Here is a 110,942-nt window from a genome sequence, read left to right as displayed (position 1 = left end):
GTGCTAGGTGCTAGGTGCTAACAAAATATTTTAATAATTAAGCTGGCAGTGCCAGCTTTTTTTTGCGTTTATACGGATACTTTTCATAAATGTTCTAATGTACTTTCATTTAAAAAACGACTTAGTTTTCTCAGATTTAAGCCCTCATTTATTTCTCATTCTTTCCTCTTTGTGCAATAAAATTTTAGTGAATTATTCACAAAGAAATTAAGGTTCGCTGCGCTTAAAGAGCTAGCCTACGCAAATAGAACCAATTTGATAAATTATTGGCTCTATTCGTTTCACTGCAGTGCCCTTCCTTTTAATACATAATCATTTTGACAGCGGTTACTAGCAACAATGCGGCGAAGATTTTTTTGACTAACGTGACTGGTAAGTGATGGGTGGCTTTGGCGCCTAACGGGGCGGTAAACCAGGATGTGCAAATAATACCGAATAACGCTGGTAAATACACAAATCCAGCAAATCCATCTTCTAGTGCAAAATGGCCGCTGCCTGAGCTGATGTAACCAATTGAACCAAATAATGCGATAACAATGCCGCATGCGGATGCACACCCTATGGCTTTTTTCATATCGACTGAGAAAAACGTTAACAATGGTACCAAAAGCGCGCCTCCGCCAATACCGATCATCGCAGACAAGCCGCCGGTGATCGTGGTCATAATGGTTAACACACCTTTATTGGGCATGTCACGCTCAACCGATGGCTCACGCTTATTACTTACAAACATCTTTATCGCAATAAGTACCACCGTGACAGCAAACACTAAGCGAACAACCTGCTCAGGTAATAGTGCTGCTATAAAGCCACTGATAAGCGCCCCAAGTGCAACGCCCGTCATTACCCAAGGAGCAAGAGTCCATGGAACATTGCCATTTTTATGATGTGCGATTGCGGAAGACGTTGATGTAAATAATATTGATGCTAATGACGTTGCAATTGCGGCAATAACGACTTGCTCAGCTGGTAGAATTTCAAAATGCAGTAAAATAATACTCAACACAGGAACAATAACCAGCCCGCCCCCAATACCTAGCAGCCCTGCTAAAAAACCTACGCCACTGCCAAGTAAGGCGCAGTATAAAATCAACATTATCAATTCACTCATTGCGTTTATCTCTTATTATAATTTTGGGGCACTCATGCCAGATGAATGCGTTTCTATTTCCAACAGAGCAGCTATCACTCACCACATTGGCCGCGAGTATATCAATATAACTGATGCCCATTGATATATTTGGCTAAATTAAGCCCTGAATAATCCTCATGTTTTAGATGAAATAAATACAAGATACCCACCCAGAAGTCTAAATGTCTGTATAGCCAAGTTGGCACTCTGTCTTTTCAAGTGCCACTTCAGATAATTTATAGCTAATGCCGTGCAATATTATTAGTTGATGAATACAGCTCATGTTTTAGGTGAAATTAAACCGTTTTTATTCATGTACCGATCCACGTATAAATAGCTCAACTCTTAGAGGCAACACAGTTTTACAGCGGTTTTAATTAAGCCATCAGGCACAAACACAAAAACTGTGAACATCACTTACTGAGAGATCAGTAACGTTAATTCGCTCAAGAGCACAGCATAAACGCAGGTTTTAAATCAGATAATTGGATACAGATCACCATGACTAAAGATTTCACATTTACTATTAAGAGTATTTGTCTCGATGAAAATTATCATCCAGCAGCTAATACACGTATCACTACCAATTTTGCAAACTTGGCCAGAGGCAGTTATCGCCAAGCAAACTTACGCAACGCCTTAAAAATGATCGATAACCGTTTTAATGCCTTGGCGCAGTGGGATAACCCAAAAGCGGATCGTTATTCTGTAGAGCTTGAAATCATTTCTGTTGATATGGATATTGCTGGCAGTGGTAATAGCTTTCCATCGATTGAAATATTGAAAACAAATATTGTTGATCATCACACTAACAAACGCATTGAAGGCATTGTAGGAAATAATTTTTCCTCCTATGTGCGCGACTATGATTTTAGCGTATTACTGCAAGAACATAATAAAGATCAGCCTAAATTTAGTATCCCTGATAACTTTGGCGAGCTGCATGGCAAACTATTTAAATATTTTATTAGTTCTGACAGCTACAAAAAGCACTTTAAAAAGCCGCCAGTAATATGCCTAAGTGTTTCGGATAACAAGACCTATCATCGTACTGAAAATCAGCACCCTGCATTAGGTGTTGAATATCAGCCAAATGAACCGTCTTTGACTGAGCAATATTTCAAAAAAATGGGCTTGCAGGTGCGTTATTTTATGCCGCCAAATAGTGTAGCGCCCTTAGCCTTTTATTTTGTTGGTGATTTGCTAAATGATTACACTCATCTTGAGCTTATTAGCACTATTAGCACTATGGAGACATTTCAAAAAATCTACCGACCAGAGATCTATAATGCCAATGCGACTGCGGGGAAATCATATCAACCAAATTTGAAGAACCTAGATCATTCACTCACGCAAATTGTTTATGACCGTGAAGAGCGCAGTAAATTGGCGAATGAACAGGGGAAATTTGCTGAGCTGCACTTCATCAAGCCATATCAAACAGTGCTTGAGCAATGGTCTGCTAATTACGTGTAATAGCGAGTTCAATCGTTAGATTCAATCGCAACTTAAAAAGTTAACCCAAATAAATGGCATTATTTATTATGAAAACATCTCTTAGCAAAACAATATTACCGACTTCAACTGCAGGCAGCTTACCTAAACCTTCATGGCTTGCAGAGCCGGAGACTCTTTGGTCACCTTGGAAACTTCAAGGTGATGAATTAATTGACGGCAAACACGATGCGTTACGGATCTCTCTGCAAGAGCAACAATGCGCAGGTATTGATATTGTCAGTGATGGCGAACAAACACGCCAACACTTTGTTACCACATTTATTGAGCACCTTAACGGTGTAGATTTTGAAAACCGTAAAACGGTGAGAATTCGTGACCGCTATGATGCCAGTGTACCTACTGTGGTAGGTCCTGTTAGTCGTATCAAACCGGTTTTTGTTGATGATGCTAAGTTTTTACGCAGCCAAACCAAACAACCGATCAAATGGGCGCTACCAGGTCCTATGACCATGATAGATACACTTTATGATGACCATTATAAAAGCCGCGAACAGCTCGCTTGGGAATTTGCCAAAATTCTTAATCAAGAAGCCAAAGAACTAGAAGCTGCGGGGGTTGATATCATTCAATTTGATGAGCCTGCATTTAACGTGTTTTTTGATGAGGTAAATGATTGGGGAATTGCGTGTTTAGAAAAAGCCATTGAAGGCCTTAAATGCGAAACGGCCGTACATATTTGTTATGGTTATGGTATCAAAGCCAATACAGATTGGAAAAAAACGTTAGGCTCAGAATGGCGACAATACGAAGAAGCATTTCCAAAACTGCAGCAATCTAATATTGATATTATCTCATTAGAATGTCACAACTCTCATGTACCAATGGAACTACTTGAACTTATTCGCGGTAAAAAAGTAATGGTAGGCGCCATTGACGTTGCCACCAATACCATAGAAACACCAGAGGAAGTGGCAAATACGCTACGTAAAGCACTGCAGTTTGTCGATGCTGACAAGCTCTACCCGTGTACTAACTGTGGTATGGCTCCGCTACCTCGCGCAGTTGCAAGAGGTAAGCTCAATGCGTTAACCGCAGGCGCAGAGATTATTAGAAATGAGCTGGCTCAAAGTAATTAAAATCTAATTTATTTCATGAGGTGGAGTAACCACCTCGTCCTAATTTATTTTCAACAATTACACTTACTACAAATACAATAAGCCTATATACACATAAAGTATTTAATACCCGCGCTTTTGCCAAAACTCAATTTCTGACATGGACTCTTGTTCAAACACTGAAAATGTTTTATCGGCAATCAGTTTACCGTTTAGCTCTATGGTCATACGCCAATCGCCTATCTTATTGCTTATAGGTTGCCACAAGGTATCACCTAGGTAAAAGTGCCAGTCATTGTCTTTAACGTATTCAAAGCCGTCAAATGGTGGCATTACCTCACCATCAGCATCCGGTATATCAGGATGGTATATACAATAATGAAGTTTTTCGCCTTTGGCTTTTTTAATATTAATGATAAAACCAAACTCCACATCGAGTTGCGCGGGTACTTTTGTGGTAAATGCTTGAATTTGCGGTAAGGCTTTTGATGATGAGTCCCACTTTGTATAAATACCAAAGCTTTGCATAGTGATTGCGGGCTTAGTTTTTGCCATTATTTATCCTTTTATTGATGCATTAGTTTAACGTATTTATACGGCAAAATTAAGCGCCAAAACGTTTAGGATCTTTAGGATAGAAAAAATCAGGCTGGCGATCACACAAGGCAAACTCACGGGTATTTTTGTAAGGTAGTTTCATAAACCCGGCAACCCCCACATCAGTAATGCTCACCGCATATTGCATCAACTTATTAAGCAAGCGCTTAAACTGTGCTTCTTTAGTGCCATCTAACAAACGATAATAATGATGTATTTTCATTCTATCTGGTAAAGCTTCAAAAATAATGCAGCCGGTATGATGTATTTGGTTTAACTCAAATACGCATTTGATCACTTTTTTAGGTAGCTGCAGTTGCTCGTCCGGATCTTTACCGTCTTCAAAATAAGAATGTGGTCGGGTGACTTCTGAGCTTTTTAAATTCATTACCTCATAGTCAAGCTCTGGAAGTTGTTCAAACTTAAATGCCCCTGTGCCATCACGCTCCAGTTGAATGGTCTTTCTTGCATCAAATAAACAACACTTAAATAAGCCTTTTTGATGAATGCCTTGTGCCAACATCACGGTATTATTAACCGCTTGGGTAAAAGCATGGCCTAAACTTTCATCATGCATGATCAGTGATGATTCAACGAACAGTGATTCTTCTTTCCAATGAAAGCTTAAGCCCCCTACTACTGGGTATTTTGCTAATCGGCTGATAGAGGCTAAAAATGCTTTTTCAGTATCACCGGTATCAAACAGGAATTCTTTATAATACCGGTCCAATTGAGCGTCATTTACATCAAGCAGTTGTTGATTGTGGTCGGCTTGGCGTAAAAATTGTTTACGTGAGCTATAAACCACAGTATCAGGTCGTTCGTCATCGTTACCAAACCAAAATGGAATATTGGCTCGCACATCTTCAGCTAAATTGAGCTCTGGTAAATATGCTTTAGCCATAGCAGGCATATTACGCATAAAGTAATCACCCGCCCCGTCTCTTGTAATTTTATTTTTAGAGAGCATACCGTCAATCACTTTTGCAAGCTCCATAGGGAGCCCTAATGAACTGGCTGGGATCACTTGCGCGCCAAATCGGCATGACTGTGCAGAAGCCAGTGCGTATAAGGTGGACGCCACGCCTTGCTCATCAAAACGCGGCGATGATTTAGCACCTGACATTTGCTCATCACCAATAAAATACACATCCCCCATCCGCGCATTGGTGGTACTTAAATCGCCAGACATTAAATCCATAAAGTTACTAGTGATTGGCTCACCATTACTGTCTATTTGGGCATACACAGAGCTGCCCCAGTCCACCAGCGATAAGCCTTGGGTATGTTCATCCCACACTAGATTAGAAGGCTTGATATCGCCATGCACAATCGGTTGTGGCGTTATGCCATTTTGCTGAGTGCGAAGGTCTATTAATACATTACGTAGTTTTAGCGCTAAACTGGTGATTGCTGCGGCGCTAAAGCGGCCTTTTTTAAGTGATACTTTTTCTAAGTCTTCGCCTAACGCGCGGGCCATCATTAAAATGCCCTGCTTTTTTATCCGTTCAAAAGCATAAAACTTAGGCACTAATGGGTTATCAACTTGCGAGAGCATATACGCTTCGTCCTCAAGTCGATCACGTACACTTTGCGCCAAGGTGATACGTGAAAATTTAAACACCCAAGGAAGTTTACGCTCATCTAAACCCGCAAATACAAATCCAAAAGCACCCGAGCCAATCATTTCAACCTGGCTGTAGCCTAAATTAGTGAGTTGCTTAATACAGATATTCAACCATTGGCGGTGTTTTTTGGCGTCATGGTGCGAAAGCAAATAGACCGACTGCTCTTCATTGATATAAAAATTGCGGATTGCTTTGGTTTTCACTGCGAGGTCTCAACGTATTCTAAAAAATGTAAGGGATAAGGGTGAAGCTAGCTTATTGATTATTAATTTTTTAGTTCTAAATTTCTAGTCATTTAGCCTCAGCTTAGCGTGTCCTGACATTTTGTGCAAAAAAAGTGTAAAAAGGCAATCTGTGTTAAAAAATAATGCCCCCAACTCACTAAACCACAGGTGATACTCTTTATTCATGGTAATTGCTTAGTTAGATAATACAGACTTTATGATTGGTAAAATAAAAGAAAAAAAGCCGCGTGATCAGCGAACTGATCACAACAGCTTTTAACAACCAGAATCGTTATAAATTAGAGTGCTTGTTCAAGCTCTGGTAGCACATCAAATAAATCTGCTACTAAACCATAATCCGCCACTTGGAAGATTGGCGCATCGGGATCTTTATTGATAGCCACAATTACTTTTGAGTCTTTCATACCCGCTAAGTGCTGAATTGCGCCACTAATACCTACGGCAATATATAAGTTAGGCGCAACGATCTTACCGGTTTGACCCACTTGCATATCGTTTGGCACAAAGCCGGCGTCAACCGCAGCACGAGACGCACCAATTGCCGCGCCTAGTTTATCGGCAATACCATTAAGTAATGAAAAGTTCTCGCCATTTTGCATACCGCGTCCACCTGATATAACCACTTGCGCAGCAGTTAACTCTGGGCGCTCAGATTCGGTTTGCTCAACACTTACAAATGCGCTTAATTCACTGCTAAACACAGAATCAACAACACGACTCTCAGCGGGAGCTTGCTCACCTTGCAGATCAAAGCTACTTGCACGAACGGTGATCACTTTTTTGCTATCCAGTGATTTTACAGTTGCGATGGCATTACCTGCATAGATTGGGCGTTTAAATGTATCAGCGTCAACCACATCAATGATTTCTGAAATTTGTGCAACATCAAGTAATGCGGCAACACGTGGCATAAAATTTTTGCCCGTTGTAGTGGCACTAGCAACAAGATGCGAATAATCTGGCGCAAGCGATAACACTAAATCTGCAATGTTTTCAGCTAACTGATGCGCATACTCGCTATGATCAGCCACCAGCACGGTGTTTACACCTGCAATACTGGCCACTATTTCACTCATTGGTGCTACGTTTTCACCAGCAATTAGTACATCAACAGCAAAACCAAGCTTTAATGCTGCGTTTATGGTTTTAGAAGTTTCAGGCTTTAAACTGCCATTGTCATGATCTGCTATAACTAATGTTTTCATTTAAATCACCTTCGCTTGTGTTTTTAATAAATCAACTAACTGCGCTACATCATCAACAATGATACCGCCACTGCGTTTTGCCGGTTCATGTACCGCAACAAGTTCGATACGCGGGGTTAAGTCTACACCTAAGCTATCAGCTGAAATTACCTCAAGTGGTTTACGTTTGGCTTTCATAATATTTGGCAATGATGCATAACGAGGTTCATTCAAACGTAAGTCTGTTGTGACTACGGCCGGTAACTTTAATGAAACTGTTTGTAAACCGCCATCAACTTCACGCGTCACATTAACAGTGCCATTTGCTATGTCGACCTTTGATGCAAACGTACCTTGCCCGCGCCCAGTAAGAGCCGCCAGCATTTGACCTGTTTGATTGTTATCTGAATCAATCGACTGTTTACCTAAAATTACCAGTTCAGGGGCTTCTTGCTCGACGATTTTAGCAAGCAGCTTTGCAACGTGCAGTGATTCTAATTTTTCGTCAGTCTCAATATGAATCGCTTTATCGGCGCCCAGTGCCAGTGCTGTACGTAATTGTTCTTGAGATGCTTTAGCACCAATGGTTACAGCAATCACTTCAGTGGCAGTGCCCGCCTCTTTTAAGCGGATAGCTTCTTCAATGGCAATTTCGCAAAATGGGTTAAGTGCCATTTTCACATTAGTTAGATCAACGTCGCTATTATCTGCTTTAACGCGTGCTTTTACGTTGTAGTCGATAACTCTTTTTATTGGAACGAGAACTTTCATAGGAACTCCATAATTATTTAAACCTACAAGCTAACGTGTACGTCAACCTATTTATTTTATGAAATCAGACTACTTCCTGTTGACGTAAACGTCAACCTAAAATAACCTTAAACTATTCATCGCCTGTAACGTTTCATTTGCAAGTATGAAATTGCCCTTGTAAAGGCACAGGTCCGTCACATAAAAGAGGTTAATATGGTCGAACGCGAAACCATGGAATTTGATGTCGTTATTGTCGGCGCAGGCCCTGCAGGCTTAGCTACCGCCATACGATTAGCGCAACAAGCACAAGAAAAACAACAAGAGTGCATGATCTGCGTGGTTGAAAAAGGCTCTGAAGTGGGCGCCCATATTTTATCGGGCGCAGTATTTGAAACCACCGCTTTGGACGAGTTACTGCCCAATTGGCAAGAACTTGGCGCGCCAGTGACCACTAAAGTAACCAGTGATGAAATATATTGGTTTAATAATGACAGCAAAGCCACCGCTATCCCTCACTTTGCCGCACCTAAAACATTTCATAATACTGATAACTATATTGTCTCTATGGGTAATGTATGCCGCTGGCTTGCAGAGCAAGCAGAAAACCTAGGGGTTGAGATTTTCCCAGGTTTTAGCGCACACTCACTGATTATTGAAGATGACACAGTAAAAGGCATTATTACCGGCGATATGGGCCTTGATAGCAATGGCAATGAAAAAGATGGCTTTATGCCTGGCATGGAACTTCGTGCTAAATACACTGTATTTGCTGAAGGTTGTCGTGGTCACTTAGGTAAACAGCTGATCAATCAATTTGCACTTGATCAAGATGCCTCACCGCAACATTATGGTTTAGGCTTTAAAGAAATTTGGCAAATCGATCCTGCTAAACACAAGCAAGGCACGGTAGTTCATGGCACCGGTTGGCCCTTAAGTGCAGATACTAACGGTGGTGCGTTTATGTACCACAGTGATAATAATCAAGTTGTAGTCGGCTTAATTGTTGATTTAAATTACTCAAACCCGCATTTAAGCCCGTTTGATGAATTTCAGCGCATGAAACACCACCCAATATTTAAAGATGTATTAGCCGGTGGCGAACGTATTGCTTATGGCGCTCGTGCGATTGCAAAAGGTGGCTTGCACTCATTACCAAAAATGCACTTCCCGGGTGGTTTGTTGGTCGGCTGTGACGCGGGCACCTTGAATTTTGCCAAAATCAAAGGCAACCACACAGCGATGAAGTCAGGTATGATTGCCGCTGAGGTGATCTTTAGCGCGCTTACAAACGAGCAACAGCATACTGACTTAGTTGACTACAGCGAAGCATTTAAACAAAGTTGGGCTTATAAAGAGCTATACCAATCACGTAACTTTGGCCCTGTGATGCATAAGCTAGGAAAATTTCTTGGTGGTGCGTATAACACCCTTGATCAAAATATTTTTGCAGGGGCATTACCTTTTACTTTTAAAGATAATATCCCAGATCACGCAACGCTAGTTGATAAAAATCAGGCCAGTGTCATTGATTACCCGAAGCCTGATGGTCAACTCAGCTTTGATAAATTATCTTCGGTGTTTTTATCAAATACCAATCATGAAGAATCTCAGCCGTGTCATTTAAAACTAAAAAATAGCGCTATTCCTATCGATGTTAACTTAGTTAAATTTGACGAGCCTGCTCAGCGCTATTGCCCGGCGGGTGTGTATGAGATACAGCAAATTGCCGGCAAAGACGAGTTTGTGATCAATGCACAAAACTGCGTGCACTGTAAAACCTGCGATATTAAAGATCCGAGCCAAAACATCACCTGGGTAACACCTGAGGGAGCCGGTGGTCCCAACTACCCAAATATGTAATCTAAATACAATTAAAGTGCTTGATACAGCGTTAAAATAATATTTTACATATAAATTATAAACCTATCCTAAATTGCAGGGGCTTCGGCCCCTTTTTTGCGCTATGCTAATAAGAATTATATATGAGTGAGATATTTTTATGCCGTCGTCTAATGTTGTATTCCGTTTTTTAGCAGAGCCCACCGATGTGAATTTTGGCGGGAAGGTTCATGGCGGTGTCGTCATGAAGTGGATTGACCAAGCAGGTTATGCCTGCGCTGCTGGTTGGAGTGGTCATTACTGTGTCACTGTATCTGTCGCTGGGGTTAAATTTCGTCGCCCTATTCTAGTTGGTCAAATTGTTGAAGTTGAAGCTAAAATTGCCCACACTGGCAAAACCAGTATGCAAATCTTTATACAAGTTCGCTGTGGCGATCCGAAAACGCGTAATTTAGTTGAGACTAACCACTGTGTAATTAGCTTTGTTGCCATGGACGAAACAGGTTACCCCGTAGCAGTGCCAGAATACATCGCAGTGAGTAATGAAGACAAAAAATTAGAAAACTACGCAATTAAGATGAAAGAGATTGCCATAGAAACTGAAACTTTATTGCATAAATCAGAACCCTGATCACCTAAACTATCTATCTGTAAAAGCTACACTCTAGTCAGAAATCTTTTCTCCAGCCAAACTGAACGAGCGTTTAAATAGCGCTCATTGGTGTACTTTGTATGCTATAAAAGACTATAACTGGCTGTTTTAAAGCCAAATTAATCATGGCACGCACCATGCAATATTAAAAGTAATCGGTAATTTAAAGGTTATATTTTTTATTTTGTAAAGGAGCTATTAAATGATTAAATCAATTTCACTTTCTGCTATCTCATTAGCATTGTTAGGTTTTAATACTGCAGCTAGCGCAGAGACAACAAACATGGATTACCCTCGCGTATATACCGGTATTGGTTACGGCCAATACTCATTCCAATTTGAAGATTCTGAAAACGACATCGATTTTGACGACGACTCACAGATGCTCAAAGGCTATGTTGGTTCACAATTTAATAAGTATTTGAGTTTAGAACTGGCCTATCAAAACTTTGATGAAGTAAGTGATATAGATAGTTACGCTGAGGTAGATGGTATCTCCCTTGCTGCACGATTAGCAGCACCAATAACAGAAAGCTTTTCTGTCTACGCTAAAGGTGGTTGGTTAGAATGGGACGCCGAGGTCACCAGTGATATTCCAGCCCTTGGTGAAATATCAGCCGATCAAAGTGGTGGCGATATATTCTACGGTGCAGGTATTGAATATGCATTTACCAGTAATATGCAAATACGCTTTGAGTACGAGCGTTACGAATTAGAAGACGATATTGATCCAGATATGGACGTGGCATCAGTATCTGTACAATATATGTTTTAAGGAATGCTTAACCTGTTCTGAGGTTATTTAGCAGTAAAAGGCAGCTTCGAGCTGCCTTTTTTGTTGTTAGCGGTTAGAATATCGTATCTTTAACAGTAATTGAGTTTCATGAGCGATTTTCAACTAACGGCTATTGGCCATATTCAATCTCCTTATAAACAAAAGTTCGCCATTCCTCGCCAACCGCGTTTAGTTCCACAAGCAAAAGCTAAGTTGGTATTTGTTGCTGATTTTAACCGTGAAGAATTTGTTCGTGGTTTAGATGAATTTAGCCATATTTGGTTATTGTTTCGCTTTCATGAAACTGCTGATAAAGGCTACTCAGCCATGGTTAGACCACCGCGTTTAGGCGGTAATGAGCGCAAAGGCGTATTTGCCACACGCGCGACCTTTAGACCCAATGCCATAGGCATGAGTGCCGTCAAGCTTGAAGGCATAGAGTATAAAAATGGCCAGCTGTGTTTATTATTGGCAGGCATAGATTTACTTGATGGCACCCCGATTTTAGACATCAAACCATATTTACCTTATTCAGATGCCATGGTTGATGCCACTGCAGGCTTTGCTGACACGCGCCCAGAAACGCAAATGACCGTTGAGTTTAGCCCGCAAGTGCAGGCGTTTATTGAACAGCAAACCAACTTCCCAGAGTTGCATGACTTTATTAGTAATGTACTTAAGCAAGATCCTCGCCCTGCCTATAAAAAGCAAAAAGAGGGTGAACAAAGTTATGGAATGACCTTGTATGATTTTAATATCCGTTGGCAAGTAAACGACGAGCATAACTATGTCACTAGCATAGAAAAAAGTTAGAAAAACACACTTAGCGCTTTAGTGTAAAAGCAACCGCTGCTAAACTGAGTGCCCAATTGAAATAATAATTTTATAACTATCGGAATAAACATGCGTACCAGTCAATATATACTCGCAACACTTAAAGAAACGCCATCAGATGCTGAAATTGTATCGCATCAATTAATGTTAAGAGCGGGCATGATCCGTCGCGTCGCGTCGGGCCTATATACTTGGTTACCCTCTGGATTACGCGTGTTACGAAAAGTCGAAAACATTGTGCGTGAAGAAATGGACAAATCAGGTGCAATCGAAATGTTGATGCCTGTTATTCAACCTGCGGATCTATGGGAAGAGTCTGGCCGTTGGGAGCAGTTTGGCCCAGAACTTATGCGTTTTACTGACCGTCACAATCGTACTTTCGCGTTAGGACCAACCCATGAAGAAGTGATCACCGACTTTGTTCGTAAAGAAGTAAGTTCGTATAAACAATTACCGCTTACTTTGTATCAAGTACAAACAAAAGTGCGCGACGAACGTCGTCCTCGTTTTGGGGTTATGCGCGCGCGTGAATTTACTATGAAAGATGCCTATTCATTTCATTTAAGTGAAGAATGTTTAGATGCAACTTATCAAGTAATGCACAAAGCATACTGTAATATATTCGATCGCTTAGGCCTTGATTACCGTCCTGTTATTGCTGATACCGGCTCTATCGGTGGTAGTGTATCTCATGAATTTCATGTGTTAGCTGAATCAGGTGAAGATGCTATCGCCTTTAGTGATAAAAGTGACTATGCAGCAAACATCGAAAAAGCAGAAGCATTAGCGCCAAGTGAAGCGCGCCCTGCTGCCGCAAAAGAATTAAAAGTATTCCCAACACCTGATGCGAAAACTATCGACGAGCTAAAGAAACACTATGGTGTAAAACCTCATCGCAGTGTTAAAACACTGATTGTTTACGGCGCGCCAAATGAAGATGGTCAACGTGGTTTAGTTGCATTAGTAATACGTGGCGATCATGAGCTTAACGAACTTAAAGCTGAAAAACATCCATTAGTAGATTCTCCACTGGAAATGGCAAACGAGGCTGACATAATTGCAGCCATTGGTGCTAAACCGGGTTCATTAGGCCCTGTTGGCTTAACAATGCCAATTTTAGTAGACCGTACAGCCAACGTAATGGCTGATTTTGTAGCTGGTGCTAACAAAGATGACGAGCATTACAGCGGTATTAACTGGGATCGCGATGTAACTGAGTATGAAGTTGCTGATCTACGTAATATTGTCGAAGGTGATCCTAGTCCATGTGGTAATGGTACTTTACATATTAAACGCGGTATCGAAGTTGGCCATATCTTCCAGCTTGGTACTAAGTACTCAGAAGCGATGAAAGCGGGAGTATTAAACGAAAGCGGTAAGAACCAAATAATGACTATGGGTTGTTATGGTATTGGTGTATCGCGTATTGTCGCAGCGGCTATTGAGCAAAATAATGATCAATACGGCATTATTTGGCCACAGCCAATCGCCCCGTTCGATTTAGCCATTGTGCCAATGAATATGCATAAATCGCATCGTATACCGGATATCGCTAATAACCTTTACGACGGTTTAAAAGCCGCAGGCTTAGACGTGTTATTTGATGACCGTAAAGAGCGCCCAGGTGTGATGTTTAACGACATGGAATTACTCGGTGTACCTTTCACGTTGGTAATTGGTGAGCGTAATCTTGATGAAAACAAGGTTGAGTTGAAAAATCGCCGTACTGGTGAAAAATTAATGATAGATATTGATACCGCTGTTGAAGCAATCAAAGCGGCCATGAACGCTTAATCATCAGCACCCTCTGTAACAAAAAACCGCGTAATGCGGTTTTTTTGTTTTTGCACGATTATTAATTGTCATAGATGTTTCGTCAAACAGTCTTATAAACGTCATTCAAGTTGCTTAACTTTGTTGTTATTACACCGTGAGTAACCTCCTATGCACGACATCGAAAAAAGTGATAAAAAGTACTACCCAGCTGTTTGGATCTCCGATGTACATTTAGGCTATAAAGATTGTCGAGCAGATTATCTACTCGACTTTTTAAATAGTATTGAGTGCGATACCCTTTATCTAGTGGGTGACATCGTCGATTTATGGTCTATGAAGCGAAATTTTTATTGGCACCCTAGTCACTATCAAGTATTAGCTTGTATTCAAGCCAAAGCAGTTCAAGGTACTCGAGTGATTTATATTCCCGGCAATCACGATGAAACATTCCGACACTACGTCAATAACAGCCTATTTGGTATTGAAGTCCACCAGCAGTTTATTCACACAACCAAAGCCAACAAACGATTTCTTCTGGTTCACGGTGATGATTTTGACTCAGCAACTAGGTATAACAAACTGATCAGTATTGCCGGTGATACAGGTTATGACTTTTTACTGTTTTTAAATCGCTGGACTAATCGTATTCGACGCCTATATGGTGGTAACTATTGGTCACTTGCTGCTTGGATAAAAGCCCGCGTTCATAAAGCGCGTGAAGCAATAGAGGCATTTGAAAATGCTGCTATTCATGAGGCTAAAAAGCAAGGCGTAGACGGTATTATTTGCGGTCATATTCATCACCCACAACTCAAAGTCGTTGATGGGATTGTTTACTGTAATGATGGCGATTGGATAGAAAGTTGTACCGCAGTAGTAGAGCAAGAAAATGGTCGTATCGAATTGCTACACTGGTCTGACACTCAAACAGTGATTAATTCTGCTGATATTACCAAACTTAATCAAAATCTTGGTGGACCAAAGGCTAAACCTGAAAAATCAGTAGCTTAAAATTTAGACTGTGTGGTTTATTTTAACCACATAGCTAATTTATCTTTCAAAACTTTTGGCTTTATGGGTTTGGTAATATAATCATTCATACCAGCTGTAATACAACGCTCTCTGTCACCTGCCATAGCGCTGGCTGTCATAGCGATAATAGGCACTTTTGCATAGTCAGCACCAGCTTTGCTGCTGCGAATTGCAGAGGTTGTGTCATAGCCATTGAGGCTTGGCATTTGGCAATCCATTAAAAGCAGATCAAATAAAGGTGTGTGCTCTGTATTTAATATTTCTAGCGCATCTAGGCCATCGCTGGCACATACAATAGTGACACCGGTATTTTTTAATATTGCTTTGGCAACTTCAAGGTTGATCATATTATCATCAACCAATAATACCTTAAAGTTTGATAAATCGTATTCAACATATTCTGTTTGCTCACTACCTTGGCTAGCAACCAAAAAACTATTATTAACACCAAACAAACTTGCTAACTTATAGCTAAATTGATCTTGAGTAAGCGGCTTATTTAGCACATGGCAATTTTCAGGTACCTGCTCTTTGGCTTTTTTACTAAGCAGTAAATCACGCAAGATTAATACATATTTTTTATTCTGCTTATTACATAAATTAATCAGTGTTTGTAAGTATGGGTGATCATTATCAACAACCAGTAAATCAACTTTTAACTCTTGATATTGTGCTTGGTAGTCAAATCGTTGAATATTATTGGCCGCTACTTGGCAATTTTTAATCAATAAATTAGTGACATTGTTATATACACTGTCGCTATCTATCAGCACGCCAACCTGAATATCTTTTGCCAACTCAACGGCAGTATTAAGTCTTTTCTCAGCTGCAATATGTAATTGCACTTGCGCTGTAAAACAGCTTCCCTTGCCCTTTTCACTGGTTACACTAATATCACCGCCCATCAATTGTGCCAGCTTACGACAAATTGATAAACCAAGCCCTGTGCCTCCAAAGTGGCGAGTGGTACTGGTGTCCTCTTGAGTAAAGGCCTCAAACAGCTTATCGATATTTTTTTCAGCAATGCCGATGCCTGAGTCTTCAATAACAAAGCTCATTAATAACTTTTCTTCAGTAAGATACTGACACCCAACAGTCAAACTGACTTCACCTTGATGAGTAAATTTGAATGCATTATTAAGTAAGTTTATTAATATTTGTTTTAATCGGTGGCTATCTCCGACTAACATACGGTCAATAACTTTATCAGTATACAAAAACACTTCTAAGCCTTTACGCTGTGCTTGCAGTGCCATTGAGGTGATCATATCACTGCATACAGTAATCACATCAAAACTGTGATTATCAATATCAAGTTTACCAGCTTCGATTTTTGAAAAATCCAAGATGTCATTAATCAATGTCATTAATGAGTTAGCGCTGCTATTGGCCAGATCTAAATATTGCTGTTGCTGCTGCGTTAGCGTGTCCTCTTTGAGCATTTCCAGCATCCCTAATACACCATTCATAGGCGTACGTATTTCATGGGAAATATTAGCAATAAAATCACTTTTAGTTTTACTGGCTGCCAAAGCTTGTTCAATCGCACTTTCAAGTTCAGTTGTGCGTTGTTGCACTTTTTGCTCTAACGTACTATTGAGTTTTTCAAGCTCAACTTGGGTCTGTTTAAGTGAATTAATGTTTCGTAAAATCGCTGCTACTTGGTAGCGCTGGGTAAAGATATCAAACACGCTAGTAAGTGTAATTGAGTAAAAGTGTTGTTGATCTTGCGGGTCAATAAATACGCCTTCAAATGATGGTTTTGATCCCTGTGCTATTGTTTCATCAATACATGACTTATCACCTTCTGCTAGCGACAATAATTGCGTAAACTGGGTGTGATCAATAATGATATCAAAGCACTGTAATGCTGTTTTATTAGCATTACTGATAAGGCCATCCTCTTGTACTGTTAAAATTGCATCGAGAGAATTTTCAATAATCTTGTTATTACGCTCCTTCAAGGTGTGAAGCTCTAATTTGCGGTTTATATACCTTTGGTATAACCACACTAATAACCACAAAGCAGTGAAAAGTGAAATAATTACCAACACAAAATGATCACGGCGCTTAGCAACGTCTGTTAACAAAATATCGGTATTAATTGATACCGCAAGTTCAAGGGGCAACATGCTAATGTTATTTTCTAAACTAATACGTTGTTTTAAATAATAATGACTTGGTAAATCATGAAAAGGTAAAGTCGCTTGGCTGCTCATATCTTGGCTTTGACTAAATACACTTGACCAAGTAATGTCTTGACCAAACTCAAAACCAAATCGTAGTTTAGGATCTGGGTGAAATAAAAACTGCTGCTGATCATTTAACAGATAAACATCAACCCCAGCAGATGAACTAAAAGTAACACTATTAAATAACTCGTCAGCAAAATAATTTGTTACTAATACAGCAAATACTGCTCCTTGTTTATTAAATACCGGCTTCGCAACTCGGTAGGTGCTCACGTAGGGTATCTGAATTTGACCATGCTCTCGATTATAGTTAATCGGTGATATATAGACAGATTCACTATCTAACCTGCTGGCATTAAGCATGTAATCCCGTTGCCCTTTTTGTTGTAATAAGTCTCCCTCGAGGCGCACGACAACATCATTGATCCTATCAACACGGACAATTTCTTGACCATTATCAGCAAGGGTAATATGTCTGGCTTGTAATAGCTGCTGGTCAGTGCGCATAAAGCCACTAAATATTTCAGCTAAGCGCGTTTGCCATATTGCGATGGGCGTATTTAATAGTGGATCAATAAGGTTATTTGCAGCGGCTCGACTAATACCACTGATAGGCGGCGTGACATTTAAAAAGTTGATTGACGAGACACTGTCTTTTAAATGCCCTTTTAATATTTGTGCTTTTGTATCAAGCTCTTGCTGTAGTGTGGTTTGGGCAATCTGGTAAACATCTTTGCGTGCTTTTTGCTCATAAATATATAAAGCAGGAGTTGCGAAGATGAAAAAAAACAGCAAAGCTAATAAAGAAAGTTTATTACTGCGAAATAAATTAGAAAATGTCAGAGGGTAGCGCATCAAAATTGCCAGTTTGCTTTCAAAACAAACTATATTATAGAGCAATTAAAAAAGTTATCTTTGAGCTTTTTATCGATTTTTAGTTTTAACCATGAAACTATAAATAAGTAATAAAAAATGACGAGCTAGCCCGTCATTTTTTATTATTTAACTGAGAGTATTGTAACAACTACGCCCAGCCTACTTCTTTACAACTTGTTACCTAAATAAGACTTCTTCTTTATTAAACCATTTAACACAAAATGCTAATAGTGCACCGGCAACAATCACGGTCGCTAAAAAGATTAGTCCAAGTAACGTGTAATCAATCGTACCTTTGATAATTTCTTTAATCGCTAAAGCCACATTAGTAACCGGAATAAATGCGGTTTTAGCTGTTAGCTCAACATTCGGTAATAAAGCAACAATGATAGGAAATATCACCCCCATGCTCAGTGGTGTCATATAATTTTGTGCTTCTTTAAAACTACGCGCATAAATCGATATTGCTAACGCAAGAGAAGAAAAAATCGCCGCTACGGGTAATAAAATAATAAAAATGAGTGCCAGATCTAATACTCGTAATGAACTAAATGCTGTTTTTATAACATCCAAATCAATGAAAGAAATCGCGATACTGATCCATACGCCCATACTCAACACGGTTATCGTTGTGGTGGCGATTGACGCTGCAAGTAAAGTAATAAATTTACCTAATACAAGTTGCGTACGGGTGATTGGTGTCAGTAGTAACGTTTCTAATGTGCCGCGTTCTTTCTCACCTGCACCTAAATCAATTGCTGGGTATGTTGCTCCCATCAAAACTAATGGGATCAGTAAGTAAGGAATAAAGCCGCCTATTTTCTCACCTAAATTTTCTCGTTTATCAGCGGTATCAACTTTTACAACTTTGATTGGATCAATAATCGCACTTTGTTGCTCAACTGAAACACCATAACTCAATAGTTTTTCAGCTCTTAGCTTATTACCAAATTCTTTAGCAAGCTCTTTTACTCTGTCGAATAAAAAGTTAATCGCTTTGGCATCGTTATAAACCACTTGCCACTGGCTCTGTTTTGCGTCATCAAGGTTTTGTTTGGCATCTGCGGGTAAGAAAATACCCATATCAATGGTGCCAGCTTTAACGGCCTCAGTAAGCTCTGCAACTGTATTAAAGGTGTGTTCACCTTTGTATAATTGAAAACTTTTATGGTAAAAAACTTTATCTGTGAATGATTGCGCATATTCGCCATTGATAATGGCATAGGTATGAACTTTTTGTTCGGCTTCAAGTGTTGCTTGAGAACTAATAAATGCCATCACCGCAAATAATAATGGAAAGATAGCAACTGGCAATGCGACAATAAAAATGAGTGTTTTTTTATCACGTAATAGCTCTTTTAATTCCTTTTTAAATACTTCAAACATTATTTTTCTCCGTCAAAATATTCATAAACGCTTGATTTAGTTCGTCGCTTTTACCCACTTTTTTAAATTCGTCAAGACTGCCGTCAAAACAACTGATACCTTCGTTGATCACCGCAACGCGGTCACACAGTAGCGCTACTTCATCTAAATGATGGGTTGAAAATATAACAGGAGTCCCTTGCGCTTTAAGCCGTTTGATAAACTCGATCACCGTTTGAGTGGTCATTATGTCTAATCCAGTGGTCGGCTCATCAAGTACTACGACTGCCGGGTGGTGCACAACTGCGCGGGCTATATTGGCTTTTTGTTTCATACCCGTTGATAAATTATCAGCACGTTTATCAATAAAGCTATGCATGTCGAGTAAATCAAATAACTCTTCACACCGTGACCTAATCGCGTCTTTACTCATACCGTGCAGTTTTGCAAAATATTCTATATTTTCTTTTACCGTTAAACGGCCATATAAACCGGTACTGCCAGATAGAAAACCAATAGACTTACGACCAAATAGTGGTTTTTTTATGATGTCTTCACCAGCAATAATTATTTGCCCTTCATCGGGTTTTAACGCTGTCGAGATCATTCTTAGCGTGGTGGTTTTTCCTGCACCATTAGGGCCGAGTAAGCCCAGCACTTCGCCTTTATTACAATGAAAGCTGACATCTCGCACCGAATGAAAATAATCCTTATCTTCACGGGGATCTATTTTATCGACTTTGTTTTTTTTATGGTCTTTAGTTAGCTTAAATTTCTTTTTAAGCCCCGTAACTTCTATCATGTTCGTGTCCTTCGTTTTGGTCTAAAGTAATCTGTATTACTATAAAACTCGGGGTTATTATTATCATACCAGCCTGGTACGCCTAGCAGTGGTAATGGTGAGAGCTGGCTATTGTCCCTTAAACAGTTATCGACGCTAATCATCTCATAAAGGGTTTGATCAATATACTGATACTGCTGGGCTAAATCTTTACAAAATATGTCACTCGGTACTTTTACAAATAATGCTTTACCTGTCAGACCAATATACGGCTTTGTTAGCATTTCATAATTAGCGTGGCCGAACATAAATGGCGCAATGGTTTTCCCCCACAACGCTCTTTGCTCAATAAATGCCTGCTGCCATTGATGATTTTTAAGTAACGCAGGCCAAACATCATCACTTACAGCAAGTACAACCCCACATTCATCAAACAAGGTTAAGGCATTGCGGTGTTTTGAGCGTACTTTAGTGCCGTGAAGTGTGATCTCTTCAACATGGCGTTGATTGATTAATGCTTTAGTTTTAGGAAATAAACACCAGATAAGTCCACCAAATAAGTCATGCCAATTTTGTTGTCGCGTTGGTACTTTACCGGTATCAAAAATGATTTGCTCATAATAGCGCTCTTCCTCACTAAAGCAGGCGTCATCAACAAAGCGAATTGTTTGCTGATTTGCATTTTTAGCATCTAAAAATGATGAAAACCACGCACATTGCGGCCAGTCGGATAAACCATTTAAAGAAAACAGTGTATTTAAATGGCTAAATGCACCATTTTCTAAACTGGGGCTATGCCATTGTTCGTAAGGGGTAAAACGCTTCATGAGTATCTTTAGCTTTACAATTATTATGGTTGGAGTTTACCGCAAAAACTGGTTCTCTTTAATAGAAGTTCTTATACTGAGCTCACTTAAAACAAAAAAAGAGCGACTATGAAACGTTATTTTTCTCTGACACTCCTTGCAACTGCGGTACTTGCAGGATGTGCAACAACAAGTCTCACCTCTGATGATGTTAGCAAAGGGTATAATTCAATCAATGCTCAACAACTCGCAGAGCATGTCAAAGTGCTTGCCTCCGATGAATTTGGAGGCCGCGCTCCATCTTCAAAAGGTGAAGAACTTACACTAGCTTACCTTACTGAAGAATTTAAAAAACTAGGTTATCAACCAGGTAATGGCGACAGCTTCTTACAAGAAGTTCCGTTGGTGTCTCTTGAAGCAGATCCAAACATGGTGTTAACTATCGGCGGCAAAGATTACCAGTATAAAAAAGACATGGTAATGGGCAGCAGTCGCATTAGCGAACGCCAAAGTATTAAAGACTCTGAACTGGTATTTGTTGGTTATGGTGTTAATGCCCCAGAATATAATTGGAATGATTACGCAGGTTTAGATGTTAAGGGTAAAACTGTGGTGATCTTAGTCAACGACCCTGGTTTTGCCACTAAAGATCCTGCTTTGTTTACCGGTGATGCCATGACTTACTATGGCCGTTGGACTTACAAATACGAAGAAGCCAGCCGTCAAGGTGCTGCTGGGGCTATCATCGTTCATGAAACTGCACCGGCCTCTTACCCTTGGTCTGTAGTTGAAAACTCATGGAGCGGCGAGCAGTTTGGTTTTCAAAAAGAAAACAATAATATGGACAGAGTCGCTGTTGAAGGTTGGGTAACCACAGAGGTTGCTAACGAGCTTTTCACTAAAGCAGGTTTAGATTTTGCCAGTGCGAAAGCCAATGCAGCAAAAGGCGCTTATCATGTTGATATGGGCGATTTAACAGCGTCTGTTGCGGTTAAAAACACCATCAAAAAATCAATTTCATATAACTTCATTGCGACTTTACCCGGTAGTGAAAAACCAGATGAGCATATTATATACTCAGCACACTGGGATCACTTAGGTACTGATAAAAACCGTAAAGGCGACCAAATCTACAATGGAGCACATGATAACGCGACAGGCACTGCAGGCTTAATTGAAGTAGCTGAAGCGTTTGCAAGCTTACCAAAGCACCCTAGCCGCTCAATGACTTTTTTGGCAGTGACAGCTGAAGAGCAAGGTTTATTAGGATCTAAGTATTATGCTGCACACCCAGTGATAGCAGCAAATAAGACAGTCGCTAATATTAATATGGATAGCTTGAACTTGTTAGGCAAAGTAAAAGATATCAGCGTGGTTGGTATTGGTAAATCAGAAATGGACTCGCTATTAGCACAGGCAGCTAATGCACAAGGACGCACTGTCTCGGGCGATCCTAAACCATCTTCAGGCGGGTACTATCGCTCTGATCATTTTGCTTTCGCCAACATGGGTATTCCAGCGATGTATGCGGGTGGTGGCAGTGAAGCACTTGACGAAGATACGGCTAATTATCGTAAACGCATGAGCTTAGTGCTACGTGGTTGTTACCATCAACCATGTGACAGGTACCGTGACGAATGGGATCTATCGGGAGCTGTACAAGACTTACAACTGTTTTATCAAGTAGGTTTTGACATTTCTGAGCAACCACAATGGCCAAAATGGAATGCGAACTCAGAATTCCAAAGAAAATAACGCAAATGATATTGATTTTCATTTAATTTAAATCTAAAGTGCAACTTAGATAGTTTTTAGGTTGCACTTATGTTTTCACTTTCACTGCCCAAAATTAGTTTTCCAACGTCCACACATTTTATTATCAGTAATAAACGCCTATTGTTACCGCTATTTTTGTTGTGTTGTTTAGCTTATGCTCCTTTGCGAGCAATGACATTGACGGCAATGAGTGATGCGTTTTTTCAAGTTAGTATATTTGTTGCCGCCACTTTATTTATCTATTACTACGCCATCGATCGGTTGCCTCACTTAGAGCTTGGCTATTTAAGTCAAAAATCACCCTTGTTAGAAATTAGTTTTGCTTCATTACTCGGTGCTTTACCTGGCTGCGGAGGCGCCATCATAGTAGTGACACAATTTACCAAAGGACAAGCGAGCTTTGGCTCTATCGTTGCTGTATTAACAGCGACCATGGGGGATGCTGCATTTTTACTATTAGCAACGAAGCCGCTTGAAGGCTTACTTATTATGATTATTGGCCTGAGCGTTGGTATTATCAGCGGCTCCTTAGTCAATGCATTTCATAAGCAAGATTATCTTCGCCCAGCAAAAAATGATTATGCTGATGAGTGCTTAAATCAGCCTAGTAAGGCAATTATAGTCAGTAAATCAATTTGGCAAATTATTATGATGCCCAGTCTTATTGTGGCAATAATGATTGCTTTCAATACTGACTTTTCAGCCTTTGACGCTCTACTTGCTGAATCAATAACCTTATTTGGCGCTATTATGGCGCTATTGGCTGTTACCACTTGGGCGCTGTCGTCTAAAGGTCAAAGCTATCAACAAGTAACTTCAGAAGAAGAAACTATAACGCCCCCTTCAAAGCTATATAAAGTTTTGCAAGACACCCATTTTGTCACGGCATGGGTAGTTGCCTCGTTTATGCTATTTGAGTTATTAGTAACATTTGCCGGTGTAGATTTAAAAGCCTGGTTTACTCACTATGCATACTTAGCGCCTTTAATTGCCGTTTTGATTGGTTTTTTACCTGGCTGTGGACCACAAATAGTGGTAACTACATTGTATATTCAAGGCATCATTCCCTTTAGTGCCTTAGCTGCGAATGCAATATCAAATGACGGCGATGCCCTTTTCCCTGCAATCGCAATGGCACCACGTGCCGCATTTGTGGCAACAATATATTCGGCAATTCCCGCTTTACTCGTTGGTTATGGCTTATATTTATTTGAGGTGTAAGTCACTGATATAAAAAAGCTCAGCGACTGCTGAGCTTTTCATTATACCAATCGTGTTAAGTTACTGACCATTTATAGCGACAGATAAATACAGTGATAACAAGGCATAAATTTTGACATGTAGTTGTTCTACTTGAAAAATTATAACGCAGTTAGCGCTTTATTTAGCTCGCTAGAATGGTTAAATATTTAAGTCAATTGGTATTATTCATTATTTAATTAAACAGTAGCGGATTCTAGAGCAACTTCTTTTGGATTTGGGCCATGATCGTTCTCCCCTTCTTGCGAATTTTGTGCATAGAAAACAATTAAAACAATCCAGCCGATTACTGGTACTAACCAAAGTAACTGCCACCAACCTGAACGATTCGTATCATGAAGACGACGAGCACCAGCACTTAGACCTGGGATCAATAGCGCGAGGCTATAGATAGTGCCAATAAACATTGTACCTAATAAGCTATCAACTGCATTACATACAATTGAGAAAATCGTATTAAATAATACGAACATCCAGTAAGCTTTACGACGGCTACGACCTGAAAAATCCGCGTAGCTGCGCAACGCATTCATATAATGTTCCATTGTATTTCCTTAGTGTTATTTTTTATATTCCCTAATAGGGCCTTTATTACTTTTCAGTAACCCTTGTATATTAATTAAAAACAACTATTTGTAAAAGAAAAACCAGCATTAAGCTGGTTTTAAAATAGGTAATATTTTAAAAGTAATTAAAAAGTATTAACTCATTGCCATCATCATTTTGGCTGGGTTTTCTAAATACGATTTCCACAAGTTATTGAATCGCGCTATCGTAGCGCCATCAATCACTCGGTGATCGCCTGACCAACTAACTTGCATAATTGCAGCAGACACCACTTGCCCTTTGGCATCAAAACGCGGTAGATGTTGTAATTTACCCAATGCCACAATCGCCACTTCTGGCTTGTTGATAATTGGCGTCGCAACTGTTCCGCCAATCGCGCCAATATTAGAAATGCTAATTGTGCCGCCTTTGAGATCGTCAGGGCTAACACGTCCTTCACGGGCAGCATCCGTCAATCGCGTTACTTCATTGGCTACATCAACAATACTCTTTGTTTGACATTGTTTGATATTTGGCACTAACAAACCAATTTTAGAGTCAACTGCCATACCGATATTGTGATCATCAAAGTAGCTAAGCTCAGTGCATTCATCATTTATTTTCGAGTTTAATACCGGAAATTCTTTCATAGCCAGCGATAAGGCCTTGATGAAAAATGGCATCATTGTCAATTTAACGCCTTGTTGCTTATATTGCTCTTTTAAATCACTGCGCAAAGCAATCAAAGTTGTTAAATCAATCTCATCACAAAATGTAAAATGTGGGATAGTCGTTACCGAAGCAACCATTTGTTTAGCCATTGCTGCTTTGATGCCTTTAATTGGCTCAATGCGCATGCCGCCAGTGTCGCTAGCTGTGGTTTTCGTAACGTCAGGCTTCGTTTGCAGTGGTGATGTATCAATACTATTTGGCACTTCCCCTTTCACAAACTGTTCAATGTCCTCTTTGTAAATACGGCCATTCTTACCACTGCCTGGGACTGTGGTTAGATCAACATCAAGTTCACGTGCTTTGCGTCTTACTGCCGGTGATGCGACCGCCTTTTTATTAATTACAGGGGCTGTCACTGACTTTTCAACTACTGCTGGTTTTTGCTCTACCGCTTTGGTTTGTGCTTTCACTAATGCATCATTGATATCGACAACGTTTGCTTGAGTGCCTGCAATCGACATTTGAAAAAGTGGACTGTGTACTTGTGCAACATCCCCTTTAGCATAATAAAGTTTTACCACTGTGCCGGTATATTTAGCTGGAATTTGTACGAGTGCTTTATCTGTCATTACATCACAAACGGCTTGGTCTTCTTCTATCAAATCGCCTTCGCTGACTAACCACTCAACAATTTCACACTCAACAATTCCTTCACCAATATCGGGAAGGATAAAATCCTCAACGACTTCAGAGTGAGTATTTGTTTGCGTGTGTTCTATCGCGCTGGTTGTTTCTGGTTGAGTATGATCGGCTGTAGTCTCACCAGCTACATCCATTGCAAACAGCGGGGCATGCACTAAAGCAATATCCCCTTTAGCATAATAGAGCTTACTGATCACACCATCATGAACCGCAGGAATTTGCACCAGTGCTTTGTCTGTCATTACATCACAAATCGGTTGATCTTCAGCTACGGTGTCGCCTTCGGCTACTAACCATTCAACAACTTCACATTCAACGATACCTTCACCGATATCCGGTAAAATAAAATCTTTTGCCATGATGACTCCTAAAATTCGACCGATTGCTTGATTGCTGCGAGCACTTTCAACGCATCAGGTACATATTCTTTTTCAAGCGCTAATGGATACGGAGTATCTAAGCCGCAAACACGTAAGATAGGTGATTCTAAATGCAAAAAACATTCTTGTTGGATTGTCGCCGCAATTTCTGCACCAAAACCATTAGTGATTGGTGCTTCATGGCTAACAATAAGTCGCCCTGTTTTTGTCACTGAGTTAACAATCGTTTCCATATCCCATGGTAAAATACTGCGTAGATCAATCACTTCACAACTAATACCTTGCTCACTTGCACGTTTTGCAGCATCTTCGATGATTTCCATCTGTGCGCCCCAAGCAAGTAGTGTTACATCCGTACCTTCACTAACTATTTCAGCTTTACCAAGTTCAATGCTGTAATCTTGTTCAGGAACTTCACCCGTTGATGCACGATATAAACGTTTAGGCTCAAAGAAAATAACTGGATTATCATCTTTAATTGCAGCACGTAATAAGCCCTTTGCTTGGTAAGGGTTTCGAGGGACAACAATCTTAAGTCCCGGGGTATGTGCAAAATAAGCTTCAGGTGATTGCGAATGATATAAACCACCGGCAATACCACCACCGTAAGGAGTACGGATAGTCAGGTTGCCAACATTAAACTCGTTACCGCTACGATAACGAAATTTAGCAGACTCATTTACTATTTGGTCAAAGGCTGGAAATATATAATCGGCAAATTGAATTTCAGCAAGTGCTGGTGCGCCAAACGCTGCTAAGCCATTAGCAAAACCCATGATCCCTTGTTCGGTTAATGGTGTATTAAATACACGGTGCTGACCATATTTCTCTTGTAGTCCAGACGTTGCGCGAAATACGCCGCCAAAATAGCCAACATCTTCACCAAAAATACACGCTTGCGGATGTTCAGCCATGGTTATATCAAGGGCTGAATTAATCGCATGTAACATATTCATTTTAGCCATTACTTAATTCTCCCTGCAGTCACTGGGTAAGCATCGGGGTGTTGCTTGATATGCGTTTTCAATTGCTCGTATTGACGTTGCAAAGAAGGGATCGGTGTATCATATACATCTGACACCAACTCTTCTAAGGCCGGTTTTGCAATCACTTCAGCGCGTTTTAATGCGGCTAGGATATCTTCACGAATTTGCTCTTTGGCTTTATTGTCTTCTTCTTCATTAAGCCAGTTTTGCTTAATTAACCATTTGCGAAAACGTTCGATTGGACAAGACTGATAATTCGCTTCTTCGTCTTTTGAACGATAGCCACTAGGATCATCTGATGTAGAATGCGCGCCAAGGCGATATGCAATCGATTCAATTAAAATCGGCTCACCTGTTTTAGTGGCAAGTTCACGGGCTTTTTTAGTTGCGGCATAAACAGCTAATGCGTCGCCGCCATCAACACGAATCGTTTTAATACCGTAACCTACGCCACGAGAAGCGATGCCGTCGCCCTTAAATTGCTCATCCGCAGGAGTTGAAATCGCATAACCGTTATTGCGAGCAAAAAATATAACCGGTGACTTATGCACTGCGGCCATATTTAAACCAGCATGAAAGTCTCCTTCTGAAGCAGCACCTTCGCCAAAGTAACAGATAGTTATGTTATCTATCGTTGAGCTTAGCTCACCTGATTTTGCATCTATGTGTTTAATTTTTTGGCCGTACGCGTAACCTGTTGCTTGCGGTATTTGAGTGCCTAGCGGCGATGAGATAGTCATGTAATTAAGTGCACTTGAACCGTAGTGAATTGGCATTTGGCGACCTTTACCTAAATCCAACTCATTTGAAAACATTTGATTCATAAACTGATCAAGTGTGAAGCCACGGTAATGAAGTGCAGCCTGCTCACGGTATTGCGCCATGATCATATCGTCTTGATCAAGTGCCGCAGCAGACGCTGTCACTGCAGCCTCTTCGCCTAAACATTGCATGTAAAAGCTTACCCGGCCTTGGCGTTGAGCAGCTTGCATACGCTCATCAAGTGCACGAATAAAACGCATTGTTTCATACAAGCGCAGCGCAGTACTTTCATCAATATCGGGGGCTGTTGCACCGTCGTGGATATCGCCATCCTCGTTTAAAATACTCAAGGTCGGAATATTTAAGGCATGACCGTCAATAAATGAGAGATCATGACTAATATTCAGCGATACGTTATTTGGATTGCTCATAACCTACCTTCTTTTGTTGTCGTAAACAGTACAAGTCAGTTGTTATTATTGGCTGTGCTCTGCAGGATAAACTTTGCAGAAACTGTACTGTATTTAAATTAAAGCTGCTAACACTTTACGTTAACGTAAAGTGTTATTCAACTAATCATAGACGAAACAAAGTTAATTGGCGACAGTGGCATTGGAAAGTTAACTATACAAGAGCATAAAGTATATACAATCATATAGTTAACGATTTGAGCTGACCTGCAAAGCAACAAATTAAATAATATTATCAGTCAGTTGTAATGGTATTACCGTTAATAATGCACGTTGTCCAAGGGCAACATCGGCATTAGGAAATATAATTGCTTCGCCTTCAACATCTGCGTAATAACAGGTCTGACCATCCGTTGCGAGTAAATCACCTTTGCTAAACCCGGTAAAATTCTCGGCATCATCCGAAAAAGGAAACGAAAAATCGTGTTCAGTGCGATTGATTGATCGGTGCACAGCAAATAACTCAAAGTCACTTGCATCAAATTCTTTATATATCACTTCTTTTTGGCTAATTAATGCGATTAGGGTCGCTTTGGTTTTCGCAAAACGACTCATATCATTTTCACCAAACGGTTTTACTTGACCAAGTTCAACGGTAAATGAATCTGCACCATGAACAAAAGAAGAATAGTAACTAAAAGTGGTGGCTGGTGATTTCATCATTAGCACCGTATTTACTCCACAGCTTAATAAAAACTGTAGTTGCGACTTTTTCCACGGTTTACCATGTAAAAAGGGATATACAGCAAATTTATCATTTTTTGAACCACGAATAGCAGTATGCAAATCGTAATGACAGCGCTCTCGCTGCTGACCGCCGCGTTGATAAAAGTCACTAACATATTGTTCAAGCTTGGCCGCTCGTGTGCGCTCATTATTCATCTTTACACCTTCGACAGTGTGATGACCATTAAATAAACGGTTTAGATTTTCTTCTACAAAACGCTTATCAATATTAATTGATTGCGGGTTACCAAAAATAAACAGTACACGCTGTGCTAGTTGTAAATCGCCTAAGATAATACGCTTAATTAATTCATCGCAAATTTCAATAGGTGCTGTTTCATTACCATGGATCGCACTTGAAAGTACCACATCGATTGTAGTTGCGCATTTTGGTTGAAACTCTATAACGCCAGTGTCATGAATAGTTACAGTGGTACCATTACTTAAAGTAAAAGCACTCGGTGCTAAGTGCCATTCATTATTACGGCTGAGAGTTAAAAAATCGCCTTGCTGTTGTAATTCGTTTAAATACTCTGAGTTGGCTGTCATAATCCAAATGCCTTCATATTATTATGCAAATGAGAAACAAAAACGGCTGAATAAATCAGCCGTTATAAAATTGTCTAAGCGTTATTAACTAATCACTGAATCAACCAACTTCTTGGCTTCTTTTTCTAATAGCGCTAAATGTTCTTCACCTTTGAATGATTCAAGGTAAATTTTATAAATGTCTTCAGTCCCTGATGGACGCGCTGCAAACCAGCCGTTTTCAGTAACTACTTTTAAACCACCAATAGCGGCATTATTACCAGGCGCATGAGTTAGCTTTTGTAAAATAGGCTCGCCCGCAAGTGTATCTGCCGTAACATCTTTCGCACTTAGCCCTTTAAGTCGCTCTTTTTGAGCAGAACTTGCAGGTGCATCTATACGTTTGTATATAGGCGCACCAAATTCGAGCTCAAGCTCTTTATAAAGTGCTGATGGAGTTTTTCCTGTTACAGCTAAAATTTCCGCGGCTAATAAACCCATGATGAAACCGTCTTTGTCGGTATTCCATACTGTACCGTCAAAACGAAGGAATGATGCCCCGGCACTTTCTTCACCGCCAAACGCGAGTGTTCCAGTACTTAGCCCTTCGACAAACCATTTAAAACCAACAGGTACTTCTTGCACTTGACGATTATTACGGGCAACTACTCGGTCAATCATCGCACTTGAAACAAGTGTCTTGCCAATTTCAACGTCTTTGGACCAATCACGATGATTTAATAAGTAATCAATGGCAACCGCTAAAAAGTGATTAGGATTCATTAAGCCGTCAGGAGTTACAATACCATGGCGATCATAGTCTGGATCATTGCCAATGCTTATATCAAAATCATCTTTAAGGGCGATTAAGTTTGCCATCGCATAAGGTGATGAGCAATCCATACGAATTTTGCCATCTTTATCAAGTGGCATAAATGCAAAGCGCGGATCGACACTTTCATTGACGATTGTTAAATCTAAAGCAAATTTTTCGGCGATAATAGGCCAAAAGTTGATCCCTGAACCACCGAGCGGATCAATACCCACTTTAATATTTGCCTTTGCAATCGCTTTTACATCAACAACATTAATCAAATCTTCAATATAAGGAGTCATTAAATCTTGGTATTTAATAAAACCTGAACGGGCAGCTTTTGCAAATGGGAATAGCTCAACCTCAACTAAATCTTCTAGTAGTAGTTGATTTGCTCTGTCTTCTATCCACTTAGTAACGTCAGTATCTGCCGGCCCGCCATTAGGTGGGTTATATTTAAAACCGCCGTCTTCTGGAGGATTATGTGAAGGTGTAACAACAATACCGTCAGCTAATTCATGAGGATGTAATTTGTTATGACACACGACCGCGTGGCTAATCACCGGTGTAGGTGTAAAATCGTCGTTTTCTTGCGTGATCACTTGTACTTCGTTAGCAACAAGCACTTCAATCGCTGAATTGTAAGCCGCCTCACTTAACGCGTGCGTATCCTTACCTAAGAATAGCGGTCCAAAAATATTATTTTGTTTTCGGTAATCACAAATTGCTTGAGTAATGGCGAGAATGTGAGATTCATTGAATTTCACATCATATGAACAACCTCGGTGCCCTGAAGTACCAAAAGCAACACAATGTTCAGGGTTTTGCTCTAGATCGGGTTCATTTAAATAATAAGCAGACACTAATTTTGGTACATTTACTAAATCTGATTGTGTTGCAGGTTTCCCTGCACCGGAATGAATCGCCATTACATTTCCTTTATAAGTAGTCTCGAATTTTTTCAGCTTGTTCAGCACTATAGCCTAAGCCAAGTGCCACTTCGTGTAGCATCATTTTCTTACGGGTAGTATTTGAGTTGGTCATTACCCAGTATTCACTGTCGGTAATGTTTTTTGGATTCATACTGCTGCCACTGTTTACTAACGCTTCTTTGCTGGTTGCGAAGTAAACGCGATCACGCCCTTGCACATCCAATACCGCTGAAAAATCAGTTTTATGAGTTCTATGTAAAGCAGATAAAATAAACAAAAAGCGCCCTACTACGCCTTTTTGCATCGCCAACTCTTCTTTATTGAGTATATTAAAAACACTGGCATGCGCTTGTGTCAATGGTGTGACAGCGGCTGACTTTTTATTCTCGGTCGATGAGGTGTGTTCAGTTGTTTGAGTCGTCTTTGCAACCTCATGCGTGACGGGCTGTTCTGGTTTTTCTTGCGCGGCTAAATCATTTTCGCCGTGAATATTTAATAAACGACGTAAAATAGTTGAGGCGCTTTCGCCTATACTTTGAGTGTTACTTGCAATGTATTGATATAACTCGTCGTCTATGTCAATTTTTTTCATGTTATTCCTGTCGTTACGGGTCACATTTTTTTCATCCATGCTGATTATACCCAAACCTGATTTAATTCTCTATGTTTTGCAATTTGTTATTTCACTAGGCAAACTAGGCACACTTTTATGAGATTGTTTTTGGAAACTGTGATGCTGTTAAATTACAAACAAACTGGCCAAGGGCCGCATGTAATTTTGATCCATGGATTGTTTGGTTCACTGGAAAATTTAAATGTTATAGCCAATGCATTGGCAGAAAATTTTACAGTAACGAATCTTGATTTACGTAACCATGGCCGTTCACCACACAGTGATATTATGGATTACCCGGCAATGGCTGACGACGTACTCGCCTTAATGGACCATTTAAGTATTGATAAAGCCCATTTAGTCGGTCATTCTATGGGCGGGAAAGTTGCTATGCAAATAGCACATATTAATCCAAGCTCAGTAAATAAGCTCGTAGTATTAGATATCGCTCCTGTTGCATATCAAAGTCGTCATGATGATATCATTGCGGCATTAAAGCTGGTAAAAAGCCATGCTATTAATGACCGCAAAGAAGCGGATAAATTAATGACGCAGCTAATACCTGAATTAGGTGTTCGCCAGTTTTTGCTAAAAAGCTATGCGAAAAACGAACTTGGTGAACTGCAGTGGCGCTTTAATTTGACTACCCTAAGTGAAAAATATCGCAATATTTTAGCAAATATTAAAGCAAATGATTCTTGTTTATGCGATACTTTATTTATCAAAGGGAACGATTCTGATTATATATTGCCTGAATATCGTGAAGCTATTATGGCTCAATTTAGCAACGCAAAAGCAAAAATTATTCATGGCGCAGGTCATTGGTTGCATGCCCAAAAACCAATGGCGGTTAATAAGTCTATCAATGATTTTTTAATGGCTTAATAAAGCAAAATTTAATCACGTATTTTTGACTTAGCGCACTAAATTATTACAATTTTATATGCTATAGTACGCGCCGTTTAATTTAAAGGTTATACGTTGATGGTCAGTCAGTTAATTAACGAATTTGATACCCTTGGGTTGTACTTTGGCTTAGCCGGTGTGTTCTTTTTTATCGGTATGGCTATCCAAGACGTACTAAAAAAAGGTAATGTGCCTAAATTTGGCCGTTATGTAGTATGGCTTGTGCTATTTTTAGGGTGTTCTGGTTTTATCGCTAAAGGACTTATTCAAGTTTTTTGGCAAGGTGCGGGTGTGGGTTAACCATGGCTAAGTCTGAAACAGATAGAACAACGCTCGATTTATTTGAATACGAAAAACGCCCCGGCAGACCAAAAACGAATCCCCTACCAAGGGAGGTTCAGTTAAAGGTAAATAAACGTAATCAAATAAAAAGAGATAAAGCACGTGGTTTAAAGCGTGTCGAATTTAAAGTTTCATCGCAGTTATATCAAGCGTTAAGCGATATGGCCGATGCACAAAATATTAGCCGCAGTGCGCTGATTGAAACTATTTTACAAGAAAGATTGGCTATTGATAGATAAAAGGTTTTAAATCCATGGCAAGTGTAGGTATTTTTTTCGGAAGTGACACAGGTAACACAGAACACGTAGCTAAAATGATCCAAAAAGAATTGGGTAAAAAGTTAGTGGCTGTGCATGATATTGCTAAAAGTTCAAAAGAACAGATCGCAGAATTTGATTTAATCTTATTTGGCATTCCTACTTGGTATTATGGTGAAGCACAATGTGATTGGGATGACTTTTTCCCTGAATTAGAAGAAGTTGATTTTGAAGGCAAGCTTGTGGCTATTTTTGGCTGTGGCGATCAAGAAGACTACGCTGAATACTTCCTTGATGCGATGGGTATGATCAATGACATCGTTACTGAGCGTGGCGCTATTGTTGTGGGTCATTGGCCAACAAAAGGGTATGATTTTGAAGCCTCGAAAGGCATGGCTGATGACAACCATTTTGTTGGTTTAGGCATTGATGAAGACCGTCAACCAGAGCTTACTGAACAACGTGTAAAAGCATGGTCAGCACAAGTTTATGAAGAAATGTGTTTAAGTGAACTTGCTGATTAAATGCACTTTATTGCTAGTAATCGTATAAAATAGTGACGTTCGTTTTCCTATTACACATTTTATAAGTATTTCTAGCAATTGATCTTTGCACTTAATGACTAGGCACGTTATTCTTATCGTTGCTAATGTGTCGTGTACATCTTTGTAAGGTGTCTAGTATAACCAAATATAATTGAGACAGATTTAATGACTGATCATAACTTGGAATTAAAAAAAGCCGGCTTAAAAGTAACTTTGCCGCGTATTAAAATTTTAGAGATTTTACAATCTCCAGATAACCAACACATCAGCGCTGAAGATGTTTACAAAATTCTTTTGGACCTAGGTGAAGAAATTGGCCTTGCTACTGTGTACCGCGTACTTAACCAATTTGATGATGCGGGTATTGTTAGCCGTCACCATTTTGAAGGCGGTAAGTCTGTATTTGAACTCTCTGGTAGCACACACCATGATCACCTAGTATGTTTAAAATGTGGTAAAGTTGTTGAATTTGAAGATGAAATGATTGAACGTCGTCAACTTGAAATTTCAGAAGAAAATGGTATTAAATTAACCAACCACTCTCTTTATCTGTATGGCGAGTGTACTGACACTGCAGCATGTAAAGCATTTGCAGATAGCCAATAATTTATTAGCTGAATAAAAAAACCTGCAAATTGCAGGTTTTTTTATGTCTGTTACTTTTATCCCCTCGCCTTTGAGCGAAGGGAAAAAAAACTACTGCTGTGTTTTAGTCCAAGAATCACGTAAACCAACTGTTTGGTTAAATACAATGTTCTCTGACTTAGTATCACGGCTGAAGTACCCTGTACGTTCAAATTGAAAACCTTGTGCAGGCTCTGCATTAGCAAGTGATGGCTCAAGTTTTGCGTTTGCTAAAACCACTAATGAATCAGGATTTAAAGTTGTTGCAAAGTCTTCAGCTGCTGCAGGATTTGGTACGCTGAATAACCGATCATATAAACGAACTTCTGCGGTGATTGACTCACTGGCTGACACCCAGTGGATAACGCCCTTCACTTTACGTCCATCAGTTGGATTTTTGCCCAGCGTTTGTGGATCATAGCTACAGAAAATCGTGGTTATTTCGCCATTTTCGTCTTTTTCAACACGCTCTGCTTTAATAACATAAGCACCACGTAAACGAACTTCTTTATCAAGTACTAAGCGCTTGAATTTGTTATTTGCTTCTTCTTTGAAGTCTTCACGTTCAATATAAATTTCACGGGTGAACGGAACATCACGACGACCCATACTTTCATCATTTGGATGATTTGCAATTGATAAGGTTTCAACGGTATCAACAGCATAGTTTTCAATGATGATTTTAACCGGATCGAGAACGGCCATGGCACGTGGAGCATGTTCGTTTAAATCTTCACGGATACAGGCTTCAAGCATGCCCATTTCAACCATGTTTTCTTGTTTGGTTACGCCAATACGTAAGCAAAATTCACGAATTGATGCTGGTGTATAACCACGACGGCGAAGACCTGCAATAGTAGGCATACGCGGATCATCCCACCCTTCAACATACTCATTGACCACTAAGTCATTTAGCTTACGCTTTGACATTATAGTGTATTCAAGGTTTAACCTTGAAAACTCAATTTGTTGTGGATGACATTCAATACTGATGTTATCTAACACCCAATCATATAAACGGCGGTTATCTTGAAATTCAAGTGTACACAATGAATGGGTAATACCCTCTAGCGCATCTGAAATACAGTGCGTAAAGTCATACATTGGGTAAATGCACCATTTATCACCGGTCTGATGATGGTGTGCAAATCGAACACGATAAATAATAGGATCACGCAGCACCATAAATGAGCTGGCCATATCGATTTTTGCACGTAGTACACACTCGCCTTCTTTAAATTCACCAGCACGCATTTTTTCAAATAGTGCTAGGTTTTCTGAAGGACTAGTATCACGGGTTGGACTATTTTTACCAGGCTCTTTTAACGTGCCGCGATATTCACGCGCTTGATCAGCTGTTAAAAAGCACACATAGGCTAAGCCTTTATTAATAAGCTCTACAGCATAGTCATACAAAGTATCAAAATAATTTGACGAATACTTTATTTCACCATCCCAGTTAAAACCTAACCACTGAACATCTTCTTTGATTGAATTAACGTAGTTAATATCTTCTTTTTCAGGGTTAGTATCATCAAAACGTAAATTACATTGACCACTGTAGTCTTGCGCTATACCAAAATTTAAACAAATTGATTTAGCATGACCAATATGTAAAAAACCATTTGGCTCTGGTGGAAAACGAGTATGTGTAGACGCATGTTTACCTGATGCTAAATCTTCATCAATACGGGTTCTTATAAAGTTACTTGGGCGATTCTCAATTTCCGCCATAGGAATACAATCCTCACAATAGTGCATGGTGACAAAACTACTGCATTATACCCAAACCACCCCAAGATGCGAGTTTCAGTTGGAATTAAAAGCGATTTAGGCAAGGCATTGATTGCAAATAATAGTGGTTCTATTGGTAAAATCAATAACGCAGTATAAATCGCTTTTAAACCAACCCGTTGGGCGTTTCGCAGGCACTTACTCTCATCGTTGTTACTTCTTAAAAGGGACTGCCATTGTTGCAAAGTAACGCCTTGATATTAAGCACCTGTGAAACGCTGAATTCTGCATATTGAGGTGGTTTGGGTATATTATAAAAACAAACTTTAACATACAGTAATAGATGCGGGTTTATTACATATTGTGTGCTTAGCGGAAAATACTAGCTAAAGAACCACGCCTGGGTTGTTATTTAATCTCTTAATGACGATAAATTGTTCTAGCGCAATAAAACAGTCATTCAACCAAGCTACAGTGACGTCATTAAAGTAATTCTTTTAAGGAGAAAATAATGGCTTCACTTTCACAGCATCGCGTTTATATCCCAACTACTGCACGCGCAAACCAATATATCTTAGCGGAGTTCGTACCCAGTGCCGATTTATACGCACGTTTTAGTAATATACAGCAATGTTATGAACGTTTAGCACGACAGCTATTCTCTTCATGTGATGAATACGAGCTACACAATGTACATTTGATAGCAAACGATAAGCTCCCCGTTGTTAGGTTTCATGAAGAGTCGTATTGTTTACAAACAGAAAAACAAATTTTATTCTTTTATAACCCGCGTTACCATGAAGCGCATAAATGCATTTACGACAGCAGCAAACCCAGTAAAAAAATTCGCTTACTCTTCCTTGCTACTGGTGAAGACTTGCGTGCGAATGCTGCCATATTCCATACTCGGGTTAAAAAAGTACTCGAATACCTACAAAGCACATTATTGATCGATGAAGCAGCAATAAAAGTGCGTGATCATCAACATTTAACCTATGACTTGTTCGCCAAAGCGAAAGGATGTAAAGAAAGCTACGGTTATAAACTCAGAGGACTCTACCCTCGCTACCAAAGCCGCCATTGTACACTCCCTGCAGAACATAATGAGATGACCTATACGACATTTGCGATCCCAATAACACGTACTATTAAAACTCAGTTTCATCATTTACTTAATAAGCCAACATTCACAGAGTTTTACCAGCACTTTTATGACGCATTTATTAAGCAATGCGCCGCCAAAAATTTACATTTAGCGGCGATGATAGCAAATGGTACGATGCCAATAATTAGAAACAGTAAGACTGATAACAACGATGGCAATCATGAATTGCAAAAGCTAAGTTTTTCAACCGACGATCAAAAAACGCAATATAGTCATTATTGGCATGATGAAAAACTAGTAGATTCACTGCATTTTGTTATTGTTGCCAGTGAAAAAGACGAACAAGGAATTGGCCACGGTCGGTTTATGAATCAAGTTGAAAGTGTGATCCGTACACTCATCGAACCATTATCTATTAATATAGAGCGCCAAGATATCACTGTGCGATTTTTTCAACATATCAATCATTATCTATAATAGCGAGCTTGTCGATAATGAACCCCTTAAGCTAAGTTCAGGTTAACTACAGACCTTATCCCTGCCAGTATTTTTAGCATGGTAAAGGTTTGTGTCAGCAACTTTTAATAACGTATTAAGGGCGAGTCCTGGCTGCATTTGTGCTACACCAGCACTGCTTGTTAAAGTGATTTTTTTATCGGTCAAGCTTAACGATTTTAAACAAATGCATAAGTTACCGATAAAATCATGCCCTTGTGCAAGTGTTAAGTTTGGCATTGCCACAATAAACTCTTCACCACCAAAGCGAGCAAATTGATACTCAGTATCAGCTAACTGCTCTGTAAGTAACGCGCTAAAAGCAATTAGGGCTTGATCACCGATATCATGACCATATTGATCATTTACTTGTTTAAAATGATCAATATCTAAAATTGAAACTGAAAAGTTTTGTTGCTTCACGATAAGTTGCGCTGCAATAAAATCGAGAATATAGCGACGGTTATGAGCTCCAGTGAGTGGATCTGTATTTGCTCTGCGTTGGCTTCGTAAATATGCTTTGCGTTGATTTAATGCGAAAATTGTAATGCTTAATATCGCTAATATACCAATAACAGAATAGGCTGCTTGTAACTGTCCTTCTTTAGCTAACTTATCTAAAGTAATTTGTTGGTATTTTAATTTCTCTTCAGCCAACTGCAATTTGATATCTTGTTGAGTAGATTCAAATCGTGAGCGTGCTTCTTGCTCGAGTTTCTGCTGCGTTGTTTCTTTTGCTTGCTCTGTAAGCTTAATCAATAACTTCAGTGCATTAGTAGCCTCTGCAAAACGACCTAATTGTTCTAGGCTTTGCGCCTTTAAGCTGAGTGTATTCCGGCTGTAACGGTTATTAAGCGGCCTATCGTAATCAGTTAACAATAACTCTGATGCTTGAATATATTCAAGTGCTTGCTCTGGTTGCTGTAATGCTAAGAAAGTTTTAGCAAATCCATTATTTAACGCAATTATATGCGCTGGATTTACAATCACTTTATTGACATAACTTTTAGCCAAGTATAGTAGTTGCAACGCTTGCGAATATTTTTTTTACTTCAGAGCGACATTTGCTTTACCAGCTGGCGCTAAAAAAAGATAGCGCGGTGCTTTTACCATTGCTGATAACATTATCATTTCTTCATAACAAGCCGCCGCTGAATCAAGTTTTTCGGCGCGCTCATATGTCATGCATAAGATATAGATAACAGGCAAACCATTGACAACATTGCCGTTTTTACTGGCGAGATCGCGTGCTAAAACTGCATATTGCTCACCTTTCTCAAATAGTGACATGGTCGAATAATATGCAGCTAAACTATCATAAACATAAAGCATGGTAGTTGATGACATATTCGCAGTTTTGGCTTCAATGTAGGCATTTTCGATAATTTCTATTGCTTTAGGGTATTCCTCTTGCCAGAGCAACAGAGCCCCTTCAATTGACTCAGCTTGTACCAACATCTCTAAATCGTTTGCTTGAATAAAGGCATTTTGTGCTAAGCGGATTTGTTTAATACTTTCAGGTAACAGCCCTTCTTCTAAAGAAAAAACACTCCGATACATTAACCAATAACCTTGGATCCAATCATCGTCTTTAGGCAGTTGTTGTTGGGCAAGTTCAAAGTAACTTTGTGAACGTGCGATATCACCTTTAAATAAATACAGCCGCGCTAACAAAGTATTATTATAAGCGTGTTCAGTGGTAGAAATACGCTGAGCTGCTTGTGTAATAACTAATTCTTCGATCAACTGATTTGGTTCAGCTAATGCGCGTTGTTCGGTTACTAAAAATGCGGTACGAAATGAAGTAGATGAAAATAAATTGAAAGAGCAACAAAAGCATACAAGGTAGACTGTAAAATAAATTATTCGCATTACTGCTAGATCTTCCAATGATAAAAAGCAATCGCACATTATAACGGCAGTTTTGATTATTACCAGTAGAGTTTATTGAAACAAGCTATTGATTTTTATTATTAAATAAACAGCTAGAGATTCGGAAATTTATCATTATCTAGACATAATACTTTATAAATAATGGCAAAAAAAAGGCTCACTAAGTGAGCCTTTTTTCAAAACATAGCAGGTTATTACCAGCCAGTTTTTTCTTTAAGTGCTTTACCGATATCAGCAAGTGAACGTACAGTTTTTACGCCCGCAGCTTCTAATGCAGCAAATTTCTCATCAGCAGTACCTTTACCGCCAGCGATGATTGCGCCAGCATGACCCATACGCTTACCTTCTGGTGCAGTAACACCAGCAATGTAAGAAACAACAGGCTTAGTAACGTTAGCTTTGATGTACTCTGCAGCTTCTTCTTCTGCAGTACCACCGATTTCACCGATCATTACGATCGCTTCAGTTTGTGGATCTTTTTCGAACATTTCTAAAACGTCGATAAAGTTAGTACCAGGAATTGGGTCGCCACCAATACCAACACAGGTAGACTGACCGAAACCTGCATCTGTAGTTTGTTTAACAGCTTCGTACGTTAAAGTACCAGAGCGAGAAACAATACCTACTTTACCAGGTTTGTGGATGTGACCAGGCATGATACCAATCTTAGTCTCACCAGGAGTGATAACACCTGGACAGTTAGGACCGATCATACGAGTACCTGTTTGATCTAGTTTAACTTTAACGTCAACCATATCAAGTGTAGGGATACCTTCAGTGATACAAACGATTAGCTCGATGCCCGCATCGATTGCTTCTAAGATAGCATCTTTACAAAAAGGTGCTGGTACATAGATAACTGATGCAGTTGCACCTGTTGCTTCTACAGCATCACGTACAGTGTTAAATACTGGAAGACCAAGGTGCGTTTGACCGCCTTTACCTGGGCTTACACCACCAACCATTTGTGTACCGTACTCAAGCGCTTGCTCTGAGTGGAAAGTACCTTGGCCACCGGTGAAACCTTGACAGATAACTTTTGTATCTTTATTGATTAATACAGACATTATTTGCCCTCCGCAGCAGCAACAACTTTTTCAGCCGCGTCTGTTAGTGATTCAGCAGCAATGATATCTAGACCAGAATTCTTAAGAACTTCACGACCTAGCTCAGCGTTAGTACCTTCTAAACGTACAACTACAGGTACGTTTACGCCAACTTCTTTAACTGCGCCAATGATGCCTTCAGCGATCATGTCACAACGAACGATACCACCAAAGATGTTAACTAAAACAGCTTTAACGTTGTCATCTGAAAGAATGATTTTGAATGCTTCAGATACACGTTCTTTAGTCGCGCCGCCGCCAACATCTAGGAAGTTTGCAGGCTTACCACCGTGTAGGTTTACGATGTCCATAGTACCCATTGCTAGGCCTGCACCGTTAACCATACAACCAACGTTACCGTCTAATGCAACGTAGTTAAGTTCAAAACTTGCTGCATGTGCTTCACGTGCATCTTCTTGTGATGGATCGTGGAAATCACGCATTTTAGGTTGACGGTAAAGTGCATTACCATCGATACCGATTTTGCCGTCAAGACAGTGAAGGTTACCTTCATCAGTGATAACAAGCGGGTTGATTTCAAGTAGTGCGAAATCGAAATCAGTAAACATTTTACCAAGACCCATGAAGATCTGTACGAACTGTTTCATTTGTACTGGGTTAAGACCCAATTTAAAACCTAGTTCACGTGCTTGGTAAGCTTGAGGACCTACTAATGGGTCGATCTCTGCTTTGTGGATAAGCTCTGGTGTTTCTTCAGCAACAGTTTCAATTTCAACACCGCCTTCAGTAGACGCCATGAAAACAACTTTGCGAGATGCACGGTCAACAACTGCACCTAAGTACAATTCGTTGGCGATATCAGTACAGCTTTCTACTAAAATTTTAGCAACTGGCTGACCATTCTCGTCTGTTTGGTAAGTAACTAGGTTTTTACCTAACCAGTTAGCTGCAAACGCTTTAACTTCGTCGATAGTTTTAACTAGCTTTACACCGCCAGCTTTACCACGTCCACCTGCGTGAACCTGAGTTTTAACAACCCACATATCACCGCCGATTTTCTCAGCAGCTGCTGCAGCTTCTTCAGGTGTATCGCAAGCGAAACCTTGAGAAACTGGTAAACCATATTCGGCAAAAAGTTGTTTTGCCTGATACTCATGCAAATTCATGATGCTTTATCCAATTTTTTATACTAAAAGAGCTGACTATTTTTATAAATAGACAGCTATCCCAAATTGCGCACCTAGTATAGATCCCAAGGCTTAACATGAAAACCCCAGTACGACCAAAGGCGCAAAAAAAAAGCTGTGAATATGACTCACAGCTTATATTTTATACTACTGAATTAAACATCCAGTAATAAACGAGTTGGATCTTCAAGTAACTCTTTAATTGTTACTAAGAAGCCAACAGATTCTTTACCATCTATTTGGCGATGATCATAAGATAATGCCAAATACATCATAGGAAGAATTTCAACTTTACCATTCACAGCCATTGGACGATCTTGGATTTTATGCATACCCAAAATTGAAGACTGCGGTAAGTTGATAATAGGTGTTGATAGTAACGAACCGAACACACCACCGTTAGTGATAGTGAAGTTACCACCAGTCATGTCGTCAAGTGTTAACTTACCATCACGACCTTTAAGTGCTAATTCACGAATACCTTTTTCGATTTCAGCAACAGATAGCTTATCGCAATCTTTTAGTACTGGAGTCACTAAGCCACGTGGCGTAGAAACTGCAATGCTGATATCAAAATAGTTGTGGTATACGATATCATCGCCATCAATTGATGCATTTACGTCAGGGAAACGTTTTAGTGCTTCAGTAACTGCTTTTACGTAAAAAGACATGAAACCTAAACGGATACCGTGACGTTTCTCGAACACTTCTTGATACTGCTTACGAAGATCCATGATTGGTTTCATGTTAACTTCGTTAAATGTCGTTAACATTGCAGTAGAGTTTTTCGCTTCAAGAAGACGATTAGCAATGGTTTTACGTAAACGTGTCATAGGAACGCGTTTTTGTGTACGGTCACCCATTGGTGCCGCTGGCGCTGCTTCAACTTTCGCCGCAGGAGCTGGTGACTTCAAGAATTGATCAACATCTTCTTTTGTCACACGACCATTTTTACCAGAGCCTTTAATTTTAGAAGCATCTAGGCCTTTTTCTGCGATTAAACGACGCACTGACGGTGTTAACACGTCTGAACTATCGCTAGAATCAGCAGCTGGAGCTTGTTCTTTTGCTGCAGGGGCTGCAGCTGGTGCGCCACCGGCTTTAACTTTACCGATAACTTGGTCACCCAGTACTGTATCGCCTTCTGCGTGAATAATTTCACCCATTACGCCATCTTCTTGAGCAACAACTTCAAGAACAACTTTATCAGTTTCGATATCAACTAGGTTTTGATCGCGTGTTACTGCGTCACCTGGTTGCACATGCCAAGTAGCTACTGTCGCGTCTGCGACTGATTCTGGAAGTACAGGTACTTTAATGTCCACTTCTTTACCTTCTGATGCTGGTGCTGATTGCGCCGCTGGCGCGTTTTCTTGTTTGTCTGAAGCTGGTGCAGCTTCGCTCTTTGCGTCTTCAGTTGGCGTAGCTGCATCAGCCTCACCAATGATACCGATCACTTGGTCGCCAAGTACGGTTGCACCTTCTTCTTGTGAAATTTCAGTGATCACACCGTCATGTGGTGCAACAACTTCTAAAACAACTTTGTCTGTTTCGATATCTACTAAGTTCTGATCACGGCTTACTTTGTCGCCAACACTTACATGCCATGTAGCAACGGAAGCATCAGCAACCGACTCAGGAAGAACAGGAACTTTAATTTCTGTGCTCATTGCTTATCCTTTATTTTCAATAGTAAGCGCGTCTGCGACAAGCGCTTGTTGTTCTTTAGTATGCACTGACATATAACCACACGCTGGAGAAGCAGAGGCTTTACGACCTGCATATTTAAGCTTCGCACCTTGTGGGATTGCATCTACAAAGTGGTGTTGTGAACAATACCAAGCACCTTGGTTTTGCGGCTCTTCTTGACACCAAACAAAGTCTTTCACATGTTGATAACGCGCCATAATGGCTTCCATTTCATCATGTGGGAATGGGTATAACTGTTCAACACGCACAATAGCAACATTCTCTTGCTCAAGCTTACGACGCTCTTGTAATAGCTCGTAGTAAACCTTACCACTACAAAATACTACGCGTTCTACTTTCTTAGCATCAATATCATCGATTTCATCGATCATATTATGGAATACACCTTCTGCAAGCTCTTCAAGCGACGACGTTGCAAGTGGATGACGTAACAATGATTTAGGTGTCATAACAATCAGTGGGCGACGCAGTGGTCTTACTGATTGACGACGTAACATTGCATATACTTGTGCCGGTGTTGAAGGCACACATACTTGCATGTTGTGATCAGCACATAGCTGTAAGAAACGCTCTAAACGTGCTGAACTGTGTTCAGGACCTTGCCCTTCATAACCATGTGGCAATAAAATGGTCAGTCCACATAAGCGGCCCCATTTTTGCTCACCTGAACTTAAGAATTGGTCAAATACAACTTGTGCGCCGTTAGCAAAATCACCAAACTGTGCTTCCCACAGTACTAGTGATGTTGGCTCTGCTGTCGCATAACCATATTCAAACGCCACAACCGCTTCTTCTGAAAGCACTGAGTCAAATACTTGGAAAGTACCTTGATCTTCACTTAAGTGCTGTAAAGGCGTGTAAGTGGCCCCATCAGTTTGACTATGTACAACTGCATGGCGGTGGAAGAAAGTACCACGACCTGAATCTTGGCCTGTTAAACGAATATCAGTACCTTCAGTTGCGATCGTTGCATAAGCAAGTGTTTCTGCCATACCCCAATCAAGTGGTTTCTCACCGTTAGCCATTAATTTGCGATCATCGTAAATCTTTTTAACGCGAGACTGAGCTTTATATTGCTCAGGGTAACTTGCTATTTTGTTACCTAGTTCTTTTAATTTTTCAACTGGAACGCTGGCATCGTAATCAACACTCCATTCATGGCCAACATACTTAGCCCAATCAGATGAGTGTGATGTTTCTGGTTGAATTTCTTCAACAACACAATTGCCTTCGTCTAAACCATTACGGTAGTCATCAGCCAGTGCTTTAATTTCATCTTCAGTAAACGAGCCTTCAGCCATTAACTGATCTGCGTAGATCAAACGTGGCACTGGGTGTTTTTTGATTTTTTGGTACATGATCGGTTGAGTCGCATTCGGCTCATCCGCTTCATTATGGCCGTGACGACGATAACAAACTAAATCAATAACCACATCACGTTTAAATTGATTTCTGAAATCAAGTGCGATTTGCGTAACAAATGCAACCGCTTCAGGGTCATCTGAATTAACGTGGAAAATAGGCGATTGCACCATTTTTGCGATGTCTGTACAGTAATCTGTTGAACGTACATCGTATTGTTTGCTTGTAGTAAAACCAACTTGGTTGTTCACTACAATGCGAATACTACCACCACAACTAAACGCATTTGTTTGCGATAAGTTAAAGGTTTCTTGAACAACACCTTGGCCTGCCACTGCCGAGTCACCATGAATGGTGATAGGTAGTGCTTTAATACCTGAACTGTCACCCAAACGGTCTAAACGTGCACGAACCGAGCCCATAACTACTGGGTTTACGATTTCAAGATGCGATGGGTTAAAGGCAAGAGCCATATGAACTTTGCCACCTTTAGTAGCAAAATCCGAAGAGTAACCCATGTGGTATTTAACATCACCTGAGCTTAATGTTTCTTTATGCTTGCCAGCAAACTCATCAAATAGTTCTGATGGGTTTTTACCAAGCACATTGACAAGAACATTTAAGCGACCACGGTGAGCCATACCAATAACCGCTTCTTGTTGGCCACTTTCGCCAGCACGGTGAATAAGCTCTTTAAGCATTGGTACTAATGCATCACCACCTTCAAGTGAGAAACGTTTAGCACCGGGGAACTTAGCCCCTAAATATTTTTCAAGACCATCCGCTGCGGTTAATCCTTTAAGGATACGCAACTTTTCATCTTTACTGAATGTTGGACGTGATTGCACTGACTCTAAACGTTGCTGTAACCAACGCTTTTCTTCAGTTGATGTGATGTGCATATACTCAGCGCCAACAGAACCACAGTATGTGGTCATTAGAGCTTGATATAACTCACCTAAAGGCATGGTATCGCGGCCTACGGCAAACGATCCCACGTTAAATTCACGGTCAAAATCAGCTTTAGATAATTCATGATATTCAAGCTCTAAGTCTCGAACACGTTCACGTTGCCAAATGCCCAATGGATCTAGGTTGGCATTTTGATGACCACGGAAACGGAAAGCATTTATAAGCTGGAGAACTTTGACTTGTTTAGGGTCACTGCTTCCACCTTCTGCTACCACTACTTCTCTATGCTTGTTTTTCGCAAGCGCCGCAAACTGTGCACGAACTTCTGAATGCTTAACTTCAACATCCACACCATCAACTTTTGGTAATTGTTCGAACACTTCTCGCCATTCTTCTGGCACAGAAGTCGCATTGTCTAAATACGCTTCATAAAGCTCTTCTATATAAGCAACGTTGCCGCCGTTTAAATGTGAAGATTCTAGCCATGCCTTCATCACACCTTCGTGCATTTATAAGCCCTTTTCTTTAGCGCAGAAATTAATTGTAATAACAAGATGGCCAATTCACATTAGCCATCTTACATTTATCAAGATTATTAAACCGAACGGCTTATTAACATTGATTTGATTTGTCCGATTGCCTTAGTTGGATTAAGACCCTTAGGACAAACGCTAACACAGTTCATGATACTGTGACAACGGAACACGCTGAATGCATCGTCTAAATCAGCTAAACGCTCTTCAGTTGCCGTATCGCGGCTATCAGCCAAGAAACGGTAAGCATGAAGAAGACCAGCTGGACCTATGAACTTGTCTGGATTCCACCAAAACGAAGGACACGATGTTGAACAACATGCACATAGAATACACTCATACAAGCCATCTAACTTATCACGTTCTTCGATTGATTGAAGACGTTCACCCGCCGCTGGCGTGTCATTAATTAAGTATGGTTTAACTTTTTCGTATTGAGTGTAGAACTGACTCATGTCAATAACAAGGTCACGTACCACAGGTAAACCTGGTAATGGACGTATTACAATTTTACCTTTGCCATTTTTTTGTAGCGTAGATAAAGGAGTAATACATGCTAAACCATTTTTACCATTCATGTTAACACCGTCAGAACCACATACACCTTCACGGCATGAGCGACGGAATGATAACGTTGGATCTTGCTCTTTTAATAATAAAAGTGCATCCAAAACCATCATGTCGTGGCCTTCTTCCGTTTGCAAAGTATATTCTTGCATACGTGGGGCGTTATCAACATCTGGATTATAACGATAAACAGAAAATTGTACTTGTGCCATCGTCTCGCTCCTAGTAGGTACGTGCTTTAGGTGGAAATGCTTCGCGCAGTTTAGGCGCATAGTTAACATCACGTTTGCTCATTTCATCCGTTACCGGATTGAAAACAGAGTGACATAGCCAGTTTTCGTCATCACGATCTGGGAAGTCAAAGCGAGAGTGTGCACCACGGCTTTCTGTACGGAAGTTTGCAGCGACTGCAGTTGAGTACGCTGTTTCCATCATGTTATCTAGCTCTAGACATTCGATACGTGCAGTGTTGAAGTCTAATGATTTATCATCAAGACGCGCATGCTGCAGACGTTCACGAATTTCTTTAAGTTCTTTAAGACCTGCTGCCATTGACTCACCTTCACGGAATACCGAGAAGTTAAGTTGCATACATTGCTGTAGATCTTTCTTGATTTGGACTGGATCTTCGCCTTGACCAATTGTTGAGTTTTCCCAACGATTAAAGCGAGCAAGTGACGCTTCTAAATCTGACTCAGAGGCATCTTTAGATACTTCAACATCATTTAGGTATGTACCTAAGAAGTTACCAGCTGCACGACCAAATACCACTAAATCAAGCAATGAGTTACCACCTAAGCGGTTTGCACCGTGTACAGATACACAGGCAATCTCACCAACTGCAAATAAGCCTTCAACTACTTTCTCATTGCCTTGGGCATCGATTTGTAGTACTTGCCCATTTACATTGGTTGGTACGCCACCCATCATATAATGGCAAGTAGGAATTACTGGAATTGGCTCTTTAGCAGGGTCAACGTGAGCAAATGTTTTAGCAAGATCACATACACCAGGAAGACGTAGATTAAGCGTTTCTTCACCTAAGTGATCAAGCTTAAGCTTAATGTGTGGACCCCAAGGACCATCACAACCACGACCTTCACGGATTTCTGTCATCATTGAACGAGCAACAACATCGCGTGACGCTAAATCTTTTGCATTCGGTGCATAACGTTCCATGAAACGCTCGCCATCTTTATTTAAAAGATAACCACCTTCACCACGACAACCTTCTGTTACTAGCGTACCCGCACCAGCAATACCGGTTGGGTGAAATTGCCACATTTCCATGTCTTGCATAGAAATGCCGGCACGAGTTGCCATACCAACACCGTCACCAGTATTGATGTGTGCATTAGTCGTTGATGCGAAGATACGACCTGCGCCACCCGTTGCTAGTACAACAGCTTTAGATTTAAAGTAAACAACTTCGCCGGTTTCGATATCGATTGCAGTACAACCAACAACATTACCATCATCGTTTTTAACTAAATCTAATGCATACCATTCAGAAAATACATTGGTTTTGTTTTTAACGTTTTGCTGGTAAAGAAGGTGTAATAACGCATGACCAGTACGGTCAGCTGCAGCCGCAGTCCGTGCAGCTTGCTCACCACCAAAATTCTTCGATTGACCACCGAAAGGACGTTGGTAAACACGGCCATTTTCAAAACGAGAAAATGGTAGACCCATGTTTTCTAATTCAGTAATTGCTTCTGGGCCTGTTTTACACATATATTCGATAGCGTCTTGGTCACCGATGAAATCGGAACCTTTAACAGTATCGTACATGTGCCATTCCCAGTTATCTTCATGTGAGTTACCCAAAGCAACCGTAATACCACCTTGTGCAGACACAGTGTGAGAACGGGTTGGGAATACTTTAGAGATAAGCGCACAGGTTTTACCTGATTCAGTGATTGCAAGTGCTGCGCGCATACCCGCACCACCTGCGCCAATCACAACGGCATCAAATTCACGAACAGAATATTTCACTTAAACACCCCATAAAACGATTAGACCAATAGCTACGTATGCAACGGCCATAAGGTTTAATACAAACCCTAAAACAGCGCGTAATGTTGCATTTTTCACGTAATCAGTCAGTACTTGCCAAAGGCCAATACGGGTATGAACCATAATGCAAACGAGGGTAATTAACGTAAACCCTTTCATTGCGAGGTTTGAAAACAGGCCTTGCCATGCTTCAAAAGTAACTTCTGGTGTACATAAGAAGTAGCCGATAATAAAAATCGCATACGCGGTAATTACTAGTGCCGTGGTACGTAATGAGACATAATCTTGTACACCATCACGCTTTAGAGTTGCTTGATTTAAAACCATATCCACACCCCTGCTAGAACAGAAGCCACAACGCCAAGTGCCATAGCAATTTTAGCGCTGAGGTTACCTGATTCAAGTTCTTCCCAATGTCCCATATCCATAATGATATGACGAATACCGCCGATAAGGTGGTATGCCAATACGGAAATGGTGCCCCAAGCTATAAATTTGGCAATGAATCCGCTAAACAGACCCTTGACGAATTCAAAACCTTCAGCAGAAGAAAGAGACTCAGACCAAGCCCAAATGACAAACGTTAAAGCAAAAAATAACGCAACACCGGTGACGCGGTGAAAAATTGATGCTTTAGCCGTTGCCGGCATTGATATAGTTGTTAGATCTAGATTTACAGGTCTTTGCTTTTTCACAGTTACTTGCCCATCTTGCCCACTAGGAGCTCATCTACTTGTTTTTCTTAACCCACCAGAAAACGATTTTTCTGATGGAACTATCTAAGTAAAGCTTTTTGTTACGACTAAAATTCACATTTTTGCAAAGATTAGCTGTAAAAATAACGTTTACCTACAGACAATACGGTATAAAACCTTCGATAGTATATATAGCCAAAGGTCTTTTTACAATTCTTGTTTAGTTAGAGCTATTTGCGAATTAGCCAATGGTATAATATTTAATCCCGTCAGAATATTTATTATACATTTGTGCATAATGTTTATAAAAATTGACTTTAACCCCCTCTTTCACGTTAAAATGAAAAGGATGTGCTTAAACAGATTCAGAACATAACAATCAGAGTTGTTATCTTAATAGGAGATAAATAGATGGCGGATAAGAAAGCCACAGTCCATATTGATGGTCTAGATCCAATCGAACTTCCAATTTACCAAGGTACTGCTGGTCAGGATGTAATCGATGTACGTACGTTAGGTGCTCACGGTCATTTCACATATGATCCAGGTTTCATGTCGACTGGTTCTTGCGAATCTTCAATTACATATATCGACGGTGGCAAAGGGATATTACTTCACCGTGGTTACCCAATTGAACAACTAGCCGAAGACTCAGATTATGTTGAGTTGTGTTATTTACTGTTAAACGGTGAATTACCAACTAAAGAGCAATATACTGATTTTGCATCACAAATCACACATAGCACGATGCTTGATGAGAAAATTGCAAACTTCTTCCAAGGCTTCCGTTTTGATGCCCATCCAATGGCTATGCTATGTGGTGTAGTTGGTGCATTATCATCTTTTTATCATGAAGATCTTGATATTACTGATGCAACACAACGTAAAACAAGTGCTGTAAAATTAATTGCTAAGCTTCCAACTATCGCAGCGATGGCTTATAAATACAACGTAGGTCAACCATTCGTTTACCCACGCAATGATTTAAGCTATGCAGAAAACTTCTTACATATGATGTTCTCTGTACCAGCTGAAGAATATAAAGTTAATCCAGTGACTGCTAAAGCAATGGATAAAATCTTTATGCTTCACGCTGATCACGAGCAAAATGCATCAACGTCTACAGTACGCTTAGCTGGTTCTTCTGGTGCTAACCCATATGCATGTATTGCCGCAGGTATCGCATCACTTTGGGGCCCTGCACATGGCGGTGCTAACGAAGCATGTTTAAACATGTTAGAAGAAATTGGCTCTGTTGATCGCATCGACGAATACGTTGCTAAAGCAAAAGATAAGTCGGACCCATTCCGTCTTATGGGCTTTGGACACCGTGTTTACAAAAACTTCGATCCGCGTGCAACTGTAATGCGTCAAACCTGTCACGAAGTACTTGCTGAGCTTAATATTCAAGATCCGTTGCTAGATATTGCAATGAAACTTGAGCAAATTGCATTAGAAGACCCATACTTTGTTGAGAAGAAACTTTACCCTAACGTAGACTTCTACTCAGGTATTATCTTAAAAGCAATTGGTATCCCAACAAGCATGTTCACTGTGATTTTCGCAATGGCACGTACTGTTGGTTGGATCACACACTGGGACGAGATGTTATCTCAACCTGGTCATAAGATCAGCCGTCCACGTCAGCTATATACTGGTCACACACACCGTGATTACGTAGCAACAGACAAGCGTTAATTTTATAGTTGATGCTAAAAAGGGCCGCATTTGCGGCCTTTTTTGTATCTAGTCCTTGAGAAATATCACAAAGCCATTACAATTCCGGTTCAGTTTTTAATTCGGCTTTGGTGTGCTTGATGTTGAAAAGTTATGTTTAATATAGAAAAAATTCGCGCAGACTTTCCTGCCCTAAAACAACTCATCAACGGGCAACCGCTGGTCTATCTTGATTCGGCTGCAACCACCCAAAAACCACTGTCAGTTATCAGCGCGACTGAGCATTTTTACGCACGTAATAATGCTAACGTTCATCGTGGCCGCCATACCTTAAGCGAACAAGCAACCCACGCCTATGAACAAGCAAGACAGACCGTTGCCAATTATTTTAATATCGACGCAAATGAGTTAGTTTGGACCAAAGGAGCTACTGAGGCAATAAACTTAGTTGCGAATGGTTTAACTGAGCAGCTTGATAATGATTCAACCATCATCATTTCAGCCTTAGAGCATCACGCTAATATTGTGCCATGGCAACAGTTAGCAAAGCGCACGGGAGCAAAGCTGCTGGCACTTCCGTTACAAAAAAATGGCAGCTTTGATGTTCAAGCATGTGTTGAATTCATCAGTCAGCATAAGCCATCTGTACTTGCTATCACTCACGCGTCTAATGCACTTGGTAATATCACAGATCTTGACCCAATATTACATGCCGCAAAACGCCATGACGCAATTACCTTAGTGGATGGTGCGCAAGCTGCGCTGCATTTACAGCCAAATTTACCTCAACTTGGTTGTGATTTTTATGTTTTTTCGGCTCATAAAATGCTCGGGCCGACCGGATTAGGAGGATTATATGGTCGTTATGATCGATTAAATAGTTTAGCTGTGTATCAAACTGGTGGCGAAATGATTGAAACTGTTACATTAGCAAAAACAATATTTCGTCAGGCACCAGCAAAGTTTGAAGCAGGTACACCAAACATTGCTGCAGTGATCGCTTTTGCAGCTGCAATCGATTATCTAACCAGTTTAAATAAGACTAATGTATATACTCATGAACAAGTAATTTTTAATTATGCGGCAGAAAAACTGCAAGCCATCGCAGGAATTACCGTTTATAGCAACATTGAGAACAATATTGGTACCCTTTGTTTCAATTATAAAGACGAACACCCTTTCGATATAGCAACACTTTTAGATGGTTATGGTATAGCAGTTCGCAGCGGTCATCATTGTGCGCAGCCATTAATGCAACATTTAGGTATTAATGGCAGTGTTCGAGCCAGCTTTGCATTTTATAATAACCATAGCGATGTTGATTTATTTATCGCTGCTTTGCAAAATTGCTTAGAGTTATTAGACTAATTATGGATAAGACATGATTAAAACGTTTAAAGAAATTGCTTCATCGCTTGAGAGCTCGCCATCATGGCAACAAAAATACCGTGAAATAATGCTACTAGGTAAACAATTACCAGCTATGCCGGCTGTTTTAAAAACCAGCGATGCCCTTGTACCTGGCTGTGAGAGTAAAGTTTGGCTGTATTTGGATTTTGATCTTGAAGAAAATTGCTTGGTTATTATTGGTGACTCAGATACCCGTATAGTAAAAGGGTTATTAGCGATTATTCTGTCGCTTTATAATGGTTTAACCCCTGAACAAGCTATTAACACTGACGCATTTGCACAGTTTAATCATTTAGGGCTTATCCAGCACCTTAGTCCTTCCAGAGGCAACGGTATTAAAGCCATGGTTGAGCGTATTCAAACCATGGCAGAACAGAAAAACTAATTTTTCACGGTACGTGCGCAGCGATCTAAATATTTACGTATTGATTTTGCTGCGACAAAAAAACCAAAACTTCCGGTTACCATAGTCGCTGAACCAAAACCGTTGTTACAATCCATATTCATGGAGCCATCAGCCCCCTGTTTAGCATGACAAACGCTGCCATCAGTACTTGGATATACCAATTGCTCAGTTGAATAAACACAATCGATGTTGAATTTTCGCTTTGGATTGCTACTAAAGTTGTACTGCTTGCGCAAAATATATCGGACTTTTGCCAGTAATGGATCATGGGTGGTCTTTGCTACATCACCAAAAGTGATTTGACTCGGATCAGTTTGACCGCCAGCACCACCGGTGGTGATCACCGGTATTTTGTTACGTTTACAATGCGCTATTAATGCCGCTTTTTCTTTTACTGCATCAATGCAATCTATGACATAGTCAAAACCACTTATATGCTCACGAATATTATCTAAAGTAATAAAATCATCGACAACACTGACCTCACACAGTGGATTGATCAATTCACAGCGGGCCTTCATTGCGACAACCTTTGCTTCACCCACCGTGCCTGTTAATGCATGTATTTGCCGATTCACGTTGGTTGCACAAATATCATCAAGATCAATTAAGGTTATTTTACCAACTCCAGTACGTGCTAGAGCCTCTGCCGCCCACGAGCCCACGCCACCAATACCAATAACACAAAAGTGGGCTTGTTGTAGCCATTCAAATTCAGTGTTGCCATATAATCTTTTGATACCACCAAAACGGATATCGGTTACTTTTTCACTCATTTACCAATCCAGTTGCCATGGTGTCTGCCAAGGCTGAAAATTTTCATGTTCAATTAATGTTGTAAACTCATCATCGTAATGCGGTAACAAACTAAATTGCTGTAGTTTACCTTGCCACACAAAACTTAGTGCAAAAGCATGTAAATAGGTGCGCTCAGCAGCAGTACCACCGTATATTACATCACCTAAAATCGGCGCAGAAAGGCTTTTTAGCGCGACCCGTAATTGGTGCGTTTTACCCGAGTAAGGCTTTAAGATAAATGCCCTTCTATTGGCTTTAAAATTAATAGAATAAAAGCGAGTTATAGCTGGGTTTTCTTTACTTGTTAGTAGCTTATAGGTACTACGGCGTGATTTAGCCATATCCCCTTTGATCCAACCTTGCTTTTTCTTCGGTTTGCAATCACTTATCGCCAAATAAAACTTATTAACTTGATGAGCAGTAAATAAAACTGTCAGCTTTGCAGCCGCTTCACTACTGCGTGCTAAAATTATTAGCCCCGATGTCACTTTATCAAGGCGGTGCACAGCATATAACTTTTCTGCGAGTTGTTGCTCAGCGAGTACTACAAAACCTGGGCCTTCTTCACTATGGAAATTAAGCCCGGCAGGTTTTTCTATAATATAAAAATCAAGGTGCTTTGCTATAACCTTGAGTAATGTGAACGTGTTCACCACTTAATGACTTTGCAGTATAGCAATTACACGCGCTAAATCATCAGGCGTATCAACCCCTGCTTGCGGTGTTATTTTTGCCTGTTCTATTTTTATTTTATAGCCATGATATAAAACACGTAATTGCTCAAGAGATTCAAGTTGCTCTAATGGGGATGGCGTCAGTGAGATGTATTGTTTAATAAAACCAGCGCGGTATGCATAAATACCCACATGACGTTGAAAATCTTGTGTGTCTAATCCGTTATTCTCACCAGTGTACATATGACTACGATCATAGGGAATGCTGGCACGAGAAAAGTACAGTGCATTTTTATTTACATCGCTGACGACTTTAACTGCATTGGGATTAAAGATCTCATCGACATTCTCAATGGCGGCACTCAAGGTCGCCATTGGCGCACTTGAATTAGCAAGTAAAGCTGCAACTTGCGAGACATTTTCAGCGGCTAATAAAGGCTCATCACCTTGCACATTCACTACAATAATATCGTTATTAAGTGATAATAAATCAACAACTTCAGCTAGCCGTTCAGTGCCTGACTGATGATCATCTCGAGTCATTAAGACATTATTAGTAAAGCCTTTGACAACATCAAAAACCTGTTGATGATCGGTGGCTATTACGACCTTACTAGCCCCTGACGCCATCGCCTTTTCATAAACATGTTGAATCATAGGTTTGCCACAAATATCAGCAAGGGGTTTACCTGGTAGACGACTCGATGCAAAGCGCGCTGGAATAACGACTACGAATTCCACTTTTCAATCTCTTCTAAGCTCAATTCACGCGCTTCATTTTCTAGTAATACAGGAATATCATCTCGAATAGGGTAAGCAAGTTTTGCAGCTGTGCTGATCAATTCACTGTTTTCTTTGTCTAAACGTAATTTGCCTTTACACACTGGGCAAGCAATTATTTCAAGTAATTTTGTATCAAAGGCCATCTAGGATCCCTTTTTCTCTCAGTAATAAGTTAAGTTTAGATACCACCGCAGGGGATGGCTCTGCGTCAACAGGTAAAAAATACCACGTTGGTTTTGCAAATGAGTGACATTTTACCGCATCTTTCTCCGTCATAAACACTATTTCATCATTAAATTTTATGAAATCTTGTGCTGTATAACCATAATGATCTCGAAAATGATGACAACTTAGCAATGTAATGCCTTGTTGACGTAAGCTATTTTCAAAACGTTGTGGATTACCAATGGCGCTCACTGCGTGACCTCTCAAAAGCGGGACTTTAGTGGCTATATTAGTGGCAACATTTACTAAATCAGCACTTCTTAGCTGATAATTAAACATGGCATTCCCCCCATTTTCAATAACCAAATCAACTGATTTTAAACGTTTTTGTGTTTCTCTCAGTGGCCCCGCAGGCATTAACAAGCAATTGCCAAAACGTCGTTGACTATCAACAATACAGCACTCTATTGTTCTGGCCATTTTATAATGTTGCATACCATCATCGGAAATAATCACATCAAGCTGATGTTGCGCAATTAATTGCTTTATATTAGCTTGTCGATCTGGGCCTACAACTACAGGGCAGTCAAGCCTGCGTTGAATAAGTACCGGCTCATCACCTGCCTGAGTCGTATCAGTATGCTCAGTCACAGTGAGTGGATAGCGATCACTGTTGCCGCCATAGCCTCGACTAATAATGCCAACCCTTAAGCCACGCTGCTGTAGGTAATTCGCAAGCCAGATCACAAAGGGAGTTTTCCCGTTACCACCGACGCTAATATTACCTACCACGATAACTGGCACAGGGCTTTGGTATGCCTTCAATAAACCTAGCGCATACGCTAATTTACGCAGATTACTTATAAACCAAAATAATCCACTCAGTGGTAAAAGTAATACGGTAAGAAAGCTTATACCTCGATACCAGCTTTGTTCTAATTTACTCACCCGTGCTCACCAAATTGCATCTTGCAAAGCGCTGCATACGTGCCATCATTAGCCAGTAAGCTGATGTGATCACCACTTTCTATCACTTGACCATTATCAATAACATAGATGTGGTCGCTTTGTTCTATTGTTGATAATCGGTGAGCAATCACAATAGAGGTTTTATTTTTCATTAATGCTTCTAAAGCTTGCTGGATCAGTTTTTCAGACTCTGTATCTAATGCAGAAGTTGCTTCATCTAAAATCAAAATTGGTGCATCTTTTAAGATTGCTCTTGCAATCGCTATACGCTGGCGTTGCCCGCCAGATAACATAACGCCATTTTCACCGACCATGGTATTTAGACCGTCGGGTAAATCTTTCACAAACTCCCACACATGTGCTTGTTTTGCCACATTCAAGACCTCGTCATCACTAAGTGGACGTGCAATACCATAACTGATGTTATTGGCAATGGTGTCATTAAACAACACTACTTGCTGTGATACTAGAGCAAATTGGCGACGTAAATCTGTTAACTTATAATCCGCCAGTGGCACGCCATCGAGTAAAATCTCGCTTGGCGGTTGTAAGTCATAATAACGTGGTAATAAGTTTGAAATAGTTGATTTACCAGAACCTGAACGCCCAACTAACGCAATACTCTCGCCCGCTTTTATAGTGAGCGATAAGTTTTTTAATACAGCTTCTGCTTTCGTTGGGTAATTAAAGGTGACATTTTTAACTTCAATCATACCTTTTACTTTATCTACACTAATTGTACCAACGTCTTTTTCGGCCTCTTGGTCAAGCACTAAAAAAATGCTTTGCGCTGCGGATATGCCACGCTGTAAATCGCTATTTACATTAGCTAATTGCTTTAAAGGGCGTAATAACATCATCATCGATGAAATAAGCACCACAAAATCCCCAGAGCTCACTGTATCAATCATTGATGGCATAGAAACCACCCAGAGAATAACTGCCATTGCACTTGCAGCCAAAATTTGAATCACAGACACACTAAGTGCTTTAGTGGCATCCATTTTGATACGCTGCTGACGATTATGATTATTAATTTTTGCAAATTGGGTTATTTCTTGCTGTTGACCGCCAAAGCCATGAATCACTTTATGGCCACTGAGCATTTGCTCTGAGCTACGGGTAACTTGCCCCATTGCCGATTGAATATTTTTAGAGATAAGACGAAAACGTTTTGATACAACGGAAACAATAACTGCCACCAGGGGGATTATGATCAAAAAGATTAATGACAGCTTCCAACTTGTATAAAACATAACAGCCAGTAAAAACACCACAAATGCGCCTTCTCTGACTACTATAAGCATTGCTTTGGTGATCGCTTGCTGCACTTGCTCGGTATCGAACGTTATTTTTGAAATTAAATCCCCAGTTGAATTTTGATCATGAAAGGCAACGGGTAAATGTAAAATATGCTCAAATAATTGCTGACGTAACGAGCGGACAACTTGTGAACCCACATAACTTAAACAATAAGACGAGATATAGTTAAAAATACCCCGGCCAAACACTAACGCGATGACAACAAATGGTGCGTATTTTAATACTTCAGCGTTGCGTTGATTTAAGCCCTGATCTATAAATGGCTTCATTAGTTGGATAAATAAAGCATCCATAGCTGAGTAGCCAATCATGCCAATCACAGCAAAAATGGCAACGCTTTTATAATCCCCCACATACGTCAATAAACGCTTATAAATTTGTGATGTAGTTTGGTCCATAGTACTCTCTTATTCATAATCTGTGGCTATTGTAGCCTCCAGTTGCACAAAACTAAACTCAATCTTTTAGAAACCAATAACTTTCATCTTCACGAGCTAGGTTTACTGTGTAGTGATGTTGATAAAACTCAATTTTAACCTGCCCTTTTTCAGCTGTTGTATATTGTAAAGCGTGCTGCTTAGCATAACGTGCTAAAACTTCTGTACGTGGAAATTGCCACTGCCCTTTATATGCCGTTGAATGAATAACAACCTCAGGAGCAACCGCATGAATAAATGCATCACTTGATGAGGTATTACTACCATGGTGAGGACTCAATAATACCGTACTTTTAAGCACACCTTGCTGCTGGATTAGTTGTGCTTCTCTTTTTGTTGAAATATCACCAGGAAGCAAAACACTGAACCTGCCATCACTGATATGCACTACACAAGAGTTATCATTGTCAGTTATTAAATGCTGTGCCGGCTCGCTCACGGTAATGATTAAGTCATAAAAACTATATTCGCCCGCTCTGCAAACTTGCTCTGGGCCAGTTGGTTGTAGCAATTTAAAAGTATGCTGGTAACCATGCTCTAACCAATGGGTAAGCCCTCCGGCATGGTCTTTATCCATGTGGCTAATAAGCGAAACTTCAACATCAATACCGTTTCTTTTTAAATAGGGTATTAAGGTGCTATTGACCCGCGTAAATGTATTAAAATAAATTGGGCCAAGATCATAAATAAAACCTTTGTCTTGATTACTGACTAACACCATGGTGCCATGACCCACATCGAATACATTAAGCTGCCAGCGCGGTTTGGTCAGTAAATAGTGATCGAGTACAACCAGTAGTAATGGTATGCATGCCAACAAACGCCAGGGCAAAAAACACACAATTATTGCTGCAATATAGCTACTAACAAGCAATTGCTGGCTAAAATTTGTGGTATCAAACCAACGAAAATTCTGTGGGATCAACAATAAGAGCTGATAAATATGCTGTAATAATGAATCAAACACACTAATCAACCCGCTAATATCAATAAATACACTGATTGCGGAAAATAATACTAAGCAAGGCATGATAATAAAACCAAGTAATGGGATAGCCACTAAATTAACAACTAAGCCAATTACGCTGACCCCATTGAAATAATAAAGCGATAGCGGTAATAAACCAATAAACAAAGCAAACTGTAGGGTAATGAGTGTTTTTATGATGGCTAAAAAGCCGGAGCTGGTTATGGTTATGACACTAAAAACCCAAAAGATAATTGCTACCGCAGTGAATGAAAAATAAAGTCCTGGATTAAGTAAACTAAATGGGTCGATGAGCAATACACATACTAATGCAAACAAGATAAATCGCCAGCGCAGTGCCTGTTTAGCAAAGTAATAAATAACTAAATAACATCCTAACATGATCAAAGCGCGAGTTGCCGATACGATAAAACCACTTAAGTACACATAACTAAAAGCAAGCACAAATCCACCTAAACTATAAATAAGCGACAAATTGATCTGCTGTACTGTTGGTTTAACCACAAAAATAAAAAAACTTATTAAGTAGCGGGTTATAAAAAAACCGATACTAAACATCAAGCCAATATGTAATCCAGAAATGGCTAATAAATGGCTAATACCAAATTGTTGTAATTCTTGCTTTTGTGAAAAACTCATAGCACTGCGGTCGCCAGTCATTAGCGGATAATACAGCCAATTTAGCGAGTTATGTTGGTAGGTGTGTTTGATAAAATCACGGTATTTTTCAATTAGGTCAGCTTCATAGTTATTAGAGATTTCGATAATACTACCAACTTGCTTGCCTTTAAAAAATAGTCGCTCACTAAATGCGTAACGCTCTTTATCAAACACATCATAATTTTTTTGGCTGCGATATTTTTCTAATTCAAGCCACGTTTTAACATGATCACCCACCTTAAGTAACTGGTCGTTATTAAAAGTCAGCAATGCAAAAGGAGGCTTAATATTTGATAGAGGTTGATTATCTATCTTATTGAGCCGAACTTTTAAATAATAGTGATCACGCTGAGAAATAACCTCAACAATCGTAATATTACTTAGATATGGTTTATTTTCATCCAAAGCCAAGCTGGAAATTGCGTAGAAGCTGGTAAAATGTACCCATACACACAAAATTCCACAAATAAAACCTAACAATACACTGTAAAACGGCTTAAAATAGAGACTCGCAATTAACAGAGATAACGCGAAAACTGTAAATACAAGGGTCTGATAATAAAAAACGGTTATAATACAACCAACGACAAACCCAACGCTTAACCAAACAGATGTAAATGGTTGCTTTAAATGGCTAAAAAAACGATCCAACGGTTTTTACCCGATCACAATAAAGTTAAACATCATAAATATTTAAAAATTTTTGGTCGTTTACTCCACGATGCCAATCTATGGCATTTAAATCGTCGTTCAGCTCGTGGGGCATTTTCCGTCGGTTTATTCTTTGCTTTCATTCCGGTTCCTTTTCAGATGGTGCTTGCTGCTGCATTGGCAATTCCGTTACGAGTAAATCTTCCTATTTCTGTCGCAGTAGTTTGGATCACTAATCCGCTAACCATGCCACCTATCTTTTATTGTTCGTATTTAATTGGCACATTAGTGTTAGGACAGCCGGAACAACATTTTGCATTTCAACCAAGTTGGCAATGGTTTATGGAAAGCTTAACAACTATTGGCCCTGCTTTTTTAGTTGGCTCTTTGATCAGTGCTTGTATCGCATCAGTAATAGGCTACTTCGGTGTTGATTTACTATGGCGTCGTTCAGTGCGTAAAGCATGGTTAAATCGTCATAAAAAATAACTGTTTCTAATTTAAAGTATAGACAAAAAAAACCCTGCTTAGCAAAGCAGGGTTTTTTTTCAATACTAAGTGACCGTTAATGCTGGATCACCCAGTAATAATTTCAAAAACTAACGAAATATACGACGTAGACCAACTAGAGGAAGTAATAATAACGTATACCAAGGGAAACTAGACGATTGACGCTCATATGTGTCAGTTTCAGGATCAGAGCAGCTATCAATAGTCCCATTAATAGGAGATAACTTCACTGGCACAGCAATACTTTCGTATTCTATCTCACCATTAATATCACGAACAATACCACCTAATGAATCAGTTTTTTCTACTGTTTTAGTAGCAACACCAAAAATTTCATTTTTATTGTTAATCACTTTCGCTTCTGCAACGACATAACCATAACGAGTTTCACCGTCTGCTTCATAGCAAGGCAGTAAATCATTTATGTTTGTAATCGCATCTTCACCAATCTTGTACAGGAAACCTTCTCGGCGACGCGCACCAACATTAAATACGTCAGTTTCACCTTCACCAACAATATAACCATTATCATTAATATCATTGGCAACTGAAGTAGAACTATTAAAGAAATCTTTTGGGAATACAGTACTGCTGCTGGCAATATCATGATAGAAAAACTTAAGACGATCAGCGCCTTCAATTCTTTTTATACCATAGCCAACAATAATGTTATTTTCATTAATGGCTACTGACTTACCACCAGTCCAATCATCTTCTTGATTGAGGATTTCAACAACGTTACCGTCTTTGTAATAAACAGGTAATGCTCTGATTGTTGACGATCTATCATTATCACGAATGTCAGAGTAACCAGCAACAATGCCATTACTATTAACAGCGAGTGCATTACTTATAAATGCAAACCCGTCATCCTCTTCTGGCGTAAGGCCTAAACCAAGCGGTTCAGTTTTAGTAATATTTAAGTTTGTATCAAGTGTCCACTTAATAGCACGGCTATCAAACAGTCGTGATGATGTACTTCTATGCAAATTTTCAATACAAACACTGACAGGTTCATCTTCACCATCACAGTTATCATCAATATTTTCTTGTCTATCAACTGGGATCCCCGTTGATACTTGCCCGACTACAATATATCCTGTGTTGGTTTTAACTATACCGTTGGCTGAACTTAAGCCGCCATGTTCAGCATATTCTGGCACTAATGGCACATTTAAACCGGATGGTGATATAACAACGCCACGGGAGATAAAATCACGCACAAATTGTGTTTCTTCTTCAGTTTCACCATCAGGAAGAAAACTGGTTTTTTCATAAGGCGCACTGCCCCAACCTACGGTAATACCGTCTTCTGCTACTGCATTATAGTTATTGCTAACTGATCGTGTTAGGCCATCATAATCAACTGATGCAACATCAAAAAGAACTTGTTCTTGCGCTATACCGTCCAAAATATTGTAACCGATGATATTAGCCAATTTTTGATATTCTGGGTTGTTAGCTTGTGCTGATAAAAATGAAAGCATAAAACTATGTGCGTCTGGGTTAGTCGCCGCTGCATTATTGTTTTCAATATCATCTAAGGTAAAGGTAATTTCTTTATCAATTAACTCAAAGTAGTTTTCTTGGTTGCTATATGCATTTTTAATTAAGTTATCTGTAAAATCGATGTAACTCACATCTATGGGTAAGTTATATAAGCCGTTAGACTGCCCGATAATATAGCCGCTTTCGCTGACATCTTTTACGTAATTATGCTTGGCTTCGTCTAAAGAACTCAGCTCTGTCAACTGATATGTTGCACTGATTGCTGATGTACTCATCGTAGCTAGAATACTAGCCGCGAGTAATTTATATTTCATTTTAGTCCTTACTACTGATTCTTTAAATCTTCAAGTTCTTCCCAGCGCTCCAGAGCGGCTTCAAGGTCAGACTCAAGTTGTGCTAAATGGTTCAATTCTTTGGTTGTCGCACTGGCATCTTGTTTAAAGAAATCAGCGTCATTAACCACAACTTGCTGCGCTTCTAATGCTTGTTCAAGTTGTTCCAGCTTACTGGGTAATTGTTCTAATTCAAGTTTTAATTTGTAAGAGAGTTTATTACTTTTGTTATCTGCTTTAGCCACAGGAGCTGGTGCAACGACTGCTTCTTTTTTAGCAGGTGTAGTTAGCTGTTTTTTTTGTTCCTGTGATAAATAATTAGCATAGGCTTCATAATCACTGTAACCACCGACAATATCTGTAATTACCCCATTACCTTCAAATGCCCAAACACTGGTACAGGTATTATCAATAAACTCACGGTCATGGCTTACAATTAACACGGTTCCCTGATACTGATTAATAATATCCTCTAACAGCTCGAGGGTTTCTATATCTAAATCATTGGTCGGCTCATCAAGCACAAGAATATTTGATGGTTTTAAAAATAGTTTAGCTAATAATAAGCGATTTTTTTCACCGCCAGAGAGTGCTTTAACCGGTGTACGTGCACGCGCAGGCGGGAATAAAAAGTCTTGTAAATAACCGAGTACATGACGTGAGCGTCCGCCCATCATTACTTCTTGCTTACCTTCGGCAACGTTATCTTGTACGGTGGCTTCTTCATCAAGCTTTTGGCGGTATTGATCAAAGTAAGCAAACTCTAAGTTCACCCCTTGCTTAACAATCCCTGCATCAGCTTCAATATCACCAAATAGCAGTTTTAATAAAGTCGTCTTACCAATACCATTAGGGCCAACTAAGCCAATACGATCGCCACGCATAACTAAAGTAGAGAAGTCATTGGCAATTACTTTGTCTTTATTAAATGCATGATTTAGATGTTTAGCTTCAAATACTAATTTTCCTGAACGGTCTGCCGTTTCAATATTGAAGTCAGTTTTACCCACTTGATCAACACGCTGTTTGCGTTCATTACGTAGCTGTTTAAGCTCGCGGACACGGCCTTCATTACGCGTTCGACGTGCTTTTACACCTTGGCGGATCCACGTTTCTTCTTCTGCTAAGCGTTTGTCAAATAATGCGTTTTGCGTTTCTTCTACTTTTAAATCATGGGCTTTTTGCTCTAAATAAGTAGCATAATCGCCAGGGTATGAAATCAGCTTACCGCGATCTAAGTCTAAGATCCGCGTCGCCACTGCACGAATAAACGCACGGTCGTGAGAAATAAAGACAATACCGCCTTTAAACTCTTTTAAGAATTGTTCAAGCCACATTACACTTTCCATATCTAAATGGTTAGTAGGCTCATCAAGTAATAATAAATCCGGCTCACTGACAAGTGCCCGTGCAAGGGCAACTTTGCGTAACCAGCCACCAGAAAGTGATTCAAGTTTGGCTTCTGGTGCTAATTCTAACTGTGTTAATACAAGTTGAATTCTACTATCAAAACGCCAACCATCTGCAGCTTCGAGTTGATTTGATAAACGTTCAAGTTTATTAAGTAGTTTATCTGTGCAGTCAGTTTGTAACTCAGTGCTGACGTGATGAAAATCAATTAATAAATTTGCAATCTCAGGCATACCTTGAGCAACATAATCAAACACCGAGCCACTAGCTCCTTTTGGTGGATCTTGCTCTAGACGAGATATTTTAATACTACCTAACTGATTTATTTCACCATCATCTAAAATAACTTGGCCATCAAGGACTTTTAGTAACGTTGATTTACCCGCACCATTACGACCAACCACACACACACGCTCACCAGTTTCGATGACGGCATCAGCGTTGTCTAACAGTGGATGCGTACCATACGCGAGTTGAGCTTTAGAAATTCTAATTAAATCCATACTATCTGTTTACTCTTATTCTGTTTGCGTAAAAAACTGACGCACATCTTGCGCAGTGAAAGGCCAAAATAATTGCGGGCCTTGATCGCTTTTTAAAACGGGTATACTGGTCTGATATTCTGTAATTAATTCTTCATCACTCATAATATCAACAAGCTGTAAGAGATCATCACCCAACAACGGCGTGATCAAGCCCTGCGCTTGCTCACATAAATGACAGCCATCGGTATGATACAAAATCCACTTAGCCATGGGTTATCAACCAGCTATTATGTATTTTTTTATTGCGTTTAAAGTCAGGAGAAATCGTCTGCTCTGAAATATTAACAGCTTTTAAGCCTAAGCCAATCAAGCCCACTTCATCCATTGTGAAGCCACGCATATTATTCGAGAAAATCAACGTGCCAGATGGACTGAGAATTTTTTTAACCCATGTCAGTAATTTAATATGATCATTTTGTACATCAAAAGCATCTTTCATGCGTTTTGAATTTGAAAACGTTGGCGGATCTAAAAAGATCAAATCGTATTGGCTTGTGGCATGCTCAAGCCACTTCAAACAATCAGCCTGTTCAAAACGATAACGGGTATTACTGATATTGTTCAGGTCAAAGTTATCTTGGCCCCATTTTAAATAGGTTTTCGATAGATCAACCGTGGTTATCGCTTTAGCGCCACCCAGAGCTGCATGTACAGAGGCTGTCCCTGTGTAGGCAAATAAATTCAAGAAGCGTTTATCTTTGGCATTTTCTTGGATATAACGACGAGCAAGACGGTGGTCTAAAAACAAGCCAGTATCTAAGTAATCAAATAAATTGACTTTAAACTTCGCGCCAAACTCCTCAACTACTTGAGTACGATTTTGCTTAGCCATTGGTGTGTATTGCTCTTCACCTTTTTGCTTTTTACGTACTTTTACAGCAATATTTCCAGGTGCGATATTGAGCTGCTGTGAGGTTAACGAAATCACGTCTTGTAAACGTTTATGCGCTGTTACATCGTCAATTTCTTTCGGCGCAGCGTACTCAAATATTACCGCTGAATCACCATAAATATCAACGGCTACATTGTATTCAGGAATGTCAGCATCGTAGACACGATAGGCCTGCACATCATTTTGTTTGAGCCAATTTTTCAAGCCTTGCTTATTCTTTTTAACCCGATTAGCAAACGACATTGAACCTTCAAAGTTCAATGCAGGCTTATCTTCAGTTGTTTGGCTGACTTGTTTGTCATCAAGTTGATATAAATTAAGTACCACATCAAGTGGACCATTTTTAAATTTATAACGCTTGAGTTTCACCAGCTTTAATAATTTAAATAAACTCTCATCCATGCCTAGTAGGGCAAGTTTCCAGTTATTAAAATGTTTTTTAAAGCCTGTACCTAAAGCACTGTGTAAACTTACCAACTCAGCCATCGAACCAATACGTTCACCATATGGTAAATTTGAAATAACCACACCTGGTAATTTTGCCACTGAGGTAAGCTTAGTTGCATCGCTTTGTTTAAACTTGATCACATCACCTAGATCAGCTCTACGAGCATTATCTACTGCTTTGCTTAGTACATTAGCGTCATTGTCATGACCAATAAGCCATAATTTAGGATCTGTAATTTGTGCTGTAAGCTGCTCTTTTAACTCTTTGTATTTAGCAATACGGAAACTTGGTAAGCGCTCAAATGCAAATCCCTCACGGAATAAACCCGGCGCTTCATTACGCGCCATGCCAGCAGCTTCAATCAAAATAGTGCCAGCACCACAGCAGGGATCAAATAGCGGCTGTTGAACATTCTCAAGCCAACCACTGCGTTTGATCAGTGCTGCCGCTAAATGCTCTTTAATAGGTGCCTTACCTTGACCTTCTCGGTAACCACGTTCAGATAAACGCGGCCCTGAATAATCGATATACATGGCCACACCTTGACGCGATAAACGCGCAACAACGCGTACATTGGCATCTTGTTTATCAACATTTGGCCGCTGTTCAAATAAATCATTAAAATAATCAACAATCGCATCTTTGATCACTAAACCTGAGAACTGGGTATTTTTGAGTGAGTCGTTGGTACCATTAAAGTCGACTGCAAAAGTTTGCGTTGGACCAAACCATTCTTGCCAAGGTTGTGAGCGAGCAAAATTGTAAAGGCTTTCTTTATTATTTACGCCCTCCTTCTCTTCGATCAACATCAGCACTCGTGTCGCGAAGCGGCTCATTAAACAGACCTTTTGTGCTAATGTAGTGTCGGCGTCAAAACGCACAGAACCGACTGTTTGTTTGGTCACCGTAGCGCCAATGTCAGTAAGTTCATCAACCAATAAATTTTCGATTCCGATAGAAGTAAGTGCGATAAAATGCAAAGTAATAACCCTTAATAGCTAATTGCGCGGGATTATAACATAGGTTGGGAGACAAACACGCGATAAACAAAGGAACAATAAAAAATATGCTAGGCTGTTTTACTGTTTTGTGCGTGGTTATAAATTGGATGGACACGATTGTTAAGTATACGAATAGCTTCAAATTGATTAAGGCTTAAGTTTTCATCAAGCTTAAAATGCTCAGATAGACAAATGCATAAAGAGGCTTCTTTACAGTGGTCAACAATCAAAAACTCACCACTTTGTTCGCTAGTTTGCAATTTTATAACTGCTTCTATACTGGGCTCATTGCCTTTGTAGGGTTCGAAAAACCAACTTTTTGCCAGCATTGGCTTTAAATAAAATTTAGCTGCTGTCGCATTTAGCGCAATTTGACATAGCTGCGCGCCATTCCATAGATTAAATCCAGCAAGATATTGGTAAACCTGCTGATAAAAGGCGGCATCTTCTAAACTAAAGTTAGGTTGGGTTAAAATAGCATCGGTGAGTTGACGTAGTTTATAAGGCGTGCACAGCTGCATATCTTGATCTAAATCGATCAATAAACGATTTCTTACTGGACAAGCAATCCATTTCCACTGCTTTGATGCTTGTAACATGCGTTCCCTACGCCCTTACTAATTAATCTTATGAATATTGTAGTATAGCGGCTTTTGACCAATTAATATATATTTCTTTAGAACATTTATTGAACGATCAAAAGCTTAAATAACGGATCCTTATAAGCCTTGCAGGATCGTTTTTACCAATTGAGGTCCTTTATATATAAATCCAGTGTATACCTGTACAAGATCTGCACCTGCTGATAATTTTTCTTTCGCACTGGCAGCATCATCAATTCCGCCCACTCCAATGATCGGCAACTTACCTGCGGTTAAACGTTTTAATTCTTGCACTACATGAGTGGATCGCTCACGTACTGGCTGACCTGACAGGCCTCCGGCTTCATCAGCATATTGTTGTCCATGCACCGCAGCGCGCTCTAAGGTAGTATTCGTCGCTATTACACCATCGATGTTGTTATTTAATAATGATTCACTAACTTGAGCTATTTGCACAGCATCAAGGTCTGGAGCAATTTTTACTAGCATTGGCACTTGTTTATTATGTTTGGCGATCAAATCAAGCTGCTCATTTTTAAGGCTTTGCAATAGATCATCCAGTGCAGCACCATATTGCAGATCACGAAGTCCAGGCGTATTTGGTGATGAGATATTGACAGTAATATATGAGGCATGTTCAAACACTTTACGCATACAGTGGATGTAATCGTCTTTACCTTGTTCATTTGGGGTATCTTTATTCTTACCAATATTGATACCTAGAATGCCGTCGTATTTAGCAGCCTTAACGTTATTAATTAGGTTATCAACACCTTTATTATTAAAGCCCATACGATTGATAATTGCATTTGACTCTGGCAGACGGAAAATACGCGGCTTGTCATTACCGACTTGTGGACGAGGTGTCACAGTACCTACCTCAATAAAGCCAAAACCCATCTTTGCAAACGCATCAATACATTCTGCATTTTTATCAAGGCCAGCTGCTAATCCTACTGGGTTTTTAAACTGTAAACCTAAAAATTCGACTGGACGATCTGCCACTGATTGCGACCATGCAGCACTGAATGGGGTATTGTTAAAACGGCGTAAGTTATGAAGTGCAAATTCATGGGCCCATTCCGCATCACGGGTGAACATAAAACGGCGAGCAAGATCGTAAAACATAAATAATCCTCTTAATAAAAAAATACCCCAGACTAGGCTGGGGTATTGTATAACAATTTTAACGATTAACTCATTATTTTCATGTGAGAAAATAACCAGTCAGTGTCAATTGCTTATTTTGCAGATGTATCACAGTTATGACTAAGTAGCATAAGTTCACGTAATGCAACTGAGAACTTAGCAAAATCATGGCTTTGTGAAGTCTTAAATTCAGCTAACATTTGCTTCCAGCGTTGTAGTAACAAATCTTGGCTGTCCATCCACTGATCAATTTGACCGTCAACATCTTTGTTATCACCAGCAAAGTTATTTAAAACAACTTCAGATAGTGTACGTTGTTGCCAATCAAGTTCTTCACGGTATGAAGCGCGGGCCAATGCTTGCCAATGATTCGCCACCGGCTGATGAGTAATTTGGTCAAGGAACCAATGCAGTCCCATCCGTGCACCTAGTTTGAAGTAGGTATTAGATACCATATCAATACTACGCCCTGAATTTGCAGCAACTTCTGCTAAGTCCATTACTGAGAACAAGCTAGAGAGCGATACAATGCGTGTTGCAAGCTCAGCTGGCACTGCACTTTCAATAAGCTTGTCTGCGGCCGCAGATAAACGTTCACTTTCTTTTTCAACCATGTAGTTAGTTAAGTTTGCACTTAAATCAGCGAAGGTCGGTGCAAAGAAGGCAATTGTTTGCTCAATATTTTGCGCTTTATTGCGATGACGTAAGAACCAACGTGTTGCTCGGCGTACTGTACGACGTAACTGATACAACATTTCAGTTTGCACTGCGGCTGGGATCTTGTTATCAAGATCAACAATTGCAGACCAAGTATCACGCATTTGGAATACTTCACTGGCAACAGAGTAACATAACGCTATTTCAGCTTCGTTTGCGCCAGTTTCTTCATGCATACGTACCATGAAGTTCAGACCCATATCGTTAACGATATTATTAGCTAATTTAGTAGCAATAATCTCTTTACGCAGTGGGTGATTATCCATCGCAGTATTGAACTTTTCACGTAGTGGTAAAGGGAAAGACTTCACTAATAGCTGACGATAATATGGATTTTCTGTGATGTCGTCAGTCACGAGTGACTCTTTAAGTACCATTTTAGCGTACGACACAAGCACAGATAACTCTGGGCGAGTTAAATCTTTACCCGCTGCAGCGCGTTCTGCCAACTCTTCATCGCTTGGAATAAATTCAATTGCACGATTTAACTTGCCATCTTTTTCAAGGGCATGAATAAAGCGTACTTTTTCTTTAAGCGTTGATGAGCCTTTTGATTGCGTAATTGACAGTGTATGCGTTTGGCGATAACAATCTTTCAGTACCAGTTGTGCAACTTCATCGGTCATTGAATACAGTAGTTCATCACGTTGTTTACGCGTTAAATCACCGGCTGTAACTAAACCATTAAGTAAAATTTTGATATTTACTTCGTTATCAGAACACGCAACACCACCTACGTTATCGATGAAGTCAGTATTAACGCGACCGCCTTTAGCAGCAAATTCAATTCGTCCTAATTGGGTTGCACCTAAGTTGCCACCCTCACCGAGTACTTTTGCACCAAGCTCACTACCATTGATACGTAGGGCGTCATTTGCACGGTCGCCTACATCTGCATCGCTTTCTTTACTGCTCTTGATGTAAGTACCAATACCGCCATTCCATAATAGATCGAATTCCATCATTAAGAATGCTTTGATCAACTCGTTTGGTGTCATGCTGGCTTTTTTAGTGCCCAACATTTTTTTCATTTCTGGCGTTAAAGTGATTGATTTAGCCGCACGTGAGAACACCCCGCCGCCCGCTGAAATCAAGTCTTTGTTGTAGTCTTCCCACGATGAACGAGGTAAGTTAAATAGGCGCTCGCGCTCTGGGTAAGACGTTGCTGAATCTGGGTTTGGATCAACAAAGATATGCATGTGGTTAAATGCCACTTGTAAACGGATATGCTTGGATAACAACATACCATTACCAAATACATCCCCAGCCATATCACCAATTGCAACTACCGTAAAATCAGTTGTTTGTGTATCAATGTCCATTTCGCGGAAATGACGTTTAACCGATTCCCATGCGCCTTTGGCCGTAATACCCATTTTCTTATGGTCATAACCTACTGAACCACCTGATGCGAATGCATCACCTAGCCAGAAGTTATATTCATTGGCAATGCCATTGGCAATATCAGAGAAAGTAGCTGTACCTTTATCAGCTGCTACAACCAAATATGCATCATCTTCATCATGACGAGTTACATCAACCGGCGGAACAATTTCACCTTGGATAATGTTATCTGTGATATCTAATAAACCACGAATGAAGATTTTGTAACACTCTTGGCCTTCTTTGAAGAATGCGTCACGATCCGTTGGCAGTTGTTTACAAACAAAGCCGCCTTTTGAGCCTACAGGTACAATAACTGTATTCTTTACTTGTTGTGCTTTAACTAGACCTAGTACTTCCGTACGGAAATCTTCACGACGATCTGACCAACGCAGGCCACCACGCGCAACTTTACCACCACGTAAATGCACACCTTCTACACGTGGAGAATAAACAAATATTTCAAATGCCGGTAATGGCAATGGCATATCTGGAATTAAGCTTGGATTTACTTTGAACGACACATAAGACTTAAACTGACCTATGTCATCTTTTTGGAAGTAGTTAGTACGCAGCGTAGCAATGATCATATCGACGTATAAACGAATAATACGGTCATCATCTAAGTTAGCAACGTTTTCAAGTTCTACATAAATTTGCGCAATTAGCTTATCAAGCGTTTTAACACTAGCAGGGCTTTTAACAGAGAACTTTTTAGCAAATAAATTAACAATTTGCGAACCAATGTGCGGGTAATTAGCTAATGTGCTCTCGATGTAGGTTTGCGAGAAAGTAACCCCAACTTGGCGCATGTATTTTGCATAAGCGCGTAAAATTGAGGCTTCGCGACCAGTTAAGCCACCCATTAACACTAAACGGTTAAAGCCGTCATTTTCTAAACGGTTACTCCACACACTAGTAAGTGCGGCACGAAAACGTGCTGATACTTTATCGAAATCTGCAATGCCTTTGCTATCAAGTAGCATTGAGAAATCCATGATCCAGTTGATACGGCCATCGCTGGTTTTAACCGAATAAGGCGTTTCACCAATGACGCGCAAGCCAAAGTTTTCAAGCATTGGCATAACGTCTGATAAATGGATTGGCTCATCTTTGTGGAATAAGCTCAAACGTACAATGTTGCTGTTCGCTTCTTCTTGCGGACGGTAAAACAACATTTCAAGCTTGTTATCGTCATTCAATAGTTCAAGCTTTTCAATATCAACAACAGCGGCACTTGGCAGTACTTCATCTTTGTAAGAACGAGCAAACGCATTACAATATTTGCGGTTTAATTCGTTACCACGTGCTTCACCAGCAGACTCTAACAGTGCTGATTGTAATTTATCTTCCCAAGTACGAGCGGCTTCTACTAAATTATTTTCGATGTCTTTCACGTTATATTCTATATTGTTGTCAGTCACACGCACGGTATAATGAGTACGCGCCAGTGTAGACTCAGAGAAGAAGGTAGTAAATTCGACTTTATCGTCTGAATTAAATGCATTGCCTAAAATATCTTGTGTTTCACGACGCAGTGCTGTGTTATAACGCTCACGCGGAACATAGACCATGCAAGAGAAAAAACGACCATAGGCATCTTTACGCACAAATAAGCGACACATATCGCGCTCTTGTACTTGTAAAACACCCATTGCAACTTCAAGTAACTCGCTTTCACGGGCCTGAACAAGTTCATCACGCGGATAGGTTTCAAGAATATTTAATACCGCTTTATAAGCATGAGTGCCTTTGGCAAAATCACACATTTCCATGATGCGATTTATTTTACTTTTTAAAACTGGCACATCAGCGGCGCTGTTGTTATAAAAACTTGATGAAAACAACCCGATGAAACGGTCTTCGCCAATCACATTCCCCTCATCATCAAAACGTTTAATCCCTACATAATCTATGTATGCTGGGCGATGTACGCGTGATAACGAATTGGTTTTTGTAAGGATCAACAGGTTATTGCTACGGGCTTCTTGACGGGCAACTTCTGGTAATTCAGATAACAGGCGAGAATGCTCTTCGGTTGAATTCTTCATCAAACCTAAGCTGCCCTCGATTTTACCTTTGAGCTGGTAATCGCCTTGTACTGGCGACAAATCGTATTGGCGATAGCCCATTAATGTAAAATTATCTTTTACTAACCAATCTAAGAATTCAACAGTCTCTGCAACTTCACTTGCATTGTTGTTATGGTTACGTTTTGGTAATTCTTTACTGACCGCAATTAACTTTTTGCGGATCGGTTGCCAATCTTCTACCGCAGTAGACACATCGTTCAACACTGACTCAAGCTCTTTTTTGAACGAGTCAATCACTGAAGAATCTGTTTGGCGATCAATTTCGATAAAAAACACTGTTTTTGTAGAGCTAGACTCTTGTTCGGCTTTTAAATTTGATAAAGCCGAAATTTTAGCGTTTTTATCGCGTTGAATCTTAAGTGGGCTGTGTAATAGCAAGTGAGATGCGATATTTTCGCGGGTCATCGCCATACGAACAGAATCAACTAAAAATGGCATATCTTTAGCGATAATTTCGACGATTGTGTGTGATGACTGCCAGCCATCTTTTGCTACTTCAGGATTGAAAACGCGGATCACCGCATCATCAGAGGTATTTTTTTCTAGCGAGTTCCATAGGCTAAGTGCAGCGCCATATAAGTCACTATCATTGCGATGTGCCAAATCTTCTTTAGACATATTGCTGTACAAGGATTTGGCGAATTTCTCAACGAGTAACACATTATCAGCGTGAACTTTTTTCTGGATCAGCTTACAGACATTATCTAAGATAACCGAGGCTTGCCCTTCATTTCGTGTCATTACATGTTCCTTAAATCTATACCACCTACTTAGATGGAAAATTTGTACAGCAATTTATTGTGTGGAGTCAGGCAAATTCTAACCCTTTTAAAATTAATAAACAGCCCTTTCGATGAAAACATTTTAAGCATTTCAGCTATTTGGTCATCTATTCACAAATTATAGATATAAATGGCCTTTACAGGCCATTTAGGAGCAAAATTATTCACATTATTTTTTCTGGTCAGTCCAGATCAAACTACCAATTGCTGGTAAAAGTAATACTGCGCCAAGCATATTGACTAAAAACATGAAGGTTAACAATATTCCCATGTCCACTTGGAACTTAAGATCAGAGAAAATCCAGGTGCTCACACCAATAGCTAACGTGATACCGGTAAATAACACCGCACTACCACGCTCAACGAGTGCATTACGATACGCCACTGGTAAGGCAACACCTTGCTTTAATTGCCCCATCATCGATGACAAAATATAAATCCCATAATCCACCCCAATACCTACACCTAGTGCAATCACTGGCAACGTTGAAACCGTCAGACCGATTTCAAGTTGTACCATTAAAGCTTGCGCAAGAGTCGATACAATATACAAGGGTAACACTACCGCTATGGTCGCTTTTACACTCTTAAAGCTAATCAAGCATAAAATAATAACTGCACCATAAACGTATAACATCATAGGTAATTGTGCAGCAGAAACTGATTCATTCGTCGCAGCCATGACGCCGACAGGCCCTGAGGCCAGCTTAAACTGCAGCATATCGGTTTGTTCTTCAATGGCAAATTGTTTAACACTGGCAATGATATGTTCAATGGTCTGCGCTTTATGATCATCTAAAAAGATAATCACAGGCATAACTGAACAATCACCATTGAGTAAACCGGTACTGGTTTCGACTCGTGAGGTAGATTGCACCAAACTTGCCGTATTACGAGGCAAACTTTGCCATTTTAAATTACCTTCGTTATACCCGGCATTAACCGACTGCGCTACTGAGCTTAGGGATACTGCTGATTGAACACCTGCTAAGTTTTCAACTTTATATTGAAAACGACTAATGCGCTCCATTACGTCGTGCTCAGTACATGCTGCAGGGTAAGCTTCGACAATCACTTTTAGAATATCGGATGAAATCGTATATTTGTCCGATATTAAAAAGGTATCTTGGTTATAACGGGCATCTTGATGCAATGACGGTGCACCTGCATGTAAATCGCCGATATGCATTTTCCCTGCTTGCCAATAACCTACAGCAAACAATACTAAGGTGCAGCCAATAATGATTTTCGCGCATTTAGGATCCGTGGCTTTGACTAACAGATCACGAATTGAATCAAGTAAGTTTGGTTTTTCGCTGTTGCCTGATTGAATATGAACTGTGTTTTCAAAGCGCATATACGATGCCCATACTGGCAATAAAATCAAATTAGTAAAAATAATAACAGCCACACCTAAACTTGCTGTGATAGCCAGTTCACGAATTATACCTATATCTATGGTTAGTAACGTCAAAAAGCCGACCGTGTCTGACAGCAATGCAATACCACCGGGTATTAACAGCGATCTAAAACTAGCCTGACAGCAAAGACGCGTATTACTGCTTCCTTCGGCGACTTTTTTACCTATTGCATTGATCATCTGTACGCCATGACTTACGCCGATTGCGAACACTAAGAATGGTACTAGAATCGACATTGGATCTAGACCAAAGCCTAAGCTCGACAATATCCCTAACTGCCAAACCACGGCAATAATTGAACAGGCTATAGGTAAAATAGTGAGCTTGATGCTGCCGCAAAATAACCACACCATGATGAAAGTAAACGCGATAGCAATAGCAAAAAATAACACAACCCCTTTCGCACCTTCGGCAATATCACCGGCCATTTTGGCAAAACCAATAATGTGGATACTTACTTTATCAGTGCTCAATGGCTCTCGAATTTCGCTTTCTAGCTTTTGTGCAAACGCTAACGTATCTAATTTTTCTTGCGTTTGCGGATCAGTTTCCATCAACTGCGCGGTTACCATCGCACACGAATAATCAGAGGCAATCATCCTGCCTACGACTTTCGCTTTTTCGATATTCTCTTTAACAACCGCTAAGCCTCGTTGATCAGCAGTAAAATTGGCGGGAATAATTGGCCCACCCGCAAAACCGTCTTCAACAACTTCAACAAAACGTGCACTGGGTGAAAAAATTGAATTCACTAACGGACGATTCACCCCAGGAATAAAATATAACTGATCATGAACGGCTTTTAATTGGGTGAAAAACTCAGGATTAAAAATATCACCGCTATCATCACACACTGAGATCAAAATACTATTTGCGCCACCAAATTGCTTTTCATGCTTTAAATACACTTTCATATAATCATGATTAAGCGGAATATTTTTATTAAATGAAGCATCAAGTTGGATTTGTGTGGCTTTAAAACCTAAAAAACATGTTATTAAAATAAAACTTATCACCATCATTAATCGATGACGAAAAACTGCTTTCTCTAAAAAATTGACGATTGTGTGCATTATGGAGCCATCCCCTTCACTTTAATGCCATTTTCTGATGCCATAACCAATTGATTTTCAAAAATAACGGCATCAAGAATTGCTTTACCATCCGCTAACTGCTCAATAGTAAGTTGATTATTTTTATAGTGGAAAATCACACCGCTGTTGGCAAGTAACAACCATTGATTATCACCGCTAGCGATAATACTATTGATTGTGGCGGTTTTATTATTACTTATTGGTTGCCATTGCTCACCTACCTGACGGCTAAAAATATTGCCTCTTAAACCCGCAACTATTTCTTGCCCTTGTTCATCGCTGGCATAAGCAAAAAAGGAACCACGGTAGATTTCTTCATCGCGTTGCCATGTTTTTCCGTTGTCTGTACTGTGCGCTAACAAACCCATTTCGCCCACTAACATAAGTTTATCTTTTGTTGTGACAATACGATTAAAGTGCGGCAATATTGATGCAGTTTCGGCTTCATAGCCTTGTGGATCTGATTCTTTTAAATCATTTAAGTAATCTCTATCATCTGCAAATAATAAAGAATCCAGAAAACGCTTTTGCCAATGTTTGCCACCATCACTGGTTTCATAAAACATACCATAGGCACCCACAGCAAAGCCGTGAAGTTCACTGGTAAATAAAATATCTAAGCAAGGTTTATCTAATTGCGTGTTCACCTGTTGCAACTGCCAGTTTGCACCACCATCATTGGTATGAATAATAGTCGCATCATGCCCGCAAGCCCAACCAAGTTCACTGCCACTGAAGGCAACCGCCGTTAATAACACTTGCGTTGGAACGCTCGCTTGTTGCCAATTTTTTGCATTACTGCTTGTAATTATAGTGCCATGTTTTCCGACAGCGACCAGTTGCTTTCCTGTGTATTCAATATCAGTCAACAGGGTTTTATCTGCTTTAGTTGCGACAATTGCAGCAAGTGGTTCAGCTGCAATAGAAAGAGTTGAAAGGCTCGCCACAGCGGCAAGACCTGCATAAAGCATGTACTTCATAAATTAAAATCGCCTTGAAAAGAATGTGTTTGTCGGTATATAACGTGCAGTCGGGGGACTCGGTTAGTGTCATGACCCAGTGCGTGTCAGAGTGACAAACGCGATTTGAAATAATAAAAAAGCACCTAGATAATTCCAGGTGCTTAGAGTGTATTAACGACCTTCGCGGCGCAGTGCACTTGAGGTAAATTCATTATCATTAAACGATTGTGAGAAATCATACATTTTCTCTTGGTTATCTAAACCAATCGCTAGGTAACGGCGTGAATTCAAATCGTAGTAAACGTCTAACGTACTCCAGTTAGTGAGCGCATCGTAATAGTTAATTGTATGAGCCATCGCTACACGGTACATTTGGTCACGGTTATCATAGATATCCGTCACTTGAACTTGCCAGCTATCTTCATCAATATAAAATACGCGCTTCTTATAAATATGACGAGTGTCGCCTTTCAGATCTGCTTCTACAACCCAAACACGGTGTTTTTCATAACGCACATGTTCCGGGTTGATGTGACCGGCCATCAGAATATCGTCATACTGTAACTTATCACTGTGTAGCTTATAACTATTGTATGGTACATAAAGCTCTTGCTTACCTTTGAGCGTCCATGTATAGCGGTTTGGCGAACCGTTAAACATATCGAAATCATCGGTTGTACGCAAGCTATCAGCTGCTGTTCCTGGTGCATCATAAGCAACATTAGGCGCGCGACGAACACGACGCTGGCCAGAATTGTAAGTCCACGCTTGTCGTGGAGTTAAAATTTGGTCCATGGTTTCATGAACTAATAGCGCCGTGCCAGCTAAACGCGCAGGTTCGGTGACTTTTTGTTTAAATTTAAACAAAATATTAGATTCTTGTAACTCTGCAGGTGTTGCTTTTGGATCTGAGTACTTAACTAACAGTTGCTCATCAAAGCCAACCATATTATACGAACCTGAGGCTGTTGGAGCCGCTTGACCGCCAAAACGCTCAATTGACAGACCACGGTAGCGTAATAAATGGTTCCAAATTGCCTCTAAGCCAGTTTTTGGAATAGGAAAAGGAATGCCAATAGCAGTATTTTTTATCCCATTACCTTCTTCAATCAACTCTGCAGTTGGTGCGTATTGTTTTGTTGCATCATAGACAAACTGTGGGTTTGAAGCACTGCGATGAGTAGTATAGATGTTCATTTTAAACGTATCTGGATACGCTTCAAAAAGAGCTACTTGACCAGGACTTAAATTTGCTTTGTATTTATCAACATTTGATTTATCAATGGTGAAAAGTACTTTGTCGTCAGCATACGGATCTGGATGATGCATTCCCGGCGTATAACCTGCCGGTGCTTTAGTAATACCACCTGTCCATGCCGGAATTGAGCCATCAGCATTACCCGCTTTTTCAGCACCTAATGGGGTTAGATCTGCACCTAAGCGCGCAACTTCTTCGCTCGTCATTTTTGCAACGACCGCTGTTGTAGAAAATAAACTACATAGCGTTAGTGCAATGAGGGTAGGTTTTTTTATCATCATGATACCCTTAAATTGAATATTTAATATTAAAAGAAACAAAATCACGGTCTGAGAAAGTATTGGTATCTCCGCCACCCCAGAAAGAGTTGTAGCTAAAGTCAAATGACCATGCATTTTGATAATTAAAGTTGGCTGTCACTCCAAGTGACTTGCGATCTTCAATAAACAAGAACATCGGGTCTGGTGTGTTACCATTTACATCATGTGAGAAAACAAAGCGAGGTGAAAAATTAACTCCTTTAAAGAAGTTGTAATAATCGCCTTTAGCAATTAAGCGATATCCCCATGATGATGCTGTCGCAAACTCTTTTTGTTCGGGACCATTAGACAAAGCCATATGAAGTGTTGAGTAATCATCTGCATTAGGGCCGGTCATAATACCGCTTCGACCAGTGCCTGAAACATTTAAACGCATTTCATCGTATTCAGGCATATTATTTATGCGCACGCCGCCAATTTCACCCACTACAGCCCAGCTATCTGCACCCAGTGATGGGCCAAATAAATGTGTTGCTGTAAACTGCAATTGGCTAGTATTACGCTCAATATAACCTTTTGCTAATTCCCCAGGGCCTACAACACTAACTGCGTTACCCTGACTCATTTGTGAAATACCGGCAAACTCAGGACGAAGTCCCGCTAACGCTAATTGCTCAGGCATAGCAGCATAAAGCAATTCTACGTCATCGATTTGTAGTGGTTCGTCTTCACGGAAGGTGAACTCACCAGCAAACGCCGTTTCACCTATTGATGTATTAAAGCTTAACCCATACAATTTAATATCTTCTGGATACTCATTGGTTGCTTTAGCAAATGCTTTTAAATCAGAGACATTGTCAGAGGTAATTTTAGTCGTTGCTAACATGGCTAAATCTTGGGCCAGTGACGCTTGTGTAAAGTTAGATACGCGACCTGAAATAAGAGGACGGCGGCTATGGTAGTTTACATGGTAAAGTGCAACTTCAGTGTCATAAAAATCTGGTAAAAACATACCTAAACGTAAACCATATTGACCACCATCATCAGGCTCAGTTTTACCATCATCCCCTTTGCCTTTAAGAGCGACTTTAGTAGGGTATGCCAGATAAGTTTGTGCCAATAATGCTTGCCCTGCGGGACTTGCAGGGTCGATCCCTTTAGCGGCAGCAGCTTGACCAAAGGTAGTCATCAAATTATTTAAGCTATCAGTTAAAAACGCTAAATCGATATCTGGGTTGGAGGTAAAACCAAGCTGTACATTTTGCTGATAACCATTTTCAGCGGCAAAGTCATTGGTTGAAAAATACGTTCCAGCTGCAGGTAAACGTGTTTCATGCCATTGGTATTGGTAAAAGCCTTCCAAAGTCACATTTTCAGTGATCCCTAAAGATGCCCATAACATACCAACTGGAATAAAAGCTTCTTTAAGCTCTGCACCCGGCGCTTTTAACCGATCAATATCGACCGGATTTACGTTAATACCGTGAGAAATTAATGTACTTTCTCCCCAGTTTATAACTTGTTGTCCTAGACGAATAGAAAGTGGGTTATTGCCGTCATTTAAATCAAAGTTAGCCCATACGTAAGCATCTAATAGACGAATATCTGCGCAGCTTTGTTTCTTTGTGTCTTTATCATCACAAGGATCAACTCCTTGCCCTGAAGTTGGATTAACATAGGCACGATCGCCATCCATCAATTCAAAATCATAAAAATACATAAATCGAGTAAATAGACCATAGTTATCTTTGTTGATAGATAAATCATGCGTCCCTTTCAACAGCTTTGAAAAAGATTCACCGCTATCAAAGTTCAAATCACCAGCGTCGCCGTTATTAGAGTAAGAGCCAGGTTGGGCCCAGACATCTTGCGCTGAATAAATTGGATTTAATACAGAGTTATAACCTGTCCAATCAAAAGACGGGTTATTACTTTTACCTATTAAGTTAAAGTTTCGGTCTTCAACACGGATACTTTGTCCATAAGAAAAAGCAGAGTCGAAGGTTATATCAAACCCTCCAGCCTCAAACGTTGCAGCCTGTGTGTGTGCTGCTGATAACCCTAAAGTAGCGGCTGCGATGCCTAGTACTAGTTTATTTTTAACAAAAAGCGATCTTCTTATCATTGTGTGTTCCCCCTGTCGCGGGTAATTTTGTGATCAAGTTATTGTTTTTAGTGTAGTCGTAACGATAGAAGCGAAATAAAGAAATTACAAATAGAACGCGTTCAATCGGTCATAATTTTTCTGTTTAGTTGACGTTAACCTAATGGTAAGACGTCCTACCAGATAATTTATACACGTAAATTAACAATAGGACAAATCGAATTAACAAAAAAACAATATTATAAGTGATTATTTTAAAATATTGTTTTAGGCAACACGCTCCAAACGTAAAAATTTATACTCTGGAGTAAGCAAAAGTCGAAAGCGCCCTCTTACCCCTAAAGAGGAAATAAAAGGACGCAAATGGCTGGCGGCAAAACGTACTTTTTTGCCACCATCTTCAATTACTTGAACTGATGTATACTTACCTTCGTAGTAATCCATGCACTGCTTGTAGGTTAAGTTCAGTAAAAAATAATATTCGATCATAATTTATTGTAGTGCTTTATCAACTTTTTCAAACAAGTCATCACTTAAATTATCAAGCAAAGCTAGGCGTTGCAGCTGAGCTTTGATTGCAACTGAACGTACCTCATCATATCTGCGCCATGACATAAATGGCGTTAACATACGTGATGCATTTTGGGGGTTGATTGCATTAAGCTTAACTAGTAAGTCACCTAGCAATTGATAACCTGTACCATCTTCACGGTGAAACTGTGCGGTATTAAAATGACTAAAACTGCCCACTAGTGCCCTGACACGGTTTGGGTTTGAAAAATCAAAACAAGGGTGATCATATAACTTTTTGATATTACTAATGGCGTCATCGCCACCTTGCATTGCTTGCAATGCAAACCACTTATCCATCACTAACACATCATGGCGCCACTGACTGTCAAATTGGTTTAACAACTCTTTTGCTAATGGATTATCAGCTTTTACCACTGCACTGAGCGCGGCGAGTACATTGGTCATATTGTGTGAATTAGCAGTACTAACAAGAAGTTGATTGATATCAAGCTCATTAATTTTTGCCAAATAATGCAAGCACATACCTTTTAATGCACGTATAGCGACAGCTGTTGCACTTACAGAGCCGTCATCAATTAAACTTTGATAACAGTCTAAGAACTCACTACGCAGTTGCTGAGCAATTTGTAACTCAAACTGATTTGTCACCGCAACCAATTGATCCACAGGGATCACATTAAACTCAGCTGCGAGGGTATCAAAACTAGGCAGCTTTAATAATTCAGCAATTAAAGCTAAATCTCCCTCCTGATCAACTAATAAACTACGTAATGCAGTAATAATTGCTGGATCCAATTGATTATTTTCAGGTGTTATAATGGCCCCTTTAACCGCCCCAATGAACAATTGTTGTTGAGCATCCCAACGCGAAAAGTCACTGCGCGCAAAGCGCATAATGTGTAATAATTCAGTGGCTGTATTTTGTTGCTCAACAATACACGGCGCAGAGAAATCCTCTAGTAGCACCGCTACAGGCTTCGCGGTTAAACCATCAAAGCTAAACGTTTGCTGCGCTGTTGTAACATCTAAGACATGATCAAGTGGCTGTCCTTCAAACTGTAAAGAGACAGACTCGCCCTGTTGATTAAGTAGCTCGATAGCAAATGGGATATGTAATGGCGCATTTTCTGGCTGATTAAGCGGTGCCAGCTGCTCTATATGCAGTGAAAAAGTACCACTGAGCTTATCATACTCTTGTTTTACGATTAGCCGTGGTGTGCCAGCTTGGCTATACCAACGTTTAAACTGAGTTAAATCGATACCTGAGGCATCACTCATAGCCGCAACAAAATCATCACAGGTAACGGCTTGCCCATCATGACGCTGAAAATAAAGTGCCATGCCCTGCTGGAACTTTTCTTCTCCCAATAACGTGTGCATCATACGGATAACTTCAGCGCCTTTGTCGTACACAGTTACTGTATAGAAGTTATTCATCTCAATCACTTGTTCAGGACGGATCGGATGTGCCATAGGACCGGCATCTTCACTGAATTGATGAGTACGCATTACTTTAACCGCATCAATACGATTCAGTGCCCGCGAGCCTAAATCACTGCTAAACTCTTGATCACGAAAAACTGTTAAGCCTTCTTTTAACGACAGTTGAAACCAATCACGACAAGTCACTCGGTTCCCTGTCCAGTTATGAAAATACTCATGGCCAACGATTGACTCTATAGTGTGATAATCTTTATCAGTGGCGGTTTCTTGATTAGCCAACACACATTTAGAGTTGAAAATATTCAGACCTTTATTTTCCATCGCGCCCATATTGAAAAAATCCACAGCAACGATCATGTAAATATCTAAATCATACTCAAGATTAAAACGCTGCTCATCCCACTGCATTGATTTTTTAAGTGATGCCATCGCATGAGGAGTTTTCGGTAAATTCCCTTTATCAACAAACAAGGCTAAATCTATTGTACGACCACTTTGCGTAACAAAGGTATCTTCAAGTACATCAAAGTCCCCTGCAACAAGTGCGAACAAGTAACTTGGCTTTTTGAATGGGTCTTGCCATTTTGCAAAGTGACGGCCATTGTCTAATTTACCTTCCGCTAATTTATTACCATTTGATAATAAATGAGTAAACTGCTCTTCAGCAATAATCGTCACGTCAAAGCTTGCAAGTACGTCTGGGCGGTCAAGATAATAGGTTATTTTTCTAAAACCTTGCGCTTCACATTGTGTACAATACGCCCCGCCAGATAGATATAAACCTTCTAAGGATGTGTTAGTTTTTGGCGCTATTTCATTAACGATTGTAAGCTGACATTGCGCTGGTAAATTATGGATCACAAGCTGCTCATCAAGTAGGTCATAATCTGTATATGCGTTGTTATCTACAGTAATTGAGATCAGTGTCAAATCAATGCCATCAAGCACTAAATCTGCCACACCAGCTATTTTTTTCGTGATCGTCATTACACTCGTAACACGGGTGTTTAACGGCAATAAATCGAAGGTCAAATCAATGTGATCAATTAAAAATGGTGGAGCTTGGTAATCTTTAAGATACTGTGCTTGAGGTTTTTTTAATGCAGTCATGTGAAACTCCAAAGTGGCTCCTCTTAGCAGAGGAGCGTATAATTTATGGCTATTGTTTTGGCTTAATACGTAAAATTTTAATGCCTAGGTAAGCATAAATAACAGCTAGTAATGGATTTATAAGATTAAAAAATGCATATAGCGCATAATCAAATGGGTTGATCAATAATACACTTTGCATATATGCACCACAGGTATTCCAAGGGATCAGGGGACTGGTGATCGTCCCGCCATCTTCTAATGTTCTTGATAAATTAACAGGTTTCAAACCACGCTTTGCATATTCTTCTTTAAACATCCGACCAGGGACCACAATAGCGATATACTGATCTGCAGCAATTACATTGGTACCAATACAGGTCGCAATAGTTGCAGTAATTAAAGAGCCAGTGCTTTTCGCAATTTTAAGAATACTTTTTACAAAAATATCTAATAAACCTGTTTTTTCCATAATGGCGCCAAACATCAATGCCGTCATAATCAGCCACGTTGTGGTTAACATGCCAGACATTCCACCACCACTGAGTAATGAATCCATTTTTTCATCGCCTGTGAGGATACTAAAGCCATCAAAAAATGTACTCCAAACCAATTTAAAATAACCGACAATTTGCCCCTGAGAGCCATCAATTTGTGTTGCAATTAGGTCTGATTGAAAAATCATTGCCCATACTGCACCAAGTACCGCACCGATTGAAATTGCCGGAAATGCAGGCATTTTTTTAATTGCTAACACCAGTAAAACAATCAGTGGCACCAGCATCTCTAAACCTATATTAAAGTTTTGTTGTAGAATAGCGGTTATTTCATCAATACGCCCAGCCTCACTTGACGCTGTGGCATTAAAGCCCATAAAAATAAAGATGATTAGTGCAATCACAAAACTTGGTACAGTCGTCCATAGCATATGATGAATATGCTCGAATAAATCAGCTCCCACAACCGCAGGAGCTAAATTTGTTGTTTCAGACAATGGACTGAGTTTATCGCCAAAGTAAGCCCCAGATATTACGGCACCGGCCGTCACTGTTTGCTCTAATCCAAGGCCAGTAGCAACACCGAGTAGCGCTACACCTATTGTCGCCGCCGTGGTCCAAGAGCTACCAATACTCATTGCTACAATGCCACAAATTAAACAGCTTGCTGCGTAAAACCAACTAGGATTAATTACCTGTAAACCATAATAAATAAGCGTAGGTACAGTGCCTGACAGCAGCCAAGTGCCGATCAGCGCGCCAACCATTAACAAAATTAATATAGCGCCCAAAGATAGAGTGATCCCTTCTATCATCGCTTGTTCAAGTTTTTTCCAAGTATAGCCATTTTTAAGGCCAATAAGTGCAGCTGTAAATGTAGCAAACAGTAGCGCAATTTGATTCGGCCCTGATGACGAACTATCGCCAAATAAATAGACCGCAGCACCTAATAAACAAATCAGTACAGAAATTGGGATCAAGGCATCGAAAAAGCTGGCCTGTAGGATGGGTTTTTCTTTTTGTGAATTCAAAATTGAGACTCCTACGCGCATTTTTATGCGCGTTTAATTATTATTTTTTAGCACAGACGCGACGCTTAGCCTAACTAAGTTACTTACTTTTGTCAGCGTTTAATCAGTAATTATAGCAATATCAAGAGTTTTAGGCAGCAAAAAAGGCGCCAAAGCGCCTTTTTTATTAATATGTAAAACAAGTTATTTCTTAGCTACACGACCAAACTTAATATAATCTTGGGTAATTAATGCAGCTTCTTCTAGGAATGGATCTAAGTCGTCTAAGACATCAGGCGCATCATCCAAGCTCTCAATCGGTTTTTCACCTAAACGAGTAAGCCTTTCATTAGTACGAGCTAATGCACGCGCTTCACCATCGTCTTTTTCTTTAATACGCTGCGCTTCTACAAGAGAAATAGTTTTCCGGTCTTTCTCTTCTTTATAACGCGTAATATCTTGAAAAACATAGTTAAACTCTGGTTCTGATTTAATGCGTTCAGCATGCGCTTTGCTTAAGTAAGCAATGGCTGGGTGTAAGTCATCAACCGAGTTATATTTGGCGCGTACGATACTGTCCCACGGTAATGCATTATCCTCTTGGCTTTCGCCCCATTCCGCTGGATCAATTGCTGATGGGAATGAAATATCTGGGATCACACCTTTATGCTGTGTGCTACCACCATTGATACGATAAAACTTTGCAATCGTATATTGCACACTGCCAAGTGGATTATCGTATAAATCGTAAGCACGGCCTAAGCCCTTATGCTGCTGCACAGTGCCTTTACCAAACGTTTGCTCACCAATTATTACTGCTCGACCATAGTCTTGCATCGCTGCGGCGAAAATCTCAGAGGCAGATGCGCTGTAACGATCAACAAGCACCGTAAGGGGGCCATCGTAAAACGTAACACCATCACGGTCTTTTTGCTCTTCAATGCGATTATTTAGAGTATGAATTTGTACTACTGGACCTTGGTCAAAAAACAAACCAGATAGTTGTGTTGCTTCATATAATGAACCACCACCATTTTGACGTAGGTCAATTATAATGCCATCTACTTTGGCTTCTTTTAATTTCGCCAATTCTACTTTAACGTCTTTAGACAAGTTGTTGTAGAAACCAGGGATCTCAATAACACCTATTTTGCTGGTTAAATCAGAATATTTTGCTTTGAATACTTCTGATTTTGCAGCTCTATCTTCGAGGCGAATTTTATCGCGAATAATTTCAACTACTTTAGGCGCGCCATGATCATCAGCACCTTTTAAGTATTGTAAACGCACCTTAGTGCCTTTTGGTCCTTTGATTAAATCAACTACGTCATCTAAACGCCAGCCAATGACATCAACAAATTCTTCTTTGTCTTGAGCAACGCCGATAATACGGTCATCAGCTTTAATTTGCTCCGATTTATCAGCAGGTCCACCTGGAACCAAGCTGCGAATAACCGTGTAGTCTTCGTCGTAGCTTAGTACTGCACCAATACCTTCTAGTTCAAGATCCATGTCCATTTTGAACTGTTCAGCTCTGCGTGGCGATAAATAGGAGGTATGTGCTTCAATACTTCGCGCAAAAGAGTTCATTACTATCTGAAATACATCTTCACTATTGGTTTGCACTAAACGTTTTTGTGCATTGTGATAACGCTTAGTTAATAATTCTTTTATACCAGGCCAATCTTTGCCGGTCATTTTTAATCGTAGTGCATCATATTTTACACGTTCACGCCAAAGCTCATCTAACTCAGCTTGCGTTTGTGACCAATCAGCATCTTCACGATCAAAGTAATATTCATCCGCATTATCAAAGGTCATTGGTGTTTCAAGTAACTTTAAAGAATACTCATAACGCTCAAAACGACGCTGCATGCTTAGGTTGAAAATATCAAAGGTAAAATCAAGTTTACCGGTCGTTAATGCATTATCAAATTGGTTGCGGTATTGCTCAAATGAGGCAATATCCGCAGCCAAAAAGACGCTTTTATTAAAATCAAGGGATTCGATATAACGGTCAAACACTTTACTTGAAAGTGCGTCATCAAAACGAATTGGTTTATAATGTGCACGAGTAAATAAGTTTGTCACCCGTTTGCTAGCCGTACTATGCTGACTCTCTTGCGTAAGTACTGGCAAGTCTTTTGCTGTAACTACATCATTAACATCAGCAATATCTGATGCAAATAATAAACCTGAATACAGGGCGGCAACTAACGGAATGAGCTTAAACTTCTGACTCATACACAACTCCTTAATTTATATACAGCTTAAATAATGTACAGGCTGTCTGCTTTAGTTTTAACTTGCATGCCAGTTACCAACTCTACATGAACGTCTTCTTTGTTCACTTCAGTGATTACTGCATTAACAAGGGCTTGGCCAAGTTTAACTTTAACTTTGTTATTAACCTTGACCTCACTTGCTGGTAAAGGTTCAATTTTACCTGAACGTTTAACCGGCGCAGCTTTTGCTGGTGTGGTATTAACTTTAGCGTTTTTATCGCCTGGTTTAGCGAATTGGCCTGGTTTCTTTTTGTAAGATTTTGTGTCTGAATCATTACGTGGACGTTGTGACTTTTTACGTTTAGCCATTTTCGCACGACTTTCTTCAAGTGCTTTTTGAGCATGATCAATATGTTCTTGCTCCACTTTAGCACCTTGATTTCCATCAAGATCAATACGAAACTCAGACTTAGTAACAGCTTCTAAATAACGCCAGTTAGACGTATACTTTCTCAGCGCTTGACGTACTTGCGTCTTACTTACTTTTTCAGAACCTTCAATTCGCTCAGCGATATCTTTAAAGATACCTACTTTCAGCGGCTTGATACCGTCTTTTTGTTTAAAACATTCTGGGAATTCTTGGTATAAAAATTCCAATACTTCATTAATATCTTTTAGCTTGTTTGTGGTTTCCATTTTAGAACCTATTTTTCACATCTTTTCATCAAGGGACGAATCGACGTAGTGTGTTACCCAGTCGACCAACTCTTCAAAGTCGGCTTCAATTACAGCCATATCGCCTCGAAGGTGTTCCCAAATACCGTTAATTATTTCATCAATTAATTCACATTCAGTGTCATCAGGAAGACGATCCCATGCAATATGAATTAAATCGTTGAGCGTTTCCGCTACATGCTCTTCATCCCCTTCCCAATCACCTACATCAGTGATGGCAAACAGATAATCCTGTACATTTACTAAGTCTTTCATGCAATAGTTGCCTCAAAACATGCGACGAGTGCTTCTAAACCTTGCTTATCATCAACATCAAACCTAGCAATACTTGGGCTGTCGATATCTAAAACAGCAAATACTTCACCATTTTTATGAATAGGTATTACTATTTCAGAATTAGACGCTGCATCACAGGCAATATGACCTGCGAATGCATGTACATCTTCAACTAGTTGAGTTTGTGCAGTTGCAGCGGCAGTTCCACAGACACCCTTTCCGACAGGAATTCGGATACATGCAGGATTACCTTGAAACGGACCAAGCACTAATTCAGTTGGTGAATCCATCAAATAAAAACCAGCCCAATTTACATCATCGAGTGACGTAAATAACAGCGCGCTAATATTCGCCATATTGGCAATAATGTTAGGTTCACCAGTAATTAGCGATTCAGTTTGTTTAACTAATGACTGGTAAAATTCTTGCTTTTGCATACCAAACTACTTCTTATCAAACATACAGTAGCTAAAGGTACTCTTTGTCGCCAATAATTGAAACCTTTTCAGGGCAAAAAAAAGCAATTTGCCCTAATTTTCAGCAAGCTTGGTTAATAATTCTGCTATTGAGGAGGTTGTTGTTTTATCGCACCTAACCTTAATCCATATAAAAACAGTCCCGCCGCTAAAGCTGACATCGCGGTATTAATTAAAAAGACCATACCACCTGTTGCACTGAGTAAGTAACTAAAAATTGCACCACCGAGTAAACCTAATGTCAGTACTCCCGAATAATTAACTTTCGCGTACTTGTACATCAATAAATATCCGGGTACTACAAAAGCAGCCATGGTTAAACCGACAATATGCGCGTTAGCTATCGCACTCATAAGTAACTGAAAAAAGGTAGTCAGCGGATCGGTATTGAGCGTTAATGCATAATAAACTCCTAACACACTGCCAATGATCACAGGTGAAAGTAATGATAACCCAACACTTTTTGCAAGCCGATGTTTCATAATGCGTCCTTAAAATCATACCTGAATAAATACTAAGGATGCATGATGTTTTACAACATCGAAATAGAGACTATGGTCGTAATTTACGATGATAAATCATACAGCAATCATGATAGGGTAATTTTGATGCCCGTTTAACCTAAGCAAGATCCAGTTTTAAACCGTTATAGAGTTTAGCGTTATTCACTTTACAGAAAAGTATAATTTTGCCTCTTTATATACAGAGGCTATAAATTTACAGTTGATCGATTTTTCTCGATAAATCAATGCTACTGTGGTCACTATTTCTTCAAGTTCAATGACTCTTGCAACTAGAATCTCTAATTTCTTTTGCATCGCTAAGACAGTATCGGTTCTCTTTGCTTGTTCTAAGAAAAACAACTCTCTTTTAACTAATGTTTTCTAAAAAAAGTAATGTTTAATTATTAGCAATAATACAAAAGGTGAACTAAAAACTATCATGACCAAAACAATCCAAGCATCATTATCTCCATTAAATATTTTGAGTGGGTGTTCTAATAAACAGAGTCGAACTATGTGGTTGATTTTGAAATAGTGACGAGAGTGTTACTTCACGCTTTTTCCCACGTCGGATATGTAGGTTAACGTAAACGATACTCAGAATAATGGCTTTTGCTTTGAATAGATTTTTTTAAATCGCCAGCTGCGCCACCAGACATATTAAATATAACGTAAGCCGCATTCGCAATATAACCAAGTAAACCATGTATCTGCTATTGTTGAGATGGTAACAGCCATTTGCGCTGAAATGGCATCATGTCATTGATAAATATGACCCAAGCAGAATATTATAGTACTAATTAGTGCTGCTGGGATGACCCCAAAGATAAAAACGAAACAACATACCAAACAAAGCAGCTCTAAAGACTAGCTCTTCAAAAAAGCCTGCATATATGAATCTGTTACAACCTCTGATATAGAAAGATTTAGCTCATTACTTAAAAAAACGTAGCCTATTAACATAGGTATACAACTTACTAATGCCGCTGATAAATAGTGTTTGAAGTCTTCTATATTACTACCTCACGCGTCATACCAACGAATGTGTATAGATTCAATGGAGCATTAATAAAGGTAAGCAGTAGGCCTTTTTTTTATAAGATCGAAAGATAGGGATTCAAACCCAAACTCTCGAATAAAATATTTGAAATAAATGACTTACTAACATAACAATTTTTAAATAAATAACGTAAACAAGACAAGCAAACACCTAACTCAAAGGTAATATTGTTATTCACCATTACGACCATAATGAGTTTGCATACTTTGCTCATGCTCTAGACTGAAAGGCACTGAGGGATCAAAAGTGGGTGCATCTTTTACTTGCTGCTGCGTCATATCAACATAGATTTTAGAAGTGGGCCAACTCACCTCTTTAATCCATTTTGGGGCAATCAAAACCAGATGACCCAACCACCAATTACTGGTGTTAATAATCAAATAACGAATTTCCCAGGTGTCGGTATCTATCAACATACCATGTAAGTGACCCAGATCACCGTCTATGACATCAAGTTTATAACCCGTTACTGCATTACTACTGCGTAGATGATGATCATTATCTTGAGATAATGCAGCATCAACATCTGCGAAATTATCTGGAGCATCTAAGTTATCAGGCTTTGGTGCGACACTATAATAACCAGGTGACATCATATTAGGACTTGAATAACCACCCCATATATCAGTGTTATCGCAATAATGTGAGTAACCATAATATCGCATGTATTCTAGCTCATACTGCCTAGAAACTGGTTTTTCGCTATCCATGTCAGGGCAGTTTTTAACTTGTTTTCTTGAAATTGTAACAGTGAGCGTCTGTGGTTTCTGATTCAACTCTTTGATTGATATAGGTGAAAGCAATATTTTTTTACTTAATAGCCAAGATCCAGTTTCGACCACCAGATATCGGATCACCCAATGTTTATCATCAAAGTAAAAATCTTTGGTAAGCCCAATATCTCCATCCGATGCATGAATAGCTAAATTTTTTAAATTATTCAGAGTATGTAACATGGCGTATTTGCTCCAGATTAAAAATGATAAACAATAAATCATTGTTTCGCTGATAGGGTTTTCATCTAAAAGCTTGCAACAAATTTCTCATTAAATCTGTTCGCTTTCGCACAGAACTGGCATTAATAAAAGCCTAGTCTAGATTTATCTATAAATTTTAAGGTGAACTGAAATGGCTAAAATAAAAAATTAGAGTTAGCAGCCTATCGCAACGATATCATCGAAGGCGTGAATAATTTAATTAAGAAGTATCGCGCTATTTTTGACTGGGATGTACCCGATATATATGAAAGATTAGAAACAATTTAATTTTGAATGAAGCTCATCAATAGCTTGATAATATTAACAATGAATAAATTTCAACGGCCTATCAAGCTAGCAAAAAAGTTCGCTCTGGAATGAGTTACCATATTACGCTCAAAAATAGATCATAATAAATATCAGATTCGCGACGTATTGGCTGTTAGTTTACCATTTTTTATGTCAGAACAGGACGTCATTGGCCAGACCAATAAAAGATGTGCATCAACACTCCCACGATCAAACTTAGATTCTGACTCACAGTTAAAAGAAAAAGCATTGGGTGCACCACCAGATAATAATAAAACAGTCATTATTGCTTTGAACAAGAATGGCGATCTGATATCGCAGGTCAGAGAAGAGTCACAGCGCCCCGATGAATGATATTACCAAAGCCTTGCAAGTAGCTAACAACTCCACCGATAACAATTAACTTATCAGATAAAATCGACCAATAGTTTAGCATGTGATTTGATCCGTTAATTTATTTAAAGGCTTATGCGGATTTATATGAAGTGCATGTTATTTGGCGCATTATGAAAATACATTGACTTAGTCAATCTTTATGGAGAACTTCAGAAACAAAAAGGCCGTTGATTATCAACGGCCTTTTTGTTTTATATGGTGGAGAGATAGGGATTTGAACCCTAGAGGGGCTATAAACCCCTGCCGGTTTTCAAGACCGGTGCATTCGACCACTCTGCCATCTCTCCGAAACATTTATAAATCACGAATAAGAGTGTACTCGCAATTATTTTAATTAGGTGGTGGAGAGATAGGGATTTGAACCCTAGAGGGGCTATAAACCCCTGCCGGTTTTCAAGACCGGTGCATTCGACCACTCTGCCATCTCTCCGCACGGCCTGCATAATAGAGAAGGCAGTGCTCTTTGTGAAGCTTTTTTTTCAAAAAAGTGTTCAAGTGCTTAAAAAATCATTGATTTGTTTATTCTTAACTCACCCCTGAGTAAAAATCACACTAAATTGAACTTTTCTTTTTAATTATCGGTCTATTGAACTACAAAGGTTTGCCCAAATATAGAAGTCTTGGTAATCTAACTTCAGTTTAATTATCGGAACTTACAATAGGTTTCTAAAGGAGCTCTAAAATGGCATTTAATCATTCGTACAATACCGCTAGACCGGTTATGTCGACCATTGAAACAAACAAGGTACTTAAAAACACCTATTTCTTACTGGCCATGACATTAGCATTTAGTGCTGTGACGGCTGGTATATCAATGGCATTACAACTACCTTATTTTATGGGGTTAGTTTTTACTCTTATTTCATTTGGCCTTTTATTTGTTGTAAATAAAAAAGCCGAAAGCGCGTCAGGCGTTGCATGGGTATTCGCTTTTACGGGTTTAATGGGCGCGGGACTTGGTCCGTTACTTAACCATTATGCAGCGATGCCAAATGGCCCAATGCTTATCATGCAAGCGTTAGGTTCAACTGCACTGATTTTCTTTGGTTTGTCTGCGTATGCACTAAATACTAAAAAAGACTTCTCTTTTATGGGTGGTTTTTTAACGGTAGGCCTTATTGTTGTGATTGTAGCCAGCATTGTTAATATCTTCATCGACAGCTCGCTAATGTTTATGGTATTAAATGCAGCGGTTGTATTGATCATGTCTGGCTTAATCTTGTTTGATACAAGCCGCATCATCAACGGTGGCGAAACAAACTATATTCGCGCTACAGTCTCTTTATATTTAAGTGTATATAACTTGTTTACTTCATTGCTTGCACTGCTTGGCGCAAATAATGACTAATTAAATAGTTCTGTTAAAATAGCCCCTCTTTAGGGGCTTTTTTATTGGAATAGTTTTGGCACGATTTGTACTTTCTCTGCACAGCGCACCATCGGATCATGATACCACGCAACGTTTGGTTAAATTTGCACAAGCATGTTTAATACAAGGGCATAACATTGATGCCATTTTTTTGTATCAAAACGGCGTTTTTCATGCCAGCGAGCAACTAGATTTGGCAGCTGATGAATTAGCGATTAATGCTTTATGGCAACAATTACATGAGCAAGGGATTCATCTTATGTTGTGTGTTACTGCTGCCGAAAAGCGTGGCCTTGATATAAATAATACCGGTGTTTTTGCAGTCGCAGGGTTAGCTGAGTTTGCAATGCTTGCCAGTGATGCGGATAAATGGGTGCAATTTAAATGATCAATGTATTAGTTTTAAGCCACCATAGTCCTTTCGATGATTTACATATTCGTGATGCATTAGATATGACATTAATATTCGCTGCTGTTGAGCAAAATATTAGTTGGTTATTTAGCGGCCCTGCGGTACTTGCCCTAAAAAAACATCAACACCCTGAACATATAGGTTTAAAGAACTACTTTAAGACCATCAGAACGCTAGAAATTTACGATGTTGAAAACATTTATGTATGTGAAAAGTCTCTGCTCGAGTATGGCCTTGATAAACATAACTTGTTAGTAGAAGTAAAAGCGCTTAATTATCAGCAGCAAACTCAACTTATTGCCCAGCAACAACACATAGTGAACTTATGAGCACTTTACACATATTTTCCAAGCCACTTGGCTATTACAACACGGATCAATTAGTTAACCTGATCCAGTCAACAGACAAAGTATTATTATTAAGTGACGCATGCTTTGCTATTGCCCAATTTAGACAGCTTGCAACGCACTTATTAATACTTGCTGATGACGCCAAAGTACGAGATATCACAATCAATCAGCCCGATCACTCGCTTAGTTATGACGACTTTGTCGCACTAACATTAGCAACATCTCACTCTATTACGTGGTAATACATGCTTGAATTTAATAATCAAATTATCGACACGGATAAACAAGGTTACTTACTTGATCACTCGTTATGGAGTGAACAATTAGCCTGCGTTATTGCCGAGCAAGAAAACATTGAATTAACCTCCCAACACTGGGAAGTGATTCATTTTGTGCGTAATTTCTATTTGGAGTACAACACCAGCCCAGCAATAAGAATGTTAGTTAAAGCAATGGCAAAAGCACTGGGTGAAGATAAAGGCAATAGTATTTATCTGTATACTCTTTTTCCTAAAGGCCCAGCTAAGCAAGCAACTAAAATTGCTGGCTTACCAAAACCCGCACGGTGCATCTAGCAATGACAACAGCTAAACCAAATAATACAGCAAAACGCCGAAATAGCGGCCGTAGCTATAATCGCGGTGCAATTACAACCAAAAAAGTGAATAACTCAATAAAGCGCGAGATAAAACCAGCCATTGCCGCCAGTGAGCGAAAAATTGTCTTATTTAATAAACCATTTGATGTGCTGTGCCAGTTTACTGATGAAGCAAACAGGCAAACCTTAGCTGACTTTATTACCATTAAAGATGTATATGCTGCAGGACGATTAGATAGAGACAGTGAGGGCCTGCTATTGCTCACTAATTGTGGGAAATTACAAAACACTTTAACAGCGCCAAACAAAAAAACCAGTAAAACTTACTGGGCACAAGTTGAAGGTGAACCAACTGATGCAGCAATTAAACAACTGTGCCAAGGCGTCGAGCTCAAAGACGGATTAACATTACCAGCCGTTGTTAAACGCATAGATGAGCCAACTTTATGGCCACGTAATCCTCCCGTTAGAGAGCGAAAAAACATTCCAACCAGTTGGCTCAGTATTACCCTTACCGAAGGACGTAATCGCCAAGTAAGAAGGATGACAGCACATATTGGCCACCCTACTTTACGTTTAATTCGCTATCGTATTGGTGACTATACGTTAAAAGGAATTGATAATGGCCATTTTAAAATAATCGCAGATGAACTATAGCTGTGCTTGAGCGCAGCTATTTTAAATATGCCTAGCAGCGCTCAGCTGATTTTTTGTATCAATCTTCACTAACAACGATACAATTACGTCCTTGTCTTTTTGCTTGGTACAAAGCTTTATCTGCCGCATCAACGAAATAGATATAATCGCCAGTTTGGGGATTATGCAAAGTTTTAATGCCCATGCTTAGTGTTATATAGCCAACATCTGTATATTCATGCTTAATAGCTAATTGATTAACTGCTTGCTGGATTTGTAATGCACTATGTAAAGCCTTTTTCGGATCAGCCTCTGGCAGTAACACCACAAATTCCTCACCGCCAAAACGTGCAACAATGTCCTTTTCGTGATTCATCGTGGCCACTGCAATACATTGTGCAATTTGATACAAGCATTCATCGCCTTTAATATGGCCGTAGTTATCATTGTATTGCTTAAAATAATCAATATCGATTAAGAGCATTGATAACGGCTTTATTTTTTTATTCATTAATTCAAGTTCATTGGCCAACTTGTCATCAAAACAACGTCGATTGGCAATTTGTGTTAATGAGTCTAAAAATGCCATGTCTCGAAGTGTATCTTCAGCAGCTAAATGCTGTGTTACATCCTTAAAAATAGCTAGAAATTCGTGCCTAAAATATCTTCCCGAAATTTCCATCATTATTTGGGAGCCATCTTTACAAGTAACACAATAAACTTGTGGTTCAATATCAGTATCATTTTCTAACGCAAAGCTAAGAGCTTGTTGCCACGTTTGTCGCACCCACATCAGATAATGTGGATCTGGGTAAGCATTAAGCCACCAATCATTAAGTGTTGGAACATCGTCAATAGTGTAACCGAACACATCGACAAAACGTTGGTTTATACGGATCACATTCTCGGTGAGCATACATACATTACACAACGGGATTGGCACTTGCGTAAATAAATTAACGTACTCACTCAAATCATGCTCACGGGTTAGTGGTTTATTATCTTGAGTTGAATAATCACTATTTTGCACGATAACAGCATTATTTTGACTTGTTTTTACACGCATCGATAGCGCGAAATGCCATTCTTGCCACCAGGTTGCTAACTGTGAAACGAGAAAATGCTCAGACTCACTTGAAGTTTTCAAATTCACGGCAACACTTTTAAGTAGGCAATCTACTTTACTATATTCAATGACTCCCAATTGTTGATAATTTAAAAGAATATTTTCAAAAAGCCTATACGCATCAACTCTTAAAATACTGCGCGTGTCATCAACCATCGCTGTTAATTGTGATTTAGAATTACCAGCATATTGTGCAATGAAGTTAATTATTGATTGTTGATAGAAAATATAGTCCATATATATTGCCCATTAATTACGTGTGCATAAAAACATGCACTTGGAAGTACACCAGAATAATTTAAAGGAATGTAAGCAGATGGAAATATTCGGCGTGAGAAAATTCGTAAAGAGCAGTTGATTAATGTAAACAATATAAAAGTGAAATCGCAATTTTAAAATATCCTTAATAACTTTATCGGTCCAGTAATTTACGTTATTTTAGCAATAAAACTTAGCCACTGTTCATTAAACAAACAAAAAACTATCATGTAAGAATAAATAAGGGTAAATTTATCATCTGACAGTGTATAAAAGTACTAGCTCTTATATATTTTAACAATCCAAAAAGACGACTTTGTGGCGCACAATATGCTTATTTTGTTAAATAACTCAAGTATGTTATTACACTGCCGTTATACATTATTGTATGAATAAACTCTCGACTTAAAAATACGGTATTAACTACATTATCGCGCGCATGGGATTAGATGCTAAATGGATATGACCAATGAAGAACTAAATTTTATATCAGATCTTTTCCAAGTGACGGTTCCTTCAAAATTAAGGGATAATCATACACTGACATTACAAAGCTCTATCCCTGCCAATATTGCTGAATTACTAAATAATACAAAATTAACACTACTGGCTGAAGTTGGCGATTATCAATTATGGTTTCCACTTGAAATAAGAATTGCTAAAACAGGCGTTGTGACCCCTGTATTAAGCGCACCAGAGGTCATCGACACACAAGGAATAAAGCGCTGTTGGCGTGGCGGGAACCTCAATATTCAGAGCCAAGACTTTGAAGTTGAATCAATCTCAAGTACTGGACTTTTTCTGAAATCAACGACTCAAAAAGCTCCTTTAGCGATTGAGCAACAGATAAAATTAACCCTTCCAAACAAAAAAAATATTACTATCGACATCAAACCGGTACGTTTTAGTAAGCGAGGCATGGCTGCCAAGATCACTCATATTCATCAAGGGAAAGAACATCTAAGGGCTTATTTATTTGAAGCCCATAAGCGCCAAAATGCCAATTTATATGAGTCCACAAACAGCTTATAAATATAATTCACAGTTGTGTATTAGTCGCAGCTAGTTGCAGTGAGGTTAGTACAGCGATAAGCTAAACCTTTATTATAATAAATGAAGGTTCTATGAGCGAAAATAACTATCCAATAGGTACTCAATGCACGCCTTGGAATGATAAAGATAAACAGTGTTGGTTTAACCTACAAACGATTAAACGTAGTTATCAATCTGAAGTTGTAACTTTAATCAACGAACTGGATAATGATTTCGAGGTTGAGCAATATGGTGCGCTCAGTTTTGATCCTACTCGCTACCCTCTTTTTATTATTAAATCAAAACAGTGGGCATCGAATAAACCGAGCATATTGATCACCGGTGGCGTACATGGCTATGAAACAAGCGGTGTTCATGGCGCATTACATTTTATGAAAACGCTAGGTATGAAATACGCTAAAGAGTTTAACTTACTGGTTGCTCCTTGTATTAGCCCGTGGGGATATGAAACCATTAATCGCTGGAACCCAGCAGCCATAGATCCAAACCGTTCGTTTTATTCACCAAGCCCAGCACCAGAGTCAGCAGCACTAATAAATTATATTAAAGCACAAAATATACCTTTATTAGCGCATATTGATCTGCATGAAACAACTGACACTGACAACAGTGAGTTTCGCCCTGCACTTGCGGCTCGTGATGGCAAGGTGAACACTAATTGGAATATTCCTGATGGTTTTTATCTTGTCGCTGATAGCAATAAACCTGAAGCGCAATTCCAAAAAGCGATTATTGACACTGTTGCTAATGTGACTCAAATTGCCCCCAGTGATGAAAACAATCAACTCATTGGAGTGCCATTAGAACAACATGGTGTGATCAATTATGCAGCACGAGAACTCGGTTTATGCATGGGCTTTACAAATGCACAGTATGTCACGACGACAGAAGTGTACCCAGATAGTCCGACGGCAACAGATGAGCTATGTATTACAGCACAGGTGGCTGCAATTAAAGGTGCATTAGATCACCTGCTTACAAAATAATTATTGCGAGGGTCTATTGGTAATTATATTTAGGCCCTATTCTGACATTTTTAATCTGGTTATATATTATTCACTGATTAATTAATGCAAATTGATAAAAAATTAAAAAATACCTAGACTCCGCGTTTAAATTGTATAAAATTCGCGCTCTTAAATTTTCTCACAAGGAAGCACGTTGAAATTTAGCAATAAACATGGGCAGGTTAGTTTACACCGCGATCAAAATATTATCATTGCTGATTTTTACGGTAATCTTAACGCCAGTTTAGTGACTGCATTTAGCAATGGCTTATTTGAGCAGGTTAGTCAGCTTGCCAATAAACCATGGGGATATATTAGTAATTCTCAAAACCTGTTGGCTGCAACTCCTCAGGCAGAGCAACAACTTACAGTGTTGGCCTCTGCCATGGTTCGTAATGGATGTATTGCTAGCGCTTATATTTTTGATTCAGCTATCGTAATCAATCAAATGCAACGCATTATTCACAATGCAGGCCTTAGCGTGGATGTTCGCCATCATCTGTTTAAATGTTTAGTGCAAGCTAAAACCTTTGTTCACCAAACAATGAACGATAAAGCAGCTCAATTTCACTCTGCATAACTTAGTTACGATAAAAAACACTACTTATTGATGCCTTAATACCGCGGTCTTCTTCGGCTGTGATCACAAAATCAAGTTGGTTGAGCTTATTTGGTAAATCATAGCCATCTGCAACCACAGTGACCGGGATGCGCTTCATTTGACCAGGCTCGACAGCTGTAAGTTGAGGGCTCTGTAACTTAGCCACATCAAGACCGGTAATCGCTACTCGGTAATGCAGTAACTGTTGTGTTTTATTAATTATTGTCAAGGTGTAAGGGTTTTCAACTAAGCCCTCATAATTTACTCGATATAATGCATTACGATCACGCAGTACTGACACTTCGATTGGCGTGCGTTGAACTAACCACGCTAACATACTGACCATTAATAAAACCGTGAGTGCGCCATAACCAACCAGTTTCAACCGGTATGGATTAGTTTGCTCGCCAGCCATCTGTTTTTCGCTTGCGTACTTGATCAAGCCTTTTTGATAGCCAAACTTATCCATTGTGTCGTCACACGCATCGATACATAAACCACAGTTAATACATTCATATTGTAAGCCGTTACGAATATCAATCCCTGCAGGGCACACTTCCACACATAAATTGCAATCTACGCAATCACCTAAATCTAACGCTTTAGGATCGGCCTTACGTTTACGTGGACCACGACTTTCCCCACGCGCACTATCGTAAGTGACAAGTAATGTATCTTTATCAAACATTACAGCCTGAAACCGTGAGTATGGACAAGCAATGGTGCACATTTTTTCTCTTAAGAAACCGGCATTTCCATAAGTACAAAAGGCAAACAAAAATACCCAAAAACTAGTAATGCCCGACCATTGCAGAGTAAACATATCCCCATACAAGCTTTTAGCCGGAATAAAGTAAGCCATAAATGACGTTGCTGTAAACAATGATATGATTAACCAAGCGCTATGCTTGATTGTTTTTTTCTGCCATTTTGATAACGTCCACGCGGATTTATCTAACTTTATACGTTGATTACGTGTTCCCTCTATACGTTGCTCCACCCATGAAAACATCAGCATCCAAATTGTTTGTGGGCATGTATATCCACACCATACCCGGCCAAGCCAATTGGTAACAAAAAACAACGCAAAAGCGCCTAACATAAATAACAACGCCAAGATCATAAAATCTTGGGGCAGTAAGGTCAGCCCAAAAATAGCAAACTTTTGACTCGCAACATCAAGCAATACCGCTTGCTGGCCTTTGTATGGGATCCAAGGAATAAGAATGAATGTAAGCATGAGTAACCAACCAAGGTTACGGCGAATACGCTGGAAAAATCCTTTTTGCTCACGGATATAAATAGGCCCTTCATGCTTATAGGGCTTGATGATCATATCTTCTTCTTTAATATCAAATTTCATAATAACTACTTACTGTGACGGTTAGGCCTGTAAGTTTGCAAGTTTCAGACCAAACTGAAATTAAATTAAGCAACTGAATATTAATGAATTTTTATTTAATAAATTCGCTAAAATCGCGATATTTAGCGAGTATCGTGATATTTAACGATTTTTACGGATCATCAACTTGCGCATTTTTGATCGTAACGTACTCTCCGGCATGCCTAATTTAACTGCCGCGCCTTGACTGCCAGAAATTTGCCAATTTGATAGCTCTAATACTGCGATGATATGCTGTCTCTGCGCTTCGTCAAGGCTCAGATCCGTGTTTAGGTTAGCGCTAGCATTGGCATCAAGTGGTTGCGATAACTGCAATACAGACTGCTTTGATAAAATAGCCTCTCGCTCTAGTACATTCTGTAATTCACGAATATTACCCGGCCAATCATACGCTTGTAGCTGTGTTATGGCTTTCTCACTGAGTCCTTTGAGCTGTTTACCAAGACGTTTATTTAATTGTGCAATCAAATTACTACACAAGTATGGAATATCTTCTTTACGCGCTTTCAGTGGTGGAACTGTGATTGGAAATACATTTAGTCGATAATATAAATCTATTCTAAAGCATCCTGACTGCACCATTGCCCATAAGTCACGATTAGTCGCAGCAATTACACGAATATTAACTTTACGTGTTTGGCTACTGCCAACACGTTCAAATTCATGCTCTTGCAATACCCGTAACAACTTACTTTGCGCTTCAAGAGCAAGCTCTCCAATTTCGTCTAAAAAAATGGTGCCATTATTAGCCAACTCAAAACGTCCTTTACGATGCTCCTTAGCCCCCGTAAAAGCCCCCTTTTCATGACCAAATAACTCAGATTCAAGTAAGCTTGGCGTAAATGCGGCGCAATTGACCTTAATAAAGGATTGCCCACTGCGCCCACTTAAGCGATGTAAGTTACGAGCGACTAATTCTTTTCCTGTGCCGTTCTCACCTAAAATCAACACAGTGCTATCGGTCGGGCTAACAAGTTTTATTTGCTCAAGCATGGTTTGAAATACGTGGCTTTTGCCTACCAAACCAGACTCTTGCCAATCTTCATTAAGTTCTGCTATCAAATAGCTATTTTGCTCTTTTAATTGCTCACTTAAGTGATTCACTTGCGCTAAAGCATCACGCAGTGCGTGCTCTGTCTGGTGTTGTTTTGATATATCGCGAAATATCGCGACAGCGCCGATCAACTGATTATTTTTATAAACGGGTGTAGATGTATATTCTACCGCAAAACAGCTGCCGTCTTTACGCCAAAATACCTCATCTTTAACATGCCGATGCTTGCCGTCAAACATAGTGCAATAAATCTGGCATTCATCTGCTGGATATGGCCGCCCGTCAGCATGACTATGATGATGGTACTGATGAATTTTTTTACCCAGCAACTCATCTGCATGCCATCCAGTCATGCGTTCAGCAGCGGGGTTTACAAATACCGCATTACCACTTAAATCAAAGCCATATATTCCCTCACCAACAGCGTTGAGTAATAAAGTTGGATCGTCTAAAAACTGTTTTATCATTGCTTACACCGAATTCGCGAAATATCGCGTTCATTATGCCTATAATGGCGAAGATTTGCACCCTAAGTGACTAAATCATACCGCTCATTAAAGCGAAACTATCCGTCGTTTTGCTTCATCATGAACCGCATCTAAAGTAACTGTAAGACTACAGCACTCATTATTAATCAATTGAAAATAATATTAATAAATACCCAACTATCATCAAGGAAAAGTTAATCAACTTGTAATTTTACTATATTAGCTTTGCAAATATGTATTAACTGCAGTGTCTGCACACTTCTTATTTAATTATTGCATAATCTTTGCTTACAATTTCATCTCTGGTAGTAGTTACATTCTTGGTTGTAACCGATTAAACTCAAAAAAAACAATATTGTAGGGATCACATGTCGTTAATTATTAACAACCTTGAAAAACACTATAAAACGGTTACTGCGGTTAATAAGCTGTCATTTGATGTGCAACCAGGAGAGATTTTTGCTTTACTTGGCCCCAATGGTGCGGGGAAATCATCATTAGTAAAAATGATCGTTGGTTTTTCCTCTCCAGATAGTGGCTCTATTCAACTCAATGATGCAGGACAAGCGTATTCATCTATTCCGGCACATTTACTGGGCTATCTACCAGAAGACCGAGGCCTCTATCCAGAAAAAACAATAAAACAAAATCTACAATTTTTTGCAGCATTACACGGCGTAAAAGATAGCGAATTTACGCAGCGCTGTGACTATTGGTTAGCTAAATTTAATTTAACCGCACGCTTGAATGACCCCTTAAAATCACTTTCTAAAGGGAACCAACAAAAAATCCAATTGATCACTGCAATTTTACATAAGCCCAAATGGGTAATTTTAGATGAGCCATTTTCTGGCTTAGATCCTATTAATCAGGAATTAGTTGTTGAATTTTTAGCGCAATTAAAACAGCAAGGCATGACCGTTATTTTAAGTGCACATCAGATGGCGATGGTAGAAAAACTTGCTGATCGGGTATTGCTATTAAATCAAGGTGAAAGTGTTTTATACGGCAAACTCAGTAATATACTTCAAAGCGCGCAAAATAATAGTATTCAAGTCGTATTCAACGATCCAATTAATCAAACTTACTTTGAGCAACTATGTGAACATTATTGTGTTGAGCAAATAAAAGCACAGCAACTAACTATCACCCTAAAGCAACACCAATCACTTAACCAGTTACTTCCTCAGTTAATCAGCATCGGGGAAATATGTGAACTCAAAAATAAAGCTCAGTCACTGCATGCAATTTATTTACACGCAGTAGCTGAGCATAACGCTAAACTGGATCAAGGAACGACGCTATGAATAAATCATCGCTTACACAGCAACAGCTCTGGATTGTTGCAAAATGGGAGTTCTTGCATTTTTTTAAATTAAAACAAGAAATTATTTCGAAGTTGATCATGCTCGCTATTGCTGGAGTTATTTATTTTTTTGCCACTGCAAACAGTCAACTTGAACAAGGTTATCATTTAGCAAGCAACCTCGAGTTTAGCGTCAAAACAGAGCCTACATCGACACAATTTAAGTTTACCAAACATGATGATTTAACTGCCATCATTGCAAATTTAGCTGAGGATACTGGCTATGATGGCGTACTTAAGTTTGACCAAGCGACTCACTCATATACGTTAATAACGGCTGTAAAATCAGCATGGCAAACAACATTGCAATCGCTCCTTAGAGCGCAATTGCAACAAGCTCAATTTGATAGCTTAGGCTTAAGCGAGCAACAACGACTAGGATTGACGAAAAATATTTCAATTGAACATAGGGTACTTGACGAGCTTTTGAAAAATCAAGCTGATCGTAGTCAAGCATACACAGCATTTGGGGTACTGATATTATTATTTGTTGCGATGTTTGGGATCTTTGGCCAACTCTTTGTCAGTATTACCGGTGAAAAGCAAAACCGCGTAACGGAGCAATTGCTAGCCACCATGACACCACAAACATGGATAGATGGTAAGCTACTTGGGCAAATATTACTTGCAGTAAAAACCATGATTGGCACCTTGCTATCGATTATTTTATCGATGCTATTTTTTACCGTTATCATTAAACAACAAGCCCTCAATTTAGACTTTATTAATTGGTCATTACTGCCTTGGTTGTTAGCCTATGCGATTGTAGGTCTTGGCATCTGCGCTGCATTTATGGCTGCGATCGCAGCGGGTATTGATGATCCTAATCACAGTAGTAAAAGTGCCTTAATGATGCTGCCATTGGCACCTATTGTGATTGCATTTTTTGTTATCGATGCACCAAACAGTGTTTTAACAATCGTGCTTAGTTACTTGCCGATCACGGCATTTGCGGTTATGCCGGTGCGCATGTCATTAGTTGAAATACCAATTTGGCAAGCACTCTTATCCCTGCTTCTCAGTATTGGCTGTTTTTATTACTTACGTATATTTGCCGCTCGTATTTTTAAAATGGGTATGAATATGTACGCAAAAGAACCGAGTTTAAAGGCTATGTGGTTGAGTATCTTTAAATAACAAAACATATAGGCAGATAGCGTTGCGTTATCTGCTATTTAATGATTGTGAGTTTTGCTATTTATAAAATCAGTGAGAGCAAATAGCACACCTGATATCACAAAAGTAACATGAATTATTACTTTCCACATCAATTCATCACTTGAGTGACTAGTAGAGCTTATAAACACCTTTAACAGTTCGACTGCAGAAATGGCAACAATTGCGCTGATCAATTTCATTTTAAGACCAGAAAAACCTACTTTACCCATCCATGCAGGGCGATCTTCATGATTACCAATATTTAATTTAGAAACAAAATTTTCATAGCCACTAAAAATAATTATTAATAATAATCCTGCCAGTAATGCGGTATCAACCAAGGTCAAAATACCCACCAGTAGTTGCTCATTAGTAGCGCTAAATGTATTTATCGCCATTTGATACAGGTATTTAAAAAACTTCAAAAGTAACAGTACAATTGCAACGAGTAAGCCTATAAAAAAGGGAGCTAGTAGCCAGCGGGCTCGAAAAATAAAGCTTTCAACAAACTGTTCTAGTTTAGATGCAACACGAGGTGTGGTGTCAGGTAGTTGGCTTTGAGACATAATTATTCCTAAATTGATAGCTGGCGTAAGATAGCATTGATTAACATAAGTTTCTCATTATTTTACCGTCTCTTATTACATTATATTTGTCTTTACGATAAAAATATTTCGTTATCTTTTATTGTCATTTCGTTTAAGAATCACTTACCAACAGCATGTTGCTTGATTGGATCACTGTTGTTTTTGAATATAAAACAGCAGTCACTACATTTTTTAGGAATACACGAATGAAAAAAGCATTGCTAGCGCTTATCGTAGCGCCATTATTTGCAGTTTATGCAACTTTTGCTGTTGCTGACGATGCTGTTGAAGCTTCCGCCGAAACAATTAAAGAATACACTGAGATGTGTTTAAACTGGGCTAAAGACGACGACATCAGCAATGAAGAGCTTAAACCATACGTACTAAAGTGCGTAAATGATGAACTTGAATCAGAAGGCTATAAAAAAGTCACTGACGTAAAAATCTAACGTCAAAAATGCCTCTAAAGGCATAATTTTTGATATAAAAAAACCGGAATTGACACAAGGGTGTGCATTCCGGTTTTTTTGTTTTCAGAGCTTAGTATTCTACTCAGCGTCCTTTTTTGTTTTTGCAGCGGCTTTTTTAGGTGCGGCTTTCTTGACTGTTGCCTTTTTAGCGGCTGGTTTTTTCTTAGGTGCGGCTTTCTTCTTTGCCTCTTCAACCCACTTTCCTGCATTGAAATGTGCAGTCCAGCCTGTTGCTTTACCGTCAACCTCAGTCATTACATATTGTTCTTTATTCTTACGGCTATAACGAACAATTGCTAAGTTACCATCAGGATCTTTTACTGGTGCATCAGCTAGATAATAAAACTTAGGTGAAATACGATCTCTAAAACGCTGTAACTCTTCCACTTTAGGGGCACGAGTTTCACGTGATTTAGGGAAGGTATTCGCTGCTAAGAAAATACCTGCAGCGCCGTCACGTAGCACAAAGTATGCATCCGATTTTTCACACTCTAATTCTGGTAACTGAACAGGGTCTTCTTTTGGTGGCGCTGCTTCGCCGTTACGCAGTAATTTACGGGTGTTTTTACACTCATCATTACTACAGCCAAAGTATTTACCAAAGCGCCCTGATTTAAGCTGCATATCTGATGAGCATTTATCACATTCAATGATAGGGCCATCATAGCCTTTAATTTTAAACGTGCCCTGCTCAACGACATAGCCCTTACAAGCAGGGTTATTACCACAAACATGTAATTTACGAGTTTCATCTATTAGGTATGAATCCATTGCCGTTTCACAAATTGGGCAACGCTTCATTTGCATCAATGTTTCGGTTTCGACATCTTCAACGTCAGCGGCAACCGCTTCATCACCTGACACTAAGTTCATAGTGGTAGTACAACGTTCTTTTGGCGGTAAATTATAACCTGTACAGCCTAAGAAAACGCCAGTAGAGGCTGTTCGAATACCCATTTTTCTGCCGCATGTTGGACAGTCAATATCAGTTTCGACCATTTCATTTTTACGCATCCCACCTTCATCTTCTTCACCACTGGCTAAAGTCAGTTGTGTAGAAAAATCAGCGTAAAACTTGTCAAGTACCTGTGTCCAGACACGCTCACCTTCAGCGATGTCATCTAACCGGCCTTCCATTTTTGCAGTAAAGTCAAAGTTCATCAGATCAGTAAAGTTCTCAACTAAACGATCGGTGACAATTTCACCCATTTTTTCTGCAAAGAAACGACGGCTTTCAACACGGACATATCCACGATCTTGTATCGTTGAAATAATCGATGCATAGGTAGATGGACGACCAATACCACGCTTTTCAAGTTCTTTTACTAAACTCGCTTCACTAAAGCGTGCTGGCGGCTTAGTAAAATGCTGTTTTGGATCAAGTTCAACAAGGCTTAATATCTCGCCTTCTTTAATAGCTGGTAGTGATTGATCTTCTTCGTTCTTTTTTCGAACTGCTGGTTGTACTTTAGTCCAACCATCAAAACGTAACACCCGTCCTTTGGCTCTTAATTGGAAATCGGCGGCAGTAACAGTTAATGTTGTTAAGTCATATTCAGCAGGGACCATTTGACACGCAACAAATTGACGCCAAATTAACTCATAAAGCTTTTTAGCATCCGGGTCTACGCCATCTAGGTGACCAGATAACACAGTAACACTTGAAGGACGGATCGCCTCATGCGCCTCTTGTGCATTGCCTTTTGAACTATAACTAATAGCTTCTTTTGGTAAATACTTATCACCAAACTGCTGCGAAACATACTCGCGACACATTGCAACTGCATCTTTCGACAAGTTGGTTGAGTCAGTTCGCATATAGGTGATATAACCTGCTTCATACAAACGTTGCGCTAACATCATGGTCTTTTTAACGCCATAGCCTAAACGCGTACTCGCAGCTTGTTGCATTGTTGAAGTAATTAGTGGCGCACTAGGACGACTTTTACTTGGCTTTTCCTCAACACTAACAACTTTATATTCAGCTTGCTCTAAAGATGCAGTAGCTGCCATAGCTTGCGCTTCATTGACTGGCTTAAAGGCTTTATCACCTTGCTTGAACACCTCTAAACGAAGTGCCGACTCTGTATTTTTCACATCGGCATGAATATCCCAGAACTCTTCAGGAATAAACGCTTTAATTTCACGCTCGCGCTCAACTAACAAACGTACTGCGACAGACTGTACTCGTCCAGCGGATAAACCACGGGCAACTTTTTGCCACAATAATGGCGATACCATAAAGCCTACAACACGATCTAAAAAGCGACGAGTCTGCTGGGCATAGACCATGTCGGTATTTAGCTCACCAGGGGCCTCAAAGGCGGCCTGAATGGCATTTTTAGTTATCTCATTGAATACGACACGCTTATACTTTTCTGGCTCTCCACCGATAATTTCTTGCAGGTGCCAAGCAATCGCTTCTCCTTCCCTATCCAAATCCGTTGCGAGATAGATTTGGTCGGCGTTTTCAGCGAGCTTTTGTAATTCTTGAACAACTTTTTCTTTACCTGGTAATACTTCGTAATGTGGCTCCCAGCCTTTATCTGGATCAATCCCCATTCGAGCTACTAAATTTGTATAATCACGCTGTTTTTTGTACGCGGCCTTTTCTTCTGGTGCCATTTTACGTACTTCTGCAGGTGTTTTTACAGCAGCCGTTTTGGTTTTGCCTGAACCGGAGGTAGGAAGATCTCGTACATGCCCAATAGAGGACTTGACGATAAAATCGTTTCCTAAATATTTATTAATTGTTTTAGCCTTAGCAGGAGACTCTACAATTACTAGCGATTTGCCCATAGTTGCCTATTTCTAACCAAGTATTTTAAATGTGTTTTGCCCATTTACGGGCGCGAATATTTATAGGTATATCTACAAACACCAATTGTTACAAGCTTTTAATACAAACTTTTCTGCTTTTAATGAATAATTAAACAATTATTGTCGTTAATTTAGACAAAACGGTGTTTTAAGGTATTTGCAGTGGAATATATAGAATAGCAACAAAAATGCCAACCTTATGGTTGGCATTTATTTTATTTAAATGTTTGAAACTAGCTAACCATCATCACTAATTTGTAATTGTGCAGTGGTATTGTTCTCTTTAGGCGAAGTAAATGAAAGCTTTAAAAATCCAATAGATTTTTTATTCGGCTCCGCTTCACGACTTATAGAAAGGCCAATTAATGCAGCATTTGTTGCTGAAGAATTGCCAATCACAAATCCGTCTGTACCACTGTAATCTCCGTTTTCTGTACTTATCTCAACATTTGTTTCCGCAGCTAACGGGTTATTGTAAATATCAGAGTAATAAAAATTAAAAGATAACGAAGCTAACTGAACACCCGAATCATAGCTTGCAATATTGAGCTCTGTGATATCACACATTTGATCGTTAACACTCTCCTCAAGACCAAGAATCACCTCAGATGTAGTCCCAACATCATATTGATTAGTGATGTTTTCACAGCTATCAATACTATTGGCTACTCCCAGAGCATTTATTGAAAGATTTCCAGTGGGATTACCAGCGTCATCTAACTCAATTTCAGCTAACGCCGCAGCAAACTTATTACGTAATGATTCTTTGTCAATTACAAAACGGTAATAAACTGTACTGCCGGACATAATAACTTCAAATGAACGGCGTACATCAATAAGCTCTTTATTACACATGTTAGCAGCCTGTGCTGCTTCGGTGCATAATAACCCATTATATTTGCCATCTAGTAATGTATGCATACCGTTAGAGTCTATATCACCTATTGGCTCCTCAAAATGGGCTCCGTTCGTTGCAAACTCACTACATGGATCAGTATCTGAGCCATCTGTACAGCTTTGTGCATCTTTAGTTAATGAAGCTGTCACTGGGTCATAAATTGCCGATAAACCGTCGTAAGTTCCGCTC

General features: G+C 39.6%; 93 protein-coding genes and 2 tRNA genes (1 of these 95 only partly in view). 33 read left to right on the top strand and 62 right to left on the bottom strand.

Going from position 1 to position 110,942, the window contains the following annotated elements:
• Window positions 1–301: 301 nt before the first annotated feature.
• Window positions 302–1,111 carry a sulfite exporter TauE/SafE family protein gene (locus H5182_RS07810; protein WP_182759835.1) on the bottom strand — a complete coding sequence of 270 codons (810 nt, stop codon included), beginning with the start codon at window positions 1,109–1,111 and terminating at the stop codon, window positions 302–304.
• A gap of 522 nt (window positions 1,112–1,633) precedes the next feature.
• Between H5182_RS07810 and H5182_RS07805 the strand changes: the two genes are divergently transcribed.
• The gene (locus tag H5182_RS07805) at window positions 1,634–2,608 is read left to right on the top strand and encodes a DUF1852 domain-containing protein (RefSeq protein WP_182759834.1); all 975 of its coding nucleotides are present in this window, start codon (window positions 1,634–1,636) and stop codon (window positions 2,606–2,608) included.
• Between the two features lie 68 nt (window positions 2,609–2,676).
• Window positions 2,677–3,726, top strand: coding sequence for a methionine synthase (locus tag H5182_RS07800; RefSeq protein WP_182759833.1), 1,050 nt, complete (start codon window positions 2,677–2,679; stop codon window positions 3,724–3,726).
• 102 nt (window positions 3,727–3,828) lie between these two features.
• On the opposite strand, the gene H5182_RS07795 is transcribed toward H5182_RS07800, so the two are convergent.
• The 4 genes from H5182_RS07795 to H5182_RS07780 form a co-directional block, all read right to left on the bottom strand.
• A complete protein-coding gene (locus tag H5182_RS07795) occupies window positions 3,829–4,260 on the bottom strand; it encodes a DUF3859 domain-containing protein (RefSeq protein WP_182730930.1) in 432 nt (143 codons plus the stop codon).
• Window positions 4,261–4,309: 49 nt separating this feature from the next.
• A complete protein-coding gene (locus H5182_RS07790; protein ID WP_145233928.1) occupies window positions 4,310–6,133 on the bottom strand; it encodes a protein kinase domain-containing protein in 1,824 nt (607 codons plus the stop codon).
• A gap of 320 nt (window positions 6,134–6,453) precedes the next feature.
• Window positions 6,454–7,380: an electron transfer flavoprotein subunit alpha/FixB family protein gene (locus H5182_RS07785; protein ID WP_182717844.1), complete on the bottom strand. Its 927-nt coding sequence runs from the start codon at window positions 7,378–7,380 to the stop codon at window positions 6,454–6,456.
• On the bottom strand, window positions 7,381–8,130 hold the full coding sequence (locus H5182_RS07780) for an electron transfer flavoprotein subunit beta/FixA family protein (protein WP_182759832.1): 750 nt from the start codon (window positions 8,128–8,130) through the stop codon (window positions 7,381–7,383). It abuts the gene before it with no gap.
• Between the two features lie 195 nt (window positions 8,131–8,325).
• Between H5182_RS07780 and H5182_RS07775 the strand changes: the two genes are divergently transcribed.
• The 6 genes from H5182_RS07775 to H5182_RS07750 all read left to right on the top strand — a co-directional run bounded on the left by H5182_RS07775 (window position 8,326) and on the right by H5182_RS07750 (window position 14,999).
• Window positions 8,326–9,972 carry an electron transfer flavoprotein-ubiquinone oxidoreductase gene (locus H5182_RS07775; RefSeq protein WP_182759831.1) on the top strand — a complete coding sequence of 549 codons (1,647 nt, stop codon included), beginning with the start codon at window positions 8,326–8,328 and terminating at the stop codon, window positions 9,970–9,972.
• A 139-nt stretch (window positions 9,973–10,111) separates the two neighbouring features.
• Window positions 10,112–10,582 (top strand): acyl-CoA thioesterase, encoded by a 471-nt coding sequence (locus tag H5182_RS07770; protein ID WP_145233918.1) that lies wholly within the window; start codon window positions 10,112–10,114, stop codon window positions 10,580–10,582.
• A 223-nt stretch (window positions 10,583–10,805) separates the two neighbouring features.
• Window positions 10,806–11,378 carry an outer membrane beta-barrel protein gene (locus tag H5182_RS07765; RefSeq protein ID WP_145233916.1) on the top strand — a complete coding sequence of 191 codons (573 nt, stop codon included), beginning with the start codon at window positions 10,806–10,808 and terminating at the stop codon, window positions 11,376–11,378.
• Window positions 11,379–11,486: 108 nt separating this feature from the next.
• On the top strand, window positions 11,487–12,191 hold the full coding sequence (gene tsaA, locus H5182_RS07760; protein ID WP_182758806.1) for a tRNA (N6-threonylcarbamoyladenosine(37)-N6)-methyltransferase TrmO: 705 nt from the start codon (window positions 11,487–11,489) through the stop codon (window positions 12,189–12,191).
• Window positions 12,192–12,281: 90 nt separating this feature from the next.
• Window positions 12,282–14,006 carry a proline--tRNA ligase gene (locus H5182_RS07755; protein WP_149981092.1) on the top strand — a complete coding sequence of 575 codons (1,725 nt, stop codon included), beginning with the start codon at window positions 12,282–12,284 and terminating at the stop codon, window positions 14,004–14,006.
• 150 nt (window positions 14,007–14,156) lie between these two features.
• Window positions 14,157–14,999 (top strand): UDP-2,3-diacylglucosamine diphosphatase, encoded by an 843-nt coding sequence (locus tag H5182_RS07750; RefSeq protein WP_182734736.1) that lies wholly within the window; start codon window positions 14,157–14,159, stop codon window positions 14,997–14,999.
• A gap of 17 nt (window positions 15,000–15,016) precedes the next feature.
• Here the strand turns inward: H5182_RS07750 and H5182_RS07745 are convergent, their stop codons facing one another.
• From H5182_RS07745 to H5182_RS07730, 4 genes are all read right to left on the bottom strand, one after another.
• Window positions 15,017–18,067: an ATP-binding protein gene (locus H5182_RS07745; RefSeq protein ID WP_182759830.1), complete on the bottom strand. Its 3,051-nt coding sequence runs from the start codon at window positions 18,065–18,067 to the stop codon at window positions 15,017–15,019.
• 198 nt (window positions 18,068–18,265) lie between these two features.
• Entirely contained in the window at window positions 18,266–19,474 is a 1,209-nt protein-coding gene (locus H5182_RS07740) for an ABC transporter permease (RefSeq protein ID WP_182734739.1), read from the bottom strand.
• Entirely contained in the window at window positions 19,467–20,255 is a 789-nt protein-coding gene (locus H5182_RS07735) for an ATP-binding cassette domain-containing protein (RefSeq protein WP_182734741.1), read from the bottom strand. Before H5182_RS07735 ends, H5182_RS07740 begins: the two co-directional genes overlap by 8 nt.
• Window positions 20,252–21,061, bottom strand: coding sequence for a DUF3025 domain-containing protein (locus H5182_RS07730; protein ID WP_145233905.1), 810 nt, complete (start codon window positions 21,059–21,061; stop codon window positions 20,252–20,254). Before H5182_RS07730 ends, H5182_RS07735 begins: the two co-directional genes overlap by 4 nt.
• A gap of 108 nt (window positions 21,062–21,169) precedes the next feature.
• Here H5182_RS07730 and H5182_RS07725 point away from each other — a divergent pair, with 108 nt between their 5' ends.
• Both H5182_RS07725 and H5182_RS07720 read left to right on the top strand, forming a co-directional pair.
• Window positions 21,170–22,795 carry a M28 family metallopeptidase gene (locus tag H5182_RS07725; RefSeq protein ID WP_182730936.1) on the top strand — a complete coding sequence of 542 codons (1,626 nt, stop codon included), beginning with the start codon at window positions 21,170–21,172 and terminating at the stop codon, window positions 22,793–22,795.
• Between the two features lie 69 nt (window positions 22,796–22,864).
• Window positions 22,865–24,037 (top strand): putative manganese transporter, encoded by a 1,173-nt coding sequence (locus tag H5182_RS07720; protein ID WP_182759829.1) that lies wholly within the window; start codon window positions 22,865–22,867, stop codon window positions 24,035–24,037.
• A 218-nt stretch (window positions 24,038–24,255) separates the two neighbouring features.
• On the opposite strand, the gene H5182_RS07715 is transcribed toward H5182_RS07720, so the two are convergent.
• From H5182_RS07715 to seqA, 7 genes are all read right to left on the bottom strand, one after another.
• On the bottom strand, window positions 24,256–24,621 hold the full coding sequence (locus tag H5182_RS07715) for a DUF805 domain-containing protein (RefSeq protein ID WP_182730938.1): 366 nt from the start codon (window positions 24,619–24,621) through the stop codon (window positions 24,256–24,258).
• Window positions 24,622–24,777: 156 nt separating this feature from the next.
• The gene (locus H5182_RS07710; RefSeq protein WP_182730939.1) at window positions 24,778–26,355 is read right to left on the bottom strand and encodes a dihydrolipoyllysine-residue acetyltransferase; all 1,578 of its coding nucleotides are present in this window, start codon (window positions 26,353–26,355) and stop codon (window positions 24,778–24,780) included.
• An 8-nt stretch (window positions 26,356–26,363) separates the two neighbouring features.
• A complete protein-coding gene (locus tag H5182_RS07705) occupies window positions 26,364–27,341 on the bottom strand; it encodes an alpha-ketoacid dehydrogenase subunit beta (RefSeq protein ID WP_145233893.1) in 978 nt (325 codons plus the stop codon).
• Window positions 27,341–28,555, bottom strand: a complete 1,215-nt coding sequence (locus H5182_RS07700) for a thiamine pyrophosphate-dependent dehydrogenase E1 component subunit alpha (RefSeq protein WP_182759828.1) — start codon at window positions 28,553–28,555, stop codon at window positions 27,341–27,343. Before H5182_RS07700 ends, H5182_RS07705 begins: the two co-directional genes overlap by 1 nt.
• A 261-nt stretch (window positions 28,556–28,816) precedes the next feature.
• Window positions 28,817–29,869: a succinylglutamate desuccinylase gene (astE, locus tag H5182_RS07695; RefSeq protein ID WP_145233889.1), complete on the bottom strand. Its 1,053-nt coding sequence runs from the start codon at window positions 29,867–29,869 to the stop codon at window positions 28,817–28,819.
• Between the two features lie 84 nt (window positions 29,870–29,953).
• Window positions 29,954–31,591, bottom strand: a complete 1,638-nt coding sequence (pgm, locus tag H5182_RS07690; RefSeq protein WP_182759827.1) for a phosphoglucomutase (alpha-D-glucose-1,6-bisphosphate-dependent) — start codon at window positions 31,589–31,591, stop codon at window positions 29,954–29,956.
• Window positions 31,592–31,601: 10 nt separating this feature from the next.
• Window positions 31,602–32,186, bottom strand: coding sequence for a replication initiation negative regulator SeqA (gene seqA / locus H5182_RS07685; protein WP_182717858.1), 585 nt, complete (start codon window positions 32,184–32,186; stop codon window positions 31,602–31,604).
• Between the two features lie 141 nt (window positions 32,187–32,327).
• On the opposite strand from seqA, the gene H5182_RS07680 reads away from it, so the two are divergent.
• From H5182_RS07680 to fur, 5 genes are all read left to right on the top strand, one after another.
• Window positions 32,328–33,092, top strand: a complete 765-nt coding sequence (locus tag H5182_RS07680) for an alpha/beta fold hydrolase (protein ID WP_145234106.1) — start codon at window positions 32,328–32,330, stop codon at window positions 33,090–33,092.
• Between the two features lie 99 nt (window positions 33,093–33,191).
• Window positions 33,192–33,413 carry a DUF2788 domain-containing protein gene (locus H5182_RS07675; protein ID WP_054204660.1) on the top strand — a complete coding sequence of 74 codons (222 nt, stop codon included), beginning with the start codon at window positions 33,192–33,194 and terminating at the stop codon, window positions 33,411–33,413.
• 2 nt (window positions 33,414–33,415) lie between these two features.
• Window positions 33,416–33,694, top strand: a complete 279-nt coding sequence (gene ybfE / locus H5182_RS07670) for a LexA regulated protein (protein WP_016709654.1) — start codon at window positions 33,416–33,418, stop codon at window positions 33,692–33,694.
• A 14-nt stretch (window positions 33,695–33,708) separates the two neighbouring features.
• Window positions 33,709–34,236, top strand: coding sequence for a flavodoxin FldA (fldA, locus tag H5182_RS07665; protein WP_182759826.1), 528 nt, complete (start codon window positions 33,709–33,711; stop codon window positions 34,234–34,236).
• A gap of 186 nt (window positions 34,237–34,422) precedes the next feature.
• Window positions 34,423–34,863, top strand: coding sequence for a ferric iron uptake transcriptional regulator (fur, locus tag H5182_RS07660; protein WP_145233880.1), 441 nt, complete (start codon window positions 34,423–34,425; stop codon window positions 34,861–34,863).
• Between the two features lie 90 nt (window positions 34,864–34,953).
• On the opposite strand, the gene glnS is transcribed toward fur, so the two are convergent.
• Window positions 34,954–36,615, bottom strand: coding sequence for a glutamine--tRNA ligase (gene glnS, locus H5182_RS07655; RefSeq protein WP_182759825.1), 1,662 nt, complete (start codon window positions 36,613–36,615; stop codon window positions 34,954–34,956).
• Window positions 36,616–37,126: 511 nt separating this feature from the next.
• On the opposite strand from glnS, the gene H5182_RS07650 reads away from it, so the two are divergent.
• Window positions 37,127–38,197: a DUF3083 family protein gene (locus H5182_RS07650; protein WP_145233874.1), complete on the top strand. Its 1,071-nt coding sequence runs from the start codon at window positions 37,127–37,129 to the stop codon at window positions 38,195–38,197.
• Window positions 38,198–38,239: 42 nt separating this feature from the next.
• Here H5182_RS07650 and H5182_RS07645 read toward each other — a convergent pair whose 3' ends face one another.
• From H5182_RS07645 to sdhC, 10 genes are all read right to left on the bottom strand, one after another.
• A complete protein-coding gene (locus H5182_RS07645; RefSeq protein WP_182759824.1) occupies window positions 38,240–39,229 on the bottom strand; it encodes a diguanylate cyclase in 990 nt (329 codons plus the stop codon).
• 33 nt (window positions 39,230–39,262) lie between these two features.
• Window positions 39,263–40,087, bottom strand: coding sequence for a hypothetical protein (locus H5182_RS07640; protein ID WP_182759823.1), 825 nt, complete (start codon window positions 40,085–40,087; stop codon window positions 39,263–39,265).
• 215 nt (window positions 40,088–40,302) lie between these two features.
• Window positions 40,303–41,175, bottom strand: a complete 873-nt coding sequence (gene sucD, locus H5182_RS07635; RefSeq protein WP_145233870.1) for a succinate--CoA ligase subunit alpha — start codon at window positions 41,173–41,175, stop codon at window positions 40,303–40,305.
• The gene (gene sucC / locus H5182_RS07630) at window positions 41,175–42,341 is read right to left on the bottom strand and encodes an ADP-forming succinate--CoA ligase subunit beta (RefSeq protein ID WP_145233868.1); all 1,167 of its coding nucleotides are present in this window, start codon (window positions 42,339–42,341) and stop codon (window positions 41,175–41,177) included. The genes sucD and sucC overlap by 1 nt, the downstream gene beginning before the upstream one ends.
• Window positions 42,342–42,517: 176 nt before the next feature.
• Window positions 42,518–44,032, bottom strand: a complete 1,515-nt coding sequence (odhB, locus tag H5182_RS07625) for a 2-oxoglutarate dehydrogenase complex dihydrolipoyllysine-residue succinyltransferase (protein WP_182759822.1) — start codon at window positions 44,030–44,032, stop codon at window positions 42,518–42,520.
• 3 nt (window positions 44,033–44,035) lie between these two features.
• Window positions 44,036–46,855, bottom strand: coding sequence for a 2-oxoglutarate dehydrogenase E1 component (gene sucA, locus H5182_RS07620; RefSeq protein WP_145233864.1), 2,820 nt, complete (start codon window positions 46,853–46,855; stop codon window positions 44,036–44,038).
• A gap of 86 nt (window positions 46,856–46,941) precedes the next feature.
• Window positions 46,942–47,658, bottom strand: a complete 717-nt coding sequence (locus H5182_RS07615) for a succinate dehydrogenase iron-sulfur subunit (protein ID WP_016709644.1) — start codon at window positions 47,656–47,658, stop codon at window positions 46,942–46,944.
• Between the two features lie 10 nt (window positions 47,659–47,668).
• Complete coding sequence (sdhA, locus tag H5182_RS07610) at window positions 47,669–49,441, bottom strand: succinate dehydrogenase flavoprotein subunit (protein WP_182734755.1); 1,773 nt, start codon at window positions 49,439–49,441, stop codon at window positions 47,669–47,671.
• The gene (gene sdhD, locus H5182_RS07605) at window positions 49,442–49,789 is read right to left on the bottom strand and encodes a succinate dehydrogenase, hydrophobic membrane anchor protein (RefSeq protein ID WP_145233859.1); all 348 of its coding nucleotides are present in this window, start codon (window positions 49,787–49,789) and stop codon (window positions 49,442–49,444) included.
• Window positions 49,780–50,157 carry a succinate dehydrogenase, cytochrome b556 subunit gene (sdhC, locus tag H5182_RS07600; protein WP_145233857.1) on the bottom strand — a complete coding sequence of 126 codons (378 nt, stop codon included), beginning with the start codon at window positions 50,155–50,157 and terminating at the stop codon, window positions 49,780–49,782. The genes sdhD and sdhC overlap by 10 nt, the downstream gene beginning before the upstream one ends.
• A gap of 411 nt (window positions 50,158–50,568) precedes the next feature.
• Here sdhC and H5182_RS07595 point away from each other — a divergent pair, with 411 nt between their 5' ends.
• From H5182_RS07595 to H5182_RS07585, 3 genes are all read left to right on the top strand, one after another.
• Window positions 50,569–51,855 (top strand): citrate synthase, encoded by a 1,287-nt coding sequence (locus tag H5182_RS07595; protein ID WP_145233855.1) that lies wholly within the window; start codon window positions 50,569–50,571, stop codon window positions 51,853–51,855.
• A 132-nt stretch (window positions 51,856–51,987) separates the two neighbouring features.
• Window positions 51,988–53,202, top strand: a complete 1,215-nt coding sequence (locus H5182_RS07590; RefSeq protein ID WP_145233853.1) for an aminotransferase class V-fold PLP-dependent enzyme — start codon at window positions 51,988–51,990, stop codon at window positions 53,200–53,202.
• A 13-nt stretch (window positions 53,203–53,215) separates the two neighbouring features.
• Window positions 53,216–53,629 (top strand): SufE family protein, encoded by a 414-nt coding sequence (locus H5182_RS07585; protein ID WP_145233851.1) that lies wholly within the window; start codon window positions 53,216–53,218, stop codon window positions 53,627–53,629.
• Here the strand turns inward: H5182_RS07585 and tcdA are convergent.
• The 7 genes from tcdA to H5182_RS07550 are packed head-to-tail and all read right to left on the bottom strand — an operon-like array spanning window position 53,626 to window position 60,852.
• Window positions 53,626–54,426, bottom strand: a complete 801-nt coding sequence (gene tcdA, locus H5182_RS07580) for a tRNA cyclic N6-threonylcarbamoyladenosine(37) synthase TcdA (RefSeq protein WP_182730946.1) — start codon at window positions 54,424–54,426, stop codon at window positions 53,626–53,628. The genes H5182_RS07585 and tcdA overlap by 4 nt on opposite strands.
• On the bottom strand, window positions 54,427–55,101 hold the full coding sequence (locus tag H5182_RS07575; RefSeq protein ID WP_257325926.1) for a TIGR01621 family pseudouridine synthase: 675 nt from the start codon (window positions 55,099–55,101) through the stop codon (window positions 54,427–54,429).
• A gap of 3 nt (window positions 55,102–55,104) precedes the next feature.
• On the bottom strand, window positions 55,105–55,863 hold the full coding sequence (gene kdsB, locus H5182_RS07570) for a 3-deoxy-manno-octulosonate cytidylyltransferase (protein ID WP_145233845.1): 759 nt from the start codon (window positions 55,861–55,863) through the stop codon (window positions 55,105–55,107).
• A complete protein-coding gene (locus H5182_RS07565; RefSeq protein ID WP_145233843.1) occupies window positions 55,851–56,048 on the bottom strand; it encodes a Trm112 family protein in 198 nt (65 codons plus the stop codon). Before H5182_RS07565 ends, kdsB begins: the two co-directional genes overlap by 13 nt.
• Complete coding sequence (gene lpxK / locus H5182_RS07560; protein ID WP_182759821.1) at window positions 56,038–57,018, bottom strand: tetraacyldisaccharide 4'-kinase; 981 nt, start codon at window positions 57,016–57,018, stop codon at window positions 56,038–56,040. Before lpxK ends, H5182_RS07565 begins: the two co-directional genes overlap by 11 nt.
• Window positions 57,015–58,760, bottom strand: a complete 1,746-nt coding sequence (gene msbA / locus H5182_RS07555; RefSeq protein ID WP_145233839.1) for a lipid A export permease/ATP-binding protein MsbA — start codon at window positions 58,758–58,760, stop codon at window positions 57,015–57,017. Before msbA ends, lpxK begins: the two co-directional genes overlap by 4 nt.
• A gap of 58 nt (window positions 58,761–58,818) precedes the next feature.
• The gene (locus tag H5182_RS07550; protein WP_310741287.1) at window positions 58,819–60,852 is read right to left on the bottom strand and encodes a DNA internalization-related competence protein ComEC/Rec2; all 2,034 of its coding nucleotides are present in this window, start codon (window positions 60,850–60,852) and stop codon (window positions 58,819–58,821) included.
• A gap of 225 nt (window positions 60,853–61,077) precedes the next feature.
• On the opposite strand from H5182_RS07550, the gene H5182_RS07545 reads away from it, so the two are divergent.
• Window positions 61,078–61,587 carry a DUF2062 domain-containing protein gene (locus tag H5182_RS07545; RefSeq protein WP_145233835.1) on the top strand — a complete coding sequence of 170 codons (510 nt, stop codon included), beginning with the start codon at window positions 61,078–61,080 and terminating at the stop codon, window positions 61,585–61,587.
• Window positions 61,588–61,697: 110 nt separating this feature from the next.
• On the opposite strand, the gene H5182_RS07540 is transcribed toward H5182_RS07545, so the two are convergent.
• From H5182_RS07540 to H5182_RS07445, 20 genes are all read right to left on the bottom strand, one after another.
• Window positions 61,698–63,431, bottom strand: a complete 1,734-nt coding sequence (locus H5182_RS07540; protein WP_145233833.1) for a DUF3466 family protein — start codon at window positions 63,429–63,431, stop codon at window positions 61,698–61,700.
• 11 nt (window positions 63,432–63,442) lie between these two features.
• Window positions 63,443–65,362: an ABC transporter ATP-binding protein gene (locus H5182_RS07535; protein WP_145233830.1), complete on the bottom strand. Its 1,920-nt coding sequence runs from the start codon at window positions 65,360–65,362 to the stop codon at window positions 63,443–63,445.
• 15 nt (window positions 65,363–65,377) lie between these two features.
• Window positions 65,378–65,614 carry a glutaredoxin family protein gene (locus tag H5182_RS07530; protein ID WP_182730950.1) on the bottom strand — a complete coding sequence of 79 codons (237 nt, stop codon included), beginning with the start codon at window positions 65,612–65,614 and terminating at the stop codon, window positions 65,378–65,380.
• A complete protein-coding gene (rlmKL, locus tag H5182_RS07525) occupies window positions 65,607–67,724 on the bottom strand; it encodes a bifunctional 23S rRNA (guanine(2069)-N(7))-methyltransferase RlmK/23S rRNA (guanine(2445)-N(2))-methyltransferase RlmL (RefSeq protein ID WP_182730951.1) in 2,118 nt (705 codons plus the stop codon). Before rlmKL ends, H5182_RS07530 begins: the two co-directional genes overlap by 8 nt.
• An 89-nt stretch (window positions 67,725–67,813) precedes the next feature.
• A complete protein-coding gene (locus H5182_RS07520) occupies window positions 67,814–68,344 on the bottom strand; it encodes a cell division protein ZapC domain-containing protein (protein ID WP_145233823.1) in 531 nt (176 codons plus the stop codon).
• A 120-nt stretch (window positions 68,345–68,464) separates the two neighbouring features.
• The gene (gene pyrD / locus H5182_RS07515; protein WP_145233821.1) at window positions 68,465–69,475 is read right to left on the bottom strand and encodes a quinone-dependent dihydroorotate dehydrogenase; all 1,011 of its coding nucleotides are present in this window, start codon (window positions 69,473–69,475) and stop codon (window positions 68,465–68,467) included.
• 113 nt (window positions 69,476–69,588) lie between these two features.
• Window positions 69,589–74,430: an NAD-glutamate dehydrogenase gene (locus tag H5182_RS07510; RefSeq protein ID WP_182734765.1), complete on the bottom strand. Its 4,842-nt coding sequence runs from the start codon at window positions 74,428–74,430 to the stop codon at window positions 69,589–69,591.
• Window positions 74,431–74,640: 210 nt separating this feature from the next.
• Complete coding sequence (locus H5182_RS07505) at window positions 74,641–76,965, bottom strand: RND family transporter (RefSeq protein WP_145233817.1); 2,325 nt, start codon at window positions 76,963–76,965, stop codon at window positions 74,641–74,643.
• Window positions 76,965–77,966 carry a YCF48-related protein gene (locus H5182_RS07500; protein WP_145233815.1) on the bottom strand — a complete coding sequence of 334 codons (1,002 nt, stop codon included), beginning with the start codon at window positions 77,964–77,966 and terminating at the stop codon, window positions 76,965–76,967. The genes H5182_RS07505 and H5182_RS07500 overlap by 1 nt, the downstream gene beginning before the upstream one ends.
• Window positions 77,967–78,119: 153 nt before the next feature.
• Window positions 78,120–79,484 carry a DUF1329 domain-containing protein gene (locus H5182_RS07495; protein ID WP_145234104.1) on the bottom strand — a complete coding sequence of 455 codons (1,365 nt, stop codon included), beginning with the start codon at window positions 79,482–79,484 and terminating at the stop codon, window positions 78,120–78,122.
• A 10-nt stretch (window positions 79,485–79,494) separates the two neighbouring features.
• Entirely contained in the window at window positions 79,495–81,591 is a 2,097-nt protein-coding gene (locus H5182_RS07490; RefSeq protein WP_145233813.1) for a DUF1302 domain-containing protein, read from the bottom strand.
• 246 nt (window positions 81,592–81,837) lie between these two features.
• Window positions 81,838–82,059, bottom strand: a complete 222-nt coding sequence (locus H5182_RS07485; protein WP_145233811.1) for a DUF2835 family protein — start codon at window positions 82,057–82,059, stop codon at window positions 81,838–81,840.
• 3 nt (window positions 82,060–82,062) lie between these two features.
• Window positions 82,063–84,657 (bottom strand): aminopeptidase N, encoded by a 2,595-nt coding sequence (gene pepN / locus H5182_RS07480; RefSeq protein ID WP_182759819.1) that lies wholly within the window; start codon window positions 84,655–84,657, stop codon window positions 82,063–82,065.
• A 49-nt stretch (window positions 84,658–84,706) separates the two neighbouring features.
• On the bottom strand, window positions 84,707–86,185 hold the full coding sequence (gene nhaC, locus H5182_RS07475; protein WP_145233807.1) for a Na+/H+ antiporter NhaC: 1,479 nt from the start codon (window positions 86,183–86,185) through the stop codon (window positions 84,707–84,709).
• Between the two features lie 162 nt (window positions 86,186–86,347).
• Entirely contained in the window at window positions 86,348–88,387 is a 2,040-nt protein-coding gene (prc, locus tag H5182_RS07470) for a carboxy terminal-processing peptidase (RefSeq protein ID WP_145233805.1), read from the bottom strand.
• A 26-nt stretch (window positions 88,388–88,413) separates the two neighbouring features.
• The gene (proQ, locus tag H5182_RS07465; RefSeq protein WP_145233803.1) at window positions 88,414–89,064 is read right to left on the bottom strand and encodes an RNA chaperone ProQ; all 651 of its coding nucleotides are present in this window, start codon (window positions 89,062–89,064) and stop codon (window positions 88,414–88,416) included.
• Window positions 89,065–89,079: 15 nt separating this feature from the next.
• Window positions 89,080–89,358 carry a hypothetical protein gene (locus H5182_RS07460; protein WP_064666123.1) on the bottom strand — a complete coding sequence of 93 codons (279 nt, stop codon included), beginning with the start codon at window positions 89,356–89,358 and terminating at the stop codon, window positions 89,080–89,082.
• Entirely contained in the window at window positions 89,355–89,816 is a 462-nt protein-coding gene (locus H5182_RS07455) for a GAF domain-containing protein (RefSeq protein WP_145233801.1), read from the bottom strand. Before H5182_RS07455 ends, H5182_RS07460 begins: the two co-directional genes overlap by 4 nt.
• Before the next feature lie 125 nt (window positions 89,817–89,941).
• The gene (locus H5182_RS07450) at window positions 89,942–90,337 is read right to left on the bottom strand and encodes a hypothetical protein (RefSeq protein WP_145233799.1); all 396 of its coding nucleotides are present in this window, start codon (window positions 90,335–90,337) and stop codon (window positions 89,942–89,944) included.
• A 1,251-nt stretch (window positions 90,338–91,588) separates the two neighbouring features.
• Complete coding sequence (locus H5182_RS07445; protein WP_182759818.1) at window positions 91,589–92,374, bottom strand: PRC-barrel domain-containing protein; 786 nt, start codon at window positions 92,372–92,374, stop codon at window positions 91,589–91,591.
• Window positions 92,375–92,854: 480 nt separating this feature from the next.
• Between H5182_RS07445 and H5182_RS07440 the strand changes: the two genes are divergently transcribed.
• Window positions 92,855–93,058, top strand: a complete 204-nt coding sequence (locus H5182_RS07440) for a hypothetical protein (RefSeq protein WP_182757713.1) — start codon at window positions 92,855–92,857, stop codon at window positions 93,056–93,058.
• A 238-nt stretch (window positions 93,059–93,296) separates the two neighbouring features.
• On the opposite strand, the gene H5182_RS07435 is transcribed toward H5182_RS07440, so the two are convergent.
• Both H5182_RS07435 and H5182_RS07430 read right to left on the bottom strand, forming a co-directional pair.
• A tRNA-Ser gene (locus H5182_RS07435) sits at window positions 93,297–93,387 on the bottom strand.
• Window positions 93,388–93,439: 52 nt separating this feature from the next.
• Window positions 93,440–93,530: transfer RNA gene (locus H5182_RS07430), tRNA-Ser, on the bottom strand.
• Between the two features lie 252 nt (window positions 93,531–93,782).
• On the opposite strand from H5182_RS07430, the gene H5182_RS07425 reads away from it, so the two are divergent.
• Genes H5182_RS07425 through H5182_RS07400 form a run of 6 tightly spaced genes read left to right on the top strand, consistent with a single transcriptional unit; the run spans window position 93,783 to window position 96,486 of the window.
• A complete protein-coding gene (locus tag H5182_RS07425) occupies window positions 93,783–94,448 on the top strand; it encodes a Bax inhibitor-1/YccA family protein (protein WP_182730957.1) in 666 nt (221 codons plus the stop codon).
• Window positions 94,449–94,503: 55 nt separating this feature from the next.
• Window positions 94,504–94,857, top strand: coding sequence for a sulfurtransferase complex subunit TusD (tusD, locus tag H5182_RS07420; protein WP_182759817.1), 354 nt, complete (start codon window positions 94,504–94,506; stop codon window positions 94,855–94,857).
• Window positions 94,854–95,210 carry a sulfurtransferase complex subunit TusC gene (gene tusC, locus H5182_RS07415; RefSeq protein WP_182759816.1) on the top strand — a complete coding sequence of 119 codons (357 nt, stop codon included), beginning with the start codon at window positions 94,854–94,856 and terminating at the stop codon, window positions 95,208–95,210. The genes tusD and tusC overlap by 4 nt, the downstream gene beginning before the upstream one ends.
• On the top strand, window positions 95,207–95,473 hold the full coding sequence (locus H5182_RS07410) for a DsrH/TusB family sulfur metabolism protein (protein ID WP_145233786.1): 267 nt from the start codon (window positions 95,207–95,209) through the stop codon (window positions 95,471–95,473). Before tusC ends, H5182_RS07410 begins: the two co-directional genes overlap by 4 nt.
• A 3-nt stretch (window positions 95,474–95,476) precedes the next feature.
• Window positions 95,477–95,806 carry a TusE/DsrC/DsvC family sulfur relay protein gene (locus tag H5182_RS07405; protein WP_145233784.1) on the top strand — a complete coding sequence of 110 codons (330 nt, stop codon included), beginning with the start codon at window positions 95,477–95,479 and terminating at the stop codon, window positions 95,804–95,806.
• Between the two features lie 2 nt (window positions 95,807–95,808).
• Complete coding sequence (locus tag H5182_RS07400) at window positions 95,809–96,486, top strand: pseudouridine synthase (protein ID WP_182759815.1); 678 nt, start codon at window positions 95,809–95,811, stop codon at window positions 96,484–96,486.
• 58 nt (window positions 96,487–96,544) lie between these two features.
• Here H5182_RS07400 and H5182_RS07395 read toward each other — a convergent pair whose 3' ends face one another.
• On the bottom strand, window positions 96,545–97,828 hold the full coding sequence (locus tag H5182_RS07395; protein ID WP_182759814.1) for a sensor domain-containing diguanylate cyclase: 1,284 nt from the start codon (window positions 97,826–97,828) through the stop codon (window positions 96,545–96,547).
• Between the two features lie 477 nt (window positions 97,829–98,305).
• Between H5182_RS07395 and H5182_RS07390 the strand changes: the two genes are divergently transcribed.
• From H5182_RS07390 to H5182_RS07380, 3 genes are all read left to right on the top strand, one after another.
• Window positions 98,306–98,881, top strand: coding sequence for a hypothetical protein (locus tag H5182_RS07390; RefSeq protein ID WP_182759813.1), 576 nt, complete (start codon window positions 98,306–98,308; stop codon window positions 98,879–98,881).
• A gap of 92 nt (window positions 98,882–98,973) precedes the next feature.
• Entirely contained in the window at window positions 98,974–99,888 is a 915-nt protein-coding gene (locus tag H5182_RS07385) for a M14 family metallocarboxypeptidase (RefSeq protein ID WP_182759812.1), read from the top strand.
• A gap of 175 nt (window positions 99,889–100,063) precedes the next feature.
• Window positions 100,064–100,489, top strand: coding sequence for a hypothetical protein (locus tag H5182_RS07380; RefSeq protein WP_182759811.1), 426 nt, complete (start codon window positions 100,064–100,066; stop codon window positions 100,487–100,489).
• Window position 100,490: 1 nt separating this feature from the next.
• Here the strand turns inward: H5182_RS07380 and ccoG are convergent, their stop codons facing one another.
• Both ccoG and H5182_RS07370 read right to left on the bottom strand, forming a co-directional pair.
• A complete protein-coding gene (ccoG, locus tag H5182_RS07375) occupies window positions 100,491–101,873 on the bottom strand; it encodes a cytochrome c oxidase accessory protein CcoG (RefSeq protein WP_145233771.1) in 1,383 nt (460 codons plus the stop codon).
• Between the two features lie 141 nt (window positions 101,874–102,014).
• On the bottom strand, window positions 102,015–103,433 hold the full coding sequence (locus H5182_RS07370; protein WP_182759810.1) for a sigma-54-dependent Fis family transcriptional regulator: 1,419 nt from the start codon (window positions 103,431–103,433) through the stop codon (window positions 102,015–102,017).
• Between the two features lie 389 nt (window positions 103,434–103,822).
• Between H5182_RS07370 and H5182_RS07365 the strand changes: the two genes are divergently transcribed.
• Both H5182_RS07365 and H5182_RS07360 read left to right on the top strand, forming a co-directional pair.
• Entirely contained in the window at window positions 103,823–104,761 is a 939-nt protein-coding gene (locus H5182_RS07365) for an ABC transporter ATP-binding protein (RefSeq protein ID WP_149981041.1), read from the top strand.
• Window positions 104,758–105,957: an ABC transporter permease gene (locus H5182_RS07360; RefSeq protein ID WP_182759809.1), complete on the top strand. Its 1,200-nt coding sequence runs from the start codon at window positions 104,758–104,760 to the stop codon at window positions 105,955–105,957. The genes H5182_RS07365 and H5182_RS07360 overlap by 4 nt, the downstream gene beginning before the upstream one ends.
• 38 nt (window positions 105,958–105,995) lie before the next feature.
• On the opposite strand, the gene H5182_RS07355 is transcribed toward H5182_RS07360, so the two are convergent.
• A complete protein-coding gene (locus tag H5182_RS07355; protein WP_145233766.1) occupies window positions 105,996–106,544 on the bottom strand; it encodes a TIGR00645 family protein in 549 nt (182 codons plus the stop codon).
• A 227-nt stretch (window positions 106,545–106,771) separates the two neighbouring features.
• Between H5182_RS07355 and H5182_RS07350 the strand changes: the two genes are divergently transcribed.
• The gene (locus tag H5182_RS07350) at window positions 106,772–107,014 is read left to right on the top strand and encodes a hypothetical protein (RefSeq protein ID WP_149981038.1); all 243 of its coding nucleotides are present in this window, start codon (window positions 106,772–106,774) and stop codon (window positions 107,012–107,014) included.
• A gap of 99 nt (window positions 107,015–107,113) precedes the next feature.
• Here the strand turns inward: H5182_RS07350 and topA are convergent, their stop codons facing one another.
• Window positions 107,114–109,834 (bottom strand): type I DNA topoisomerase, encoded by a 2,721-nt coding sequence (topA, locus tag H5182_RS07345; protein ID WP_182734784.1) that lies wholly within the window; start codon window positions 109,832–109,834, stop codon window positions 107,114–107,116.
• Between the two features lie 258 nt (window positions 109,835–110,092).
• Window positions 110,093–110,942, bottom strand: partial view of a hypothetical protein gene (locus H5182_RS07340; protein WP_182759808.1) — the final stretch only. It continues 3,020 nt past the right edge of the window; the window shows 850 of its 3,870 coding nt (coding positions 3,021–3,870); the start codon falls outside the window, past its right edge — the gene reads right to left on this strand; the stop codon is at window positions 110,093–110,095.

Origin of the sequence: Pseudoalteromonas sp. SG44-17, from assembly GCF_014164235.1 — a bacterium.
In the GTDB taxonomy this organism is placed as follows: Bacteria; Pseudomonadota; Gammaproteobacteria; order Enterobacterales; family Alteromonadaceae; genus Pseudoalteromonas; species Pseudoalteromonas rhizosphaerae.
This window is presented reverse-complemented; position numbering and strand designations above follow the sequence as displayed.

Bases quoted from the DNA above. Each gene is read 5' to 3' on its own strand.
- H5182_RS07360 (WP_182759809.1), top strand. From the start codon at position 104,758: ATGAATAAATCATCGCTTACACAGCAACAGCTCTGGATTGTTGCAAAA.
- sucC (WP_145233868.1), bottom strand. From the start codon at position 42,341: ATGAATTTGCATGAGTATCAGGCAAAACAACTTTTTGCCGAATATGGT.
- H5182_RS07770 (WP_145233918.1), top strand. From the start codon at position 10,112: ATGCCGTCGTCTAATGTTGTATTCCGTTTTTTAGCAGAGCCCACCGAT.
- ybfE (WP_016709654.1), top strand. From the start codon at position 33,416: ATGGCTAAGTCTGAAACAGATAGAACAACGCTCGATTTATTTGAATAC.
- H5182_RS07540 (WP_145233833.1), bottom strand. From the start codon at position 63,431: ATGAAATATAAATTACTCGCGGCTAGTATTCTAGCTACGATGAGTACA.
- H5182_RS07650 (WP_145233874.1), top strand. From the start codon at position 37,127: ATGGCTTCACTTTCACAGCATCGCGTTTATATCCCAACTACTGCACGC.
- H5182_RS07730 (WP_145233905.1), bottom strand. From the start codon at position 21,061: ATGAAGCGTTTTACCCCTTACGAACAATGGCATAGCCCCAGTTTAGAA.
- H5182_RS07440 (WP_182757713.1), top strand. From the start codon at position 92,855: ATGTCAGAACAGGACGTCATTGGCCAGACCAATAAAAGATGTGCATCA.
- odhB (WP_182759822.1), bottom strand. From the start codon at position 44,032: ATGAGCACAGAAATTAAAGTTCCTGTTCTTCCTGAGTCGGTTGCTGAT.
- H5182_RS07805 (WP_182759834.1), top strand. From the start codon at position 1,634: ATGACTAAAGATTTCACATTTACTATTAAGAGTATTTGTCTCGATGAA.
- sucD (WP_145233870.1), bottom strand. From the start codon at position 41,175: ATGTCTGTATTAATCAATAAAGATACAAAAGTTATCTGTCAAGGTTTC.
- H5182_RS07750 (WP_182734736.1), top strand. From the start codon at position 14,157: ATGCACGACATCGAAAAAAGTGATAAAAAGTACTACCCAGCTGTTTGG.
- H5182_RS07785 (WP_182717844.1), bottom strand. From the start codon at position 7,380: ATGAAAACATTAGTTATAGCAGATCATGACAATGGCAGTTTAAAGCCT.
- H5182_RS07700 (WP_182759828.1), bottom strand. From the start codon at position 28,555: ATGAGCAATCCAAATAACGTATCGCTGAATATTAGTCATGATCTCTCA.
- H5182_RS07745 (WP_182759830.1), bottom strand. From the start codon at position 18,067: ATGCGCTACCCTCTGACATTTTCTAATTTATTTCGCAGTAATAAACTT.
- pyrD (WP_145233821.1), bottom strand. From the start codon at position 69,475: ATGTTTTACGATCTTGCTCGCCGTTTTATGTTCACCCGTGATGCGGAA.
- prc (WP_145233805.1), bottom strand. From the start codon at position 88,387: ATGAGTCAGAAGTTTAAGCTCATTCCGTTAGTTGCCGCCCTGTATTCA.
- tsaA (WP_182758806.1), top strand. From the start codon at position 11,487: ATGAGCGATTTTCAACTAACGGCTATTGGCCATATTCAATCTCCTTAT.
- proQ (WP_145233803.1), bottom strand. From the start codon at position 89,064: ATGGAAACCACAAACAAGCTAAAAGATATTAATGAAGTATTGGAATTT.
- H5182_RS07530 (WP_182730950.1), bottom strand. From the start codon at position 65,614: ATGGCTAAGTGGATTTTGTATCATACCGATGGCTGTCATTTATGTGAG.
- H5182_RS07355 (WP_145233766.1), bottom strand. From the start codon at position 106,544: ATGTCTCAAAGCCAACTACCTGACACCACACCTCGTGTTGCATCTAAA.
- H5182_RS07520 (WP_145233823.1), bottom strand. From the start codon at position 68,344: ATGTTACAAGCATCAAAGCAGTGGAAATGGATTGCTTGTCCAGTAAGA.
- H5182_RS07680 (WP_145234106.1), top strand. From the start codon at position 32,328: ATGCTGTTAAATTACAAACAAACTGGCCAAGGGCCGCATGTAATTTTG.
- seqA (WP_182717858.1), bottom strand. From the start codon at position 32,186: ATGAAAAAAATTGACATAGACGACGAGTTATATCAATACATTGCAAGT.
- H5182_RS07595 (WP_145233855.1), top strand. From the start codon at position 50,569: ATGGCGGATAAGAAAGCCACAGTCCATATTGATGGTCTAGATCCAATC.
- H5182_RS07500 (WP_145233815.1), bottom strand. From the start codon at position 77,966: ATGAAGTACATGCTTTATGCAGGTCTTGCCGCTGTGGCGAGCCTTTCA.
- H5182_RS07535 (WP_145233830.1), bottom strand. From the start codon at position 65,362: ATGGATTTAATTAGAATTTCTAAAGCTCAACTCGCGTATGGTACGCAT.
- H5182_RS07675 (WP_054204660.1), top strand. From the start codon at position 33,192: ATGGTCAGTCAGTTAATTAACGAATTTGATACCCTTGGGTTGTACTTT.
- H5182_RS07775 (WP_182759831.1), top strand. From the start codon at position 8,326: ATGGTCGAACGCGAAACCATGGAATTTGATGTCGTTATTGTCGGCGCA.
- H5182_RS07495 (WP_145234104.1), bottom strand. From the start codon at position 79,484: ATGATAAAAAAACCTACCCTCATTGCACTAACGCTATGTAGTTTATTT.
- H5182_RS07490 (WP_145233813.1), bottom strand. From the start codon at position 81,591: ATGATAAGAAGATCGCTTTTTGTTAAAAATAAACTAGTACTAGGCATC.
- H5182_RS07810 (WP_182759835.1), bottom strand. From the start codon at position 1,111: ATGAGTGAATTGATAATGTTGATTTTATACTGCGCCTTACTTGGCAGT.
- H5182_RS07350 (WP_149981038.1), top strand. From the start codon at position 106,772: ATGAAAAAAGCATTGCTAGCGCTTATCGTAGCGCCATTATTTGCAGTT.
- H5182_RS07385 (WP_182759812.1), top strand. From the start codon at position 98,974: ATGAGCGAAAATAACTATCCAATAGGTACTCAATGCACGCCTTGGAAT.
- H5182_RS07410 (WP_145233786.1), top strand. From the start codon at position 95,207: ATGAGCACTTTACACATATTTTCCAAGCCACTTGGCTATTACAACACG.
- H5182_RS07615 (WP_016709644.1), bottom strand. From the start codon at position 47,658: ATGGCACAAGTACAATTTTCTGTTTATCGTTATAATCCAGATGTTGAT.
- H5182_RS07715 (WP_182730938.1), bottom strand. From the start codon at position 24,621: ATGGAACATTATATGAATGCGTTGCGCAGCTACGCGGATTTTTCAGGT.
- H5182_RS07800 (WP_182759833.1), top strand. From the start codon at position 2,677: ATGAAAACATCTCTTAGCAAAACAATATTACCGACTTCAACTGCAGGC.
- sdhD (WP_145233859.1), bottom strand. From the start codon at position 49,789: ATGGTTTTAAATCAAGCAACTCTAAAGCGTGATGGTGTACAAGATTAT.
- topA (WP_182734784.1), bottom strand. From the start codon at position 109,834: ATGGGCAAATCGCTAGTAATTGTAGAGTCTCCTGCTAAGGCTAAAACA.
- sucA (WP_145233864.1), bottom strand. From the start codon at position 46,855: ATGCACGAAGGTGTGATGAAGGCATGGCTAGAATCTTCACATTTAAAC.
- H5182_RS07405 (WP_145233784.1), top strand. From the start codon at position 95,477: ATGCTTGAATTTAATAATCAAATTATCGACACGGATAAACAAGGTTAC.
- H5182_RS07365 (WP_149981041.1), top strand. From the start codon at position 103,823: ATGTCGTTAATTATTAACAACCTTGAAAAACACTATAAAACGGTTACT.
- H5182_RS07795 (WP_182730930.1), bottom strand. From the start codon at position 4,260: ATGGCAAAAACTAAGCCCGCAATCACTATGCAAAGCTTTGGTATTTAT.
- H5182_RS07590 (WP_145233853.1), top strand. From the start codon at position 51,988: ATGTTTAATATAGAAAAAATTCGCGCAGACTTTCCTGCCCTAAAACAA.
- H5182_RS07460 (WP_064666123.1), bottom strand. From the start codon at position 89,358: ATGAAAGACTTAGTAAATGTACAGGATTATCTGTTTGCCATCACTGAT.
- pepN (WP_182759819.1), bottom strand. From the start codon at position 84,657: ATGACTGCATTAAAAAAACCTCAAGCACAGTATCTTAAAGATTACCAA.
- H5182_RS07640 (WP_182759823.1), bottom strand. From the start codon at position 40,087: ATGCGAATAATTTATTTTACAGTCTACCTTGTATGCTTTTGTTGCTCT.
- H5182_RS07720 (WP_182759829.1), top strand. From the start codon at position 22,865: ATGTTTTCACTTTCACTGCCCAAAATTAGTTTTCCAACGTCCACACAT.
- H5182_RS07765 (WP_145233916.1), top strand. From the start codon at position 10,806: ATGATTAAATCAATTTCACTTTCTGCTATCTCATTAGCATTGTTAGGT.
- nhaC (WP_145233807.1), bottom strand. From the start codon at position 86,185: ATGCGCGTAGGAGTCTCAATTTTGAATTCACAAAAAGAAAAACCCATC.
- H5182_RS07455 (WP_145233801.1), bottom strand. From the start codon at position 89,816: ATGCAAAAGCAAGAATTTTACCAGTCATTAGTTAAACAAACTGAATCG.
- pgm (WP_182759827.1), bottom strand. From the start codon at position 31,591: ATGGCGATTCATTCCGGTGCAGGGAAACCTGCAACACAATCAGATTTA.
- H5182_RS07400 (WP_182759815.1), top strand. From the start codon at position 95,809: ATGACAACAGCTAAACCAAATAATACAGCAAAACGCCGAAATAGCGGC.
- H5182_RS07425 (WP_182730957.1), top strand. From the start codon at position 93,783: ATGGCATTTAATCATTCGTACAATACCGCTAGACCGGTTATGTCGACC.
- H5182_RS07505 (WP_145233817.1), bottom strand. From the start codon at position 76,965: ATGCACACAATCGTCAATTTTTTAGAGAAAGCAGTTTTTCGTCATCGA.
- H5182_RS07585 (WP_145233851.1), top strand. From the start codon at position 53,216: ATGATTAAAACGTTTAAAGAAATTGCTTCATCGCTTGAGAGCTCGCCA.
- H5182_RS07510 (WP_182734765.1), bottom strand. From the start codon at position 74,430: ATGACACGAAATGAAGGGCAAGCCTCGGTTATCTTAGATAATGTCTGT.
- H5182_RS07545 (WP_145233835.1), top strand. From the start codon at position 61,078: ATGGCTAAAAAAACGATCCAACGGTTTTTACCCGATCACAATAAAGTT.
- H5182_RS07445 (WP_182759818.1), bottom strand. From the start codon at position 92,374: ATGTTACATACTCTGAATAATTTAAAAAATTTAGCTATTCATGCATCG.
- glnS (WP_182759825.1), bottom strand. From the start codon at position 36,615: ATGGCGGAAATTGAGAATCGCCCAAGTAACTTTATAAGAACCCGTATT.
- H5182_RS07705 (WP_145233893.1), bottom strand. From the start codon at position 27,341: ATGGCTAAAATGAATATGTTACATGCGATTAATTCAGCCCTTGATATA.
- H5182_RS07735 (WP_182734741.1), bottom strand. From the start codon at position 20,255: ATGATAGAAGTTACGGGGCTTAAAAAGAAATTTAAGCTAACTAAAGAC.
- fldA (WP_182759826.1), top strand. From the start codon at position 33,709: ATGGCAAGTGTAGGTATTTTTTTCGGAAGTGACACAGGTAACACAGAA.
- H5182_RS07725 (WP_182730936.1), top strand. From the start codon at position 21,170: ATGAAACGTTATTTTTCTCTGACACTCCTTGCAACTGCGGTACTTGCA.
- astE (WP_145233889.1), bottom strand. From the start codon at position 29,869: ATGACAGCCAACTCAGAGTATTTAAACGAATTACAACAGCAAGGCGAT.
- H5182_RS07395 (WP_182759814.1), bottom strand. From the start codon at position 97,828: ATGGACTATATTTTCTATCAACAATCAATAATTAACTTCATTGCACAA.
- H5182_RS07485 (WP_145233811.1), bottom strand. From the start codon at position 82,059: ATGATCGAATATTATTTTTTACTGAACTTAACCTACAAGCAGTGCATG.
- tcdA (WP_182730946.1), bottom strand. From the start codon at position 54,426: ATGAGTGAAAAAGTAACCGATATCCGTTTTGGTGGTATCAAAAGATTA.
- fur (WP_145233880.1), top strand. From the start codon at position 34,423: ATGACTGATCATAACTTGGAATTAAAAAAAGCCGGCTTAAAAGTAACT.
- H5182_RS07710 (WP_182730939.1), bottom strand. From the start codon at position 26,355: ATGGCAAAAGATTTTATTTTACCGGATATCGGTGAAGGTATCGTTGAA.
- H5182_RS07755 (WP_149981092.1), top strand. From the start codon at position 12,282: ATGCGTACCAGTCAATATATACTCGCAACACTTAAAGAAACGCCATCA.
- H5182_RS07390 (WP_182759813.1), top strand. From the start codon at position 98,306: ATGGATATGACCAATGAAGAACTAAATTTTATATCAGATCTTTTCCAA.
- ccoG (WP_145233771.1), bottom strand. From the start codon at position 101,873: ATGAAATTTGATATTAAAGAAGAAGATATGATCATCAAGCCCTATAAG.
- H5182_RS07370 (WP_182759810.1), bottom strand. From the start codon at position 103,433: ATGATAAAACAGTTTTTAGACGATCCAACTTTATTACTCAACGCTGTT.
- msbA (WP_145233839.1), bottom strand. From the start codon at position 58,760: ATGGACCAAACTACATCACAAATTTATAAGCGTTTATTGACGTATGTG.
- H5182_RS07780 (WP_182759832.1), bottom strand. From the start codon at position 8,130: ATGAAAGTTCTCGTTCCAATAAAAAGAGTTATCGACTACAACGTAAAA.
- tusC (WP_182759816.1), top strand. From the start codon at position 94,854: ATGATCAATGTATTAGTTTTAAGCCACCATAGTCCTTTCGATGATTTA.
- H5182_RS07450 (WP_145233799.1), bottom strand. From the start codon at position 90,337: ATGAAACATCGGCTTGCAAAAAGTGTTGGGTTATCATTACTTTCACCT.
- H5182_RS07565 (WP_145233843.1), bottom strand. From the start codon at position 56,048: ATGGCCTTTGATACAAAATTACTTGAAATAATTGCTTGCCCAGTGTGT.
- H5182_RS07740 (WP_182734739.1), bottom strand. From the start codon at position 19,474: ATGTTTGAAGTATTTAAAAAGGAATTAAAAGAGCTATTACGTGATAAA.